Here is a 111,625-nt window from a genome sequence, read left to right as displayed (position 1 = left end):
TCAAATCCCGGGGTGCAGCGAAATTTCCGCGAATATGCGGGGTCAAAGAGTTGCGAAATCGTTCAAAACCGGCATCCGGCTGTCCCGTTTGTGCCAGATCGGCGCCTTGTCCGCAGGCAAGCTCAACCGAAAAGAGCTAACAGGGAAGGAACAAATATGGTCGAACTGTCGGAACTGGTGGATCTCGGGCGCTACCCGATCGACCGTCCGGGCTCCAAGGCTTTTGATCGGCTGATCGGCGATCTGCAGCGCGACTTGCAGGCGGACGGCTGTGCAGTGCTGCCGGGGTTTGTGCATGAGGAGGGGATCGCTATGCTGGCAGCCGAGGCGGACAGTGTGGCGGATCAGGGGCATAAATCCTTCAGCCGCACCAATGCGTATTTCTCGCAGGATGACAGCACCCTGCCGGAGAACCACCCGGTCCGTCAATTTTACGACCGCTCCAACGCCTTTATCCCCGCGGATAACTTCGGGGCGGACAGCCCGTTGCGCGTGATTTACGAATTTCCGGGCTTTATGCCCTTCATACGCACTGCGTTGGGGGAGCCGGAGGACCGTTTCTTCCGCTATGACGATCCGCTGGCCGATGTGATCATCAATATGGTGGAAGAAGGGCAGGGGTTCCCCTGGCATTTCGACACCAACAATTACACGGTGACGCTGGCGATTTAGAACGGCGAGGTCGGCGGCGATTTTGAATATGCGCCGATGCTGCGCACCTCCACGGACGAGAACTACGACGGTGTGGCGCGGGTGCTGGCAGGCGGTTCGCCTCTGGTGCGCAAGCTGGTGCTGCAGCCGGGCGATCTGCAAATTTTCCGCGGCCGCTATTCGCTGCACCGGGTGGCGCCGGTGCAAGGTCCGCGCAAGCGGTATGTCGGCATCTTCTCCTTTGTCGAGACCGAAGGCATGTGCGGCGGGGTGGAGCGCACCAAGCAGCTTTATGGCCGGGTGCTGCCGCGCCACTATGAACGCGAGGGCCTGCGTGCAGACGCGCTGCGGGACTGAACGTCTAAAACCGCCGGGCGCCCCGGGGGAGGGCGCCCGGCAGCCCGGGCACAAGCTTGCGGCAACGCCGAGGGGTTATTCCGTCAGCGCATTGTGCCCGAAATAGAGGAACTCCTTGTCCATCGCCTGCACATCTGCCGCCGCCAGCGACAGCGAGGCTCCGTCCAGCATCTTGAAGCTTTTCTGGTCCTTCACCCAACTATCGGCGGGCTGCAGCGTCGACAGCGTATAGGTGGTGGTCTCGGACAGGTAATGGGTGGGGATCACCACCTTGGGCTGGATTCGTTCCACCAGCGCGTTGGCCTGCTCATAGGACAGGATGTGCTCAGAGCCGTCCACCGGCAGGGTCAGCACGTCGATGCGTCCGATGGCGTCCCAGAACCCGTCCGCCGGATCGGGCCTGTTGTCGCCCCAGATCAGGGTGCGGATGCCGCCGGTCTCCACCACATAGGTCACCATATCCATATGACCCGGGTTGTTGGGCGGGCAGGCCTCGACCCCGAACTCGGCCAAGGCGTTTGTCCAGGGGTACCAGCCCGGCGCGACGCAGGCGTGCTTGTCGGCATAGCCGGTGATCTTGAGATCCGCGAACTCGAACGTGCCGACCATCCGGTCCAGCACCATGGTTGATTGCGGGCGGTCGATGGCGTCATGATCGAAATGGGTGTGGGTGGACATGGTGATATCCACCAGCGTTTCCGGGAACTTCTGCTTGAACCACAAGCCCCAAGCACCGGAGGGGTCATCCCGCCACGGATCAAAAAGGATCGAGGCGCCGCCGGGAGAGGTGATCTTGATCGCGCAATGGCCGTAGAAATCAATCTTCACTTCGCCATCTGCAAAGGCGGACATGTTCTGCAGGTCGATCACATGATTGTTGTTGCCTGGTTGCAGCCAGTCGGTTGATTGCGCCTGCGCGCTGGTGCTGCCCAGCAGGCTGGCGGCTGTTCCGACGCCCGCCGCGCCTGCGGCTGCAAAGAAGCTGCGCCGCGACAGGCCGGGCGCCAGATCATCCTTGCGCCCGTCCAGCCGTGCCGGTTTCAGGTTCTTCTTTTGCTCATCCATTGGTTCCGTCTCCCTTGTTGTATTCTGGCCGCCGCTTTGCTGCGGCGATACAAACAGGCTAGGCATCAAGGCCCCTCAGGGGTGCCCCGGAAGAATATGGGGGGAATATGGGGATGCCCCCCGTAACCGGTGCCGACGGGGCTGCGGCGGGTCTTTGCTGCGGAGGAATTCCGGGCCTTGGCGCTCCTCCCGGTTTCTGGCAGCCTGATGTCAAAGGATCCGGCCGAAGCCGGGCATCAGGAAACCCATTAGAACGGGCAGAGAGCATGAACATCACACGGCGTCATTTTGGATTTGGCCTGGCAGCCTTGGGGCTGAGTGCCTGCAGCAGCACGGTGCCAGCGGGCAGCGGCCCCAGCGGAGCAACCGGCCTGCCAGCAGACCTGCGGCCTGTGCCGAATGCGGGCTATGATACCTGGGTTGCCGCCTTTCGCAGCCGGGCGGAGGCGCAGGGGATTTCGCAATCCACCTTGCACGCGGCGTTCCGTGGTGCAGGCTACCTGCCGGGCGTCGTCAAACGCGACCGCAACCAGACCGAATTCAAGCGCTCGCTGGAGGATTATCTCTCCATTGCGGTCTCGGATGAGCGCCTATCCAAAGGCCGCGCTGCCTTTGCCCGCCACCAGTCCACCCTGCGCACGCTGGAGCGCAGCTATGGCGTTGATGCGGAGATCATCTGCGCGATCTGGGGGCTGGAGAGCTTTTTTGGCGAGCGGCGCGGCAATGTGCCGGTGATCTCGGCCACCTCGACGCTGGCCTATGACGGGCGGCGCGGGGCGTTTTTCGAAAAACAGCTGCTGGCGGCGCTCAGGATTTTGCAGAACGGTGACATCACCCCTGCGTGGATGACCGGCAGCTGGGCGGGGGCGATGGGGCACACCCAGTTCATTCCGACCTCGTACCAGGCCTATGCGGTGGATTACACCGGCGACGGGCGGCGTGACATCTGGTCTGAGGATCCTTCGGATGCCCTGGCCTCAACCGCCGCCTACCTGCAAAGAAACGGATGGACCCGCGGCTTGAAATGGGGCGGCGAGGCCGGTGCGCCGGGCACACCCGGCGGCCGCAGCCTGCAGCCGCAGCAGGGCGGGCCGGTCTTCATCGTCACTGGCAACTTCAATGCTATCAAGCGCTACAACAACTCGGACTCCTATGCGATCGGCGTAGGGCACTTGGCCGACCGCATTGCAGGCGATGGTCCGCTGCGCGCCAGCTTCCCGCCCGATAAGTACGGGCTGACCAAGGATGACCGTATCCTGCTTCAGAAGCGCCTGACCGCCCGCGGTTTTGATACTGGCGGCGCTGACGGGGTGCTGGGGCCGAAAAGCCGCGCCGCCATCAGCGCCTACCAGTCCAGCCGCGGGCTGCCTGCAACGGGTGAGCCGTCCAAGGCGCTGCTCGACCGTCTGAAATAGAGGCTATTCCGCCGAACTCAGCGCAATCAGGTGCTGGCGCAGGTTTTCGCGGCGGCTGAGGCCCAGTTTCTGGCGGATGTTGTTGCGGTGAAAGTCGATGGTGCTGGTCTCGCGCCCCAGGGTGGCGGCGATCTCCTTGGTGGTGCGGCCCATCATGATCAGCTGCATGATCTCGGTCTCCGCTGGCGTCAGCTGCTCCAGCGTTTCCACCAGCTTGGAGGAAAGCGCCGACGTGATGTTCTTGAGATTGTCCTCGACCATCAGCAGGTATGCGCTTTGCAATTCCCGGTCCGCGTCCAGATGGCGCAGCTTGGCGATATAGGGCAGCACCATGCCCTTGATCTGCTGCACGATCTGCTGTTCGAACTCGTGGCGGGAGGCCTCAACATTGTCGATCAGCACCCGCAGGGCAGTATTGGCATCCTCCAGCGCCTTGGTGCGGCGCTTGATGGTGTCCTCGCGGGCGCGCACCGTCTCGCGCAGCTCGGCCTGGGCCTGTTTGCGCTGGGCCACCTCCAGCAGCAGCGCTAGGTCGCCCTCGACCACCCGGCAGAATTCCTGCAGCCCCTTGCGGAACATCAGCGCCCGCTTGTTGCGGCGGGTATCCAGCACGCAGATGGTGCCGTAAACCTCGCCATCGGGCCATTTGATCGGGTAGCCGATGTAGAAGGACATGGCGTGCTCCATATCCTCATTGTCCTGCCAGCGGGGTTCGCATTGGGCGTCTTCGACCACCAGCTCTCCGTCGTTTTCAAAGACGCCAAAGCAGTAGAGCTTTTCGTTCAGATGGTACTTGCGCCCCGGGTAATAGGGGTTGTTTTCGGCGGCGTTCGACACCTTCACCCGGTGGTCCTTGTCCACGGTTGCCATGATCAGCGCGGCCGACACGTCGGTCAGCTCCGCCACCAGATCCACCACCCGCTGCCATTTGGCCTGGGTTTCCGGCGGGATCGGGGGCTTGGCGAGTGTCATGGCGCGTCTCCTTGGCCCGGGAGGCTAAGGCAGGGAGGGCGACGGGCAAAGGAAATTCTGGGTAAGGCGGTCAAAACCCGGCGCCGGTGCCCTGCAGCACGCCATGCTCCAGTGCGTATCGGGTGAGGCCAGCAGTGGAGGAAATGCCCAGCTTGCGCTTGATGTTCTTGCGGTGGGTCTCAACGGTTCTGACTGAGATATCAAGCGTTTGCGCGACTTCCTTGTTGGATTTTCCCTGCGCCAGCTCCAGAAGGATGGTCTGCTCCCGGCCCGTAAGCGCCTCCCGGGTATCGCCGTCCTTGGGCTTCAGTGATCCGGCCGCGCCGGTGCAGAGGTAGGTCTGGCCTTCCATCACCGCGTCGATGGCCTGCTTGATCTCGTCCGTGGGCACGTCCTTCAGCACATAGCCCATGGCGCCATGGCTGAGCGCGGTGGAAATATATTCAGCGCTGTCATGCATCGACAGGATCAGGATGCGGGTGCCGGGGTGCTGCTCCAGGATGATCTCGGTGGCGCTGAGGCCGCCGAGCTTGGGCATGTTCAAATCCATCAGAACCACGTCCGGCGCCAGCGCACCCATCTGGTCGACGGCGTCCTGGCCATCGGTCAAAGAGCCGACGACCGTGATATCATCGTAGCTTTCCAGGATCGACTGGATCCCCTCGGCCACCATCGGGTGGTCATCCACGATCAGAACTTTCACCGGATCAGCCATCATTCCCCCGATGCAGCTTTCCATTGCCGGGTGCCGCGGCAGCTTCCCCTAGGGGAGCTGAACCGGCGTTCCCTCTTCGCCAGGCGGCAGCAGGTGGCTGAGGGGCAGGCTGGCCTCGATCACCGTGCCGCTTTGGGTGCCACGTGATGACAGAATGCGCAAGGTTCCGTCAAGCTGTTCGATCCGCTCCTGCATATTGCGCAGGCCAATTCCCGGGCCGGAGCGGGCGTTTCGCGGTGGCAATCCGCGGCCGTCATCGGTGATCCGCATGGTGGCGCCGCGCTTGTGGCCGCGCAGGTCGATGCTGACCTTGGTGGCCTCCGCGTGGCGCTCAATGTTGGTCAGCGCCTCCTGCGCGATCCGGTAAAGCGCGATCTTGGAATCCTGGTCCAGGCGGTTGCGGAAGACCACAGTAGAGAACTCTGTCTCAATACCCGTCCGGGCGGCAAAATCATCGGTCAGCGCCTTCAGCGCCGGACCAAGGCCGAGGTCGTCCAGCACGCCCGGGCGCAAATCGCGGCTGATCCGGCGGACCTCGGTTATGGCCGTCAGCAGGTTCTCGGTGCCTTTCTCCAATGGTGCCTGGGCCGCCTCGCTGTCGCCGCGCGACAACCGCCGCCTTGTGTTGTCCAGCGCGTAGCGCACCCCGACCAGCAACTGGCTGATGCCGTCATGCAGCTCGCGCGCCACCCGGCCGCGTTCTTCTTCCTGGGCGTCGAACACCCGCTGGGTCAGCTCCTTCAGCTTGGCATCCGCGAGCCGCCGCTCGCGGATATTGAGGAACATGCCGGAGGCAAAGACCAGCACCAGCGACACCAGTGTGATGCCGCCAATGTAGAAGAAAGTCCGCTGCACCCGCGCCTCGACCTCGGCGCGCGAGGCAGCCACCGTCGCCAGCACATCGTCAATGAACACCCCGGTTCCGATCGCCCACTGCCAGTCCTGCAGCCCCAGCACATAGGCGATCATCTGCGCCTCTTCCCCGGTGGAGGGCTTCTCCCAGGTGAAACTGTGCCAGCCCGCCCCGTCGCGGGCCAGGCGGATGAACTCATCCACCACAGGCACGCCCGCGCTGTCGGTCAGCCCCGCCCAATTGCGGTTGATGAATTCGGTCTGGCGCGGGCTCACCAGATTGGTGCCGTCGTAGTCATAGACAAAGAAGAACCCGTCCTTGCCGTAAATCATCGCCGCAAGGATCTGGGTGACCTGCTCCTTGGCTGCGGCATCATCCGGGGCGGCAAGGCCGTAGATATGGGCAAAGCCATTGCGCGCCTGGGTCACGTAGTTGCGCAGCTCTGCCTTTTTGGCCTCCAGCAGCTGCACCTCCAGCGCCTGGATCTCGCGCTCCGCCAGGGCGCGCGACTGGTAGCCCACCAGCACCGCAATCGCGGCACCCGCCACGATCAGCGGCAGGGTCATCAGAAGCGAGAGTTTCTGCGCATAGGTGGGGCGCAGAAGGAGGTCGAACAGACGCATCGGCAAGGCCCCGGAATTAGTCAGACTCTTCTAACGAATCGTGTCCCGGCCGCCCAGCAGAATCAGGCAGGCCGGAGAGCGCTGGATCTTGGGCGGGAGTAACACAAACGGTGTTCCTGGCGAAAACCCGGAACATTTCACCGTAAAGCCTGGAAAAACGTTCCGTTCTACGCAGTAGTAGGTATTCACATAAAATTCATCGCCGCTAGGCTGACCGCACTCGAACCGATCCGCCTTGGGGGGACCCCGGGGCAATCCGAATTGATAATGGGAGGAATAATTAATGGATCGCCGTTCTTTCTTGAAAACATCCGCGCTGGGCGGGTCCGCAGCAGCAGCCAGCACCCTGGCGGCTCCGGCCTATGCCCAGGGCAACCGCACCCTGACCATGGTCACCACCTGGGGCCGCGGTCTGGCAGGCGTGCATGACTCGGCGCAGTTCGTGGCCGACACCATCACCGCCATGTCCGACGGCACCCTGACCGTTGACGTGAAAGCCGCAGGCGAACTGGTTGGCGCGTTCGAAGTGTTCGACGCCGTGACCGCGGGCCAGGCCGACATGTACCACGCCGCTGACTATTACTTTGTCAGCCAGCACCCGGGCTATGCCTATTTCACCGCCGTGCCGTTCGGCATGACCCCGCAGGAACTGGTGAACTGGTACTACCACGGCGACGGCCACGCGCTGCATGACGAACTCGGCCAGATCTTCGGCCTGAAGTCCTTCATCGGCGGCAACACCGGCCCGCAGGCCGGCGGCTGGTTCAACAAGGAAATCAACGGCCCCGAGGACTTCAACGGCCTCAAGTTCCGGATGCCGGGCCTGGGCGGCAAGGCGCTGGGCAAACTGGGGGCGTCTGTGCAGAACATCCCGGGCTCCGAAGTGTATCAGGCACTGTCCTCCGGCGCGATCGACGGCACCGAGTGGATCGGCCCCTGGGCGGACGAAAAGGCCGGTTTCCAGGAAATCACCAAGACCTACTACACCGCCGGCTTCCACGAGCCGGGCGCGGCGCTGTCGGTTGCCACCAACCGCGACGTCTTCGACAGCCTGTCGCCGGCCCATCAGAAGATCATCGAAATGGCATCTGCCGCCGGTCACCAGTGGAGCCTGGCGCAGTTCATGAACAACAACGGTGCAGCGCTGCAACGCCTGCAGTCCGGCGGTGTGAAGACCCTGGAATTCCCCGACAGCGTCTGGGATGCCTTTGGTGCAGCCACCAAGGAAACCCTGGACGAGTTCATGGGCGACGAGCTGTTTGCGAAAATCCGCAACAGCGTCGAATCCTCGATGAAAGCCTCCTCCGGCTGGATCACCAAATCCGAAGGCGCCTACCGCGTTCAGCGCGACCGCGTCCTGGGCTGATCTGCCTGACTGGCATTAATCGGATCCCCCGCCGCCGTGCGGGGGATCCATATGCAGTTGCACCACGCGCGGGACGGCCTGCCGGCAGAGCCGTGTGCCCAACCCGCCGCCGCAGCTTCGCAGCAATCTTCCCGGGGGAAACATGCAGGAAGAGAGTGGCATCACCTTCTTTGGCGCAATCTGGGGCGGGCTTGTCTGGCTGATCCAGAACCTCGCAGGCGCCTTTTACAATTTCGGCTACGCCATCACCCATCCACAGCTTTGGCTCGACTGGTCCGACAAGGCCTCAGTGATGCGCTTTGTCTACTATGGCGGCTCGGTCGAGTTCTTCTTTGTGGTCTTTACCACCTTCCTGGTGCTGACCGCCGTCGGCATCTACTTCCGTGGCTTTATGTGGGGCATGGTCCGCGGGCTGGAGGGGATGGCCAATACCGTTGGCCGTTTCTTTGCCTGGGCGGGCCTCCTGATGGTCTTGCAGCAGATCATCATCGTTTTCATGCAGCGGGTGTTCGCGCGGCCTGACATCAGCTTCGGCTTTGGCATTCCGTTCAGCCAGGACATCAGCTGGTTTGCAGAAGAGCTGAAGTTTTACAACGCCTTGGTGGTCTGTCTTTGTGTGACCTACACCTTTGTGCAGGGCGGCCATGTGCGGGTGGACCTGATCTATTCCGGCATCAGCTTCCGCGCCAAGAAGGTCGTCGACATGCTCGGCTCGCTCTTGTTCATGATGCCTGCCGCCGTGCTGACTTGGATGTACGGCTGGTTCTTCCTGTGGCGCCATCTGATCGTGCCGAAACCCTCGGCCTCGGACAGCCTCGACCGGCTGGTGATGAAATCCCGCGCCCTGCGCTGGAACGTGGAAACCATCGGCTTCAGCCCCAACGGATTCAACGCCTACTTCCTGTTCAAGATTCTGCTGGTGCTGTTTGCGGGCCTCGTGTTCCTGCACGCCATCGCCTTCTTCTACCGCTCCTTCCTGGAGTTCGTCGAAGGCCAGGGCAGTGAAAACAAGTACCTCGACAAGGACAGCCTTGGAGAGGGTGAAGAAGCCTACGAAGGCACGCACTAAAGGGACGTCGGAAAATGCTATTTGGACTTGATGGCGTCGAAATCGGCCTGCTCATCGTATTTTTCTGCCTCTTCGGGGGCATCCTTTCCGGCTTTCCGGTGGCCTTTGCCATCGGCGGCGCCGGAATCATCTCCTTCGGGATCATCGCCGCGCTGGACAGCGCCGGCATCCTGATCCACCAGGCCATCGACACTTCGTCGCAGGCCTATCGCGATCTGGTGGGATCGGGCATCAGGCCCGACAAGATTTCCGTTTTCCGGTACCCGGATTTGCCCAGGCTGGCCGAACCGGTGTTTGCCCAAGGCTGGGAAGTGGCGCTGGACCGCAATGTCTCCTTCATCGTCAACCGCATGAACGAGCGGGTTCTGGCGGGCGCGTCGATTGAAACCCTGCTGGCGGTGCTGATGTTCGTACTGATGGGCATCACCCTGGAGCGCTCCAAGATTGCCAACGACCTCCTGACCACCATGGCGCGCGTCTTTGGCCCGCTGCCGGGCGGCCTGGCGGTGTCGATTGTGGTTGTGGGTGCCTTCCTGGCGGCCTCCACCGGCATCGTTGGCGCAACCGTGGTGACCATGGGCCTCTTGGCGCTGCCCACGATGCTGCGCAACAACTACTCGCCGGAGCTGGCGACCGGCGTGATCGCGGCCTCAGGCACTCTCGGGCAGATCATCCCGCCGTCCATCGTGATCGTTCTTCTGGGCACGCTGGCGGGTGACCTCTATTCCACTGCGCAGGAAACCCGCGCGATGGAGGCAGGCTGCTCCGACGCGCTCACCTATTTGGGTGAACCGGCGGTGGTGTCTGTCGGCACCCTGTTCCAGGCAGCGTTGCTGCCGGGGATTATGCTGGCGGTCCTCTATGCCACCTATGCCTTCGGCTATGCGCTGCTGAACCCGCACAAGGCGCCCGCCGTGACGCTAGAAGGCGGCACCGGAGAAGTAATCACCCGCAACGAAGGGCTGATCTGGTTCCTGGGCGTGCCTGCGGCACTGATCGGCGGTGCGATCCTGCTGTCCAGCTTCAACGTGATTGGCAGCCAGAACATCACTGTCTCCACCTTCTCGGATGCCGGTGAGACAGCCAGCTTGCGCACCAATGTCGGTGCCGAGTGCAAGGCCTCGATGATCGACCTGCACGGGCAGGAGGCCTGGGATACTGCTGTGGAAGAGCAGAAGGCGATCAATGAGGCTGGCGGCGTCACCCTGGCCGAGCGGCTGAGCGAAGAGGAAATAGCCGCCGCCCGCGAGGCCAAGATCGCCTCTGCTGCCCCGATCGGCACCGGCATCACCGTGATCATGGTTCTGCTGGGCCTGGTGCTGGCGTTCGGCCGCGGCGTGGCGCCCTCGCGCGATGCCAAGCCGCTGATCCTGGGCTCCATCGGCATCCTGCTGATTGCGCTGGTGGATCTGGTGGCGATTGCGCCCACCACCTCTGCCGGGGTGACGGTGCTGTGGATCGCGCTGCCGCTGCTGCTGGCGCTTTACGGCTGCCGCGAGGCTGCCGCCCGCTGCGCCAAAAACGATCTGATCCGGGTGGTGTTCCCACCGCTGGTGCTGATCGTTGCGGTGCTGGGCTCGATCCTGGGCGGCATCACCAACCCGACGCCGGCTGCGGCGCTGGGGGCAGGCGGCGCCATCATGCTGGCGGCCTACCGCAAGCTGCAGGATGAAGGCAAATCGGGCAAGATCATCATCTGGTCCACCTTTGCCGTCATGCTCTGTATCCTGATCGGCATGAACTTCGACCTGCGCGTCAACCAGGGCGGCGTCAGCGTCGAAAGCTGGATCGCCTTCATCGCGGCCTATGCGATGTATCTCTATGCACTGTTCGGGCTGCTTTATGGCTGCTGGGTTCTGTTCCGCTCCGGCGTTCTGACCCCGGTGGTGCGGGAAACCGCCAAGGTGACCTCGATGGTCTTCACCATTCTGATCGGCTCTCAGCTGCTCAATCTGGTGGTGATCTCCTTTGGCGGCGAGCACTACATCCAGCAGTTCCTGAAGAGCTTCGACAATGAGATGACGGTCTTCCTGATCGTGATGCTGGTCCTGTTCTTCCTAGGCTTCGTGCTGGACTTCCTGGAGATCATCTACATCGTGATCCCGATCGTCGGCCCGGTGATCTATGGCGGGTCGTTCGACCCGAAATGGGTGACCATCATGGTGGCGGTGAACCTGCAAACCTCGTTCCTGACCCCGCCCTTCGGCTTTGCGCTGTTCTACCTGCGCGGGGTGGCGCCCAAGGAGGTGACGACGGCCCATATCTACCGCGGGATCGTGCCCTTTGTGCTGATCCAGGTGGTGGGCATTGCCATCCTGTGGATGTTCCCGTCGATCGTGACCATCGTGCCGGCGCTGATCCCGAACTGATCCGGGCAGCAGGGTATCAAACGGAAAAGGGGCCCCGAGCGGGCCCCTTTTGCATGTTTGCAGCGGGCAGGGGCACTGCCCCTCTGCGCGCGCGGCGCGCATTCGCCCCGGGATATTTTCAGCCAGATGAACAGGGGATCCTTGCAGGCAGGCGCAGGTTCAGGCGAACTGGATCAGGTCCCAGTGGTTGCCGAAGGGATCGCGCCAGACCGCGACCGTGCCGTAGGGCTCGTGCCGGGGCGCTTCCTCAAACGCAACGCCCTTGGCCAGCATCGCCGCATGGTCGCGGGCAAAATCATTTGTGGCAAGAAACAGCCCGACGCGGCCGCCGAATTGATTGCCGATAGCGGCCTCCTGCTGAGGCCCCTCGGCGCGGGCCAGGATCAGGCTGCCCTGCTCAGCCCCTGGCGGCAGGATCCGGACCCAGCGCTTGCACCCCTGATCAATGTCCTCTGCCAGCTGCCAGCCCAGCTGGCCGCAATAGAAGGCAATGGCGGCGTCATAATCCGGCACCACCAGCGAAACGGCGTGGAGATGCTGCATCAGCGGGTCTTGTGGATTGGCTGTTCAGGCAGCTGGATATTGGCCACCTGCTCGGCAATCGGATCTGTGGACAGCGGGTGGCCCGCTTCCTCGAATTCCGATGGGTCGGTCATCTTTTTCCATTCGCTGCGATGATAGATCTCCAGCCCGGAGAATTTGGCCTTGTAGCCCATTTTCTGGCTGCCGGGCACCCAATAGCCCAGATAGACATAGGGCAGCCCGGCCTCGCGCGCGATATTGATATGGTCGAGAATCATGAAGGTGCCCAGCGAATTCTGCGGCTGGTCGGGGGCGTAGAAGGAATAGACCATGCTGAGCCCGTCCTCCAGCACATCCGTGAGCGACACCGCGGTCAGCTGGTTGCTGCCGGTCTCGGCATATTCCACCACCCGGCTGCGCACCGGCGTTTCCTCGATCATTGCGGCGTATTCAAACACATCCATATCGGCCATGCCGCCATCGGCATGGCGGCTGTCGAGGTATTTGCGGAACAGGGTAAACTGGTCTTCGGTCGCCCAGGGCGAGGTCGCCCGCCGTTCCAGATGCGTGTTGCGCTTTAGGGTGCGTTTCTGACTGCGGGTGGCGCTAAAGGCGGAAACGTCGATCCGCGCCGACAGGCAGGCCGAGCATTCTGAGCAGGACGGCCTGTAGAGCACGTTTTGCGAGCGGCGGAACCCCTGCTGGCTGAGACTGTTGTTCAGCTGCTCCACCCCGTCGCCCTGCAGCGCGGTGAACAGTTTCCGTTCCATCCGCCCCTCCAGATAGGGGCAGGGCTGCGGCGCAGTCACGTAGAACTGCGGAGCAATGGGAAGGGTATGGCGCATCAGAACTCTTCAGCAGTTTCGCAGGACAACAGGAACGGTTCGCTTCGTCGTTCCGGGATGATAGCAATGCGGTTCCGATGCGCCAAGCGGTCTTGTGGAAAATGGTTTAACGGTATCTTGCGTTTGCCCATCAGACCCGGCGGTTCAGCATTACGGTGCCCAGGAAATGATCGGTCAGCCCCTGGCCGCGTGATGAGGTCAGCATCAGAATAACCGAGATCACCTGCAAGACCGGCAGCGCCAGCGACAGGGTGTAGCCTGCGGTGTGCAGCGCGGCCGTGCCGCTGTCCATCCGCTGGCCTTCGCCGTCGCGCAGTTCAATGCCTGCAAAGCGCATGCCCAAGGTTGCGGAGCCGTTGGCAATGGTCACGGTCCGGTAGGCAAATCCAACCGCCAGGTACAGAAGCGGCCAGATCAGGAGGCCGGTAAAGGCGGTCAGCACCACGGCGCCGGCGCTAAGCGCAAAGATCAGGATGCTGTCGATGATCCAGGCGATCAGACGCTTGGCGGGGACAGACGCGTAGAATTCTGCCTGGAAGTCGGGATCGGGCAGGGCGGTCATACATGGGTCCTTTGCTGAATGGTCACGAGGAAGCCCCGCCCGGGCAGATGGGCGGGGCAGCAGGAGGGAAGGGGATCAGTGGCGCTTGGGGTCGCCCTGGCCGTTGTCCTCGTCCTCCAGATCTTCGCTGGAAGCATTGCGGGCGCGTTCGTCCATGAATTCGTCGAACTCCGCCTTGTCCTTGGCTTCACGCAGGCGCTGCAGGAAGGCTTCAAAATCATGCTGTTCCTGTTCCAGACGGTGCAGTGTGTCGGCCTTGTAGGCGTCAAAGGCACTGTTGCCCGAGGGTTTCATCGCTGAATATCCGTGGCGGGCCCAGGACTTGCGGTGGCGGCAGGAGGACTTGCTGAACATGCGTTTGCTCCAGATCATGTAGAAAAGAAGGGCCAGGCCAACCGGCCAGAAAAACACGAAACCCAGCACCATGGCAGCGATCCAGGCGCCCTTGCCCTTGCTGTCCAGCCAGGCTTCGCTGCGGTAAAACCAGCCCTGTACCGGGGCGGCAGGGGCGGTTGGGGTGAAACTCGTCATCGGCGGGGTCCTCCAGGTTACGGGTGAATGTAAATCCTTTTCACATGAATGCATATCGGAAGCCGCCCGGCGGCTTTCAAGGGTGCATGTAAATCTTTTTCACATTTTTTGGTGTAGCGGGACACTTCGCGTTGCAGTGCGGGACACTTCCCGTTGCAGCAACTCATTTTCGCGAATTTCCTGATTTTTGGAGCTTTTCCGGGGGCATTTCCAGCCCCGGCGCGGCGCAGATTGCGGCGCTTGGCTCGGAACCTTGGGACACTTCCCGTTTCAATACCCGGAAATCTGCCGCCCAAACCGTTTAAGTCCGGCGGGCGGCAGGGGTCTTTAAACGGCCTTTAAACACCCGTTGAAGGAAATCAGGGCAGCGGGGAAACCGCGTCAAAGTGCGTTGCTGACCAGGTCAGCACCTGACCATCTGAAACGGCCTCCGGCGCCTCAGTGGCCGCGCGGCGCAGATAGGTCTTTGTCAGCCAGTCCTGACCGCCGCCCTCTGTCACTCCGTTGATGTTGGTCCGGACGAACAGGTCCTGCGGGGCTGCCTGCCAGATCCCCGTGGCAAAGAAGGCGCCGAATTCACCGAAATAGGCCGCCCCGTGAACATTGGCGATGGTCAAATCTGTGTTCGCACCGCTGTAGTCTGACAGGTGGTATGTGCTTCCATCGCTCACCCGAAGGGACGGGAACCCCGCAGCGCCCCACACGTTGGAATGCTTCACGGCTGGCAGCATCGCGGTATAAAACCAGCCCAGGTCCATGCTGCTGGTGCTAATCGTGAGCTGGGCCTGCAGATCCATCTTGCCCGCTCCAAAGGTCCGGACCAGGTCCATTTGCCCGGCGGTTGCATCCTCGCTGTGAACCCATGTGAACGCTTCGGAAAGCACCAGGGAAGCCCCCCACACGGGCGCCGACATAGAAAGCGCTGAAAGATCCACCGCGGCGCCATCTAGCAGGGCGGATGAAGCCACAAGCGCCTCGTTGCCATGGGTCTGGCCGCCGAACTCTGTTTCAGCGGTGATCGTGCCGGTGACCGCATATTCCCGCTCGCTGGAATAATCCAGGTAGCGCTCCGAGAACTGCCAGCTCGAATAGGTCCAGGCGTTGTAGTCCAGCGTCCCGTCACTGCCAATTCCGCTTGTATGTGAAGGCTCAGCCGCGCCCGTCACACCGTCTGACCGCACCCGGTAGTAATAGCCGTTCGACCCGGCGAATTCCTGCCCGGCCTTCACCGTTACGCCAGAAGACCAAAGCGGGGCCTCCAGCCGGGTCAGGCTGTTCGGGGCGGCTGTGATCGCCACGCCCTCGATGTAGATGCGATCACTGGTGTTGTTGGTGTCGCCCGACACTTCTACCCGGACCGTGTAATCCCCCTGAGGCAGGCCCGAGGCCGCCTTGACGTACCTGCGCCGCTCAAGGTCGGTGGGAGTGATTGTATCAAAGCCCTTGTAGCCGTCCTGATCCGAAAGCTCATTCACAAGCGCTGACGAACCATCAATGGTGACTTTGGCAATGCCGGTATTGGTGCGCCCGGTGTAAATCACATAAAGGTCGCCCGCGCCGGTCACGGTCCATTCGACATAATTCCCGGCAACGGTGTCATGCTGGGATCTGCCGCCGCAATACATGTTGGAATAGCCCGACGCTGCACTGGTGAGCTGCGAACCAAACCCCGACCTGGCCGCCTCGCCAACCGGGTAAACATTGGCGGCCAGCATGTAGCGCAGCCCCCTGCAGGAGCTGCGGTTCACCCCATCTGCATCAAAGCGCCGTTCGCTCAGCCAGTGGCCACCGAGGTCGCTGAAGACCCGGAAACCCCGCTTGTCAGCGGCAACGCCAACATGCGCGCCCTTGAAGAAGCTTTTTCCGGGAAAGAGTGAAATACCCATCAAGCCGTCCTGCACGCTGGAATACAGAGCCGCAGGGGGAAACGGGTGAACATCCGCCGTGAAAGGGCTGGGCAGGCCCGCAAAGGTGCTGGCAAACGGATTACGCATGGTCCACCAGCACAATTGAGCCGGAGGCGCGGCGGCCCTTTGCCCAAACGCGGGCGCCAGGAGCTACGCTGATCCGGTCCAGTTCCAGTTTCTCACGCCCGGCGCCGCCGGAGTAGATCCACCCCCTTTTCTCCGCTGCGGGTTCGGCTTCACTGTCCCGGCGGATTTCGACTTCGCCAAACAACACCTGAAAGCTGATTTCAGTTACGTCGTTTCTGGTCAGTTGCACCCAGTCGTCCTTGGGCACTTCGATAGGCTCTTGTTCTCTTGGCATGGTTGTTCCCCATTTCATCTGAAACTAGAAAGCGAGAACGGTAGATACCGCCTCAATTTGCTGCCCACACATCAGGCCTGCAGCTGCGCCGCCAGGGCGCCATCAAACGCGGCTTGCACATCGAACCCCTATTCGGGGTGACTTGCGGGCCAGCCGTTGCAATGGCCGATCTCGTGCCTCACAACGTCTTCGGGCTGTACTCCCTGAAATTCCCGGTCAATGGTTACGACCACGCAGGAACCCGGGACTTGCCAGGCACAACCCTTTTGGTTTGGCGTTACGTGATAGTCTGCCCCGTTGCCTTCAAAAAGCTGTTTGCAGAGCTTCACCACGTGTCTTTGCGGCATTTGAAAGAGCGTCAAATGGCCCTTGTACGGGTGATCATATTGGGTAGGAGGGTTCCAAACAGTCCTTTCGCGTTCTTGCACCGCAACTGCGGAATTTGGCAGAGAGAGACAGATAATCGCACCCATTGCGCAAAAAGTACCTGTCTTCATGGAATTTCCCATAAGTTATTAATTCCGCCCGAATTCCTGCTACAAAAACAAACAAGAAGGCCAATTTTTACTACCTCTTTCGAGGTATGGCCCGCCTGGCTGCAGCGCAATATCAAAGCTTCATTTTTTATGGCTGCCTTACGAAAAGGGGCGGGTGTCCGCCCCGCCGTGTCCAGTCTTCAGTCCGCCAGTTTCAGAACTGCGGTCAGGTGGGTCAGGAAGCCCTCCCCGCTGTTCTTTGCCATGCGCTTGAACTGGTCCAGTTTGAGGCCGTCCATTTCGTTGGGAAGCGTATCAATTTTGCGAAGGACGGCCCGCACGGTGTTTACCTCCTCGAACTTGGACTGCGGCAAGGCATCAGCGGTGGCCGGCTGATCTTCCTCACCGGCGGGCATCTCCAGAATCGCTTCATCGGGGCCGGGTACTTCTTCATGGTCCATGGCTCATTTCTCCTTTGGTTAAGGCCAGTATTTGTCGTCGGTGAAATCGTCCGGGACCCGATCCTGATCCTTGATCCGGCGGGCCGCGAATATATGGGCTTGGGTGTGGCTGCGCGCAGCTTGGCTGAAGGCAAAACAGGTCTGTGCATCCATCGGCACAAAGGCGTTGTCTTGGCTCAGCCAGCCGAAATCCGTGTCAGCATCTGCCCATCGCAGGTTTCCCGCTATGGTGCCCATCGCCATGGCGATCCCAGCGCTGGCACCGGCGCCAGTGATGTTGCGCACGCTGTCTGGATCGAAATCAAAGCGATGCCCCAGGAATTCAAAACCAGCGGCAATCCGGCGGTCGCGCTCCGCATTCACAGAAGCCGACAGCCGAGCTTTGACGCGCTCTTGGTTCTGGCCAAACTCAGGCACAGATCACCTCAATTTCTCCAATGAAATCCTGATAGGGAAAGGCGCCGCGCAGGATCACTAAATAGCGCCCCGGGTCGGTGAAGATCAGGCTATCCTTCAGTGGCAACACCTCCTCTAGCGTCTCGCCGTCCTCATTCTGCAGAAACAGCCTAGCCCCCGCCGGGCACCACGAGAGGTCAACTGCCAAAGGAGCGGCGCCTGTTTGCCCGGCCATCGGGCAGATTGGGCGCGTCTCAAGTGTCTGCGCCGCCGGGTTCACCCTTTCAACCTCAGGGTTCACCACTTGCGGAGACCATAGGAACATGACTTTGCCAGGCAGGGGGAAGCTGGCGACCCGGTTCGGGCGCAACAGCGCGCACAGCAGGATTTCTCCGGATTGCTCATCATACGCTACCGCGTTGCAGTTAACGCCGCGGCCAGGATCGCCTTCGAATGCCCCCCCTGTCATTTGTAGAACTCCAAGATATCCACTGTGTGTTCCCGCATATTGAAGCCGAATTGGAAATTCCCGCTGGCATCCCCGCGGAAAATGAACACCTCAAACTTGACCGCATCACCCGCGCTGTAATCCGCCCCTAGCTCCAAAAGAACATCGGGCCGGTGATACATCAGCGGCACGCTCATCTGCGGCGTGCGATAGAATGAGTAGTTGTTGCCTGGCACCAGCCACCCCAGCGCCTCAGACCCATCGACCAGGACTTTGATACCTGCCACCAGGTTGTAGGCGCGGTTGCCGCCAGTATTCCAATCCCAGAAGGTCATACCCATGCGAACCGTCGGCTGAATGAGAAGCTTTTCAGGCGGGTTCGACGATGGCACTGTATAGGTCAGCGATGCGCCGCTGACCTTGTGCATGTTTGCAGTGCCGTTTGCTGCAAACTCCTGGTTCATATTGTGGGTTGCCGTAGATCTGACACCAGCATTGTGGGACACCGATGTGGTATCGGTTTTAGACAGGCGCACAAGCTCGGTTACCGCACCTGTGGCAAGCTTCAATCGCTCTACCGCTAAATTCTTAATCGCACCGTTTTGAGCCGTGATGCTGTCAGCAGCCATCTTTTCAGCCGTGACGCTCTTAGCCGCCATCAAGTCCGAGACAACGCTGCCAGGCGTGATCAGCGTTGCGCCTGTCCGCTGCTTGATCATCGAAAAATTGGTCGCGTACAGGCTGCGCTCAGTATTGGTGCCCAAGCGCCGGATGGAAATAGACCCGCTCACTGCATCGGCCGGAGCGGTCCAGAGCTTCTCCTCCCGCGACCACTGGGTGCCACTGTTGCAGGTGAAGGCCGCAAAGGTCCCACCCACATAATTTCCGTCACCGTCGGCGCAGGAAAGGATCATTGCGACCCGTGGCGCATCCACGTTTAAGGCGAGGTCATCCTTTCTGCAGACAATCTTCAATGACTGCTGGATGTCGTCGAAACTCATATCGCCGGAACCTGGCGGGCGTCTTCATGATCCTCGCGGGTGATCGGCCGGAAATCCATATTCGGGCAGCAGAACTGCTTTGAGGGACAGGCCTGGCAGATATTCTTGAGACTGCGGTATTTGGCGCCCCCCTTGCCAGCCGGTCCCCGGTTCGGGCCGGAGTAGTTCCGGCGAAACTGCTTCAGAGCGTGGCTTTCGGGGCAGATGTACCGGTTGCTCTCGGCGTCCCATTCAAAATCAGTGCGGGTCCAGGCGCCATCCCTGCGGCCAGCCTTGCCGATAACAGGGAAATGCAGGGCCTTTACGCCGCAGTCCATTGACTGGCCGGATCGGAATGCGATGTGAACTTGGGCTGAACAGGTGCTGCTGCACCAAAGGCCGCCTCGTCCAGCACCTCAAGGTATTCCTTCACAGCACGAGGCGCATCGTCCGGATCAATGGTGCTGTGATCCCAATCTTCCTTGGGTGCGGAGTTTTGCTTGCTGGCATCGGCCTCGATCAGGCTGGCATCAACAGCCAAACGCTGACCGCTCACCAGGCCTTCCAGGATGCACCGCGCCACAGTCGCTTCGAAAAGGTGACGCAGGAGTTCGCTCTCACGGAAACGGCCATGTATTACCCGGCAGGCGGTTGCGAAGCAATCTGCCGAGAGGGCGGTTCTTGGAATAGGTCGAGTGATCCGGGATGCGGTCAGTCAAATCAAGGCGGCAAAACCTACGATAGGCCAGGTTCAAATGCACCTCTTTGCAGAGCCGCCGCTCGGATCGAATGCCAAAGCAATAGCCAGCCAGTAGCATCCGGATCAGCAACTCAGGATCGGCCGAAGGGCGCCCCGTGTGACTGTAAAACTCCACCAAGTGGGAGCGAATGCTACTCAGATCGACAAACTGATCAATCGACCGCAGCAGATGGTCCAGAGGCACGTGATCTTCCAGCGAGAACGCGTAGAACAGCGACGCTTGCGCTTCCTGCCTCGGACCTATCATCGCTCAATCCCCCATTTAAAACGGAAATTGAACCAGCGGATTCAGTCTCGAACGGGGGCGAGTTTTTCAACGAAATACGCCAAAAGCCGTCTTTTGAACCAGACCGAAACAACAGGCAGCTGCAGTTGTTTTGGGACATTCCTCACCTTCGCGGGAAACCATTGCCTCAATGAAACCGTGGCCGACAACGCAACATATACCAGCGCGATTCACGCTGGCGCAGCTGGTGAGCCGTTTGCTCCCAGTGGTGGCTGAATTCCGCAGGGCGACGTGCAGGACGCTGAAACAAACCAGTCATACAAAGACAAAGTCATCAGCACCAAGGACATTCAAATTGGTATCGCGCAAGGTGGCCATAACTGCACCTGGTGTTGTGATCACGGCGTCAGCGCCGGCTTGCGTAAAACCAAGATCCCCGATGCCGCTTACACCGGTGATATTTTCGAAGCGGAGGACGTCGGTCCCGTCCTCGAAATCGGCAATGGTATCCGCCCCGTCAGTGTCGTCAGAGAAAATGAACTCGTCTGCGCCTGCCTGGCCAAACAGCGTATCATCGCCGGAATTTCCGGACAGTTCATCGTCTCCGGTTCCGCCGATCAGCTCGTCATCGCCGGCCAGTCCAAAGAGCTGATCATCACCAGAGAGCCCATTCAGATTGTCATTGTCAGCGCTGCCGTTGACCACATCATCACTGCCGGCAAGCAAGGGGTCAGCGCCTGGCAAGTCGATCGTGTAGCTGTCAATCAATGTGCCGCCGTCAGCATTCGACCAAAATTCAAAGGTGATCGTCGCATCACTGGCCTGGACCAGCATGGTGCCGTGATCATCATTGTAACGCACTGCACTGCCCGCAATTGGCGTTTCGAAGTCACGCAAGGTGCGCCCGCCAGCCCCGGTAACGAAATACGGCAAAATGTCCCCGTCTCCATTATCGTCACGCAGGACCCGTTCGTAGTCATGGTCGTGACCGGTAAGCACGGCGGTGGCGCCCCAGTCCTCGAACGGCCATTGCATGGTCGAATTCGATCCGTGGTTCCCGGACGAATAGGAGGCGTGATGGAAGTAGACGATCTTGTACAGCGCATCGGAATTTGTCATCGCCGCTTCAAGCCACTGTGCCTGCGTTGAGCTGCTGGACCGGCCATCGGGCTCCTGGCCATTGCTGTTGATGGCAAAGAAATGAACCGGACCCATTTGGAAGTCGTAGTAGCGCTCGTTGTCCGGCAGAGTGAAGTAGTCCAGGTACACGTTCAAACCGGTATCTGAGTAATCGTGGTTGCCAAGTGACGGGAAGAAGAGGTTGATGTCACTGCCCGGCCCGTAGCTCCCCGTATAATTGCCGATGTAATCACTGAACGAGGGGCCGATCTGATCATCAATCAGCGGATCATAGCCATTGTCGCCGGTGGTCACGATGAAATCGACATTCATGCTATCGATTATGCCGGCCATGGCCAGCATGCCCGGGCTGGCCTCGTAGTCGCCAAATGCTGCAAAGCGCACTTCATCGACATCCGCGACCGATACGGTCACGCTGCGGGTGAGGCTGTGCCCGCCGGTGTCGATAGCGGTGATATCCAGGTCGATCCCGCTGCCCTGTTCGTAGTCGAGACGGGCGCCGTCTTTGAGTTTCAGCTGGCCGCCAACAACCTCGAAACGCGGGTCGCTCAGCAAGAAACTGTGCGTATCGCCGGCATCCGGATCTGTCACACTGAGCGTCCCTGCGACCAGACCCGGCGCATTTTCGACCAGATCCTGGCCCGGGAGGAAGGTGATATCTGTTGGCGCACTGCCGCTGCCGCTGCTGCCCACGGTGAAGACGACAGTTTCCGAAAACACCTGAGTGCCGCCTAGACCATTCCCGGAATAGCCGGAAACCATCAGCGTATGCGGGCCAAGATCAATTGAACCGGCCGCGAGATCTCCGCCGCTGTCGCCGAACAGGGCATAGGGCGCCACGTTTTCTGTGGCTGTAAGTGACCCTGAATCCAGATCAAATCCGATAAACTCGACGGCGCCGGGATCTGCTGGAACCGCCACGATGTTCACGGCCTGGCCAACCACCAGGGAGGGGTCGACAAATCCGCCGTTCATGATTGTTGCCAGCACCGTATCGGTATCCGCATCGTAGAGACCAAGCGTAACGGCAGAGGGGGGCAGCGCATCATCCAGGATCGTCACTGTTACATTAGCCGTGCTGACATTGCCCAAAGTGTCGCTGGCAGTGATTTCGACCATCTCAGTCTGAACGCCGCCTGAACTCTCGTCATAGTCCGCGGGGGTGTCGCGCACGAGTAAGCCGCTCTGAATTGAATATGCCCCGGATGTGACGCTGAGGCTGCCCACACCGCTAGGGTCGCTCGCAGTCACTGCAATGCCGGTAGCAGTTTCCCCCTCCGTCAGGCTGCCGTTCGCAGCCACGATGCTAGGGCCGTTTGTGTCTGGCGGCGGTCCGCCGCCGTCATTAAGTCCGTATTCGAGATAGTCAATCCGAAGCGGTTCGCCGCCGTCCTTGGTGCCCACCAGTTCGATCAGGTCACCCGGTGCCAGCGGCACAGCAGCGACGGTGCGTGTCACAAAGGAGGACGCGTTCGCAAGGCTGCCGCCCGGGTCAGCATTCCAGACGAATGTGTCAATGGCGCCTCCGTTCAGCAGGATCGAAAGTTGCGAGGCCCCATCATCTTCGTCAAAGTAGCCAAGTGTCAGATCATAGCTGCCTGCGGCCGCGCCAAATGTGTATGACGCGCGCTGCTCGCCGCTGCTTCCTGCCTGCAAGTAGGCGTTTCCCGATGCGCTCGAATTGCTCTTAACATTGAACCCGCTCAGGATATTGAGAGATTCCGCCTCAACGCGGACCGGTTCCGCAGGCGGCGGTGCATCATTGATGCTGACCGTGAATGAGGTAATTGAACCGGCAGCGGGCGCGGCATTTCCCAGCGTGTCGAGCACTTCGGCACCAGCCAGTGCAACCGTGTAGCTGCCGTTATCCTCAGCGCCCCAACTGCCGCCAGGTGCCGTCAGCGTATAGTCCACTGTCCGTGGCGTGCCGTCTCCCGGCTGACCAACGCTTATGCTGGTTACAGCCAGTGGTCCAGACGGGGCTGTAACGACGATGTCGGCGGGATCAAGGCTCGACACGTCAACCCCGCTGGGGTCTGCATAGGTCACCGTGACAGTCGTGGTTGCCGCCCCTGCGTCGGCAAGCGTCAGATCCGGTGCTGCTGCCGACTGAACCACCGGACCGGTAACATCGGGCCCGGGTTCTCCAACCTGCTCAAGACTGAGATAGTCGACCCGAAGCGGTTCCCCGCCGTCCTTGGTACCAACCAGTTCGATTAAGTCGCCAGGTGCCAGTGCGATACCGGCAATGGTTCGGGTCACGAAGGAGGACGGGTTCGCAAGGCTGCCGCCTGGATCGGCATCCCAGACGAAAGCATCAATTGCCCCCCCGTTGAGCAGGACCGAAAGTTGCGACGCTCCATCGCTTTCATCGAAATACCCGAGCGTCAAGTCGTAGCTTCCGGCAGTCTCGCCAAACGTGTGCGAGGCACGCTGCTCACTGCTGCTTCCCGCCTGCAAATAAGCATTGCCCGACGCGACGGAATTGCTCTTAACATTGAAGCCGCTGACTAGTGTGAACGTCTCCGCTTCAATCTGAAATGTGTCGCCAATAGCCATATCGCCACTCCCCCGAGCCACGAACCTACTTGCCAATGCAAGGTGCCATCCGATCTCGACGTGAGAGAAGGTTTCGGCCAGGAGAAAGTTGAATGGCGGAACCGTTTCCGGAATGGAACTGCGCAAATAGCACGATACGCTATCATACCACACCCAGGGGTTCGCCCCAAACAGCACACAGAATTGCCATTGGAACGCAAATTCTGAACGCAATAGCAGTGCCGCTAGCGGGCCTTTGAGCTGGGTTGGCTTCCAGCCGGGAACCCACGTGCAATATTTGTTGCAGTTGCTGGCAGCATGGTAAAGCCAGTTGCCAGTGTGGCTAGCGTTTGTCCGGCCCGGTGCCGCGTGAAAATCTAAGAACGAGCCCCTGTTCAGCGATATGTTCGGCAAGCACAATGTTCAGGTATGTAATCCCCGCCAGTTCCGTGGATTCCTCGAGAACTGTCAGGAAGATGTAAAGCGTGTCCTTTCCGGCCCGCGCGGCATAAAAACCGCCGATCCCTTCAAGCACGATAGCCCCGAAGAAGAAGATAGCGAGCGCGGTAAGGAGTTGCTTTGCCAAGTTACGCGGCAACGCCAGCAGAAACGGAATAAACAGAACAACGAAGGTTCCCAGAACCACCAGCCCGGCAAAGATCCAGCCATGATGGAAAAAGTGCTCACGGAACACCGGCGGGGGAACCTTTTCATGCAACTGGGCAACTTCGTCATAGGCCATTGCGACCAAGGCCAGTGCGGCCAAAAGCCAATACAAGTTCAGGGCCGTTTTTTTGCTCCGCTGACCGATGATGAAGGTCAGCACCGCAAACTGAGACGCCATCAGCATGAGCAGGAAGCTTAGCACAGTCGGAATGCTGATCTCGTTGTTCAGAATGAAACGGTCCGCGATCTCGATGATCAGGCGGTTCCCGCTGCGGGATTTCACCTCCGTCATTATCATCGAAAGAACGGCTAGCGCAGGAATGCCAAAAAGAATGAACAGCCACAGAAGTTTCGAAGATAACGGAATTTCCATTTCACCTGGCCTGTCCGGAGCCCGGTGCTGGTCACTGGTTTTCTGCCTCCCAGCCCCCGTCACCGCCTTGCACTTTCCAGAATGGCAGCCGTACTAGCCTTGCACAGGAAGATTGCCCAGCAAATGGCACCGGTAAATTTCGCGCCGTCCTCAATAAGTATGCGGAAATCTCCAATGTTGGATTGAATTGAGGATTGCACCCTGTCAATCACAAGCGAAACTGCGAAAAGGAATGCCGCTGCGATTGCGAATCCGGCCGGGAACCGCTTGAACTGCTTCCTGAACAGAACACATCCGGTTGCCGCGATCAGAATATAGGCCAGAAACACCGCTTTCTCGTTCAACGGGAAGTTCTCGTGGATGAGAAACAGATCATCAAGCGTGAGCAGAACGGTCAAACCTCCGAAGTACCCCAGAAACAATGCATTAGACTTATCCTCGGCGAGCACATCCAGCATTGCAGAGGAAAAAAGAGCAATCACAGCCCCGGCTGCCCATGCCAGCACGCCAAGGCTGGAAAGATAGCCGGCGTAGAACGGTACCTGGCCGATCTGAGTCGGGTCGCGTGTAAAAAAGCCATACTCCCTGTCCAGAATATCTGCTGCAGGGATGATCAAAGCAATCATTGCAACGCAGAAAACCGCTAAGACAGCAGGCAGGGCGCGGTACATCCGCTGCAATTGGGCCATTCCGGCTCCGTCATTTTGGCGCACTTTTCCGGTTTTTTTCACAGCAGGTCACTAGAGAAAGCATTGTTTGCATGCATATCTTTACGTGTAGGTTAGCATGCTTTCTGCCCAGGTGAGAAAAAAACGCGGCAATCGGTTCAGCCTCTAGGGGCAGAGAGGCTCTGGCTCGTTATTGACACCGCGTCTTCTGGCTTAAGGAAGCTCGAGAAATTTGAACCGGGAAGCTTCAATTAAGGTGACCTTCCGCCCCCGCCGCGAATTGTACATGTTGCCTTTTCCGAGACAACACCAACTCTGTCCATCCAGTTTCATCGGACAGCTTTGTCACACGAAGCTGCCTTTCGATGGAAGCACCTGGTCAAGCGCTGCGGGCCCAAGAGACCGTGTATTTCCCATGCCCAGAGAAAGTCAGCAATGTTCCATGATCCGGCCTTCACCATAACTCTGGCTTCACACTTGCAGCGAATGGCTATTCTCGGGACGCTGCACTGCGGCGGCCTTAGGTGGGGCGAACGGCAGGAAAGGGCCGCTCGCGACGTGCTGCACATGCGAGGGGATGCCAGGGGAGGGATGATCGCAAAGGGCTCAAAGCGCCGCAGCCACTTTGCCAATGGCACATCTTTGGTTGAAAGGGTGACGGCCTGGAAACCGGGCACTGGTTACACGGTTCGGCTTTCTGACATGGCAGCGTTTCCTCTGCACGAGGCTCGTTCTGAAGTCCACATCACCCCAACAGGCGGAAAGTCCAAAGAAACTTGGATCTTCGACTATTGCGTCAAACACGGTCCGCTTGGACGGCTGATGGTTGTGCCGAGAAGTCTGAACTGACGCTAGAGGCAACTCACCACTAGACTGTTCTGCCGCGGAAACTGCGACGGTGTTGCGCTGGACCAAAACGCCACCGATCTTCTCTGCGTTCTTTTCGAAGCGGGCGAAAAAAGTAGCTTCCGAGTTTTTCCTCAAGCTGGTCGGTCAACGCTGAAACTACACAGAGCTCCCTAGGAGCCTCAAAAGAGGCAGCCCCTTCTGAAACCCGGTTCTTCCGTTAAATTTCGCTCTTAGAGGGTATCCAGCCCCTGGCTTGGAGCTGCACTTCGATTTCCAATGAGGAGATGTGCATTCTTCCCAATTTTTTGCCCTTCCTGCGGAGCTGACCTGATGAGCTGTTTGTGGCAAGCATCCTTTGCAAAGTTCGGGCCGCCAGCAACCCAGAGTGCCGCAATGCCGTACTTTGCCTGGAGAGCCTTAGGTCGGTAACTTGATCTTTTCACATCTTTTCAAACCGTTGGTTGAACAGCTCGATAAACACGACTGTCCAGGCTGGCTCCGGCATGAAAGCAGCAACTCCAGGTGCGCCGGTCTTTCTTATCTTTCAGTTAAAGAATCATGCAGTTTGTGGTATTGATGTTCTGCAACCTCTATGCGTTCGGGGTTGGTGCTATTCTTGTTTGGGCGCAAGTGCACACGTTGTTAATGATACGGCTTTCCCAATTTCGAGCGCCCGGAATCAGTTTCTTTCTTCGGATTGAGCGTTGCATCGCTTTGTAACCTGAGCGGCGGGTTTGCCGGTCTGGCGAATTCGGTGACGCTTCCGGCTGCGAACGCGATGACCGGCCGGCCTATGGCGCCGCACTTCAATGCGCCAGGCGCAGGGGCGTGACATCGCCCAAATTTTCAAAACTCGGTTATCAGGTGGTTGCAGTCGCCGCGGCATGGATAGCAGCGGTGGTTGTAAAGGGGGGAATACAGATGGCTGGCGTTAATGTCCTAGACGGTTTTGGTGCAGTTGTAGCGACGTTCAATACGATCCAGGGCGCGATTAACAGCGTGCTGACGCAGGACGGTTTCACGATCCGGGTGATTGCGGCGGACTATGCCCCCGGCGTGCCGGAGGCGGTCACGGTCAGTAAGGAGCTGACCATCGAGACGGATACCAATGCGGGGGTTGATCCGAACACGGGCGTGCGCGGGGCGGAGGTGGCAGTCGACCGGTTTCTGGTTCAGGCAGGCAACGTGACGATTGACGGGTTCACGGTGTCGGGCACGTCGAACGACGAGCGCATCGAGGTTATCAACGGTGCTACCGGAGGGCTGATCTCCAACAATGTCATCGTTCAGGGCGCTCCGATACGGGCCGTGTGGATCAAGGGAGGCGCGGAGGTCAGCGGCAACAATATTCAAGCGGTTCTAGGGGGGATCACTCTCGAAACTATTGATACCATATCCAATATTCAGAACAATGTAATCTCTCTGTCCGCAGCATCTGGTGGCGTGGCTATCATACTATATGATGATCTTCAGAACTCTGTGGTCAGCGGCAATGACATTACCTTTACTCAGCCTAATACAGAAGGTGCCGGGATTGAGCTGGCCTCTTCCATGCGGGCCGTCACGCTGCAAAATAACTCTGTGTCCGGCGGCGGCAACGGCATCCAGTTTTTTCCTGCTATCAGTGCGCTTGATCAAAGCAGTGTGATTATTGCTGAGGATATTTCCAATTTCACTGGCCAAGCCAATATGGCGATGGTGCTGGATGCCCAGGTGCTGGCCAACGGTGTGGTCATCGACGAGACGGCGCTGGCCGCCACAAGCCGCTTCGCCAGAACGGATAACGTAGATCATCCCATCAGCATCTTCGACAATGGCACAGCCTATTTCAGCGATCTACAATCCGCCATCGACACGTCTTTCGAATTCGCAAGTATCACGCTGTCGGACAATTACGGCGCCGCCGGGGCCATCAGTGTCGGCAAGGAAGGTCTAACGCTGGATGTGCCTGCAGGCGCTTCGGGCACCCTCACCCTTGATCCCGGTGTCCTCGGTATTACGCTGACAGGGGATGGCAGCATGGAGGTTACCGGCAATTCCGTGAACAATCGTATCACGGGCAACGACGGAGCCAACATTCTCACCGGCGGCGATGGCGACGACAGCCTTGCAGGAGGCCAAGGTGACGATACGTTGAACGGGGGCGCAGGCACTGACACTGCGATCTATGCGGGCATCGCATCTGGCTACACAGTCGCCGACAATGGCGGCGGCGGTTTCACGGTCACAGACAACAATGCCGCAGATGGCGATGATGGCACCGACACGCTGTCAGGCATCGAGTCTATCGTGTTTAACGGCGCACCCGTTGCGGCAGCCGACAGCGGCACCGTGGCCAAAAACAGCTCGGCGGCAGTGGATGTGCTGACCAATGACACCGATGCGGACGGCACGCTTGATCCGGCCAGCGTTGAGATCGAGGCGGCAGATGATGCCAGCGGCAAGGTGAAGACCGTGCCGGGCGAGGGCGTCTGGACGGTGGATGACACCACCGGGGCGATCACCTTCACGCCGGAAGCCGGTTACGGCGGCCCGGTGACGGACATTGCCTATACGGTAGCCGACGACCAGGGCGCGCGCTCTGCGGTTGCGGCGGTCTCCATGCTAATCACCCCCGATCCCTTCCGGGTTGAGGCCGAGGCGCTGACCATTGTCAGCGGCTTTACTGTCAAGAACAGCAGCCAGGCCTCCGGCGGCCAGTATCTGCAGGCGGGCGGCTCCGGTGAGCAGCGCGCGTCCTATACCTTCATGGATGCGGCGGGCAGCTATGACCTGACCATCGGCCATTACGATGAATCCGACGGCCAGTCGCAGATGAGCCTCTGGGTGAACGGCTTCCTGGCCGGCAGTTTTGTCTGGGACATGGACGCCGGTGATGCGGTCGCCAACCAGACCGCCTTTGCCGAGTTCACCTTCAGCGGCGTCACGCTGGCGGCGGGCGATGTGGTCGAGATCTCCGGCGTCAAGGACGGCGGCGAGCCGCTGCGCACCGATTACCTGGACTTTGCCTTCACCGGCAGCGGCGGCAGCGACACGCTGGCGCCCTTCGTGCAATCCTCGGCGGCGCCGGATGTGGGGGTGGCGGATGCGGGCCTGGCCAGCACCGGTGTCACCGTGACCTTCGCGGATAACGCGGCCATCGATGCCTCCAGCATCGGCACCGGCGATATCACGGTGACGGGCCCCGGCGGCCCGCTGACGGTGAGCGCGGTCAGCCTCGATGCCCCCGGCGACGGCACCCCGCGCACCGCAACCTACACCGTGGATGCCCCCGGCGGGGCCTGGGATGCGGCGGATGAGGGCAGCTATACCGTAGCGCTGCTGGCGGATGAGGTGCTGGACACCAGCGGCAACGCCGCCGCGGCAGACGTGGCGCTGGACAGCTTCACCGTCGATCTGTCGGTGCCGCTGCCCGATCCCTTCCGGGTTGAGGCAGAGGCGCTGACCATCGTCAGCGGCTTTACCGTCAAGAACAGCAGCCAGGCCTCCGGCGGCCAGTATCTGCAGGCGGGCGGCTCCGGTGAGCAGCGCGCGTCCTATACCTTCATGGATGCGGCGGGCAGCTATGACCTGACCATCGGCCATTACGATGAATCCGACGGCCAGTCGCAGATGAGCCTCTGGGTGAACGGCTTCCTGGCCGGCAGTTTTGTCTGGGACATGGACGCCGGTGATGCGGTCGCCAACCAGACCGCCTTTGCCGAGTTCACCTTCAGCGGCGTCACGCTGGCGGCGGGCGATGTGGTCGAGATCTCCGGCGTCAAGGACGGCGGCGAGCCGCTGCGCACCGATTACCTGGATTTTGCCTTCACCGGCAGCGGCGGCAGCGACACGCTGGCCCCCTTCGTGCAATCCTCGGCGGCGCCGGATGTGGGGGTGGCGGATGCGGGCCTGGCCAGCACCGGTGTCACCGTGACCTTCGCGGATAACGCGGCCATCGATGCCTCCAGCATCGGCACCGGCGATATCACGGTGACGGGCCCCGGCGGCCCGCTGACGGTGAGCGCGGTCAGCCTCGATGCCCCCGGCGACGGCACCCCGCGCACCGCAACCTACACCGTGGATGCCCCCGGCGGGGCCTGGGATGCGGCGGATGAGGGCAGCTATACCGTAGCGCTGCTGGCGGATGAGGTGCTGGACACCAGCGGCAACGCCGCCGCGGCAGACGTGGCGCTGGACAGCTTCACCGTCGATCTGTCGGTGCCGCTGCCCGATCCCTTCCGGGTTGAGGCAGAGGCGCTGACCATCGTCAGCGGCTTTACCGTCAAGAACAGCAGCCAGGCCTCCGGCGGCCAGTATCTGCAGGCGGGCGGCTCCGGTGAGCAGCGCGCGTCCTATACCTTCATGGATGCGGCGGGCAGCTATGACCTGACCATCGGCCATTACGATGAATCCGACGGCCAGTCGCAGATGAGCCTCTGGGTGAACGGCTTCCTGGCCGGCAGTTTTGTCTGGGACATGGACGCCGGTGATGCGGTCGCCAACCAGACCGCCTTTGCCGAGTTCACCTTCAGCGGCGTCACGCTGGCGGCGGGCGATGTGGTCGAGATCTCCGGCGTCAAGGACGGCGGCGAGCCGCTGCGCACCGATTACCTGGACTTTGCCTTCACCGGCAGCGGCGGCAGCGACACGCTGGCGCCCTTCGTGCAATCCTCGGCGGCGCCGGATGTGGGGGTGGCGGATGCGGGCCTGGCCAGCACCGGTGTCACCGTGACCTTCGCGGATAACGCGGCCATCGATGCCTCCAGCATCGGCACCGGCGATATCACGGTGACGGGCCCCGGCGGCCCGCTGACGGTGAGCGCGGTCAGCCTCGATGCCCCCGGCGACGGCACCCCGCGCACCGCAACCTACACCGTGGATGCCCCCGGCGGGGCCTGGGATGCGGCGGATGAGGGCAGCTATACCGTAGCGCTGCTGGCGGATGAGGTGCTGGACACCAGCGGCAACGCCGCCGCGGCAGACGCGGCGCTGGACAGCTTCACCGTCGATCTGTCGGTGCCGCTGCCCGATCCCTTCCGGGTTGAGGCAGAGGCGCTGACCATCGTCAGCGGCTTTACCGTCAAGAACAGCAGCCAGGCCTCCGGCGGCCAGTATCTGCAGGCGGGCGGCTCCGGTGAGCAGCGCGCGTCCTATACCTTCATGGATGCGGCGGGCAGCTATGACCTGACCATCGGCCATTACGATGAATCCGACGGCCAGTCGCAGATGAGCCTCTGGGTGAACGGCTTCCTGGCCGGCAGTTTTGTCTGGGACATGGACGCCGGTGATGCGGTCGCCAACCAGACCGCCTTTGCCGAGTTCACCTTCAGCGGCGTCACGCTGGCGGCGGGCGATGTGGTCGAGATCTCCGGCGTCAAGGACGGCGGCGAGCCGCTGCGCACCGATTACCTGGACTTTGCCTTCACCGGCAGCGGCGGCAGCGACACGCTGGCGCCCTTCGTGCAATCCTCGGCGGCGCCGGATGTGGGGGTGGCGGATGCGGGCCTGGCCAGCACCGGTGTCACCGTGACCTTCGCGGATAACGCGGCCATCGATGCCTCCAGCATCGGCACCGGCGATATCACAGTGACGGGCCCCGGCGGCCCGCTGACGGTGAGCGCGGTCAGCCTCGATGCCCCCGGCGACGGCACCCCGCGCACCGCAACCTACACCGTGGATGCCCCCGGCGGGGCCTGGGATGCGGCGGATGAGGGCAGCTATACCGTAGCGCTGCTGGCGGATGAGGTGCTGGACACCAGCGGCAACGCCGCCGCGGCAGACGCGGCGCTGGACAGCTTCACCGTCGATCTGTCAGTGCCGCCGGATATCACACCGCCAGAGGTTCAATCATCCTCGGCGCCTAACTTGGGCGCAGCACAAGATGGCAGCACAGAAACACAGATCACGGTTGTCTACTCAGATGATGAGGCATTAGACGTTTCAAGCATTGATACTGGCAACATCACGGTGACCGGCCCGGGCGGCCCGCTGACGGTGAGCGAAGTCAGCCTTGATACAGGCAGCGACGGCACGCCGCGCACCGCGACCTACACGGTGGACGCCCCCGGCAGCACCTGGGACTTCACTGACAACGGAAGCTACACCGTAGCCCTGCTGGCGGGTGAAGTCCTGGACACAAGCGGAAACGCCGCAGCGGCAAATACCTCCCTCACCAGTTTCACCGCGGCACTGCCGGATGACGGGCAGCCCCCAGTGACCAGCGACGGCCATTTCAACGGCGTGGGGGCGGGGTCCGGATTCCGCTACAAGATCCAGATTGAGGACCTCGGCGGTGCCGGGGTGGCGCAGATCCGCGGCGGGTCAAACGATGCCTTCGTGTTTGTTGAGAGCGGCGCGCCGAACGACAACAATACTCTGGAGCAAGGCGACGGGTACTTTGTGTTTACAAATGATATTCCGGGCGCCGTCAGCGATGTCGAGGACACGGGCCTGACCAATGACACTAGCATCGTCAACAACCCCTTTGCCCGAAACGGGGACAATCAGCTGGTCTACCGCATCATGGTCCCGGAGGAACAGGCCGGTGAAGCCTTCAACTGGCGGTTCCGGGTCACCCGCGATGAACTGAACTTTTCCGGGCCGAACGCTATTAGAAACGACCAGCAGAATGATCTGCGTTTCAATGTTGTTTCAGTTGCCGACCCTTCAGTCACGCTAGGGGATCTGCGGCCGAATGGTGCCGGGGAAGATGGCGACTTCAACCAGGGCTTTGCCAGGGTTGTGAATGCCAACAACTCTGGTGCCTTCGGCAACAACATGAGCGCGATTGCAGAAAGCAGCGGCGACAATCAGATCGTTTTCCCGGAAGCGGGTCTTTATGACGTGATTATTGCCGGCCGCAGCGTTGGGCTGCACATCGACTACTTCGAAATCTACCGCGATGGCAGCAACCCGAGCGCGAGCGGGGCGAGTTCTGCGTTTACCGCTCTCAACAGCACGTCTCCCACCGTCGCGAACCCTATTCTGGATGCCCGGCTCGAACCGGGTGACTCACTCGATATCACCGGCAACTTCGGCGATGTGGACGGGGACAGCCTCACCTATACCGCAGATACGCTGCCGTCTGGCGTTTCCTTTGCCAATGGTGAATTCGACGTCTCCCCAGGCGCACCGCCATCGGGTGGAACGTCCATTACCGTGACCGCCACAGACGACGATATGAACTCTGCATCGGACACATTTGTCTTTACCGTCACGGAGCCGGGCGGGGCTGACGATCCGCCGGATCTGTTCCGCGTTGAAGCAGAAGACCTTGTGCTGACGACGGAGGACCTGACTGTTGAAAGCAACCCGCTTGCCTCTGGCGGAGAGCTGATCAAGGCGACAGACGATTTGCTTCAGATCGCGACATATCTGTTCGACGAGATCTCCGGGTTCTACGAATTCCACTTCGGCATCTTCGACGAAAACGACGGGCAGTCGGAACTCTCCGTGCTGGTGAACGGCGGTTTGGCCGGGTCGGTAAACTTCGATGCGGATGCTGGTGGCAGCACGGCCTCGCCCGACAGCTTCAGGGTGGCGTCTGTGGACAACATCGCCTTGAACACTGGCGACCTGGTGTCGTTCGAAATCAACAGGGATGGCAACGAGCCGGCGCGCTTCGACTATTTCGAAGTCGATTTCGATGGCTTCCTGTAGGGGATGCCGGGCGCGCGCGGAGTGCTGCCGATAACTTCGGTGCTGATGCTTTCGCTACAGTGGGGGAGCAGTTTCGTGCGTGCCGGAGTGGGCGCAATGTTCCTTATGGTGTGAAGGCACTGCAAAATGGGAGGGGCTGAACAGGGGAAGACCACCTTCGATCCAGCCTAAATTGCCCTTAGTTCTGTTTGAGCCGCGGTTCTTCCATATGGTGCTGTTTTTTATGAGCTAATCCTGCTCTGGATAGTGTTCGCAGATTTTTGGGGCTAGTTCCACGTTCGTGAACGTGATTTCAGGAACCGGCCCGCGGCCGCTCCCGCGTTAAAACTCCATTTTACGGGTCTTTCAGGGGTGTTCGGGAGTTTGCAACGGGAAGTGTCCCGGATTTGTCTTCAGGCGCCATAACGGCCGTTTTGCTGAGTATTGAAGGACAACCGCTCCGGGCCTCGTTCCTGGTTGAAACCTGCCTAAAATCTTTCTTTTGGGGCACTATCCAAGTTCTTCCGGGTTTATCCGGCCTCTTCCGGTTACTGCAATATGAAGTGTCTCCTAGCAGAGAAACGGCTGTTGCACCGACGCCCGGGGCGGCTGCCAACTCGCTCAGCGGATCACGTTGTGACGGGACCAGGCAGGTGGTCTCATAAACACGTTGCTAGAAAAACTGATCACTTTCCACACCGCCCACGACAATGGTGACCTCCGCGGAATTGCTGTTGCCGTAGACGTCTTCGAAGCTGTAGCTGAAACGGTCCTCGGCCGTTTCACCTTTGGCAAGGGATCTAATGTCTCCGGCGGCGGTCGGGTCATACAACAGTATCCCCAGCTCCGCGTCGTAGGTCAGCCCGGCTCCCAGTTCGCTGGTCCCGCCTTCCAGGCGGAATACAAAACCTTCGGCGTCAAGAAGAACATCGTTGGCCAGGAGGTCCAGAATGTCAATTTCCGTGATCCCGTCCTCACGGGCAAAGAACGCATCCGTTTCATTGCCTTCAAGGTCGTAGATCCGCCCGGCGACGTCATAGGTCTGGCCGCCGTCCCTTTGCTCGCTGCTCCAGGAGATCATAAAGCTTCCGCCGCCGATCACGGTGATGTTCATGTCCCATTGCTGATCGCCGGTCTCCTGATTGACCAGGAACGTCTCTGTCGCGGCGGTGCCGTCGGAATTGTAGATCCGGGCGAAAATGTCATGCTGGTAGTGTCCCGAAACATAATCTTCCGCCGGGTAGGTATGCCATGCCACGACAAATTGCCCGTTCGGCAGATACTGCAGGTCATTGTACATCTCGAAGTGGCGGGCATCCTGGTAGCCGGAAATTTCGAACTGTTCGACGGCAACGGACCCGTCCGGATTGTAGATCTTGCCGTGCAGATAGGAATCGCCGTCGTTGCCGGTGCCATCCCGGTGTTTCCAGGTCACCACGATGTTTCCGTCGTCATTCACCGAGAGGTTCGGCTGGATGTCCGATCCGGCCAGGTTTTCGGCGTTCACCCGGACCGGTTCAATGGTTTCTGCGCCGGCCGTGTTGTACCCGCCGAGCCAAACTTCGCCGTCTTCAACCCAGACTGCACAGAAAGAGCCATCTGGCATGACGCTGAAACGGCTTTTTGCATCAGCCGAGCGAGGGAATTCGCTGCGTGAACAGCCAGTTAATCCCCACCAGAGGTATCAACAGCTGAGCGGGCATCAGGCTGACCGGGCTGCCTTGTGCCGCCGGCCAGGAGAACCGGTCACGTTTCAGCCGCCTTTCGAACCAGAGCAAATCCCAGCGGTCCCACCCTTGGCGGATCTCACCGGAGGTCCGGCGAACGCCAATTGCGCTCTGCTGCAGCTGCGAAAGGCTATCAGGTGCCAATGGCTGGCATGGGCTTTTTACGTTGTATAACTCCGCATCGCCGCCGCCCTGAGACGGTCTGGTGTCTGGACGCATTGAGTTTCAGAGCCAGCAGATGACCGGTGCAGCCAGATCGATGGCGGAGAGAAACACCTTTGGGCATCCACTGCCGGCAGGCAACGCAAAGCATCGCCGAGAGGGGCTGTAACATGTTGCGACGGGCCGCCAGCCTTTCAGCCTGCCGGGCATGACCTGGCATCACTGCCCGGCAGTGCATTGCACAGCAATGCCGCGAGTGGGGCGGTTGCGGCGGCGTTTGCTGTATCTGACCTGCTTCTTCCGATCAGGGATGCATGCGCGTATCCCTTTGTCGTTCAATGCTTCTCTGAACCAGCCGGCGCCGCAGCCTTTATCGCCAAGGAGCCACTTCACCTTCGGCAAGCTGCTTAGCAGTACCCATGCTCCAATGTACCCGCTGACTCGCCCGGCGGCGACGAACAGTCTGAGCGGCCGGCTCTGGCTGTTACAGATGGCATGCTGCTTAGAGTTCATGCTGCCTGCTTTCAGTTGAATTGATCCTCGGATCAAATCCTGAGTTCGTCTAATCCCGTCAGATATGGATTGCTTGCAGAGTCTGAGAAATACAGTTGCCAGGCAATAGTGCGTGAATGTTTCTAAGTTGTTAATTTTGAATTGTTATTCTTGCTCTTGGAGATGTTCCGTAATTTATTGGGCCGGTTCCAAATTCGGGAACCTGATGCCAGCAGGCCTCCTGCTGCCGCATTTGCGTCAAAACCCTGTTTTACGGGCCTTTCAAGCGTGTTTAAGAGTTTGCAATGGAAGGTGTCCCAGATTTGCCTTCAAGCAACATATCGGCCGTTTTGCCGGGTACTGAAGAGCAAACGCTCTGGGCCTCATTGCATGTTCAAGCCTGCTTAATGCCCTCTTTTTTGGCCCCAACCGGGTACATCCGGCCGCTTCCGGCTACTGTAAGATCAAGTGTCTCCTAACACAGACCATGTTTCACGCCGGTTCAGGAGGGGATGCGCGGTTATGCTCCGGTTGCCTGGCCGGAGAATGGGGAACTGCAACGCGGAAACCGCTGCTGCCAGAACCGGTCTGAAACCACTGAGCCGGCCGGGCATCCCCAGGAAACAAAACACTCTTTACTTCGAAACGGCTCCGCAACGGGAGCATAACCGTAGAACTAAAGGTACATTCTAATTGAATTTTTACCTATTCGGGTATTCCTGACCTTAGGTAAACCTATGCGGCAGCGCGGCAATTCACCCATTGACGCGCATTGGCCCGCGGCACAGTCTCTGGCCATGACAACTGCCTTGAAGATTTCCCGCATCCCCCGCCCATTTGACCCGGAACTCGGCGCGGAAGGCCGCGCATTGGTGCCGGAACTGTCTGGCGGTCTGGCAGATCTGGTGGCGGGGGCCTGCGGCTCCAGCCCCTATCTGAAGGAATTAACCGCGCGTGAGGCCGGTTGGCTGCCGGAGGCGCTGGAGGATCCGGACGCCGCCTTGCAGCGTGTTTTCGCGGACTGCCGCGCGCTGAACGCCGCGCAGCTGAAACCGGGCCTGCGCCAGGCCAAACGGCGGCTGGCACTTCTGACCGCGCTTTGCGATCTCTCGGGCGGCTGGAGCCTGGAGCAGGTGACGGGCGCGCTGACTGATTTCGGGGCATTGTGCGCAGATGTGGCGATCAAGGCGGAGATCGCCACTCTGATCCGCCGCAAGAAACTGCCGGGCCTAACGGAGGACGATGTGGAAACCGCAGGCGGCCTCACCATTCTGGCGATGGGCAAGATGGGCGCGCATGAGCTGAACTACAGCTCTGACATCGACCTCATTTGCCTGTTCGACGAAACCCGTTTCGACCCGGATGACTTCTATGAGGCCCGCCAGGGCATGGTGCGCGCCACCAAGAACATGTGTGCCGCCCTCAGCGACCGTACCGGCGACGGCTATGTGTTCCGCACTGACCTGCGGCTGCGCCCGGACCCGGCGGTTACGCCCGTCTGCCTGGCGATGGAAGCGGCGGAGCGCTACTACGAAAGCCTGGGTCGAACCTGGGAGCGCGCCGCTTATATCAAGGCGCGCGCCTGCGCTGGCGACATTGCCGCGGGGGAGCGGTTCCTCAATACCCTGCGCCCCTTTGTGTGGCGGCGGCATCTGGACTTTGCCGCGATCCAGGACGCCCACGACATCCGCCTGCGTATCCGTGAGAACAAGGGCACCGGCGGCGCTCTCCACGTGCCGGGCCACGATATGAAGCTGGGCCGCGGCGGCATCCGCGAGATCGAGTTCTTCACCCAGACCCGGCAGCTGATCGCCGGCGGGCGCGACGAGGGCCTGCGCCTGCGCGGCACGGTGGAGGGGCTGGCGGCGCTGGCGGGCAAGGGCTGGGTGCCGCCGGACGCGGCCGAAACCCTCAGCGCCCACTACCGCGCGCACCGCGAGGTCGAGCACCGCATCCAGATGGTGCATGACGCCCAGACCCACAAGATGCCCAAGTCCGAAGACGGCATCGCCCGTATCGCCTGCCTGATGGACCGCGATCCGGCAGAGCTGCAGTCCGAAATCAGGTCCCGCCTGGAAGAGGTGCATGAGCTGACCGAGGGGTTTTTCTCCCCCGGTGCCGGTGCCGGCCCGGCGCCTGCAGCGCTGCCGGAAGACACGGCAGAGCTGGACGGCGCCATCATCGCCCGCTGGCCCACCTATCCGGCGCTGCGCACCAGCCGCGGCGCGCAGATCTTTGAACGGCTCAAGCCGGAACTGCTGTCGCGCGTCGCCAAAACCGCCAAGCCCGCGGAAACGCTGGTGGCGCTGGACGGCTTCCTGGCGGGCCTGCCCGCCGGGGTGCAGCTGTTTTCGCTGTTCGGCGCCAATCCGCATCTGATCGACCTTTTGATTGACATTGCCGGCACCTCGCGGGAGCTGGCCAGCTTCCTGTCGCGCAACTCGGGCGTCTTTGACGCGGTGATCGGCGGCTCCTTCTTTGATCTCTGGCCCGGTGCGGGCAAGCTGAAGGCCGAACTTGCCGGCCGCCTGGCCCAGGAAAGCGACTATGAGGCCCGGCTCGACGCCACCCGCCGCTGGTGCAAGGAATGGCATTTCCGGATCGGCGTGCATCACCTGCGCGGGCTGATCGACGGCCAGCAGGCGGGCGCGCAATATGCTGAACTGGCCGAAGTGGTGATCGCCGGCCTGACGCCAGAAGTGGTGGCGCATTTCGCGCAAAAGCATGGGAACCCGCCGGGGCGCGGCGCGTCCGTGCTGGCAATGGGCTCGATGGGGGCAGGGCAGATCAACTCGCAGTCCGACCTTGATGTGATCGTGATCTACGACCCGGGCCAGGCGGAAATGTCCGACGGCAAACGCCCTCTGGCGACGCGGCCCTATTTCGCCCGCATGACCCAGGCGCTGGTCACGGCGCTGTCGGCGCCGATGGCCCAGGGCAAGCTTTACGAGGTCGACATGCGTCTGCGCCCGTCGGGGACGCAAGGCCCGGTGGCCGTCAGCCTTGCCGGCTTCACCCATTACCAGCAGAACGAGGCCTGGACCTGGGAGCACCTTGCCCTGACCCGCGCCCGGGTGATCGTGGGGCAGACCAGCCTGGCAACAGAGATCGAGGGCTTCCGCGCCAGTTTCCTCAGCCAGCCGCGCGACCGCGGCAAGGTGCTGCAGGAGGTCGCCCAGATGCGCGCGCGCCTGGCTGCGGCCAAGGCCCCGGCCGGGGTTTGGGATGCCAAGAACGGGCCGGGACGGATGATGGATATTGAATTGATCTCTCAGGCCGGCACCCTGACCTCAGCTTCGGTGGCGCGTGATGTGGCGGCAGGATTGCGCGGGGCTGTCGCTGCCGGATGGCTGAGTGACGCGGACGCAGAATACCTAGCCGCCAGTTACCGTCTATTCTGGTCCGTGCAATGCGCAGCGCGACTGCTGTCCGCCAAGCCGATCACGGCGGACACCATCGGCGAGGGCGGCGCGCAGTTCCTCTGCCGCACCACCGGATATGCCCGGCTGGATGCGCTGGAGCAGGAGCTGCAGTCCCGCTACAGCCGCTGTGGCGCGCTGATTGCACAGGCCTTGGAAAGGGAAGGGGCGCATGAAGAAGGGCAGCACTGAACAGGACCCGCGCGGTCTGATCTATAAATCCTACCGCATCGAGGGCATCACCGATGCCCAATGCCGCAGCATTTTCTTTGACTGGGCTCTGGGCATGGATGCGGCCCGGGACAGCCGCGCCGATATCCAGGTCCTGCTGGATACCTACGGCAGCGCCAATCCGGATCACCCGATGACAACGGTGCTGCGCGACGGGCTGGCCGGTTCCGAAAAACCGCGGCGCCGCGGCGGCTGGCGCTCGCGCGACCGCTAGGGTCAGGATCCTAGGGGCGGCAGTTTGGCAGGGGGCGGCAGAGGCAAAAGTTAGCTGCCCGTCAACATTCGTTAAATTTTCGCTAAATTGGACTTAAATTGTCCCATTTCTGCCCGGATTGACCGGCACCTTGCTGTTGACCCCGCCTGCTGGACCCTCACCCGGCAGCGGCTGCAAAACGGTAAGGAGCAGAGTCATGAACATCTTCCGCGGCCTCGCGCTTGTCTCTTTCGGATTGCTGGCCTCCGCCTGCGCACAGGTGGATGTGGCCTCGCGCAACCTGCCGTTTGAACCGGTTCCGGATGCCGCGGTCAGCGTGCCCGACGGTTACGAAAGCCTGCCTCAGATCGACCCGGTTCCGGCCCTGCGCGTCAGCAGTGTCACCGTCGATGTGCCGCGTGCGCTCAGCGTGTCGGAGGCCAACAGCTACCTGCCCAAGGGCGATATTGTCTGGCGCGAAGACCCCTATGGCGACCGCCACGCCCAGGTGCAGGCCATCGTGCAGCGCGCGATGGAGGCTGGCAGCACCGGTCTGGATGGCCCGATCGGCGCCGACCTGCACATCGAGCTGCAGCGCTTTCACGCTCTAACCCAAAAGGCGCGCTATACCACCGGCGGCATTCACGCCATTACCTTCAAGATGCGCCTCACCGATCCGGCCACCGGCGCGCTGCTGCGCCCGGAAAAGGTAATTGATGCCGATCTCAAGGCCTTTGGCGGCGCCCGCGCCCTGGAAGCCATGTCCCGCGGCCAGACCCAGAAGGTGCGCATCACCGGCCACCTGGCCAATGTGATCCGCCAGGAACTGACCAAACCCGGCAGCTATCAGAACCCCCGCCTGGGCCTGCTGCAGGCGCTGCAATAAACCGGCGGGCGGCCGGAAACTTCTGCGAAAGGGGCCAAGCGGCCCCTTTTCCTGTTCGGGGCTTAAGGCTAAGAGACACTCATGACAGCCTCCTCCGATGCGCCCCAGCGCCCCCGCGTGAAAATGAAGCCCAAGTCAAACGCCCGCGCCATCCGGCACGGGTTTCCCTGGGTCTACGCCAACGAACTGGTCACCGACCGCCGCACCCGCAAGCTGGCGCCCGGCACCCTGGCGGTGCTGGAGGATGAGGCGCAAACGCCCCTGGGGCTGGTCTCGGTCAATCCCGGAAGCAAGATCATCGCCCGGATGCTCGACCGCGACCCGGAGGCTGTGATTGATCAGGCGTGGTTTGCTGCCCGCCTGACCCGCGCGCAGGACATGCGCGAGCGGCTCTATGATGCGCCTTTCTACCGGCTGGTCCATGCGGAATCCGACGGGTTGCCCGGTGTGGTGATCGACCGTTTCGGCGCGGCTTGCGTGGTGCAGCCCAACGCCGCCTGGGCGGAGGCGCATCTGGACATGCTCGCCGCCGCTCTGGCCGAGGTGACCGGCGCGGAGGTGATCCTGAAAAACGCATCCGGCCGCACCCGGTCCTTGGAAGGGCTGGACGATGTGAACCAGACCCTGCTGGGTGAGGCCCCGGCCGCACCGGTGCCGGTCATGATGAACGGTGCCACCTATATGGCCGACCTCACCGGCGGCCAGAAAACCGGGCTGTTCTTCGACCAGCGCGAAAACCACGCTTTTGCCGCGCGCCTCACCGCGCCGGGTGCCAAGGTACTGGATGTGTTCTCCCATGTCGGCGGATTTGGCCTGGCGATGCTGGCGGGCGGGGCAGGGGCAGCCACCTGCGTCGACGGCTCCGCCGCGGCGCTGGAACTGGCGGCCCAGGGGGCTGCGGCTGCCGGCGTCCAGGACCGTTTCACTGCCCGCCAGGGCGACGCTTTTGAGGTGCTGGCCGCACTGGGGCAGGAGGGCGAGACCTTCGACGTGGTGATCTGCGACCCGCCCGCATTCGCCCCCTCGAAACAGGCGCTGGAGGCGGGCTTGCGTGCCTATGAACGGGTCGCCAAACTGGCCGCCCCTCTGGTGAAACCCGGCGGTTATCTCGGCCTTTGCTCCTGCTCGCATGCCGCCGATCTCACCCGCTTCCGCAACGCCTCGGCCCGCGGCATCGGCAAGGGCGGCCGCCGGGCTGCGCTGATCCACACCGGATACGCAGGCCCCGACCACCCGCAGCTGCCGCAGCTGGCCGAAAGCGGCTATCTGAAGGCTGTGTTTTTCCGGCTGGACTGACGCGCCCGTGAAGCTGCTCCTGGATACCTGCGTTCTCTACCCGACAGTTATGCGGGAGATGCTGCTGGGCGCAGCGCGCCTTGGCCAATTCACCCCGCTCTGGTCCGCCCGCATCCTGGGGGAGTGGGAGCGCGCCGCACTGAAACTCGGCCCCGCAGGCGCGGCGCAGGCCGCGGCAGAGATTGCCCTGATCCGCGCGCGCTGGCCCAAGGCCGAAGTACCCGCCGCACCGGCGGTTGAGGCCCGCCTCTGGCTGCCCGACAGCGCCGACACCCATGTGCTGGCCGCCGCGATCTCGGGCCACGCCGACGCCATCGTGACCGTCAACAACAAGGACTTTCCGCGCCACACCCTGGCCGAGGAAGGGCTGCAGCGCCTTGGCCCCGACGAGGTGCTCTATGGCTTCTGGCTGCAGGATAGCGCCGGTATGGAGGCTCTGGGGGCAGAGGTGCTGGCCGAGGCCAACCGTCTGTCGGGCGGCAGCTGGGAAATCCGCCCGCTGCTGAAGAAAGCCCGCCTGCCCAGGCTCGCCAAGGCGCTGGCCTCCGCACCCTGATGCTGCCAGGCCCAAGGGCTGTCCAGCATAGCAGCGCGTCAACTGTATCACACCTTGGGGTTTAGTTCCGATTTGCAGCACAGCAGGCTGGCCCGCCGTATAAACCCGTATTAGCAATATGAAAAATGAGCGGGGCAAGGCGCCCCGCTTGGATATTTCAGTTCCACGGCCCGGGGAGGTCTGCCATGCTCCGCAAGCTTCGTTACAGCGCGTCATCATCCAAGCCGCCGCTCCGGGCCGGGACCGCTGCCGCACTTGCCGCCGCGCTGACGGTTTCTGCCTGCGGGCCGGCCATCGGCCCCTCGGTGCCTGCGCAGCCGGGCAAATCGATTGCCGAAGCCCGCGAGGCGATGCGCGCCTGCGCACCGCGCGCACCCAAGGGCGGCAAGGACGCGGTGACCGGCAGCTATGTCGCCAGCGTGCTGTGGGGCGGGCTGGTCATCGGGCCGGCCATCATCGCCGCAAACGAAGAGGGGATCCGCGCCAACGGCCAGCGCCGCGCGGTTGACAAATGCCTGAACGATCAGGGCTACAGCCGCCGCGAGCTGACCGGCGAAGAAGTCCGTTTCCTGAATGCACTGGACGGCTATCAGCGGCAGATCTTCCTGGACTACATGGTCGAGGGCGGCACGCTGCAAGGGTTCAAACAGGAATACGACGTACATTAACACCGCACCTCTGGCAGCGCGGCCTGCGGTTTCATCTTTCCTGAAATACTCCGGGGAGTTTGAGGGGCCGGCCCCTCAACTCTGCCGCAGCCGCAATCTCAGCCCTTGGCCCATTTCGCTTCCAGCCGCTCCAGCGCGGCGATGCGCTCTTCGGTCTTGGGGTGGCTCATCAGCCAGGCCGGCGCCATGCCTGCGCGCGCCTGGGTCAGCTCCTCAAGCTTGGCAAACAGGCTTTTCTGCGGTGCCAGGCCGATGCCCGCCTTGGTCAGCAGCGCGGCGGCGTATTCATCCGCCTCATATTCATCCCCGCGCGACAGCCGGGCGGCCAGCAGGCCGGTCAAGACCCCGGCAATCCACGGCCCGATAAAGGGGATGTAGCGGCCCAGGATCATCATCAGCGCGGTGCGCAGCGCGTTCTGTCCGGAGAAATCGATCATCCGTTTCTTCGCGTGCCCCAGCGCCACATGTCCCAGCTCATGCGCAATGACAGAGGCCATTTCCTCAGCACTCACCTCGCCGTTCTGGTATTTGCGGTAAAAGCCGCGGGTGATGAAGATCCGCCCGTCCGGCGCTGCCAGCCCGTTCACCGGGTCGACCTCATAGATATGCACCGGAATGCGGGCGATCCCCAAGGCGGCCGCCAGCCGGTCGGTCAGCCCCTTCAGCCGCGCATCCGCCAGCTCGGTCGAACGCTGGTCCAGCTCGCGGTGGGTGCGCCAGACAGAAATCCGGTACATCACAAGGCCATAAAGAACGGCCAGCAGGATCGGGGCAAGGCGCAGCATGTCTCAGATATGGGGGCTGGCGGGGCCGGGCTCAAGCGGTTTTTGCGGGCAATGCGCTTTCCAGCTCCGGCTCGGTTTCCAGGCTGTCCCGGCTGGAGGGCCAGCCGCTGGATGTGACCGCATCCTGCAGGGCGGCATAACATTCGGGATCAATGCCGGGGCCTGCCAGATCATCCATGATGGCATAGGTCTGTTCCAGCGGCAGCGCCGCGCGGTAGGGGCGGTCGGCGGTCAGCGCGTCAAAGATGTCGGCCACCGCCATGATCCGCATGTCCGTGGTCAGCTGCTCTGCGGTCATGCCATAGGGGTAGCCCTTTCCATCCAGCCGTTCATGATGGGCGGCGCTGACATCCGCCAGTTCCTGAAAGGCGGCAATCCGGCTCAGCACCTCATGGCCCAGCACCGGATGCCGCTTCATCTGCGCAAACTCCGCATCGGTCATCCTGCCCGGCTTGTCCAGGATGGTGTTGGAAATCCCCAGCTTGCCGATGTCATGCAGCAGCGCCCCCCGCACCATCCAGCGCCGCCGTTCCGGCGTGTATCCCAGCTGGCCGCAGATCAGCCCGGTATAGCGGGCCACCCGCTGGGAATGGCCATGGGTAAAGGGGCTTTTGGCGTCGATCACCTGCGAAAAGGCGCGGGCGATCTCATCCAGGTAGTCCTCGTCCACCGGCTGGATGTGGCGGGCCTGCGGGGGGGCAAAGACCTCTGCCTCCAGCCCCGGATCCTGCAGCGCTGCGGCAAATCCGGGCTGGCGGATCAGCGCGGTGAAGACCGGCACCAGGTCCGGATCGAACCAGCTGCCCGCGCGCTGCTCCAGTTCCGCCGCGGCGGCCTCTGCCCCCAGCGAGACGGTGAACACATCCGTTACCTGCGCCATCAGCGCGATCCGGGCAAACAGCGGGATCGCCGCGCCCTTCAGCGCCAGCGGCTGGCCGCCGCCGTCCCAATGCTCATCCAGGGCCGCGATGCCCTCTGCCACGGCCTCCGAGAACCGCATTTGCCGGGCAATCGCCGCGCCGCGGTTGCAGCGGGTCTCGATCAGCTCCCCGGCCAGCTGATCGTTCTTTGCGATCACATGGCCCAGCGTCTTCAGCTTTTGCAGCGGGCTGGCCCCCAGCGCGGTGTTGCGCAGCAGGAATTCCACCCCCTGGCGGGCGCCGCTGACGGTCTTGAAGTTGCGTTTGAAGGACAGATCGTCGGTCAGATACAGCTGGCAGATCCTCGCCGCATTGGAGCTGCAGCCCAGGTCCTTCATCAGCAGGGTGAAATAGAGATCCGAGCGCGCCTGCGCTGCCAGCCCCAGCTCTGCCGCTGCCTGCATGCCGATCCAGCAGCAGCGCACGCAGTGGCCCTTGGGCTGGCCCTCGGTCAGATCCAGCGCATGGCTGAGCGCGCCCAGCAATTCGCCCAGCTGCAGTGTGTCCCGGGGCGCGGCGGCTTCCGGGCGGGGCGGGAGGTTTTGAACGGTCATGGGCCTTCTGCGGAAAAAATGCGGAAGGCCCATGACACCACGGGCCGGATTAACCGGCCCTTACTCCGGCGCGGGTCGGGGTGGGGACTGTGCGCCGGAATTTAGATAAATTGCCGGGGCTGCCCGGAGGCAGATCCGGCGGGCCGCGGCCAGCGCCGGGCCAGGATCAGTTCAGCCCCTGCTTGCCAGGGAACTCGATGTTGATCTCCAGGCTCGACAACTCATCGCCGCGCTCCATACGGATGTCGATGGCTTCATCGCCGATTTGCATGTGGCGGCGGATCACCTCAAGGATTTCACGCTGCAGCTGCGGCAGGCAATCGGGGCGGGCGCCGCCGCTGCCGCTGCGCTCATGCGCCAGCAGGATCTGCAGCCGTTCCTTGGCTGTATTGGCCGAGGCTTTGCGGGGGCGGAGGGAAAATCCGAACATGCGCCTATACCGCCCGGCCGAACAGCCGCTGCAGGAAGCCGCGGCGCGGGTCAGCGGCAATCCGCATCTCGATCTGCTCGCCAATCAGCCGGCCCACCGCATCCTCATAGGCAGCGGCGGCCGCCGAGGGGTCATCCAGCACCACTGGCACACCCAGGTTGGAGGCGCGCAGCACGGCTTTGCTTTCGGGAATAATCCCCAGAAGCGGCACCGCCAGAACCTCCAGCACGTCCTCTACCGTCATCATCTCGCCGCTGTCGACGCGGGCCTTGTCGTGGCGGGTGATCAATACCTGCGCCTTTACCGGCTCGGCGCCGGTTCTGCCGGCCCGCTCGGTAATGCTGTTCAACAGCCCCAGCACCCGGTCGCTGTCGCGCACAGAGGACACTTCGGGGTTGGTCACCACAATCGCCTCGTCGGCGAAATGCATCGCCATCTGGGCGCCGCGCTCAATGCCTGCGGGGCTGTCGCAGATGATGTAGTCGAACTCCTGGCGCAGCTCCTCCAGCACTTTTTCAACCCCTTCCCGGGTCAGCGCATCCTTGTCGCGGGTCTGCGAGGTGGGCAGCACCGCCAGGTTCTCCAGCCGCCGGTCGCGGATCAGCGCCTGCTTCAGCTTGGCGTCGCCGTGAATGACGTTGATGAAGTCAAAGACCACCCGGCGCTCGCAGCCCATGATCATGTCCAGGTTGCGTAATCCGACGTCAAAGTCGATCACCACCGTCTTGTGGCCGCGCCGCGCCAGTTCGGCGCCCACTGCGGCGGATGTCGTGGTTTTGCCGACGCCGCCCTTGCCTGAGGTGACCACGATCACCCGGCCCAGCGGCTCCTCCAGTTTCAGGTCCTTGCTCATTGTCCTGCCTTCCTTGCCCCGGCGCTCATCCCAGGGCTTCCACACTTAGCCGCCCGTCCTGCAGGAACACCTGCACCGGACGGTTCAAAAGCTCCGGCTCCAAATTCTCGCTTGTCCTGTACAGCCCGGCGACTGCCAGCAGCTCCGCATCCAGGCTGCGGCAGAAAATCCGCGCCTCCTCGTCGCCCTCGGCGCCGGCCATGGCGCGTCCGCGCAGGGGGCCATAGACATGGATGCTGCCGCGCGCGATCAGCTCTGCGCCAGAGCTGACCGGGCCGACCACCACCAGATCGCCGCCCTCTGCCACCACCGTCTGGCCGGAGCGCACCGGCCGGGTGACAAGCCTGTTCTGCGGCGGGCGCAGTTTCTTGGGCAGCTCCCGGCGGGGGCCGGGCCGCGTCTGCCCTTCGGTGTTCAGCGGCGCGTCCTTGCCGCTGGCCAGATGGATCAGCCCGGCATCCTCTGCCGCCGCGGCCTGCGCGGGCGAGGCATTCTGCACCCCGAAAACCGCCAGCCCGCGGCTGCGCAGGCTGTCGGCCAGCGCCCGCAGTTCTGCCGGGCGGCTCAGCCCCGGCGCTTGCGCCAGATCCAGGATCACCGGCGCGCCGTCAAAGAAATGCGGGCTCCAGCGCAGCTGCGCGTCCAGTGCTGCATAAAACGCCTGGTCCAGCGGCCCGTCCTCCGGGCGCAGGGCAACAGCGGTGAAATAGCGGCCGCGGATCTGGAACGGCTTGACGCTTGCGGCAGGCGCGCTGCCACGGGGGGATATGTCTTGATGCGGCACGCTCACGCGATGCTCCTGCTCGGGAAATGCGGCTTTGGGGCCGCCTGTTTTCCTCTTGCGTAGCGTCAGGCAGGCTGCCCGTTCAACCGCAGCGCCTCCGCTTCGGCGGACATGCGCCGGAAGCCGCGGCGGGCGGCGGAATTCCGCGGGGGAACCGCCTGCGGTTGCAGGCAGAAAGGGGCGGAGCGGCGGCAATCCGCCTGTCCCATAAGCCGCCTAGAGCGGCAGCGGCGCAGAGCGGCCGGAGGTCTCGAACTCCCAGGCAGCAGTCCACTCCGCGCCATTGCGCTCCAGCACCAGATAGTTGCGCTCTGCCGCATAGCGGTGCGGCTGGCCGGGGATCCTGCGGATGCGGATGGGATGGCCCGGCAGCGGCGCGTCGCCCAGCCACGAAAGCAGCCCCAGCGCCCGCGCCCAGGCCTTGGGCGGCGCACGGTGGGATATGCCGGAGGCCACCAGCTGGTGTAATGTCTTGCCGCCGCCCAGGTCCATCTCGCCCCGGGTGGCCAGGTGGATTTCGCCCGATACCGCAGTGACCTGCTGGCCGTCCCGCGCCGCCATGTCCCGCACCAGCCGCAGCATCCGCCGCCAGGACGCCCGGTGCGCCCGGCTTTGCCATTGGTCGCGCAGGTCGTCCTCGTATTTCTGCATCTTCGGAATCAGCACCATCAGCAGCTCCAGAAGCGACAGCCGCGGCCCCAGCAGCGGGACACTCGACACCAGCAGGGTGCGGCCGGGCGCCGGGCGTTCAGCCTCAGCCTTCATCATCCGCCAGCCGCCGCGTGCCATCACCCGCCGCCGGCTGCGCTCGGAGCGCAGGTCGGGCGCCAGCAGGCGCAGACCCGGTGCCTCGACACACCAGCCCAGATGGGTGCCCGCCGGGTCGCCAAAGCGTGCGGGCAAATCACCGTCGCAGCAGCCGTGCTGGAACAGCAGCGCCGCCTGTCGCGCCGCTGCAAACAGGGTTTGGCCCACAGGCGAATAAGTGCGCGAGCGCGGCAAGGACCCCCAGCCGTCGCAGATGTCATGGTCGTCCCATTGCATCAGCGACGGCACCCGCGCCGCAAGCCAGGCAAATTCCGGGGCGCCGTAAACTGCCAGGTAGCGCTGCAGGAAACGCTCCCGCAAATGGCGGTGCAGGTCGGCCAGATCCTCGCGCGAAGGGTCACGCGGAACGCGGCCCGGCCAGTCCCGGCTGAGAGGGTGGCCCTCCGTCACCTCATCGGCATAGATCTGATCGCCGCCATGCAGCAGCAGCGAAAACGGCCGCTCTGCGTGTTCCGCGCCCATCCTTGCCCACATGGCGTTGCGCTCCGGCCCATCGCGCTCCATATCGCCGTGCTCCTCCCCGTTGCAGGAGGCAAAGGCAATCCGCATGCCGGCGCCAAAACCGCCAGCAACGGCGAAGGCCTGGCCATTCCAGCGGTATTCGGACGGGCCATCCGCAGGCAGCGCAAAGCGGGCACGCAGCACGCTGGCCTCCGCATATTCTGCCAGGCAAGCGGGCCGGATATCGCAGCCGTTGACGGTCAGGGGCGGCACAGGCCGGCCCTTGGGCGCAATGAACAGCGCTGCAAGCTGCATCTGGCCGTCGCGGATCCCGTCCAGGATCAGCACCGGGCCGGTTATGGTTCCGGGGGACTGACTGCTCATGAGTGAAAGAGCTAAGGTTTCAGGTGCTTGCAATCAAGTGCTCTGTCCGCAGCCAGCGCCGCCAAAGGGACGCTCCCGCCCGTTTGGCCTGCATTGGAAATGCCGGCCGCCCGGTTGGGCCCGGCGCCGGACCGGGTGGTCCGGCGCGCATTCTGCCTGCCCCTGGCAGGCAGAATGCCATGCCCAAGGCTGCCAGGGGGCAGCGGCGCCAGCCGCGGCACCCGCAGGCGCGGGAGCCCCCTTCGGGGTCTGAAGGGAAACTGCCTAGCGCGACAGTTCGCGCATACCGCGTTCCAGACCGTCAAGGGTCATCGGCACCATGGCGCCTTCAAAAATCTCCCGGATCATGCCGATCGAATGGGTGTAGTCCCAGTATTTCTCCGGCACCGGGTTGATCCACAGGTGCGCTGCCCAGGCCTCCCGCGCCCGCTGCAGCCAGACTTGGCCCGCTTCTTCGTTCCAATGCTCATTGGCGCCGCCGGGATAGGCGATCTCATAAGGGCTCATCGAGGCGTCGCCCACAAAGATGCATTTGTAATCCGGCCCGTAGGTGCGCAGCACCTCATGGGTCGGGATCTTTTCGTTCCAGCGCCGCCGGTTGTCGCGCCACACACCCTCATAGAGGCAATTGTGAAAGTAATAGTATTCCAGATGCTTGAACTCGGCCCGCGCAGCCGAGAACAGCTCTTCCACCACCTGAATATGCGGATCCATTGAGCCGCCCACATCCAGAAACAGCAGCACCTTAACCGCATTGTGCCGCTCCGGCCGGGTCTTCACGTCCAGATAGCCGTGCTCGGCGGTGGAGCGGATGGTGCCGTCCAGATCCAGCTCCTCCTGCGCCCCCTCGCGCACCCAGCGGCGCAGCCGTTTCAGCGCCACCTTGATGTTGCGGGTGCCCAGCTCGACATCGCCATCGAGGTTCTTGAACTCGCGCTTGTCCCAGACCTTGACCGCACGCTGGTGGCGGCTCTTGTCCTGGCCGATGCGCACGCCCTCGGGGTTATAGCCATAGGCGCCAAAGGGCGAGGTGCCCGCGGTGCCGATCCACTTGTTGCCGCCCTGATGGCGGCCCTGCTGCTCCTTCAGCCGCTCCTTCAGCGTCTCCATCAGCCTGTCAAAGCCGCCAAGCGCCTCGATCTCTGCCTTTTCCTCCGCGCTCAGATGCTTTTCGGCCATCTTGCGCAGCCATTCCTCGGGAATGTCCACCGCCTCCATCACAGCCTTAGCCGGGATCGCCTCCAGCCCTTCAAAGGTGGCGGCAAAAGCGCGGTCGAACTTGTCGATGTTGCGTTCATCCTTCACCATCGCCGCGCGGGCGAGGAAGTAGAACGCCTCGATATCATAGGTCGCCAGCCCCGCCTTCATGCCTTCGAGAAAGGTCAGATACTCGCGCAAGCTGACTGGAATGGACGCCTTGCGCAGGTTTTCAAAGAAGGGCTGGAACATCGCGGGCCTCTGACTGCAGTTAAGCCAGCACCCGGTGGGTCAAAATGGTTGCCAGCAGGCCGAGAATACCAAAAACAATGGCATAGACAGCCCCGTATTGCAGCATGTCCAGGGTGTTGCCGCCACGTTTGCGGGCCTTCAGCGCACCGGTGAGGGCGCCCAGCAGCACGGCAATGATTACGATCATGGTCTTATCCGTCTCTTGTCACAACAGGCTCAGGCGGCTGCGCGCCGCCGGGTCAGGGGGCAGAGGGGCGCAGCGCGGCAACCTCCTCCAGCCGGGCCTCGACGACCCAATCCGGGCCAAACCCGTAACGCGCCCAACCCAGGCTGTCCAGCCTGACCCGGCGCGCTTCGACGGTACGGTCCTCCAGATCCAGGGCCTCTGCCTGCAGCATCAGCAGGGTCGACAGCAGTGAGGCGTTTTCATGCGCGGCTGCCGCGGAAATGGCCGGTGCCAGCCGGGCCAGCGCCGTCGCGCCGTCGCCGGTTGCCACCTCATAGGCCGCCAGTTGCACCGCCAGTTTGGCCTGATGGATGCCGGTGCCGGGGATCTCCTGCAGGAACCGCTGCGCCGTCAGGAAATGCTGCAGCGCCTGCTCCGGCTCGCGGATGTGCAGCATCCGGCCCAGCGTGTAATGGCTCAGCGCCCGGCGGTGATCCTGCCAGCCCAGGTCGCGGGCAATGGCGGCGGCGCGGTTGGCGGCGCGCAGCCGCTCCCGCAGCGCGGCCTGCGGTCCCAGCGCCTGCTCAAAGGCGGCGGCCCAGGCCCGGGGCGTCGCAGGCAGGGGATTGCTGCGGCGGCTGCTGCCGCGCGGGTTGAGCCGCGCCAGCACTGCGGGCAGGCGGGCAGCGACCTGCTCGCGGGTCATGCCGGTCTTCAGCTCCGGCGCATAGGTCGCGCGCAGGATCAGCATGTCGAACCCGGTCAGCACCGCGTGGATATTGTCGTCATTGAAGATCGAATCCGGCAGCCGGTACAGGTCATTCAGCGGGCCGATGGCCTGCGCTAGCTCCTCGTGCAGGCAGTCGCGCACCTCCTGCGGGCTGGTGTCATTGGGGATGAAGACCGCCAGCTTCTCACGGCTGCGCAGCAGCGACCAATTGGTGCGCGGGCTGCGGCGGTTGCGCCGGAACTCCGCCAGGGAGGAGACATTGGGCACCACAAAACAGGCTGCCTTGGGCAGGGCGCGGCGGATCTCCGCGCGGGAGACCGATTGGATGGTGATATAGGCGCCGCCGCCGGAGACGCGGCGGATGTCAATGCCGGCCTCGCCCCGCAAGCGCGTCAGCAGCGCGGTCAGATCGCGGTTGAACCCGGGCGCCGGTTCGCCGGTCACCTGCAGGGTGATCGGGGTCTCGAAACGGGTGAACTGGGGCAGGGCGCTGCCGCCCTCCAGCTGGAAATGCAGGTCCAGGAAATCGCGGGCAATCTCGGCGTTGGCGCGTTGCGGCGGCGCCGGGCGGCTGTTTGTGAAGACTTTGACCGGCGGCAGCGCCAGCTGTGCCGGCGCGGCGCGGGTCGGGGCCTCGGTGCGCTGCGGCGGCGCGGTGCAGGCAGCCAGCACGGCCAATACCGCTGCCGCGGCTGCCCTGTGCAGCGCGCGCGGCCCGCGCAGGCCGGGCCATCGGACGGTGCGGGTAGAAACCGGGGCGGTGTCAGCGGGCAAGCGGGCGTCTCCTCTCAGCCCGGGCTGTGCTGCCCGGCTCACCTTCCTCTGATAGGGGAATGCGGCAGCAATTTGAAGCGAAACAGGCAGGCGCCGGGCAAAGCACCCGGCGCTGCGCCGCCTATCTGCGCCTTCAGCGCCGCCCGCGGGCCATAAAGGCGAGCCGTTCGAACAAATGCACGTCCTGCTCGTTCTTCAACAGCGCCCCGTGCAGTTTGGGCAGCGCATTGGCGCCGTCGCGGGCGATATCCTCAGGGCTCAGATCCTCCGCCAGCAGCAGCTTCAGCCAGTCGATCACCTCAGATGTGGAGGGTTTCTTCTTCAGCCCCTGCGTGTCGCGGATTTCATAGAACTGGGTCAGCGCCGCGGTCAGCAGCGCCTCCTTGATGCCGGGGTGATGCACCGCGACGATCTTCTTCATGGTTTCCGCGTCAGGGAAGCGGATGTAGTGAAAGAAACAGCGGCGCAGGAAGGCGTCCGGCAGTTCTTTCTCGTTGTTGGAGGTGATGATCATGATCGGGCGGTGCTTCGCCTTGACCGTCTCGCCGGTCTCGTAGACGTGGAACTCCATCTTGTCGAGTTCCTGCAACAAGTCGTTGGGGAACTCGATGTCGGCCTTGTCGATCTCGTCGATCAGCAGCACGACCTTCTCGTCCGCCTCGAACGCCTCCCACAGCTTGCCCTTCTTGATGTAATTCTTCACATCATGCACACGCTCCTCGCCCAGCTGGCTGTCGCGCAGGCGGCTCACGGCATCGTATTCATAGAGACCTTGCTGGGCGCGGGTAGTGGATTTCACGTTCCACTCGATCATCCGCAGCCCCAGCGCCTCTGCAACCTGCTTGGCCAGTTCGGTCTTGCCGGTGCCGGGCTCGCCCTTGACCAGCAGCGGGCGTTCCAGAGTCACCGCCGCATTGACTGCAACTTTCAAGTCATCTGTTGCGACATATTCCTTAGTGCCCTGAAATTGCATATCTTTCCCGTATCCGCCATGGTTGCCGTGTTCTTATCACGCTTTTAACCAAACGGCGCCACTATTGTGTAGTGACATTCCTTCCCGATAGGGATAAACGCTGCGGCAGAGGGGGAGCCAAAATGTTCAGGTGCAAATTATGACCAGCATTATGGGCCAGACCGAAGGAGCCGAAATGAAGCAAGAAGTGTTTCTGCCGGACGACTACCGCCCGGCCGAAGATGAGCCGTTCATGAACGAACGGCAGCTTGAGTATTTCCGACGTAAACTATTGGAATGGAAGCAGGATCTGCTGGCAGACAGCCGCGACACCATCGAGGGGCTGCAGGACAGCACCCGCAACATCCCGGATGTCGCCGACCGTGCCAGCGAAGAGACCGACCGCGCGCTGGAGCTGCGCACCCGCGACCGCCAGCGCAAGCTGGTTGCCAAGATCGACTCGGCGCTGCGCCGCATCGACGAGGGCGAGTACGGCTACTGCGAAGTGACCGGCGACCCGATCTCGCTGAAGCGCCTGGATGCGCGTCCGATCGCAACCATGAGCCTGGAAGCGCAAGAGCGCCACGAGCGCCGCGAAAAGGTCCACCGCGACGATTAACCGCTGATTTTGGCGGTAAAAATGCGGCAAACATCAACGCCGGGGCCTTTTGCTCCGGCGTTTTTTGTTCCATTGGGGGCGGGCGGAGAAACTGCGGGAAGCCCATGGACCTCAAAGGCCTGAAAATAAACATCATCGGCGCCGGCATCGGCGGCCTGGCCGCCGCGCTGGCGCTGCGCCGCTTTGGGGCATCCGTCACCGTTCTGGAGCAGGCCGAGGCGATCTCGGAAGTGGGCGCGGGGCTGCAGATCACCCCCAATGGCGTTCAGGTGCTGAAGGCGCTGGGACTGGCCGATGATCTGGCCTGGTGCTCGCAGCGGGCGCGCGCGGTGGTGCTGCGCGGCCACCGCCGCGGCAAAGAGGTGCTGCGGCTGGATCTCGATCAGTACGCCGCCGGTCTGCCCTATTACTTTGTGCACCGTTCCGACCTCATTGGAATCCTGGCCGGTGCTGCCCGCCGCGAAGGCGTGCAGGTGCGGCTGCTGCAAAGGGCCGAGCGGGTGGAGCCGGGGCCGCAGCCGGTCATCCACCTCAGCAATGGCGCCCAATGCGGCGGCGATCTGGTGGTGGGGGCCGATGGGCTGCATTCCAAGACCCGGGTGGCTTTGAACGGCGAACGTAAACCCTTTTTTACCGGCCAGGTGGCCTGGCGCGCCACGGTGCCCAATCACCTGAACCTGCCGCCGGAGGCGCAGGTGTTCATGGGGCCGGGGCGGCATCTGGTCGCCTACCCCTTGCGCGATGGCAGCCTGATGAACCTGGTTGCGGTGCAGGAGCGCCGCGCCTGGGCGGAGGAGGGCTGGCACTTCAAGGACGATCCGGCCAATCTGCGCGCGGCCTTCTCAGGTTTCGGCGGCACCGCTTCAGCGCTCCTGGAGGCGGTGGAGGATGTGCTGCTGTGGGGACTGTTCCGGCATCCGGTGGCGGACCGCTGGCATGGCGAAAACACGGCCATTCTGGGCGACGCTGCCCATCCGACGCTGCCATTCATGGCCCAGGGCGCGAATCTGGCGCTGGAGGATGCCTGGGTGCTGGCGCGCTCCCTGCAGGAAGCCGCGGGAATGGCTTCCGGGCTGGCCATGTACCAGGCGCGCCGCCGGGAGCGGGCAGAGAAAGTGGTGCAGGCGGCCAGCAACAACGCCTGGAAATACCACTTGCGCGCGCCGCTCAGCTGGCCTGCGCATCAGGTGCTGAAACTGGGCGGCCGCTTTGCCCCGGACCGTATGGTCAGCCAGTTCGACTGGATCTACCGCCACGACGTCACCGCCTGAGACGGGGGCAGGGCAGGAGCCTCCCGCCCCTTTCCGGTTCATCGGAGATGGCCCGGAAAACGTTGGGCCGGGCGCCGCGCCGGCGCGCGGCGCGGGCAGCGTTCAGATGTCCAGCTCGACCCAGACCGGCACATGGTCGGAGGGCTTCTCGCGGCCGCGCACATCCTTGTCGATCTGGCAGTCCAGCAGCAGGTCGGCGGCCTGCGGCGTCAGCAGGAAATGGTCGATGCGGATGCCGTCGTCGCGGTTCCAGGCGCCGGCCTGGTAATCCCAGAAGGAATAATGCCCCGGCCCCTGGTGCCGGGCCCGGAACGCCTCGGTAAAGCCCAGGTTGACGATCCGCTGGAACGCCGCGCGGCTTTCCGGGCGGTGCAGCGCGTCCTTGGTCCAGGCTTCCGGGCGCTTGGCGTCCTCGGCCTGCGGGATGATATTGTAGTCGCCGGCCATCAGCGCGGGCATCTCGTCTGCCATCAGAGCCTCGGCACGGGCCTTCAGCCGTTCCATCCACGCGAGCTTATAGGCGTATTTGCCGCCCGCCACCGGGCTGCCATCCGCCTCCAGCTCCACCGGGTTGCCATTGGGCAGGTAAAGGCCGCAGATCCGGATTGCCTGCTTGCCCACAACCGTGGCCTCGATCCAGCGCGCCTGTTCATCGCTATCGTCACCCGGCAGCCCGCGGCGCACATCCTCCAGCGGCAGCTTGGACAGGATCGCCACACCGTTAAAGCTTTTCTGGCCGTGGGTTTCGACATTATAGCCGCGTTCCTCGAAGATCTCGCGCGGGAACGCCTCGTCCACCGATTTGATTTCCTGCAGCAGCGCGACGTCGGGCTGCGCCTCATCCAGCCAGTCCGGCAGCGCCTGCGCCCGGGCCTTGATGCCATTGATATTGAATGTGGCGATTTTCATGGCTTGCCTCCGGCACAGATTGCTTTATTCGAGGCTGATCTATCGCTGAATCAGCCGCCGGGGGCAAGCCCGGCCCGGGATTCGCGAATCACTTCCAGGGCTCCGAAACGGTCAGCTTTGCGGAATTGAAAAATAAACCCAGGGTTGATTTGTTTTATTTTGCAATAATATGCGTGTGAATAACGCTGTTGATAAGCTGTGGATGGATTGAAATAAATTAAATTGCCCAAAAAATAGCGGGTTGAAGTTAATGTTGGGTGAATTAAAAAATACAATGTGAAATTGCATTTTCTGTTTGCGCTGCGCGATGCCCGTGCCAGCGTCGAGGAACCTTTTGTCTCAAACGAATGGGGTTCCAAAATGACTGCTCAGCGTAAAATCCAGACCTTCCACGCAACCCGCCCGGCAGCAGGCGCCAGCCTGTTCGCAGGTGATGCAACTGAGATGTTCTCCTCAGGCTCGGCACCGTCCTGCACCGCGGATCTGTCAGCGGGCGAAGGCGTTTCGCTGTTTTCCTCGGGGTCGATGCCGCAAGCGGCTGAACGCTGGGCTGGCGGCGAAACCGGCCTTTTTTCAAGCGGATCCGCCCCGGCGGCCCGTGGTGAGACCGCGGCGGGGGATCTGGTTGAAATGTTCTCCTCCGGCTCAGCGCCGGCATCGCGGGGCGGGACGGCAGCTGGGGATCTGGTGCAGCTGTTTTCCTCCGGGTCTGCGCCCTGCGAACAATCTGAAGTTGCGCATGGGGATCTGACAGAGATGTTCTCCTCCGGATCGGCGCCTGCCGCTGCGGCGGAAACCGGCGCGGGAGAGGGGACGCATCTCTACTCCTCCGGTTCCGCCCCGCAAGCCCGGGCGCACAGCAGCAGCGGGGAGGGGACCCGGCTGTTTTCCTCGGGCAGCTGATGATGCAAGGGCCGGCGCAGCAGCCGGCCCGATCCCTGGCGGCGCGCGCTGCGGGCTGCCGCCGCGCCGCTGTTATCTGAACGAGGTTCCCATGGCCCAGATCCTGCCCTTCTTCCCGCCCGCCGCCCGCCAGTCCCGGGCCTGTGCGCAACAGGCGCTGATTGCCGGTTTTGCCCTGCACCGGCGCCCGCAAGAGGACGTGTTCTGGCTCAAGGAGAATGCAGAGCTGCTGAATATCCTGGAATGCACCGGAGCCGGCGTTGCCGCGGCGGCCTTGCAGCCCTTGCAACCGTTTTACGATGGCGCGGCGCGGCACATCAGTTTTTTCCGCCAGTATTACCGTTTCATCCTGTCGATCTGCCTGGATCTGGAGGATCTGGGGCTGCCTGGCCAGACAGGCGCGCAAATCGCCGAATGGGTGGCAGCCCAAGGGCTGGCGGAGGCTGAGCTGTCGGACCTGCAGCGCGCCGAGGCCCGCCGCCTTCTGGCCCGGCGCGGGGCAACCTTGCGTGACGACGGGCTGGACGACCGGCTGCGCAGCTTCATCTCACGCTCGCAAACCTTCGCCATTCCGAACAAAAAAGCCGCCTATGAGCTGACGCATATCGTCTTCTACCTGTCTGAATACGGACGACGGGACCCGCTGCTTCCAAAGGCGGCGGTGACCAGCCTGGAGTTTGCCGGGCTGGTGGCCTTTCTGGATCAGAATGCGGACTTGCTGGCGGAGATTTGCATCGCCTTGCGCTATGCGGGGCAGCAGCCGCCGGCGGAGTGGGAGGCCTGGCTGGATCGGCGCGTTTCCGCCTATATGCCCGTCAAGGTAGAATTTGATGGACTTCATGATGCGTATCACGAGTATTTTGTGGTCAACTGGCTCATGCTGCTGTCCGGGCGCAAGGCCTTCCGGCAGCCGGTTCCCTTGGGGGGCATGCATGTGCCGGCCTTGCAGGGAGGAGGTATTTTGCGACGCCTGTCTGAAGCTGTATTTGACGCCGGATGCGCGCGCTCCAGCTGGAACGCGGTCAAGTCGCACGCAGAGGCCCTGCTGAGCGAGGAGGAGCACAGCATCCTTGCCGCGGCAGAGCGCAGCTGCGCAGGTTTTGCGAGGTTTTTCGAAGGGTTTGCCCGGGCCGGCCGGGTGGGGGCTGTGTGATGGGCAGCCTGCGTAAACAGGCTCTGGCGGGCGCGCTGCTGGTGGTTGCCTATACCGGGCTGATCGCTTCGGCTGACGGGATCACCAAACTGCTGGCGGGCCAATATGCGGCGGCGCAGCTTTATGCGCTCTCGGGGGCCATGGTAGCGGGATTCTGTCTGCTGGCGGACCGGCTGCCGTCCGTGCGTGGCGGCTTCCGCACCTGCTGCCCGCGGGCGATGGCGCTGCGGTCCGGGGCGACGCTGATTGCTGCAGTCTGTTTCTTTTATGCCTTCCGGCTGCTGCCCTTTGCCGAAGTGTTTGTGTTCATCGGGCTGATGCCGCTGCTGGCAGGAGCGATGTCCGGTCTGCTGCTCAAGGAGCCGGTGCGCCCGGCGGCCTGGATTGCACTGCTGGCGGGCTTTGCCGGGGTGCTGTTCCTGCTGCCCCATGGCGGTGACGGCAGCCATTCCTCTGCGGGGCATCTGGTGGCCTTTGCAGCCGTGGTCTCGGGCACGTTTTCCATGACCATGGCGCGGTTTATCGGCCGTCATGAAAGCAATTCCCTGGCCCAGGTGTTTTACCCGAACCTGACGCTGTGCGGCGCGATGCTGGTGGCGCTTCCCTTTGTCTGGGTGCCGATGCCCGTGGCAGACGTGGGCTGGGCAGCGGCTTATGCGTTCCTCCTGTTCGGCGCGCGCTGGCTCTTGGTGGTGGCGCTGCGGCTGCTGGCATCCTATGCGGTGACGCCGCTGATGAACCTGCAGTTCATCTGGATGGCGGTGATCGGTGCGGTGTTCTTTGGCGAGTTCCCGCCTGCCTCTACCTACATCGGCGGCGCCATTGTGATTGCCTCAGGACTGTATCTGGTCTGCGATCAGTTTGCTCCGGCAATGCCGCGCCTGCGCAGCACCCGGCGGCTGCAAACCGATCCGTAGCGCCGATACCCGGCGCTGCGCCCCGTAAGGGGCGCCGGAATTAGGCGATAATTCCGGCCCGGAAAAACACGTGTTTTCCGGGCCGTTTTCCTTGCAGGAAAACGGTGGGTCAGATCGAGAACGAGGTGCCGCAGCCGCAGCTGGACGTGGCGTTGGGGTTTTCGATGGTGAAGCGCGCGCCGATCAGCTCCTCGGTGAAATCAATCACCGCGTTTTCCAGGAACGGCAGCGAGACGCTGTCCACCACCACCTTCTCGCCCTGGCCTTCAAGCACCAGATCGTCGTCCTTGGCCTCATCCAGCGCGATCTCGTACTGGAAGCCGGAGCAGCCGCCGCCCTCAACCGCGATGCGAAGCGCCTGGCCCTGACCCGCGGCGCCGATCTCGGCCAGCCGGGCAAAGGCGCGGTCGGTGACTTTGGGGGGCAATTGCATGGCGTTTCTCCACGGGCGTAGGTTGCAGCGCAAAGCTTTATATAGAAAGGTGCAATTCAGGCGGCAAGATTTGTAAGGGAAAAGATTTCATATGCATGCGCCTTATGCCACGATGCCGGACCGCAGCCGCGGGCGGCAGGTGCCGGAAGAAGAAAGCTCTTTCCGCTCGCCCTACCAGCGCGACCGCGACCGGATCATCCACGCCAGCGCCTTCCGGCGGCTGAAGCACAAGACCCAGGTGTTTGTGGAGCATGAGGGCGACAATTACCGCACCCGGCTGACCCATTCAATCGAGGTGGGGCAGGTGGGCCGCACCATTGCGGGCGCGCTGGGGCTGAACCAGGAGCTGACCGAGGCGGTGGCCTTGGCGCATGATCTGGGCCATACCCCCTTTGGCCACACCGGCGAGGACGCGCTGCATGCGCTTATGGCGCCCTACGGCGGCTTTGACCACAATGCCCAGGCGATCCGCATCGTGACCTGCCTGGAGCGCCACTACGCCGAGTTTGACGGCTTGAACCTGACCTGGGAAACCCTCGAAGCGATTGCCAAACACAATGGCCCGGTGGTGGGGGAGCTGCCCTGGGCGCTGGCAGAATGCAATGCCGCCATCGACCTGGAGCTGCACACCCACGCCAGCGCCGAGGCGCAGGTGGCGGCGCTGTCGGATGACATCGCCTATAACAACCACGATCTGCATGATGCGCTGCGGGCCGGGCTGTTCACCGATGACGATCTGGCGCGGCTGCCGCTGCTGGATCAGGCCTATGGCGAGGTGGACCGGTTGTACCCGGGACTGGACGCAAACCGCCGCCGGCATGAGGCGCTGCGCCGCTTCTTCGGGGTAATGGTGGGGGATGTGATTGCCACTGCCCGCGGCCTGCTGGCGGACACTGGCGTGCAAAGCGTCGAGGCGGTGCGGGCGCTGGATCACCCGGTGGTGCAGTTCTCGCCGCAGATCTGGGAGGGGCTGAAGGAGATCCGCGCCTTCCTCTTCACCCGCATGTACCGGGCGCCCTCGGTGATGGAGAAGCGCGCCAAGGTCGCCAAAGTGGTCGAGGCGCTGTTTCCCTATTTCCTGGACAACCCGCAGGACATGCCGGAGCGCTGGCACGCCGAGATCGCAGCCGCAACGGACCGCACCGCGCTGGCGCGGATCGTGTCGGATTATATCGCCGGCATGACCGACCGTTTTGCCCTGCAGCTGCATGAGCGGCTGATCGGGGTGAAGGTCGAAGTCTAAGGGCTTCCGGTTTTCAGTCTGGTCTGCTGTTTTCTTGTCTGCGTGCCTTTCGGGTGGCGTGATAGAGATGGCGGCGCCGCCAGCGGGGGCGGAGGATAGGGCCGGAACGCCAGCGCGTCCCGGGTCCGGTTAAAAGCTTCAACCATTTGACACCCCTGCACCTTTTGTGGAGGTGGTCTTGGGGGGCCTGGTCTCCTGATTGCGCGGGGTGCCAGACCCGCGCGATGTGCTGCAGCGGAAGTGATAATCGCATAGTCCGGTTAAGACCGGGAAAGCGGGGCGTGCGCTGCGGCGGGCCATTGCGCAACGCCCTTCGGCGGCTTGTTTTGCTGCCAATGTTCCTGTAATGTTCTCTTCAAATTCAATTAAACAGAAGGAGTGCCGGAATGATCGGGGGAAGCTGCTGTTGCGGCGCGGTGAAGTTTGAATTGCTGGCGCAGCCGGCATTGATGGGCACGTGCCATTGCGCGCGCTGCCGCAAGGCCGGGGCCAGCACCATCGTCTTTGTGAAGAAGGCCGACCTGCGCTGGGTGGCGGGCAGGGAGGAGGTGGCGCTGTATCAGCCCGCGCCGCCCTATAAATACGGCCGCTGTTTCTGCCGGATCTGCGGCAGCTCGCTGGGCGAGATCCTGTCGGAGGAGGAAAGCTTCCCGATCGCTGCAAATGCGCTGGACGGGGTGCTGGAGGTGGCAAACAGCTTTCATGAGTTCGTGGGCGAAAAACCTGGCTGGTATGAAATCTGCGACGGGGCAAAGCAGTCGCAGGGGCATCCGGTCTAGGCATGGCAGCGCAGGGCGGGGCGGGCTGCCCGCCATGCGTGCCATGCGGTTTCCCAATTTGGCCGTAAGCCGTGTTATGATCTGGCCCTATGATGCCGCGGGGCATCGGCGCTATCCGCGAGGGGAGGCATAACGAGGGGAAAGCCATGGCACGCTGGACCGTCACATTCACGGACAAGCCCGAAATGGACCGGGTACGCGGCGACAAGAAGCGGCGCGAGGCGCATATCGCCTTTGTGCGCGCACGGCCTGAGCTGCAGATCGGCGGCGCGCTGGCGATGCGGCCGATGCAGGATTTCCCGGGGGCAATCTGGAACGTTGAGGCCGAAACCCGCCAGGACGTGGAGCGGCTGATCCTGCAGGACCCGTATTACGTTGCCTCCTTGCGCAGCTACAAGATCACCGAATGGGGCACCGCCTCAGCCATCCAGGGGATGTTTTCATGACCGCCGCCCGTGAAGCCCGCAAATCCGCGCCCGCACTGACCCGCTGGGCGGTGCTGTTCCGCGATGCGCCGGCGATGATGGATATCCGCGCCGACAAGGCCCGTCGCGAGGCCCATGTGGCCTATGTCGAGGATCATCCGGAGCTGCGCATCGGCGGCGGCCTGAAGCCGGACACCGATGGCGATTTCTGCGGCGCCCTGTGGATTGTCGAGGCCGAGGACCGGATCGAAGTGGAGCATCTGATCCATGGCGACCCGTTTTACGTGCCTGCCTTCCGCTCTTACGAGATTTTCACCTGGGGCAAGATCCTGGAAGACCGCACCGCGGTTCTGTGAGGCCGGGCTGCGGGCGCGCGCCGCATCAGCGGTGCAATTTTCTTGAGGAAGAAAATTGGCCGGAAAATTCAAATTTTCCGGTGCCGCCTGCCTGAGGGTCCGGGCTGCCCCTGCAATCCTGTTGACCCTGCCTGCGGGCCTAGGTATCCGCAGGGCTGAACATATGGGACGCCAGATATGAACCTCTTTACCGATATCCGCACGCTTGTGATTGACAGCCTCACCGCCATGACCGGCGACGGCGCGCTGCCCGAGGGGCTTGATTTTGCCAATGTGGCGGTGGAGCCGCCGCGCGATGCTGCCCACGGCGACATGGCGACCAATGCGGCGATGGTGCTGGCCAAGCCCGCAAAGATGAAGCCGCGCGATATCGCCGAGGCGCTGGCAGCCAAGCTGGCCGCGGATGAGCGGATCACCAGCGCCGAGGTCGCAGGCCCCGGCTTCCTGAACCTGCGGCTGGCGCCCGGCATCTGGCAAGGGGTTCTGAAATCGGTCCTGGACGCAGGCACGGATTTCGGCCGCTCCGCCATGGGCGATGGCAAACGGGTGAACGTGGAATATGTCTCCGCCAACCCGACCGGCCCGCTGCACGTGGGCCACACCCGCGGTGCGGTCTTCGGCGACGCGCTGGCGTCGCTGCTGGCCTATGCCGGCTATGACGTCACCCGCGAATACTACATCAATGACGGCGGCGGCCAGGTCGATGTGCTGGCGCGCTCGGTCTACCTGCGCTACCTGGAGGCGCACGGGCAGGAGATCGCCTTTGCCGATGGCACCTATCCGGGCGATTACCTGGTCCCTGTGGGCCAGGCGCTGAAGGACAAGGTGGGCGATGCTTACCTGGATCAGCCCGAGGATGTCTGGCTGGCGGATGTGCGGGTGTTTTCCACCGATGCGATGATGGAGCTGATCCGCGCGGACCTGGCCCAGCTGGGCATCAAGATGGACAAGTTCTATTCCGAGAAATCGCTTTATGGCACCGGCAAGATCGAGGCGGCGCTGGCCAGCCTGGAAGCCAAGGGGCTGATCTACCAAGGCGTGCTGGAGCCGCCGAAGGGCAAGAAGCCCGACGATTGGGAGCCGCGCGAGCAGACCCTGTTCAAATCCACCGATCACGGCGACGACGTCGACCGGGCGGTGAAGAAATCCGATGGCTCCTGGACCTATTTTGCGCCGGATATCGCCTATCACTACGACAAGGTGGAGCGCGGCTTTGACGAGCTGATCGACATCTTCGGCGCCGACCACGGCGGCTATGTCAAGCGGATGAAGGCCGCCGTTTCGGCACTGTCGGACGGCAAGGTGCCGCTGGACATCAAGCTGTGCCAGCTGGTCAAGCTGTTCAAGGACGGCCAGGAGTTCAAGATGTCCAAGCGGGCAGGGACCTTTGTCACCCTGCGCGATGTGGTCGATGCGGTGGGGGCGGATGTCACCCGCTTCATGCTGCTGACCCGCAAGAACGATCAGGGATTCGACTTCGACCTCGACAAGGCGCTGGAGCAGTCCAAGGACAACCCGGTCTTTTATGTGCAATACGCCAATGCGCGGATCTGCTCGACCCTGCGCAAAGCGGGTGAGCAGGGCATTGCCGCGGATGATGCTACACTGAACGCTGCCGACCTCAGCCTGATTGCCGATCCGGCACAGCTGGCAGTGGCCAAGAAGCTGGCCGAATGGCCGCGCCAGGTGGAAATCGCCGCCCGCACCCATGAGCCGCACCGGGTTGCCTTCTACCTTTACGACCTCGCCTCCGAGCTGCACGGGCTGTACCACCTCGGCAAATCGAATGAAGGTTTACGATTTGTTAACGAGAGCAGCCAATCGGCAACACATGCGAATTTGGCGCTGGCGCGGGCCGTTTCCGTTGTCATTTCCGCTGGTCTTGGTATTCTTGGCGTGAAACCGGCAGAAGAGATGCGATAACCAAAGGGGCGCCTGCGCCCCGACGGAATAAATCGCGCATTCCGCCGGACTGAGGCAGTTCAAGAGACTTGGTGCGCAGCGCAGGAAACGCGCTGCCAAACCGGGCAGTGAGGCGGAAGATGGCGTATTTTGCGCAGGCGGGCCAGGGCCACGCCTATACACAGGGCGATGCTCAGGATCAGGGCAGCGCTGCCGGTACCACCTACGGACAGCAGTATTCCGGTCAGTATTATTCCGGCCCGGGAGCAGAGCCGGATTACGGCTATGCAGATCCCGCCTATGGCTACCAGCCGGAGGGGCAGGGGTATGAGGCGCAGGACGGCTATGCTGCCTTTGCTGCGCCTGCGGGATTGCGGGCGCGATTCTCCAAAAGCCTGAGCATCCTGGGCGCGGTGGCCTCCATCGCGCTGGTCGCGGGTGTCGGCGTCTGGGGCTACAAGCTGGTGATGCGCGATGTCAGCGGCGTGCCGGTGGTGCGCGCTGCCGAAGGGCCGATGCGCGAGCAGCCTGCCAACCCGGGCGGGTCTCAGGCCGACCACCAGGGGCTGGCGGTGAACGCAGTGGCCGCCAGCGGCAGCGCCGAGGCGCCCGCCGACCGGCTGACCCTGGCGCCTGCCGCAATCGAACTGACCGAGGATGACAAGCCGCTGCCGGAACTGGCAGCAGAGGCTGCGCCGGTGCCTTCGCGGACTGCGGCGCTGCCTGCGGCCCCGGCAGAGCCTGATGCCCCGGCGGCGCCGGGCGCAGGGGCGGGCACCGCGGCAGGTACAGAGGCCGGTGTCAGCGCGGAGGCCGTGGCTTCCTTCCAGAACGGAGATATTGACGCGCTGGTGGCGGAACTGGCCCGCGAGTTGGAAACCCTGTCTGCGGCAGTGCCCGCATCCGCCCCGGCCCCGGCGATTGTGCAGCCGGAGCCGCTGCAGCCTGCTGTTGCAGCCGCCGCGGCGCCCGCGCTGCTGGCCGCGCCTGGCGTCAAGGTCTCGCTGCGGCCCTCGGCCCGGCCCGCACGTTTCAGCCCGGCTCCGGCCGCAGCCGCACCGGCAGCGCGGAGCGCACCCGTGGATGTGGACCCGGCCACCCTGGCGGCTGGCACCCGCCTGGCACAGCTTGGCGCCTATGAAAGCCCCGAGGTCGCGCGGGCCGAATGGGACCGGATCAGCGCCCGCTTCCCGGAGTATCTGGGCTCCAAGCAGCGCGTGATCCAGCGCGCCGAAAGCGGCGGCCGCACCTTCTACCGCTTGCGGGCCATGGGGTTTGACGGGCTGTCGGACGCCCGCCGGTTCTGTTCGGCGCTGGTGGCTGGCAATGCGGACTGCATTCCGGTAACCACACGGTAACAGTCAAGGCTGCAAACTGAACCTCTGCCCGGGTGCCTTACCGGGCAGCGCCTGTCCGTCCCCTGGGCGGGCGCTGTGCCTCTGCCCGCCGGCGGGGCGCTGCCCTGGCCGGGGCATTCAAAGGGGAGCGCGAACACCAGAGGGCAATCATGACCTACGGAGCCACCATTCTCGATGCTGAAGGCCTGCGGCTGACCGCAGATGAAAAGGCATTCTTCCGGGAGGCCGATCCGTTTGGGTTTATTCTGTTTGCCCGCAACCTGGAGGACGTCGAGCAGATCCAGGCCCTGTGCGATGACTTCCGCGAGGCGGTGGGCCGCAATTGCCCGATCACTATTGACCAGGAAGGCGGCCGGGTGCAGCGGCTGCGCAAACCGCTGGCGCGCAACTGGCGTCCGCCGCTGGAGCATGTGCTGATGGCGGGCGAAGATGCGGTCCGGGCGATGTACCTGCGCTACCGGCTGATTGCCCATGAGCTGCACACCCTGGGCATCGACAGCAACTGCGCCCCGATTGCCGATGTCGCCAGCGCCGCAACCCATGAGTTCCTCAAGAACCGCTGCTATGGCACCAGCGCCGGCACCGTCGCCCGCATTGCCCGGGCGGTGGCGACGGCGCATCTGGACGGCGGCGTGCTGCCGGTGCTGAAGCATATCCCAGGCCATGGCCGTGCGACTGCTGACAGCCATTTGGATCTGCCGCATGTGGGCAGCCACCCGGAGCAGCTGGAGACAAGCGATTTTGCAGCTTTTGCCGCGCTGAGCGATCTGCCGCTGGGGATGACCGCGCATCTGGTTTATGACGCTTATGACGACCGCCCGGCCACCACCTCGCCGGTGATGATGCGGCTGATCCGCGAGCGCATCGGCTTTGACGGGCTGATCATGACCGACGATATCTCGATGAAGGCGCTGCAGGGATCGCTGGCAGATAATGCCCGCGCCTCGATCGAGGCAGGCTGCGACGTGGTGCTTCTGTGCAATGCCTCGCTGGCGGAGCGTATTGCGGTGGCGGATGCAGCAGGCGCCATGACAGAGGCGGCGCAGACCCGCGCAGAGGCCGCGCTGGCGGCCCGCCGCGCGCCTGTTCCCCTTGACATTATGAGCGCTGAAAGAGAACTTGCCGCCCTCATGGGCGGGCAGGTTTATGGCTGAGCAGACACTCTTTTCACAAAGCGATACAAGCGTAGAGGACCGGCTGGCAGCCGAGGCCCTGATCGTGGATGTGGACGGGTTCGAAGGCCCGCTTGACCTGCTGCTGACGCTGTCGCGCACGCAGAAAGTCGACCTGCGCCGGATCTCTGTTCTGGAGCTGGCCAAGCAGTACTTGGCCTTTGTCGAAAAGGCCAAGGAGCTGCGCATTGAGCTGGCCGCCGACTATTTGGTTATGGCGGCCTGGCTGGCCTTCCTGAAGTCCCGCCTGCTGCTGCCCCCTGATCCGGAAGAAGAGGGGCCGTCGGGCGAGGAACTGGCCGCCCACCTGGCGTTCCAGCTGGAGCGTTTGCAGGCGATGCGCGATGCCTCGGCCCGGCTGATGGCGCGCGACCGGCTGGGCCGCGACTTCTTTGCCCGCGGCGAGGTGGAAACCGTCGCCCGGATCAAGACCGTCACCTATACCGCCAACCTGCTGGATCTGATGCAGGCCTATGCCCGTATCCGCACCAAGGAGGATTTCCGCCCCTTCGTGATGGACCGCGACTCGGTCTTCACCATGGAGGAGGCGCTGGACCGGATGCGGCACCTGTTGGGCTTTACTGGCGACTGGACCGATCTGATCAGCTATTTGCCGGACGGCTGGCACAGCGATCCGGTCAAGCGGCGCTCGGCCACTGCGGCGACCTTTGCCGCCTCGCTGCAGCTGGTCAAGGAAGGCAAGGCCGAACTGCGCCAGAGCGAAACATTTGCGCCGATCCAGCTGCGCAGCCTCGACGAGGACCATTGATGGAAGATCAGATCATGGACGGCCCCAGCGCTTCGGGCCGGACCGAAAACGACACCCTGTTTGACGCACCGCCCATGGCGGAACAGGAGCGCATGGTGGAGGCGGTGCTGTTCGCCAGTGCCGAGCCGGTCACGCTGCGCGACCTGGAGGGGCGCCTGCCGCCCGGCTGCAACCCGCGCGAGGCGCTGGAGCATCTGCGCAAGCGCTACGAGGGGCGCGGCGTGCGGGTGGTGCGTCTGGGCGATGCCTGGGCGATCCGCACCGCGCCGGACCTGGGCTTCCTGATGCAGAAGGAAACCACCGAGCTGCGCAAGCTGAGCCGTGCGGCGATCGAAACCCTGGCCATCGTTGCCTATCACCAGCCGGTGACACGGGCGGAGATCGAGGAAATCCGCGGCGTCTCGGTGTCGCGCGGCACCATCGACCAGCTGATGGAGATGGACTGGATCCGCCTGGGCCGCCGCCGGATGACGCCGGGCCGGCCGGTCACATTCGTGGTGACGCCGGATTTCCTGGATCATTTCGGGCTGGAAAGCGCCCGCGATCTGCCGGGCCTCAAGGAGCTGCGCGCCGCGGGCCTGCTGGAAAACCGCCCACCGCCAGGGGCCTTGCCGATGGGCCAGGGCGGCGACGAGGACGACGAGCCGGAAGAACAGGCGGAACTGTTCGAGGAGTGACCGGGTGCCAGCCAGGCGGCAGCTTACGGAAATGTGTTCGCAGGTTTCCGGCTGCCGGCATCCCCTATGCCCCGGAATTGTCTTATTCTGCCGTTAGAATATCGGCCAGGCAGGAATTGGGGCTGAGACGATGAACATCAACTGGATCATCAATATGGTGCTGCGGCGGCTGGTCAGCCGTGCGGTCAATGCCGGCGTGAATGCGGGCATCAACGCAGTTGCCAAACGCAGCAAGGGGCAGGGGCGTCCGCCTGTGCAGCAGGCGGGACGCTCGCGCATCCCTCCGGTCAAGCCGGGGCGCCGTCAGGGCTGAGCCGTTTGCGGCGCAGCCCCAGGGCCTCTGCCGCGCCGCTGAGCGCCAGCAGTGCAGACAGCGCCAGGCAGCCGGCAAGCCCCCAATGGCCATAGAGCAGGCCTCCGGCAAAGGGGGCCGCAAAGACGCAGATATAGGTGACGGTGCTGTAAAGCCCCATGATGGCGCCGCGCTGGGACGGGTCCAGCACGGTGAGCCGCGCCACCAGCAGGTTCAGGCCAAGATGCTGGAACACACCCCACACCATGGCTGCGCCCAGCAGCCCCAGGTAATGCGGCGCCACGGCCATCATCAGAAGGTAACTGGCGGCAATCACCAGCAGCACAGGCGCGGTGGCGCGGGCCAGCCCCAGCCGGTCCAGCAGCGGATCCAGCAGCACCGCAAACCCGAAGCCGACGCCATAGAACAGCGGCAGCAGGCCCGCCTGGGTGGTGCTGAGACCTAGCGCCTGGGTGATATGGGCGCCGGTGAAGAAATAGCTGCCGTAGAACCCCAGCATGAGCAGCGCGGTTGCCAAGAGGCCGCGCGCGATCCCCGGCACCTGCAGGGCCGTCAGCGGTGAGGTCGCCTGGCCGCTGGGGCTGCCTGCGGCGCGCAGGGTAGCGGAGGCAGCCCACAACAGCAGCGCAACACCTGCCAGCGTGCCATAGACCGCGCGCCATCCGGCCAGGTCGGTGGCCCAGGCGCTGACGCTGACGCCCAGCACCATCGACACCGTCCAGCCTGCCAGCACATAACCGAGCACCCGCGCCTCGCGCCCCTTGGGTGCAATCACCATCGCCAGCGTGTAGATCGAGGGCAGGGCCGCCCCTGCGGCCAGCCCGCAGACAGCTTGGGCTGCCATCAGCCACCCGGCACCCGGTGCCGCGGCGCTTGCCCCCAGCCCGGCCCCCAGCAGCAGGAGCGCCGCCCGCATCACCCGCCCGGCACCGATCCGGTCCCCCAATGGCGCCAGCAGCAGCGCCGCCGCCGCAACACCGAGCCCATAGGCGCTGGCGGCCCGCATCACCTCAGCTGTGGTGGCATTCAGGGTCTGGCTGACAGCCGTCACCACCGGCGACAGCAGCAGCGAGTTCGCGCCAATCACGCCAATGGCGCTCATCAGGATCAGAATCGGGGTTCGCATGGGTTTACCTCGAAGAACGTTCAGGTAACTGTGCTATGTGCTGAATCTGGTTCTGTGAAGGGCAAGCGGAAATGGCCAAGGAAAAAACAGATGAGGTTCGGAGGACTGGCGGGACCACCCGGGTTCCGGACGCATTGGACCGAAGAATATTAGGCGCGCTGAGCCGGGATGCGACGCTCTCTTACGCGGCAATCGGGCAGGAAGTCGGCCTGTCTGCGCCTGCGGTGCATGAACGGGTCAAGCGGCTGCGGGCCTCTGGTGCGATCGAGGCGACCATTGCACGGCTCGACGGCGCTGCGGTGGGCAAGCCGCTGCTGGCCTTCATCCATGTGGATACCGAGGGCTGGGGCGTGACCACCGATCTGCTGGCGCTGCAGGCAATGCCGGAACTGGAGGAGGTACACAGCTCGGCCGGGGACACCAACCTGATTCTCAAGGTCCGCGTCGCCTCTCCCAAGGCGCTGGAGGGGCTCCTGGCGCGGATCTATGAGGTCGGCTGCGTGCGAGCCACCCGCACCTATACGGTGCTGTCCACACATCTAGACCGGCCGGTGCAGGCAGGAACAACAGAGGAACTGGCCGACGGCGGGCCGGTGAAATAGACCGCCCGGCCCTCCCCCACGGGGAGGGCGCTTTCAGCACCTGCCCCGAGGCTCGGGCGCTGCCCTAACCGCGATCAGGCAGGCGACTTGAAATGCTTCGACAGTTTCAGCCCCTGACCCTGGTAGTTCGACGCAATCCCCGCGCCATAGAGCTGCTCCGGCACCTCGGCCATCTTCTCATAGACCAGCCGGCCCACAACCTGGCCATGCTCCAGCACAAACGGCGCCTCGTGGCAGCGCACCTCCAGCACCCCGCGCGAGCCGCTGCCGCCGGCGGCGTCGTGGCCGAAACCGGGATCGAAGAAACCTGCGTAATGCACCCGGAATTCGCCGACCATCGCCAGATAAGGCGCCATCTCGGCGGCAAAGGCGGGCGGGATATGCACCGCCTCGCGGCTCACCAGGATATAGAAGGCGCCGGGGTCCAGGATGATGCGGCCGTCCTTGGTGCGCACCTCTTCCCAGTATTCCTGCGGATCGTATTCGCCGATCCGGTCCAGGTCGATCACACCAGTGTGCGGCTTGGCGCGGTAGCCGACGAGGTCGGTGCCTGGCAGTTTCAGATCAACAGAGAAGCCCAGCCCGTCCTCGATCACCGCCTCGCCATCGACCAGCGGGGTGCCAGCGTGCAGCATCTTCAGTTCCGCATCCGACAATACCGCCTGGCCGGAGCGGAAGCGGATCTGGTTCAGGCGCATCCCGGGGCGTACAAGAACCGAGAAGGAGCGCGGGCAGATCTCTGCATAAAGCGGGCCGGTGTAGCCGGGCTTGATGCGGTCGAATTCCTCGCCGCCGTCGGTGATGGTGCGGGTCAGAAGGTCCAGCCGCCCGGTGGAGCTTTTGGCATTGGCGACAGCGGACACGGCCTGCGGCAGCGCCAGCCCCTCCATCAGCGGCACCACATAGACGCAGCCCTTTTCCAGCACGGCGCCATCGCTCAGGTCGATCCGGTGCATCTCAAACTCGGTCAGCCGGTCGGAAACGCTGCGGCCCTGGCCGGCCAGAAATGAGGCGCGCACCCGGTAGGCGGTATTGCCCAATCGCAGGTCGAGGCTGGCGGGCTGCACCTGGCCCGCCACCAGTGGCGTGCTGACGGTGATTTCCCCGCGTTCCAGCATCTTTTCAATGGTTTGGCTGGGCAATACGCCTGTCATGTCCTGTCCCCCTCCGCACGCCGGCTTTGCGGCGATGCTGTCCCATCCGGGCGCCCTGCGCAATCGGCAAAGCAGGCTCCGGATACGAAAACGCCCGGGTGAAAGAACACCCGGGCGTTTTTCAAATGGTCGGGCTAGCAGGACTCGAACCTGCGACCTTCCGTCCCCCAGACGGACGCGCTACCAGGCTGCGCCATAGCCCGTTGAAGAGCCTTCTAACCGTTTTCACAGCGGGGGCAAGAGGGGGCGGCAAGATTTTTTGCGGCCGCGCGAAGAAATTCAGCGCTCAGAAGCCCTTGCCCCGCCAGCCCCGGGCAGAGGCCGTTTCCCGGCGCGGGAAACGGCTCGGAAATCAAAGGATTTCCGGGCCGGAATTCGTGCCGAATTCCGGCTTGCCGGCCTCAGACCCTGTTCCGGACAAGCGCTTGCAGCTCCCCGGCGCAAGCGGCGATCTCCGCCACTGCGTGCGGCGGCAGGCGGCGGATGGCGGCCAGATGGGCCAGAACCCCGGGCCGCAGCGCAGTTGCGGGCTGCGCCGCCAGGTCCTCGCCGCTTGCAGCCGCTGCCGCCGCTTCGGTTTCTGCCGCGTCCGGGCTGTCTTGCAGCGGCTCTGGCCCGGGGGCAGGCGCCGATTCGGGTTCAGGGCTGAAACCGGCTGCGAATTCCATCGCATCTACCTGCCGTGCCGCCTGGTCCAGATCATGCGGCGGGAAAGCTGTGACTGGATCCTCTGCTGGCACCGTTGCGGAGCCTGCGTCCTCGTCGGTGCCCATAGGGGCAGCGGCGGCAACGCCGAAGTCCAGCGGCTCCTCCGGCTGCATTCCGGCGGCGGCTACCAAAGTGTCTTCAGCGGGCTCCGGTTCTGCCGGGGTGTCCGGCTGGGGCGCAAGCTCCGCCTCTGCCGTTTCTAAGGCCGGGGCTGTAGCCTCTGGGGCCGCAGCAGCGGGGTCCGTTTCCTGGCCAAAGGCAGGGAAGGGGTCTTCTGCGGTCTCCAGAGCCTCATCCGGGGTGTCCTGCGCCGTTTCGGCATGGGAGGGGGGCTCTACAGGTTCTGGCCCTGCATCCGGAGCACTCTCCTGCGCGGTTTCGGCAGCAGCCAGACCGCTGGTGTCTGCATCCGCCTCCAGCGCCTCGGCGGCAAAACTGCCGGCAAAGGAATCCTCCGCAGCTGCAGCAGGCATCTCCTCAATGCTGCCGGCGGGCTCTGGGGCGGTGTCGTCCTGGCCCGGCCTGTGATCTTCAGCTCTGTCTTCTGCTGCAGCGTCTTCCTGTGCCTCTGCCTCCGCCGGCTCTGCCGCAACGCCGGGTTCAGGCTGAGGCTCCGCAAAGGGCTGCGGGTCTTCTGCAGGCTCCGGTGCGGCGTCCGGCGCAAGCGCATCCTCTGCGCCGCCATCCGGGGTGTCCGCAAAGGCTGCAGGCGCGCTTTCAGGATCGTCCAACCCATCTCCGGGAAGGGGGGTGGCAGCTGGTTCCGGATCTGAATCCGGTTCAGTCACGCCGAGGTCCGTATCCGGCACCGCGGCCTCTGGCGAGGCCGGAGAGCCGGGTGCGGCAAAGGCCTCATCAGGGAGGGGCTGTTCCGCGGCGCCGGCTGGCTCTGTGCCTGGAATGGATGTGTCTTCCAGTCCGGCCTCCTCCGCTGCGGGGACTGGGCTGTCCTCTCCGGCCTGGTCGGCGGCGCCGAAGCCTTCACCGGGCACCGGGGGCGGGGCCTCCGCAGGCATGTCCGGAAGCGGTTCGGGCGCGGCGGCCGGGGCGTCAAGATCCATCCGCATCTGTGGCTCTTCCGCAGCAGGTTCCGGTTCGGCGGAGGGCGCCCCTGCAGCAGGCTGCTGTCCGGCCGCCGGCGTTTCCGCCGCGGGCTCCGGTTGCGGTTGCGGCTCTGCCGCGGCGCCTGCAGGCGGGTGCGGCGGGAAGCCGACCACATTGCTGCCTTCGGGGCTCAGCGGGTTCGCGTCTTCGGCGCCCAAGCCCTGGACCAGGTCCAGCGAGCTTTGCCAGTCGCTGCCCAGCGTGTCCGCGGGCGGCACCGGTGCAGTGGGTTGCGCGGGCCCGTCCAGCGGGTGCGAAAAGCTGGAGACATGGGCCACGCCATGCTCGCGCAGCAGCGCCTGCACATCCTTGATTGCCATGCCGTCGTCATGCAGCAGCTTCTTGATGCCGCCCAGCAATTGCATGTCCGCAGGCCTGTAATAGCGGCGCCCGCCGGCCCGCTTCACAGGTTTGACCTGGGTGAATTTGCTCTCCCAGAAGCGCAGAACATGCGCCTGCACGCCCAGCCAGTCCGCAACTTCACTGATGGTGCGGAACGCGTCCGGTGATTTTGACATGGCTTAAATTGTCCCGTTTACTTACGGTTGCCGTCTGCCACGCGGTCTTTCATCAGGTGGGAGGGCCGGAACGTCAGCACGCGGCGCGGCTGGATCGGCACTTCTTCGCCCGTTTTCGGGTTGCGCCCGACCCGGGCCGACTTGTCCCTTACGCTGAAAGTGCCGAACGAGGAAATCTTCACCTGTTCACCGCGCACCAGGGCATCCGACATATGTTGCAGCATGCTTTCCACCAGCTGCGCGCTTTCGTTGCGCGACAGGCCGACTTCCCGGAAAACTGCTTCGCTTAAATCCATTCGTGTCAGTGTTTTTTCGCCCATACCATTCCCCGTTGTTTTGCAAAGCATAGGGCGCAGGGAATTTCCCTGTCAATATCAATGAATTGCGCGGGGGTATTCGGGCGGCAATCCGGGATACTGCGTTACCAGCGCAGCACAACCGCGCCCCAGGCCAGGCCGCCGCCGATGGCCTCAGTCACGATCAGGTCGCCTTCCTTGATCTGGCCGCGCTGTTTGCCGACCGACAGGGCCAGCGGGATGGAAGCGGCGGAGGTGTTGCCGTGATCCTGCACGGTTACCACCACGTTGTCCATGCTGAGGCCCATTTTCTTGGCGGTGCCCTGGATGATGCGGATATTGGCCTGATGCGGCACAATCCAGTCGACATCCGCGGCCGAAAGGCCTGCGCGGTCCAGCGCGGTATTCGCGGTGGAGGCGAGTTTCTCGACTGCGTGGCGGAACACCTGGTTGCCCTGCATCCGCAGGTGGCCGGTCGAATTGGTGGAGACGCCGCCGTCGACGTACAGCAGATCCTTGTAGCGGCCGTCGGAGTTCAGGTCGGTGGCCAGGATGCCGCGGTCCTTATTGGTGCCGGCCAGTTCCTGCGCTTCCAAAAGCAGCGCGCCGGCGCCGTCGCCGAACAGCACGCAGGTGGAGCGGTCGGTCCAGTCCATGATCCGGCTGAAGGTTTCCGCCCCGATCACCATCACGCGGGTTGCCTGGCCCGAAGCAATCAGCGCGCTGGCGTTGGACAGCGCATAGACGAAGCCCGCGCAGACCGCCTGCACGTCAAAGGCAAAGCCCGATGTCATGCCCAGCTTGGATTGCACCATGGTGGCGGCGGAAGGGAAAGTCAGGTCCGGGGTAGAGGTGGCCACAACGATAGCATCCACATCATCCGCCGTCAGGCCAGCGTCCGCCAAAGCGCGTTCCGCTGCCTTGGCGGCCATATCCGATGTGGTCTCTCCCTCAGCGGCAAAATGGCGGCGTTCGATGCCGGAGCGGCTGCGGATCCATTCATCCGTCGTGTCCAGCGTGGCTTCGAATTCCGCGTTTTCAACCACCCGTTCGGGAAGATAATGTCCGGTGCCAACAACAACCGCGCGTCGCGTCATTCGTCTGCCTGCCTATTCAGTCTTTTTCGGTGGCCGCCCGCAGCGTGCGGGAGGCATTATTATCTTGGGTATGCGCGCCTGCAGATGCAACCCGCGCGGCCAGTTTTTCGGCGAAACCATGCTGCGCCAAGCGGAACGCCAGCTTGACTGCCGCAGAGACGCCCATGGCATCGGCGCCGCCGTGCGATTTCACCACAGTGCCGTTGAGGCCCAGGAACACGCCGCCGTTGACGCGGCGCGGGTCCATCCGTTTGGACAGGCGTTTCAGCGAGGTCATCGCCAGCAGGGCGGCAATCTTGGACAGGAAAGAATATCCAAATGCCTCCCGCAGCGCGGTGCGCATCAGGCTGGCGGTGCCTTCGCCGGTCTTGATTGCGACATTGCCGGTAAAGCCGTCGGTCACGATCACATCGGCGATATCGCCGGGGATGTCGCTGCCTTCGACAAAGCCGACAAATTCATAATTTGCCTGCTCGGCTTGTTCTGAGATCAGCCCATAGGCTTCTTTCAGCTCGGCGCGGCCCTTGTGCTCTTCGGTGCCGACATTCAGCAGGCCCACCCGGGGGCGGGCAATGTCCATCGAGTTGCGCACGTAGGAGGTGCCCATCAGGGCGAACTGCAGCAGATCCTCGGCATCCGCCTTCACGTCGGCGCCCACATCCAGCATCACGTTGAAGCCTTGCGGGTTCAGCGAGGGCCAGAGGATTGCAATGGCGGGGCGGTTGACGCCTGGCAGCTTGCGCAGGCGCAGCATCGACAGCGCCATCAGCGCGCCGGTATTGCCGCAGGAAACCGCACCGGAAGCCTCGCCGTTCTTGACCGCGTCCAGAGCCGACCACATCGAGGTGCCCTTGCCGTTGCGCATCACCTGGGAGGGTTTGTCCTCCATAGTGACCACATCGCGCACATCGCGAATCTCAACGCGGCCTTTCAGGGCGCGCTTCTTGGCAACCAGCGGTTTCAGCTGATCTGCAGGCCCGTGCAGGATGAACCCGATGTCCGGGTTCTTTTCCGCAGACATGGCAATGCCGGCCACCACAACTGCGGGGCCGGCGTCTCCGCCCATGGCGTCAACAGAAATAGTGATGCGGCCGGCTTTTGCCTGATTTTGATCGGGTTTACCCGTCATGCGAAAGCCTGCCTGGCATCAGGATCCTGTCCGTGGCTTACGCCGCGTCCTCGTCGATCTCGATCTCGTCTGCAGCTGCGACGATTTCTTTATCGTCGTAGTGGCCGCAGGAGGGGCACACGTGGTGCGGGCGCTTCAGCTCGCCGCAGTTGCCGCATTCGTTCGGGTTCGCAGCAACCAGTGCATCGTGCGCGCGGCGGTTGTTGCGGCGCGATTTGGATACTTTGTTCTGTTGGACGGCCATGTCTCAACCTTTGTCTGTTTGGGCCTTGGGGCCATCCCCGCGGCGCGATTGCATTCTGTTCGATCAGTCTGACGTGCGTTTAGGCGTCTGCCCTAGCATTGTCCAACCAAAAATTCCGATGAGCGCGCGAAAATACTGCGAATCTCCGGCGGCGCAAGGTGTTTTTTAAGACAGGGGCGCAGGCGGCGCCAGACAGAATTTTCTGCGCTGCAAAAATTCTGCCTTCAGTCCTTATCTTTCAATTGGCCGCGCAGGGCGGCAAGGCCCGCAAACGGCCGGGTGTCCTCGTCCCGCATCGGCTGCACGCCGTCCTCGGCATAGACAGCTTCGCCCAGTTCGGCGCCGTCCTTGCGCGGATAGGCGGGGATATGCAGCGCCAGCGCCTCTGCCATCACCGCGGCGGGGTCGATGTGGCTGCCCAGCGACTCGATGCTGTCGTCCTCTGGCATTTCCACCTCGGCGCCTTCCGGCGTCTCGATGCGGGCCAGATAGGTCAGCCGGACATCTTCGTCGATGCGCGTGGTCACTGGTTCCAGCGTCACCACGCAATCCTGCACCACAGTGGCGCCCAGGCGGCCGGTCAGCTGCCAGTCGCGCTTGCCCATCGCCTTGATCTCGCCGGTAAAGCGCATTTTGCGCAGGCCGTTCACGCCGAACTCCGCCGCCAGTGCGGCAAGCTGTGCCTTGTCCGGGACAATCTCAAATGCGGTCGGGGTGTTCTGCGGCAGGTCCGCAACCCGCAAAGCGGTGCTCTCAGACATGTTAGGGGACTTTCGTTTCTTGAACCGGAGGCGGTCATTAGGTAATCGGGTTCAAAGACGTATTCAAGCCGCGCGGTGCTGCGGCAGCTGGGGGGCAGTCATGGTTGCAACGGGAAATCACTGGAAGCGGGTTCTGCGCGGCGCGGTCTTTGCGGCGGCGGGCCTGGCCCTGGCCGCCTGTGCCTCGGTCTACCGCAAGCATGGCTACGTGCCGGCGCCGGACCAGCTGGCCGAAGTGGTGCCGGGCATCGACACCAGGGATTCGGTGGCGGAAACCATTGGCATCCCGTCCTCGACCGGCGTGCTGAACGAAAGCGGCTATTACTATGTCGCTACCCGCTTCCGCCACTATGGTGCCGCGGCGCCGAAACCGGTGGCGCGCGACCTGGTGGCGATCAGCTTTGATGCGCAGGGCGTGGTGCAGGCGGTGCAGCGCTACAGCCTGGAAGACGGCAAGGTGGTGCCGCTGGAGCGCCGGGTGACCAGCTCCAGCGTGCAGGACAGCACCTTCCTGCGCCAGCTTTTGGGCAGCCTGGGCAACTTTGGTCCCGACCAGTTCCTGCAGGACCAGTAACCCTGGCGGCGGCAGCGTCACCGCTTTGTGACGGCGCCTGCGGCGGGGGCTGTTGCAAAGAGCGGGGAGGCTGCAATGGCAGAGCCTGACGTGCTGCTGAGCAAAGGCCGCTACCGCGCCCGGCTGGCGGCGGGGGCCGCCGATGTGGCTGCAGCGCAGGCTTTGCGCAGCCTGTGTTTCCGCACCGCAGCGCCGGACCGGGATAGTTATGACAGCCTGTGCGCCCATGTTCTGGTTGAGGACCGGCAAAGCGGTGAACTGGTCTGCTGCTTCCGGCTGCTGCTGCTGGAGAGCGGGGCAGAACTGGCGCGCAGCTATGCGGCGCAGTTCTACGGACTTGGCGCCTTGCAGGGGTTTACGGGGCGGATGGCGGAGCTGGGCCGGTTCTGTGTCAGCCCGGACCGGACTGACCCGGACATCCTGCGCATTGCCTGGGGCGCGCTGACAGGTGTTGCCGATGCCCGGGGGGTGCAGATGCTGTTTGGCTGCTCGTCTTTTGCCGGCACCTTTGCGGAACCTTACCTGGATGCCTTTGCGCTGCTGGGGCACCGGCATCTGGCGCCGCAGTGCTGGCGGCCGCGGGTGAAAGCGCGCGAGGTGGTGCGCTTTGCCGCCGGGCCGCAGCAGGCGCCGGATGTGAAACGGGCGATGCAGGTGATGCCGCCCTTGCTGCGGACCTATCTGGCGATGGGCGGCTGGGTCAGCGATCATGCGGTGGTGGACCGGCAGATGGATACGCTGCATGTGTTCACCGGGCTGGAGACCGGCGCCATTCCCGCGGCCCGCAAACGGCTGCTGCGGGCGGTGGCCGGGGGAATTTGAGTATTTTCGGCAAGATGAAAGGGGAGCGTTGACGCGCCTTTGCAGCCGGTTTAGCTGGCTGCTATGGCACGTATTCCTCTTTTGCAGATGTCCGGTATCTCGCTGACCTTCGGGGGCGATCCGGTTTTTTCAGGTCTTGATCTGGTGGTGCAGCCCGGCGACCGGGTGGCGCTGGTGGGCCGCAACGGTTCCGGAAAATCCACCCTGATGAAGGTGATGGCGGGAATTGTTGAAGCCGATCAGGGCGACATCGTGGTGCCGCCGGGCAAATCGGTCGGCTATATGGAGCAGGACCCGAAGATGGAGGGGTTTGCGACGCTCGGCGATTTTGCTGCCAGCGAGCTGGACCCCGGCGAAATGTACAAGGTGGAGCGCGCGGGCGAGGGGCTGAAGTTCGATCCGGCGCGCCCGGTTGAAACCGCCTCGGGCGGGGAGCGGCGCCGTGCGGCCTTGGCCAAGCTGATGGCCGAGGCGCCGGATCTGATGCTGCTGGACGAGCCGACCAACCATCTGGATATCGAGGCGATCACCTGGCTGGAGAACGAGCTCAAAAACACCCGTGCAGCCTTTGTGCTGATCTCCCACGACCGGGCGTTTCTGCGGGCGCTGACCCGCGCCACCCTGTGGGTGGACCGCGGCGAGGTGCGCCGTCAGGAAAAGGGGTTTGAGCATTTCGAGGCCTGGCGCGACAAGGTCTGGGAAGACGAGGACATGCAGCGCCACAAGCTGAACCGGCTGATCAAGTCGGAAAGCCGCTGGGCGGTAGAAGGGATTTCCGCGCGCCGCAAGCGCAACATGGGGCGCGTCAGGGCGCTGCAGGATCTGAAGGCGGAGCGCGCAGGCCAGATCAAACGGCAGGGCACCGCCGAGATGGCGCTGGAAGCCGGTCCCAAGTCGGGCCGCAAAGTGATAGAAGCCGAGGAGCTGAGCAAGGCCTTTGGCGGCAAGCCGATTGTGCAGAACTTCTCGCTGAAGGTGCAGCGCGGCGACCGGGTGGCCTTTGTCGGCCCCAATGGCGCGGGCAAGACGACGCTGCTGAAAATGCTGCTGGGTATGGAAGCGCCGGATGAGGGCGCGGTGCAGCTGGGCACCAATCTGGAAATTGCACTGTTTGATCAGACCCGCGACCAGCTGGATGGCAATTCGAGCCTATGGGAGAACCTGACCGCAGACCCCTTGCTGGGGATTTCCGGCAAGGCGGATCAGGTGATGGTGCGCGGCCAGCCCAAGCATGTGGTGGGCTATCTGAAGGAATTCCTGTTTGATGAGCGCCAGGCGCGCGCACCCGTGCGCTCCTTGTCGGGCGGCGAGAAGGCGCGGCTGCTGTTGGCGCGGCTGATGGCGCGGTCCTCGAACCTGCTGGTCTTGGACGAACCCACCAACGATCTGGACGTGGAGACGCTGGACCTCTTGCAGGAGCTGCTGGACAGTTATGACGGCACCGTGCTGCTGGTCAGCCACGACCGGGATTTCCTGGACCGGGTGGCAACCACCACCATTGCGATGGAAGGCAATGGCCGGGCCACGGCCTATGCCGGTGGCTGGAGCGACTATATTGCGCAGCGCGGGCCGCTGGAGGTTGCCGGCAAGGCGGAGAAGGTGAAGCCTGCGAAAGCCAAACCCAAGCAGGAGAGCCAGCCCAAGGAGGGCCTGAGCTTCAAGGAAAAGCACCGGCTGGAGGCGCTGCCCGGTGAGATCGAACGGCTGGAAGCAGAGATCGGCAAGCTGCAGGAGCTGATGAGCGATCCGGAGCTGTTCACCCGCGAGCCGGTGAAGTTCAAGAAGGCCACCGAGGCGCTGGTGGAGCGGCAGGAGAAGCTGGCCGCAGCTGAAGAGGAGTGGCTGGAATTGGAGGAGAAGGCCGGCGGCTGAGGCAGCTCTTCCGGTTAGGTCAGCACGTCTGACCAAATGTTTCGCGCGCGAAACATTTGGTCAAAGTTGCTGCCGTAAAACTTTGAAATTTATTAGGAAATGTAAGGCAGGTGTTAAGGCGGCGGGCGGCGGCTTTACCGTTTGATTACCCGCGCCGGGGGCGAGCCGGATTGCCGGTGACGGTCGCTCCGGCGGCAACGTCTTTGGTCACCACTGCGCCAGCGCCCACGATGGCACCGTCGCCGATGGTGACCCCGGGCAGGATGATCGCTCCGCCGCCGATCCATACATCTGCGCCAAGGGTGACGGGATAGGCAATCTCCAGCCCCTTGGCCCGCAACGCCCTGTTTTTGTGGTGCTGGGCGCAGTAGATCTGCACGTTCGGCCCCAGCATGGTCCCGTCGCCGATGCTGACGGGGGCGGTGTCCAGAATAGTGCAGCCCGCGTTCATGTAGACGTTGTTTCCGAGGGTGATGTTGATGCCGTAAGCGCAGTGAAACGGTGCCTCGATCAGGCAGTTTTCACCGTGGGCGGCAAAGAGTGCAGCCAAGGCTGGGCTGAGGGTTTCAGCCGGATCAGGGGGTGCTGTGTTGTGCTGATGCACCGCAACCCGGGCCTGATGGCGCAACGCCGCCAGTTCGCTGTCCAGGCAACAGTACCACTCGCCTGCCTGCATTTTCTGCCGTTCTGTCCTGGTCATCGGGGCCTCCTGGCGGGGAGTGAAGGACCGGCGGGCGGGATTGTCAATTGCCGGGTGGGCTCCCGCGCCCGCAGGCGCCCTGGCTGCGCCAAGGCGCCTTGGTGCGGCCTTGGGCCGGGCACCGCTGGCGCGGTGCCGGGCCGGCGGCCAGGTCAGGCGGTCTGGGTCATTTCATTGAGGGTGAAGGCGGCCACTGCGCCCTCTGTTGCGGCCATATAGGCGGCCAGGTGCGGCGCGTTCATGTGCTGCTGCCACAGCTCCCGCGTTTCCCAGGTTTCGTAGAACACAAAGAAGCCGGGCGTCTGGTTGTCCTGGTGCAGGTCATAGCGGATGCAGCCTTCCTCGGCGCGGGTGATGGGCACCAGCTTTTCGAGTTCGGCTTTGACCAGGGCTTCTTTGCCGGGCTGGGCGGTGATCTGGGCGAGAATGGTCAGGGCCATTTGGGCCTCCTGTGCTTGAGTGGTTTGACGGGAGGGGATATGGAGGTGCGGTATTTTTTGCGCAAAAACGCACGTTTTGTGAAGGTAGGCACCAAATGGATACTGTGAGCGGCAGGGACGCCCGGACAGCCCGGTTCGAGACCTATGATTGCAGCGGCGGCTGCCCGGTGGAGGCGGCGCTGGAGCAGATTTCGGGCAAGTGGAAGGGGCTGATCGTCTATCACCTGCTGCCCGGCACCCTGCGGTTCAACGCCTTGGGGCGGGCGCTGGGGGATGTGACCCAGCGCAGCCTGACCAAGCAGCTGCGGGAGCTGGAGGCGGATGGCATCGTGCACCGCAAGGTCTATGCCGAGGTGCCGCCGCGGGTGGAATACAGCCTGACCGCCAAGGGGCAGGCGCTGCGTCCGGTGATCGAGGCGCTGGCAGCCTGGGGTGCCCGGCCGGACGGCTGAAACGGAGGGTTGGCAGCGTGCTCCCGCGCCCGCAGGCCCCTGGCTGCGCCACGGCGCCTTTGTGCGGCTTTGGGCCGAGCACCGCTGCCGCGGTGCGGAGGTTCTGCTGAGAAGCGCTTGAGGGGCAGCTGTGCCCCTCAAGGCGCCATGCCGAGTGTGTGTTCTGTTGAGGCTGCCTCAAGGATAAACCGTGCTGCGCACGGCGGCTGTGCCGTCCTTGACCCACCCTCAACGGAGGGGGCTTAGCGCATGCGCAGAGCGCCGTCGATGCGGATGACTTCGCCGTTCAGGTAGCCCATCTCGACGATGAAACCGGCGAGGCGGCCGTATTCGCGCGGATCGCCCAGGCGGGCGGGGTTGGGGACGTCGGCCGCCAGCTGCTGCTGCACCTCTTCCGGCAGGCCGGCCAGCATCGGGGTCATGAAGATGCCGGGTGCGATGGTCATCACCCGGATGCCGGAAGACGCGAGATCGCGCGCCATCGGCAGGCACATGCCGGCAACGCCGCCCTTGGAGGCAGCATAGGCGGCCTGGCCCTTTTGCCCGTCGAAGGCCGCGATGGAGGCGGTGTTGATGATCACGCCGCGGGCGTTGTCCGCGTCGGGTGTGTTCTTGGCAATCTCGACAGCGGCGAGGCGGGCGACGTTGAAGGTGCCGACCAGGTTGATGTCGATGGTGCGCTTGTAGGCGTCCAGCGGATGCGCGCCCTCTTTGCCGACGGTTTTGGCGCCAATGGCAATGCCCGCGCAGTTCACGCAGGCGGTGATCTTGCCCATCTTCCCGGCGGCGTGGGCGATGGCGGCGGAAACCGAGTCTTCGCTGGTCACGTCGGTCTGGGTGAAGTGGCCGCCGATATCCTCTGCCACTTGGGTGCCGCGCTCTGCGTCGCGGTCGAGGATGGTGACCTGGGCGCCTTGATCGGCGAAATAGCGCGCGGTGGCCTCACCCAGGCCGGAGGCGCCGCCGGTGATGACGGCTGCGGTGTCTGCAAGTTTCATGAGCGGGGCTCCTCCCGGTTATCTGAACATGTGTTCATATAATGGAGGGGGCCGGTGCCTGTCCAGCGGGACGGGACGTCGCGGAAAGCCAGGGCGCCTGTCAGGCCATTTGCCGCCTGTCGAGCAGCGCCAGCGGGCGCAACAGGCGGCCCAGCGGCGGCCAAAGGCCCCAGGTGCCGCCCAGGCGATGGAGTGACGCGCCGGTGCCGAGTTTAAAGCGGGCAAGGCCGGCCGCCGCGTCCTCTGTATTGATGAGGCCGAGGTCGAGGCGGCAGATGCCCTTGGCGGCGAGCCAATTGGCGGCCTCCCACAGCAGGAGGGGGTGGGCGCTGAGCAGTTTGCCGCGCGCGGTGGTGTGAGCGATGTGGTAGGTGGCGGCGGCGCCATGGGTGAGGATCAGGATGGCGGCGACAGGTTCCTTGCCCTCAAACGCCTGGAACAGCTTGACCTGGCCTTTGTTCTCGCGCCCGTAGGCGAGGGTGAGGGGGATGGGCCAGCTGCGGTAGCCGCGCTGGGTTTGCTGCGCAGCGTCGGCCCGGAACAGCCAGTGGCGCACGTCATGCGGCAGGTTCTGGCGGGTGAGGCGGAGGTTTTGCGCTTCGCCATGCTTCAGGCGGTTGCGCCATTTTTGATGCAAGGCTGCGCGGCGCTGGTCCGGATCGCCTGTCAGGTCCCAGAGCGCGGTGTGGGCCGGCGTGGCCAGTGGCACGGCGCCGAGGCGGGAGAGATGCGGTGCCGGGGATTCGGGTGACAGGATCAGCGGGGTGCGGGCGAGGCCGCCTGAACGCAGGGCAGCCATCAGGGGGGCAGGGTCGCAAAGGTCTGCCCGGTTCACCATCGCCAGCCGCAGCCCGCCGCGCAGGCGCCGGCGCAGGACCAAAGTGCCCTCCAGCAGCAGAGGGTCCTGACCGCAGGCCATCAGCGCGCGGGCAAACTCCGGCGATTGCTGGAGGGCGCGTGGCTGAGGGCGGCTGGTTGCCGCTGCGGGCAAATCAGGGTCGGGAGCACTGTCGAACATGGCTCCATTAACGCGCCGGAAACCTAATTCATGGTTAACTCCGGGTATGAAACAAGCAAAACAGATCATGGGGCAGGCGGCCGCCGCCCCGCGGATGACCAAGGCGGCGGCTTTGCTGATTGCAATCGGCCTGTCGGTGCCGGTGTTTCTGGTGCTGACGCTGGTGGAAGCGCTGTTTTTCTGAGGCAGGATGATTTGCTGAGAGGCGCTTAAGGGCAGGTCTGCCCTTAAGCGCCCTTACGAGGGTATCCCGGCCATCCCCGCCTCAAGGGTGAACCGTGCTAAGCACGGCCGCTGTTGCGGCCCTTGACCCGGCGCTGGCCTGTATTGGCCGTTATGTGAAACCGCTGGTGCGCCGCGCAGCGGCGCTACGCCCAACCATGAAGGCGCATCTTTGATGGGGCTGGAATGGGCGGGAGAGCCTAAGGGCAAGAAAAAAGGGAGCGCAATGGCTCCCTTTTTCCATTTTATGTCAGAAGGTTCAGCTGTCCAGCTTGACCAGCGCGTGACGTTTCTTGCCGGCGCTGAGCTTGATCGGCGATGACAAAGCGCCTGCGTCGATCATCAGCCCTGCGTCGGTCAGCGGCTGGTCGTCGATTTTGGCGCCGTTTTCGGAAATCAGCCGCTTGGCGTCCTTGCCGGATTTGGCGAGGCCGGATTTCACGATCAGCTGCACGATCGAGATGCCGTCACCGAGGTCGGCAGGCGACAGCGACAGTGTGGGCAGGTCGTCGCCAACGCCGCCCCTTTCGAACACCTCGCGGGCGGTGGCTTCCGCCATGGCGGCTGCTTCGGCGCCGTGCAGCAGGGTGGTGACCTCATTGGCGAGGATCACCTTGCCCGCGTTGATCTCAGAGCCTTGCAGGGCGCCGATGCGTTCGCATTCCGCGACCGGCAGTTCGGTGTAGAGCTTGAGGAACCGGCCGACGTCGGCGTCGGTTGTGTTGCGCCAGAACTGCCAGAACTCATAAGGGCTGCGCATTTCGGCGTTGAGCCAGACCGCGCCGTCCTGGGATTTGCCCATTTTCTTGCCGTCAGAGGTTGTCAGCAGCGGCGAGGTGAGGCCGAAGATCGAATTGTCCAGCACCCGGCGGGTGAGGTCGATGCCGTTGACGATATTGCCCCATTGGTCCGAACCGCCCATCTGCAGGATGCAGCCGTAGCGGCGGTTCAGCTCCAGGAAGTCATAGGCCTGCAGGATCATGTAGTTGAACTCGAGGAACGACAGCGACTGCTCGCGGTCGAGGCGCGATTTCACGCTCTCGAAGGACAGCATCCGGTTCACCGAGAAATGGCGGCCGATGTCGCGCAGGAATTCCAGGTAATTCAGATCGTCTAGCCATTCGGCATTGTTCAGCATCAGCGCCTTGTTCGGGGCGTCGGTGTCGTAGTCGATGTAGGCGGAGAACACCTTCTTGATGCCCGCGATATTGTCGTTGATCGCGGCTTCGTCCAAGAGCGGGCGTTCATCTGCGCGGAAAGACGGATCGCCCACCTTGGTGGTGCCGCCGCCCATCAGGGTGATCGGCTGGTGGCCGGTCTTCTGGAACCAGCGCAGCATCATGATCTGAATGAGCGAGCCCACGTGCAGCGATTTCGCCGTTGCGTCAAAGCCGATATAGGCCGGGCGCACACCGCTGATCAGGGCGTCATCCAGGCCCTGGTAATCGGTGCAGTCCGCGAGGAACCCGCGTTCCATCATGACTGCGACGAAATCCGATTTCGGTGTGTAGGTCATAACATGCCTCGGTCTATGGTTTTGCACCATGCCCTATAAATCGCATTGGCGCCGGTTGGAACCTGTTTTCCCGGCAAATTATGCGCTGTAGTATCCCCTGCAACGGGCGGTACGGCCCGGATCCTGAAGGATGGGGGCAGGCCATGAGCAGGGCCATTGCAAAAACGGGTATGGTGCGGGCGCTGGGTGCGATGAGCGGCACTTCGCTGGACGGGGTGGATGCTGCCGTTGTGGAGACCGACGGCGCGCGCATTCACGGGTTCGGCGAGAGCAGCTACCGCGAGTATACCGTGGAGGAGCGCAGCGTGCTGCGCGCGGGGCTGGGCAAATGGACCGGGCCGGAAGTGGAGGCCGCGGCAGAGATTTGCGATGCGGCCCATGCGGCGGCGCTGGCAGAGTTCGATGACGTGGAGATCATCGGCTTTCACGGCCAGACCCTGGCCCATGCGCCGCGGCTGCAGGGCACGCTGCAGGTGGGGGACGGGGCGGCTTTGGCTGAGAAACTGGGCAGGCCGGTGGTCTGGGACTTCCGCACGGATGATGTGGCGATGGGCGGCGAGGGCGCGCCGCTGGCGCCGTTTTTCCACTTTGCCTGTGCGAAATACATCGGTGCTGAGAGGCCCTTGTGTTTCCTGAACCTGGGCGGGGTCGGCAATATCACCTATGTGGACCCGCGGTTTGAGGCCCCCGAAGAGCCGGGGGCGCTTTTGGCGTTTGACACCGGCCCGGCCAATGCGCCGGTCAATGACCTGATGCAGGAACGGCTGGGCATTCCCTGGGATGCGGATGGCAAGGTGGCGCGTTCCGGCACTGTCGAAACCGGTGCGCTGGAGCTGTTCCTGGCTGAGCCGTATTTTGCAAGAATGCCGCCCAAGTCGCTGGACCGTAACGATTTTGCCGAGATGGTCGGGCTTGTGAAGGAACTGAGCGATGCAGATGCTGCCGCAACGCTGGTCGCCATGTGCGCAGCCGCGGTGGCGCAGGGCATGGAGCATTGCCCGGAGCCGCCGGAGGCGGTGCTGGTCACCGGCGGCGGGCGGCACAACCCTGTTCTGATGGAGATGCTGCGGGTGTCGCTGGATTGCCCGGTGAAACCGGTGGAAGAGGCAGGGCTGGACGGCGACATGCTGGAGGCGCAGGCCTTTGCCCATCTGGCGGTGCGGGTGGCGCGCGGCATGCCAACTTCGGCGCCGGGCACCACCGGGGTGAGCGCCTGTGTCGGCGGCGGTGTGGTTAGCGTGCCGGGGCAGTGACCAAGGGGCGGCCGGGCGCAAGAATTTTCTGAAAATTCTTGGCAAATTTCTTCAGAAGAAATTTGGGCCGACGTTGGGAGGTCAGCGGCTGAGCTGCTTCACATAGTCCGCGGTGAATTCCCCATACCCGTTAGACGTCGACTTCAGATGGTCTTGGGTAATCGCGTGGAAGGCAGGCAGCTGGTGAAAGGGCACATTCGGAAAGGAATGATGCTCTGCATGATAGGGCATGTTCCAGGCGACAAAGCGCACCAGCCGGTTGGTGAACGTGGTGCGGGAGTTTTCCAGCATGTTGGCGACGGAGGGGCAGAGGCCGTGTTCCGCCAGCAGATAGGCCCGCAAGAAGGGCTGACCGGTCAGCAGCGGCACGATCCACAGCCACAGCACCAGTGGCGACACCAGCAGGCTCAGCAGTGCGGCAGCGTAGATCGCCAGCAGCAGCCGCGCCTCCAGCCGCATGCCGGCGTGGCGGCGTTCCGGCAGGTAAGGTGATCCGATGGTGCCGAAGGCGTTGCGCCAGATGGTTTTGGCCATACCGCGCCAATAACCCCAGCCGCTCAGATACATGATCCACTGGCCAAAGGTTTCCGGACGCCCGCCATGTTCCAGCTCCGGGTCGCGCTTGGGGTCGTTGGTGTATTTGTGATGCGCCAGGTGGTAGTAGCGGAACCAGACAAAGGGCAGGGCGATGGCCAGGGCGCAGAAATGGCCTGCGGCCTCGTTCATCCAGGCACTGCGGAACGGGGTCTTGTGGGTGCACTCATGCGAGAGTGTGAACAGGAAGACCAGCAGCACGCCTTGCGGCAGCATCAGCAGCGGCCAGAATGGCACCTGCAGCGCGATGCCGGCGCTGCAGGCAGCCATCGCCGCGGTGTAAAGCACAAAATGCTTGAGCCCCGCGGTATCTGAGCGTGCGGTCAGCGCCGCCTTGGTTTCAGGCGGCAGCGATTTGATGAGGCTGGTGTGGTCCAGGCCGTGATCCATATGTGCAGACATATGGACAGTTTTGTCCAGTAATATGATTCGCGGCAAGAGGCAGAAAGTCAGCCGCGCGGGATGTCGAAACCGGGGGCGGCCAGTTCGAAGCTTTCAAACTGGAACCCGGGCGAGACCGTGCAGCTGACCAGGGTGAACGCTCCGGTGGTGCGGGCCGCCTGCCAGTGGCCTTCGGGCACGATCAGCTGCGGCGCGCCCTTTGCCAGGTCCGGGGTCAGCAGATGGTCCTGCGCGGGGCCTGCATCCGTTGCTGCCAGCGACAGCACCAGCGGTGCGCCGGCGTGGTAGAGCCAGATCTCGGCGGCATCGACGCGGTGCCAGTGGCTGGCCTCGCCTTCCTTTAAAAGAAAGTAAATACAGGTGCCTGTAGGGCGGCCTTCATTCTCTGCCCGCCAGGTTTCCCTGTACCAGCCGCCCTCCGGGTGCTGCTGTAGTCCCAGGTGTTCAATGATCCGGTCCGCGTCCATTGCTGCTCCCTCTGCTTTGGTGCTGGTAAATCTCTATTCCAGTCATATGTTTGGGCCATGACACTCACGATCCCCTTTGACAACACCTATGCCGCCCTGCCGGGGCAGTTCCACTCCAAACTGCCGCCGCAGCCGGTGAAGGCGCCGCGGCTGTTGGCCTTCAATGAGGATCTGGCGCGGATCCTGGGAATTGCGCCCGGGGAGGCTGAGGAGATGGCCGCAGTGTTTGGCGGCAATCAGGTGCCGGAAGGGGCGGATCCGCTGGCGCAGCTGTATTCCGGGCATCAGTTCGGCACCTACAATCCGCAATTGGGCGATGGGCGCGCGATCCTGCTGGGCGAGACGGTGGGAATGGATGGCAAGCGCCGGGACATCCAGCTGAAGGGCTCGGGCCGCACACCCTATTCCCGCAATGGCGACGGGCGGGCCTGGCTGGGGCCGGTGCTGCGCGAATATGTGGTGAGCGAGGCAATGCACAGCTTGGGCATCCCCACCACCCGTGCGCTGGCGGCGGTAGAGACCGGGGAGACGGTCTGGCGCGAGGGCGGCCTGCCCGGTGCGGTGCTGACCCGGGTGGCGGCAAGCCATCTGCGGGTGGGCACATTCCAGGTGTTCGCCGCGCGCGGCGACAAGGCGAGCCTCACGCAGCTGACGGACTATGCCCTTGCCCGCCATTACCCAGCGGCCGAGGGACCGATGGGGCTGTTGCGCTCTGTGCGTGATGCGCAGTCGGAGCTGATTGCCGCCTGGATGGCGGTGGGCTTCATCCATGGGGTGATGAACACCGACAATTCCGCGATTTCGGGTGAGACCATCGACTATGGGCCCTGCGCATTCATGGATGTCTACCACCCGCACACGGTGTTTTCCTCGATCGACCGGGGGCGGCGCTATGCCTATGCCAACCAGCCCACGATTGCGGTCTGGAACTTGGCGCAGCTGGCGACCGCGCTGATCCAGCAAATGGACGATCCGCAGGAGGGTGTCGAAGCAGCGACGGAGATCGTGCACGCGATGCCCGCGCTGACAGAGGCGGCCTGGCTGCGGCGGTTCCGCGCCAAGCTGGGGATCAGCACGGAGCAGGACGATGATCTGGAGCTGATTACTTCCCTTCTGGGCCGGATGGCTGAGAACCAGAGTGATTTCACAAACACCTTCCGCGCCCTGGCGGATGGCACGGCACGGGATCAGTTCACCGATCCGGCGGCTTTTGATGGCTGGGAACCGGATTGGCAGGCACGGCTGGAAGGGGAGCCGGACCCGCAAGCAGTTATGCGTGCGGCCAACCCGGCCTTCATCCCGCGCAACCACCGGATCGAGGAAATGATCGCCGGTGCGGTGGCAGGCGACTATGGGCTGTTCCATCGGCTGAACGCGGTGCTGGCCACCCCTTATGAGGACCAGCCGGAGCACAGTGATTTGCAGCGCCCGCCGCTGCCGGAGGAAGTGGTGCAGGCCACCTTCTGCGGCACCTGATCCCTTGTTCATCTGGCTGAAAATATCCCCGGGGGTGAATTGAGCCGGAGGCTCAAGAGGGGGCAGGCAGCCCCCTTTTTGCCGCATTATTTCCGGTTGATCAGGAACACGCCCGCAGCGACCAGCGCCAGGGCGGCCCAGACCTGCAGCCCGATCACCTCATCCAGCAGCGCCCAGCCCATGAAGACTGCCAGCACCGGCGACAGGAAGCTGAAAGACGCCACCGAACTGGCGCGGTAGATCTTGATCAGCTGGAACCACAAGAGATAGCCGAGGCTGGCGATGCAGATGCCCTGGAAGGCCAGACCCCAGAAGTGCAGGGGGCTGGTCTCTCGGACCAGCGGGCCGAACAGCGGTGCGGCAGCTGTTAGCAGCACGGCTGAGACCGCAAGCTGGAACACCAGCTGGCTGACCGGCGGCACCGCAGCCAGCGGGGTGATGCGCAAGCAGAGCGCAATTCCGGCCCAGCCGAAGGTAGCCCCCAGTGCCAGCAGATCGCCTGCCAGGCTGGCGGTGCCGCTGTCACGGTCCAGAACCGCAAGCGCCACCCCGCCCATGGCCAGCACCAGGCCGAGGCTTCGGACCCGGGTGAGCTGCTCGCCGGGCAGCAGCAGATGCGCGGCCAGCGCCAGCCAGACCGGCATTGAGTAGAAGATGATCGACGCACGCGAGACCGTGGTCACGTCCAGTGCGATAAACAGGCAGATGAACTCAAAGCAGAACAGGAGGCCCGCAACCACCCCCCAAAGCGCGGCGCCGCGGGGCAGCGGGCCGAGCCGCGGCCGGCGAAGGGTGATCCAGGCCGCCAGCACCAGGAGGCCGATGGCGGAGCGAAGCCCGGCCTGAAATACCGGGCCAAAGCCGCCGCCGGTCACCTTGATCACCACCTGGTTGAAGGCGAGGAGCAGGGCAAAACCGGTCAGCAATGCGGCGCCGGAGGTGTCAATGGGGCGTTTTTCCGTCATGGCGGCCACTGGATTGCGGCGGCGGTGGCAAGTCAAGCGAAACCCGGCGGTGCGTGCGGGCGCAACGGGGCTGTACGGCGGCTCTGGTTTTGCGCAAGATCGGGATATCGAATGGGGGTGCGGATGCCGGAAACAAGGCCGCCCGATACGCTGCGGATTGCCACATACAACATTCAGAAATGCATCGGCCTCGACCTGCGGCGGCGGCCGGAGCGGATTTTGCAGGTGCTGGACGGGATCAAGGCGGATGTGGCGGTGCTGCAGGAAGCGGACAAGCGCTTGCCGCCGCGGCCGGCGGCGCTGCCGCATTTCCTGGTGGAGGAAACCGGCTGGCAGGCAGCGGATCTGGGTGGCGCCGGATCGCTGGGCTGGCATGGCAACGCCGTCCTGTACCGGAACGGGGTGCGGTTGCGCAGCAAAGGGCATATCACGCTGCCAGGGCTGGAGCCGCGCGGGGCGGTCTGGGTGGAACTGGAAACAGCACTGGGTCTGGTGCGGGTGATCGGCGCCCATCTGGGGCTGACCGGCCGGGCGCGGCGCGAGCAGATGCATGCGCTGGCCCGGGCCGCGAAACGCGATGACTCCGCGGTTGTTCTGGCGGGCGATTTCAACGAATGGTCGCGCGGGGCTGTGCTGGAGCATATCGCCCCGGCGCTGAAGTTCCTGCCGCCGCGGGCCAGCTTCCCGGCGATGCGGCCTTTGGGAGCGCTGGACCGGATTGCCCATTGCAAGCGGCTGAAGGCAGTTGGGCATGGGGTGCATGGCGCGCGGCCGGCGCATATCGCCTCTGACCATCTGCCTGTCTGGGCGGATTTGCGGGCGGTTTGAGGCGGGAGCGCTCCCGCGCCCGCAGATGCTCAGGCTGCGCCTGATGCCTCTTGGCTGCCTTGGGCCGGGCGCTGCTGCGCAGCGCAGAGTTTGTTCGCTGAGAAGCGCCTAAGGGCAGGTGTGCCCTTAGGCGCCATTTCAAGTGTGTGGTCCGCCAGCGCCGCGTCAAGGGCAAACCGCGCGTGCCGCGCGGTCCCTGCAGGACCCTTGACCCGGCACTGGCGGAGAAAAGTTACCGCGCGCGCTGCTTCTGGCCGCGGCGCTGGGCGTTTCCGGGCTTGCTGCCCTGCGGTTTGCCCTGGCTGCTGCCGCCGCCGCCACCACCGCCGCCACGGCGGCGCTGGCCGCCGGGTTTGCCGCCGCCGCGGCGCCCCCCGCCGGGACGGCCGCCCGGCTTGCCTGCTGGGGCTGCCGGATCCGGCATCGCTTCCCAGGGGCGGCCGGAGGCGGTGGGGATGGTGATCTTCATCACCTTCTGAATTGCCTTCAGTTCTTCCATCTCATCCGGGGCGCAGAAAGCGACCGCCTGGCCGTCCTTGCCCGCCCGCGCGGTGCGGCCGATGCGGTGGACATAGGCATCAGGCACATTGGGCAGTTCGTAGTTGTAGACGTATTTCACGTCCGGAATGTCGAGGCCGCGGGCGGCGACGTCGGTGGCGACCAGCACCTTGATTTCACCTGCCTTGAAGGCCGCAAGGGCGCGCTCGCGCTGGCCCTGGGATTTGTTGCCGTGGATGGCGGCGGCTGCGAAACCGGCCTTGTCCAGGGTCTTCATCAGCTTTTCCATGCCCCATTTGGTGCGGCCGAAGACCAGGGTGCGCTCGTCCTTATGCTCGTTCAGCAGTTCCTTCAGCAGGTCCAGCTTGGCGGCCTTGGCGATGAAATGCACCGACTGAGTGATCTTGTCTGCAGCCTTGCCCGGAGGCGAGACCTCGATCCGGACCGGGCTTTGCAGGTAGGAGTTCGCGATCTCGTTCATCTGTTTCGGCATGGTGGCCGAGAACAGCATGGTCTGGCGCTCAGCCGGGATCAGCGCCGCGATCTTGCGCAGGGTATGGATGAAGCCCAGGTCCAGCATCTGGTCGGCCTCGTCCAGGACCAGGAAGTCGCAGGAGCCGAGGTCCAGCGCGCCGCGGTCGAGGATGTCGATCAGGCGGCCGGGGGTGGCGACCAGGATGTCGGTGCCTTTGGCGATGCGGGCGATCTGCGGGTTGATGGAGACGCCGCCCACCACCAGGCCGACCTTCATCGGGGTGTTTTCCGTCAGGCCCTTCAGCGTGTCGGCAATCTGGTTGGCCAGCTCGCGGGTCGGCGCCAGCACCAGGCCGCGTACGGTCATCGCGGCGGGTTTGCGGCCGTATTCCAGCATACGGGCGACCAGCGGCACGCCGAAGGCGGCGGTCTTGCCGGTGCCGGTCTGGGCCAGTCCCAGCACGTCCTTGCCGTTTAGCGCATGAGGGATGGCGCGGGCCTGGATCGGGGTGGGGTCGTTAAGGCCCATGTCCTTGAGACGGGCGAGGAGCTTTTCAGGAAGCCCCATGGTCGAGAATTCAGTCACATTCATATCCTTGTGCGGCCAGGCAAGACGCACAGGCCGGTGCCGCGGATCAGAGCCGCGGATGGGGTGGGGCAGGGGCCTCAGACGCGCGCTGGCCGGATGCCAGGCCGCTGGCCTCTGCAATCCCCACGCGTGATCTTGGGAATGGCGGCATATCACTAGACCCCGGATCAATGGTTGTGCGCAGGCTGCGCGTCCGGTCTTTGGCCTCTGCTCACGCGGCAGGGAGGGATGCCTGGGCGCCAAATGGCTGTGGATAAGCCGTTTGTCAACCTTTGATACCGGTGAAAAGCCTGTTTTCGGCACAGATTGCATCCGTTAAAGAGGAAGGCCAGAAACCCGTGAGGAAGATATGCAAAAAACGATCATCGCCCGCTGCGAGGCCAAAGGGCTGCGCATGACCGGCCAGCGCCGGGTGATTGCCCAGGTGCTGCAGGACAGCGATGATCATCCGGATGTCGAGGAGCTTTATGCCCGCGCCAGCGCAATGGATGCGGGCATTTCGATCGCCACGGTCTACCGCACCGTCAAACTGTTCGAAGAGGCGGGCATCCTGGAACGGCTGGAGTTTGGCGATGGGCGCGCGCGCTATGAGGACGCCGAGCGGGAGCATCACGACCACCTGATCGACATGAACACCGGTGAGGTGATCGAATTCTGCGATCCTGAGATTGAAGAACTGCAGGAGCGGATCGCGCGCAAGCTGGGATATGAGCTGCGCGGCCATAAACTGGAGCTGTATGGAGTGCCGCGCAAGGACGGTTAGGATCCTGCCCTAAAGCAGGCGGTTTGCGGCAGGCCGTTTCTTGAAAAGAAAGCGGCGCAGAAATCACGTGATTTCCGGTTGGGCCCGGTGCAAACCGGCCCATCCATCACGGGTGTTGATATGTATGCTCACGTCTTGTCATGAAAGCGGGTCGGAAACGGAGTTGCCCGCGTCAGGGTGCTGATGTCTTTTGCCCGGATGGCCCGGCAAGCTGCCGGTCCGCAACACGGGACGCGCGAACATGAACAACCTGCACGGCATTTTGCTGGTCATCGCCTCGATGGCGTTTTTCACGCTTGAAGACATGTTCATCAAGCGCCTGGCCGGCAATATCCCGGTTGGCGAGATCCTGATCTGCCTGGGGCTGGGCTGCGGGCTGGTGTTTGCGGTCATGGCAAAGATGCAAGGCAACGCGCTGTTTGCGCCGCGGGCCTGGCGGCTGAAGCCGGTGCTGCGGGCGGGAACCGAGGCCATCTCAGCCATGGGGTTTGCCTCGGCGCTGGCGCTGGTGGACATCTCCACCGTTGCGGCGGTGTTTCAGGCGACGCCTTTGGTGATCACCATGGGCGCGGCACTGTTTCTGGGTGAAGACGTGGGCTGGCGGCGCTGGCTGGCGATTTGCACCGGTTTTGCCGGCGTGCTGCTGATCATCCGGCCCGGGCTGGACGGGTTTGAGCCCGCCGCCCTGCTGGTGCTTGTTGCCGTCCTGGGCGTTGCTGCGCGCGACCTGATGACCCGGGTGATGGACAGCGCGGTGCCCTCCTCTGTGGTCAGCTTTCAAGCCTACCTGTCGCTGATCCTGGCGGGCGGGCTGCTGCTGGCCTTTACCCCGGGCGAGGCGCGTATGCTGGAGGGCGGTGAATACGGCATGATGATGGGCGGCATCGTCTTTGGCGTTATGGGGTACTACGGCATCGTGGTGGCGATGCGGATCGGCGATGCCTCGGCAGTCACCCCGTTCCGCTACACCAGGCTGCTGTTCTCGATTCTGGTCGGTGTCATCGTCTTTGGCGAGCGGCCCGATGCGCTGACCCTGGCGGGTGCGTCGCTGATCATTGCCTCCGGTCTTTATACCTTTGTCCGCGAGCAGCGGCTGGCCCGGCGGGCCCGCCGGGCAGCGGCAGCTGCGGCCTGACGTCCCGCCCAGGGGAAATCCTCCGGCCTGTTGGCGCAAACAGGGCAATGTTAGCCCTAAACCGCCGCTTTTATGTGTGTTAGCGGTAACGATGCCGGTTTACTTTCCGGCAGCGGCTGGTATGACGCTGGCAACAGAACGCGCCTCTTTCAGGCCCAACCAAGGATGGACAGATGAGCACCATTATCGACATTCACGCCCGTGAGATCCTCGACAGCCGGGGCAACCCGACGGTTGAGGTCGACGTGATCCTGGAAGACGGCACCATGGGCCGCGCCGCCGTGCCCTCGGGTGCGTCGACCGGCGCCTATGAGGCGGTGGAAAAGCGCGACGGCGACAAGTCCCGCTACATGGGCAAGGGTGTGCTGGAAGCGGTTGCCGCGGTGAACGGCGAGATTGCCGAAGAACTGGTCGGCTTTGATGCCACTGAGCAGGTCGCCGTGGACAGCGCTATGATCGAGCTGGATGGCACCGAGAACAAGGGCCGCCTGGGCGCCAACGCCATTCTGGGTGTCTCCATGGCTGTGGCCAAGGCCGCCGCCGATTTCACCACCCAGCCGCTCTACCGCTACATCGGCGGCACCTCGGCCCGGGTCCTGCCGGTGCCGATGATGAACATCATCAACGGCGGCGAGCACGCCGACAACCCGATCGACATCCAGGAATTCATGATCATGCCGGTGGCCGCGGACAACATCCGCGACGCGGTGCGCATGGGTTCTGAGGTGTTCCACACCCTGAAGAAAGAGCTGTCGGCTGCGGGTCTGTCCACCGGTATCGGTGACGAAGGCGGCTTTGCCCCCAACATCGGCTCCTCCCGCGAGGCGCTGGACTTCATCCTGAAGTCGATCGAGAAGGCAGGCTACAAGCCCGGTGAAGAGATCTATCTGGCGCTCGATTGCGCGGCGACCGAATACTATAAGGACGGCAAATATGTCCTAGCGGGTGAAGGCAAGTCGCTGACCTCCGAGGAAAACGCCGACTATCTGGCGGCGCTGGTCAACGACTACCCGATCATCTCCATCGAGGACGGCATGTCCGAGGACGATTGGGACGGCTGGAAGCTGCTGACAGACAAGATCGGCAAGTCCGTGCAGCTGGTAGGCGACGACCTGTTTGTGACCAACCCGGCGCGTCTGGCCGATGGTATCGAGCGCGGTGTTGCCAACTCGATGCTGGTGAAGGTGAACCAGATCGGTTCGCTGACCGAGACCCTGAAGGCGGTCGATATGGCGCACCGCGCGCGTTACACCAACGTGATGTCGCACCGTTCGGGCGAGACCGAGGACGCCACCATCGCCGACCTGGCAGTTGCCACCAACTGCGGCCAAATCAAGACCGGCTCGCTGGCACGTTCGGACCGGCTGGCGAAATACAACCAGCTGATCCGTATTGAGGAAATGCTGGGTGAGGTGGCCGAATATGCGGGCCGTTCGATCCTGAAGTAAGAGCTTTGTAATTTGCTAACGGAAAAGCGCCTCGAACAAGTAGTTCGAGGCGTTTGTTTGTATAAGGGGAATTTGAAATGAAAACACGGCGCGTTTACTACTATTCTTCTTCAAAGCACGCTGTTGAAAACCTTGCAAATCGTCGAATTAGAGTGAGCAGGTTCTCACAATGCAACGACGTTTTCGAGCTAGAAGCTGTGGATTTCACTGACAAAAAATTTAGAGAGGAGTTTAGAAGCTACATTAGGCAAATTGACCGTGAGCAAGGCCTAGTTTGCCTATCTAGGACGTGGAAGAGCGCGATCATGTGGTCTCACTACGCCGATAAACATAAAGGAGTTTGCTTTGCGTTTGATGTAAACGCGGAGACAAGCTTTAACGTTACCTACTCTTCAGAGCGATTGTACCCGGGGATCACCCTCAAAAACTTTCTCGAACATGTTAATGAGAGCAAGCTGGAAGAACTTTTCGGTACAAAGTCAATTGACTGGGCCTACGAACAAGAAGTTCGTTTAATGGTTCCCTTGAAGGGAGAAGAGCCAGATGCCGACGGGAACTTCTTCTTTGGTTTCGGTGGGGATCTGCGTTTGCGGGAAGTTTTCTTAGGACAGAACACCGACTTGACCATCGAAGACATCGAAGAAGCTACGCAGGGAATGGATGTTGAGGTGATCCCCACTAGGCGGGCTTTCCGTAGCTTTTCGGTAGTGAGACAGAAGGATGAGAATTTGTGGCCAAGGCGAAAATGAACAGCCCGTCACTGGAAAACCGGTTTCAATCCGCCCACGCTGACTTGCTGATGTCCTCCTTTGCAAAAGTGACCGGCCGCCCGCTGCTTGACGGCACGGATGCCGAAGCGCTCTATCACGCGCCATTCCCGGTGCTGTCGCACAATACCGCGGCCGATCCGGTGCTGACCTATGGCAATCTGGCGGCGCAGGCGTTGTGGGAAATGGGCTGGGAACAGCTGACGGCGATGCCCTCGCGGCTGACGGCGGAGCCGGCCCACCGCAGCCAGCGTGATGCAATGTTTGCCGAGATGCGCGCCAAGGGCTTCATCGAAAACTATGCCGGGGTGCGGATCAGCGCCTCTGGCCGGCGGTTTGAGATCCGTAATGCGGTCATCTGGCCGCTGCTGGGGCCGGACGGGGAGAAGCTGGGCGAGGCGGCAACGTTTCGCGAGTATGCCTATCTGTGACCGCGGGCCGCAGCGCCGGGAAAGGGTTTGCGCACCCCCAGCGCAGCCATAGGAAAAGGCCAGCGGTTGTGTGGCCCGGTTCACAGACGGCTTTTCACGATCCTGTTATCTTACCTTTACGCGGTCCGGTTGTTGCCGCGGGAAAGGGGAGATCGCCATGGCAAATCAGGGTTTGCGCAGACTGGCAGTCTTAGTTGTTCTTTCAGCATTACTGGGGTGCGGCGAGCCGGGAAAATACCCGCTAAGCGGGACAAATGCTGCACCATCTGATCCGGTTCGAAGCATGACTGCGTCGGCCGGGTTCATGAACCATCCGGGAATTTGAGACCGGATGGCTGGCGCTCCGGCCGGGGGCGGGGCGTCAACTCCAAGGGGTTAGCAGCAGCGCTGTAGGGCGCCGCGGTGTGCTTGGTTCCGTCGCCGCACGGCGAGGTCATTGGTCTGCCTGGCCGTCGTGCGCCAATACGGTGACTGCTGCAGCCCCGCCTGACGGAAGATAGGTTTGGATACCGGCCTTTCGGGGGAGGGCCGGCCTGAGGGCGCAGGGTGCACTGTGCCTTCAGGGCAGCATTTCCTTAGTCATCAGGATGTAGTTGCTGCGCGGCTTGAAGCGGGTGCGCTGGTAGAGCCGCTGAGCGGTCTCGTTATCGCGGTCGACCTCCAGGTGCAGTGCGCGCATCCCGGCTGAAGCCAGGGTTTTGGGCAGTTCAGTCAGCACTTCGGTGGCAATGCCGCGGCCGCGCACGGCGGGGCGGATGTACAGTTCATCCACAAAGCCGTCCATGCCGCCGAATTCCACCGACCAGCCGAAGGTTATGACGATATAGCCAATTGGCGCGCGGGTGGGGCCGATCAGGTAGACGGCGCCGTAGGGGTGGCCGTTCAGCAGCGGCTCAATCCCAGCTTGGCGATGCGCGTCCGTGGTGTCGAGGCCGGATTCGGCGTGGAAGGCGGCAACCAGGGCCAGCACCCGGTCCAGATGTTCGGGTTTGGCGAGATGCAGGGCGGCGCTCATAGGCGGGCGAGCCTTTCGGTCAGGAGGGTGAAGAAGCCGTCCGCGTCGGCGTCGCCGATGAACATTGCATTGGGTGTGCGGCCGGTGATGCCCCACCAGTCAGCAACGGTCATGCCGAGGGTGAGGTCCGATTTGGTTTCAATCTCGACGTTCACGTGGCGGCCGGAGAACAGGCTGGGCTGCAAGAGCCAGGCGATGACGCAGGGATCATGCAGCGGCCCGCCTTCGGAGCCGTATTTCTCCACATCGAAGCGTTCGAAGAAATCGAGCATTTCGGCGGTGAAATGGCCGACCCGGGTATCAAGGGCGCGGATCGCGTCTACGCGCGGCCTGGTGGCCAGCACCTTATGCGTCGCATCCAGCGGCAACACGGTCAGGGGCGCGCCGGATCTGAAAACGATTTCAGCGGCTTCCGGGTCGACGTAAATGTTGAACTCAGCCGCCGGGGTGATGTTGCCCACCTCGAAATAGGCGCCGCCCATCATCACGATTTCCTGCACCCGCTCGATTATGTCGGGGGCGGTATTAAAAGCGGCGGCGATGTTGGTGAGCGGGCCCAGGGTGCAGAGGGTAACCGTGCCCGGCGCCTCGCGGCGCAGGGTTTCGATGATGAAGTCGACGCCGTGCCCTTCGGCCAGCGGCATTTGCGGCTCCCACAGGTCCGGCCCGTCAAGGCCGGTCTGGCCATGCACGTGTTCGGCGGTGATCAGCGGGCGCGCCAGCGGCGCCTTGCTGCCTGCGTAGACGGGGACATCCGTCTTGCCCGCGGCCTCGCAGACGATGCGGACGTTCTTGCTGGTGAGCTCCAGGGGCACATTGCCGGCAGCGCAGGTGATGCCCAGCAGGTCCAGTTCCTGCGGGCTGGCCAGCGCCAGCAGGATGGCAACGGCATCATCCTGGCCCGGATCGGTGTCGATGATGATTTTCCTGGCGCTCATGGCAGTCTCCGCACGTCGTGAACCACGAGATTACGCGCTGTTGCAGCGGGATTGAACCGCTGCGGCACAGGTCCGTGCAAATTTCGGGAGATTTTCTGCGACGGAAGTTTGCCGCCGCGGCGTTTGCTTTCTATGGTTTTCTTACGCGGCGTCACCAGGGCGGGATGGCCCGGTTGCGCAGCGGTTTTCAGCTTGGCCCGGCTTGGGGCGGTATTGGTGCGCGGTGGTTTGTCCGGACACGCAGGTTTTTGATTTGAATGAGGAATAGACCAGATGCCCAAAGAACCCAAAGTTGTCGGCGATATCCTGAAGGACAAGAAGATGACAGCCGCCTACATGGACTACTGCAAGCGGCGCTATTGTCTGAACGAGTTCATGTTCACCCAGAACAAGGGCAACCCGGAATCGCTGTGGGCCCGCTATATGGACCAGAAGAAGGGCAAGGAGCCGGTTAATATCACCTCCAAGACCTATAATGCGGCCAAGGTGCTGGCGGAAAAGGGTGATTTCAAGAACAGCGGCTGGAAGAAGATCATCGCGACCGGCAAGGAAGAGGTCGTGAAGATGCTGAACAAGGATGTGATGGGTTTCACTGGCAGCGATGAATACAAGAAATACGTCGCCGAAAACGGCATGGGTGATCCCAAGAAGGCGGCCAAGCTGCTGGGCATCACCGATGTGAAAAAGCTGAAAGACGTGATGGTCAACGTTGCTGCCGATGACAAGAAGACGGCCGAGAAGCTGTGGAAAGAGTTGGCGAAGAAGGAAAAGATCATCGAGGATTACAAGGCGATCTCATCCTCCTTGAAAAAGGCAAAGCTGGTCTAGCAACTGTATTTCTCAGGCGCTGTGGGCAACCCCTGTCTGACAGGCTTTGACGAGCGCGCTGGCGGGTGTGACGAGTTTGCGAGCGGCGGCCGTGATAATGACTTTGTGAGGTTTGCCTGCATCGCGAAGCCGGTCGGCGAAGATTTTCAGGACCGGATTGCGATGGCGGGTAACGTTAGCGGCCTGGAACATCACCAGCCGCAGAACTCGCCGTCCCGCCGCCGGTAATGCGCTTGCCTTTCAGTGCGCCGCTGCCGTGTGCAATGGGAGCGAGGCCAGTCAGAGTGAAGGCCTGTTTTCGCGGGAGATGGCCAGGCAAAGGCGTTCGCCATTGTGCCCGAACCAGTGGCGCATCAATGGCTCACTCTGTGCGGGTGGGAATTGCCGGGTCCGGGCGGCCGCTGCATCCAACGCTGCCCATAGCCGTCATTCCTGTCCACCGCCGCTCGGGAAAACGATTCCCCGGATCGTTCTCTGTTCCTCGCAGCACTCAAAACAAAAGGGCGCATCCTGCGGCATGGCCACCCTGACAACTTTCTCGTCACCATCCGCAGTGTTTGACCGCCTTGCGCGCTCACCATTTGGCAGGCAGTGAAGATCCGCCAAACCGCAGGCCGCCAAAACCGCTGCATCCTGACCCTAACCCCGCTGCCCGTCGGCTGCGCCGCCGGGATTTGAGTATTTAAGGCAAGATGAAGGAGGGTGGGCCTTCAGGCGCGCTCGTCAGCTTTCACTTGGTCCCAGAGTGTGTCCATTTCGGCCAGGTCGCTGTCTTCCGGGCGTTTGCCGCGGGCGGCGAGCTTGGCCTCGACGCCTTCGAAGCGGCGGGTGAACTTGGCATTGGCGGCGCGCAGGGCGGCTTCGGGTTCTACTCCCAGATGGCGGCCCAGGTTGGCCATCACAAAAAGCAGGTCGCCGAATTCTTCCTCCACTTCCGCATGGGAGAGTGTGTCGCGGGCCTCGACCAGCTCGGCGCATTCCTCGGTGATCTTGGCGATAACATTGTCGGCTGATGGCCAGTCAAAGCCGACCCGGGCGGCGCGTTTCTGCAGCTTGTAAGCGCGCAGCAGTGCGGGCAGGCCGATGGCGACACCGTCCAGAGTGCCTTTTTGTTCCTTGCCTGCGCGTTCTGCAGCCTTGATCGCCTCCCAATCCTGGGTTTGCTGTTCGGCGGATTTCTCGCGGGACTCATTGCCGAACACATGCGGGTGGCGCGAGACCATCTTGTCCGACATGGTCTGGACAACGTCCTGAAAGGTGAAATGCCCGGCTTCCTCAGCCATCCGGGCGTGGAAGACGGATTGGAACAGCAAATCGCCCAGCTCTCCCCTCAGCTCCTCCCAGGCCTCGCGTTCGATGGCGTCGGCAACTTCATACGCTTCTTCAATGGTATAGGGGGCGATACTGGCGAAATCCTGTTCGATGTCCCAGGGGCAGCCGGTTTTGGGATCGCGCAGGCGCGCCATGATTTCCAGGAGGCGCTCGATACCGCCGGTCCGGTCGTGGATCAGGTCTGTTTCTTGCATTGCGGCTGCTCTTTTTCCGGTGTCAGATGCATCATCCCGAGTCTGGAGCAGGAGTCCACCCCAATGCCCGTTGTGAACCGTATTGCCGATTATGCCGAAGAGATGAAGGCCTGGCGGCGGCATCTGCACCAGATCCCGGAACTGGCGCTGGACTTGCCCAAGACGGCGGCCTTTGTGGCGGAGCGGTTGCGGGAGTTCGGTGTGGATGAGCTGCATGAAGGCATCGCGCAGACCGGTATGGTGGCGATCATCAACGGGCGGGGCGAGGGGCCGACCATTGGGTTGCGTGCTGACATGGATGCGCTGCCGATTCCGGAGGAAACCGGGGCGGAGTATGCCTCCGGCCACGCGGGCAACATGCATGCCTGCGGCCATGACGGGCATACGGCGATGCTGCTGGGGGCGGCAAAGTACCTGGCGGAGACGCGCAACTTCTCGGGCCGGGTGGCACTGATCTTTCAGCCCGCCGAAGAAGCCATCGGCGGTGCCCGCATCATGGTCGAAGAAGGCGTGATGGAGCGGTTTGATATTGGCGAGGTCTATGCACTGCACAATGCGCCGGGCCTGCCGGAGGGGCATTTCCTGACCACGCCGGGCGCGCTGATGGCGGCGGTGGATACATTCCACATCTATATCCAGGGCAAGGGCGGCCACGGGGCAATGCCGCATGAAACCCGGGACCCGGTGATGGCGGCCTGCGGCATGGCCCAGGCGATCCAGACCATCGTCAGCCGCAATCATCACACGCTGGAGGATTTGGTGGTCTCGGTCACTCAGATCCACACCGGCACGGTGGACAACGTGATCCCGGACACTGCCTACATCAACGGCACCGTGCGCACCTTCAATCCAAAGGTGCAGAAGATGGTGATGCGGCGGATGAAGGAAATCGTTGCCGGGCAGGCGGCGAGCTATGGTGTCGAGGCGGAGCTGGATTATGAGATCGGCTATCCCGCCACCATCAATGATGCAGAGAAAACCGGTTTCGCAGTTGAGGTTGCCCGGGAAATCGCGGGCGGGGATAATGTCGAACCGGAGGGCGGCCGCGAGATGGGGGCCGAGGATTTTGCCTATATGCTGCAGGCGCGGCCCGGATCTTATCTGTTTATTGGCCAGGGCGATACCGCCGGGCTGCACCATCCGAAATATGATTTCAACGATGGGATTGCCCCGGTGGGCGCGTCGTTCTTTGCGCGGCTGGTGGAGCGGGCGCAGCCAGTTGGCTGAGGAGGCGGGGGCGGGTGACAATGGCGCGCGGTTGCGTTATTTGATCAAATTAATTGACGCATAACAGGGAAGCATAGAACCATGGCTCTGGAAGACGCAAAACACATGATCGACCACGCCTTTACTCGCGAGGACCTGAAGGGGCTGAGTTTTGAGATCACCTTTGGCGGCGCGACGTCTTTCCTGCGCCGCAAGTACACCAAGGATCTGACCGGGGTGGATATTGCCGTAACCGGCGTGCCTTTTGACCAGGCGGTGACCAACCGGCCCGGCACCCGGCTGGGGCCGCGGGCGATCCGCGAGGCCTCCACCCTGCAGAGCCCGGATGAACCTTATGGCTGGCCGCATGCCCCCCTCAGCACGCTAGCGATTGCGGACTATGGCGACCTGGCATTTGATCATGCCAATGTGCCGGAGTTTCCCGGTGCGCTGACCGAGCATATCCGGGGCATTCTGGCACATGATACGGCCTCTGTCGTGCTGGGCGGCGATCACTACATCAGCTTTCCCATCTTGAAGGCCTATGCTGAGAAATACGGCCCCATCTCACTGCTGCAGTTTGACGCCCATACCGACACCTGGCCGGACGACAACATGGAGCGGGTCGACCACGGCACTATGTTCTACAAGGCGGTGAAATCGGGGATCGTGGATCCGGCGACATCAGTCCAGGTGGGGATCCGCACCACCAATGAGGACACGCTGGGCGTCAACATCATCGACGCGCCGACGGTGCATGAAATCGGGCCGGTTGAGACCGCCAAACGGATCAAGGCGATCCTGGGCGACCGGCCTGCATACCTCACCTTTGACATCGACTGCCTGGACCCGGCCTATGCGCCCGGCACCGGCACACCTGTGTGGGGCGGGCTGACTTCGGCGCAGGCCTCGCGCATCCTGCGGGAGATTGCCGGCATCAATATCAAGGGCGGCGATGTGGTCGAGGTCTCTCCCCCCTTTGACACAAGTGGCGCAACTGCTATTGCCGGGGCACATGTGGCGACTGAAATCATCTGCCTTCTGGGCTGGAACATGAGAGACAATGACTGACTTCAATCAGCCGATCAGCGGCAATGACCTGGCCCGGTTCTCAGGGCCCAATACCTATATGCGGCTGCCGCAGGCGACCTCGCTGGATGGCTTGGATGTTGCGGTCGTGGGCGTGCCGATGGATATCGGCACCTCCTGGCGGTCGGGCACCCGGTTCGGCCCCAAGCAGATCCGCGCCGAAAGCGCGATGCTGCGGCCCTATAACATGGCCACCGGTGCGGCGCCGTTTGACAGTCTGAACATTGCCGATATCGGCGATCTGGCGATCAATACGTTTTCGCTGAAGGAATCGCTGCGGATCATCCAGGAAAGCTATGAGGCGATCCTGTCCGGCGGGGTGATCCCGGTGGCGATGGGCGGCGATCATTCGATCACCCTGCCGATCCTGCGTGCCATCGCCAAGAAATACGGCCCCGTGGCGCTGGTGCATGTGGATGCCCATGCGGATGTGAACGACGAGATGTTCGGCGAGCGCGAAACCCATGGCACCGTGTTCCGCCGCGCCTACGAGGAAGGGCTGATCGTCCCGGACAAGACCTATCAGATCGGCATCCGCGGCACCGGCTATGCGGCGACGGATTTCTCCGAGGCGCAAAGCTGGGGTTTTCAGCACTTCCCGGCACAGGAGCTGTGGGGCCGGCAGCTGCATCAGATGGGTGCGGAAATTCGCCGCGATATCGGCAATAGGCCGGTCTATGTGTCCTATGATATCGATAGTCTGGACCCGGCCTATGCGCCGGGCACCGGCACGCCGGAAATCGGCGGGCTGACCACGCCGCAGGCGCTGGAGCTGATCCGGGCGCTGAAGGGGGTCAATATCGTGGGCTGCGACCTGGTGGAGGTGTCGCCGCCTTATGATCCCTCGGGCAACACCGCCCTGGTGGGCGCCAACCTGCTCTACGAGCTGTTGTGCGTGCTGCCGGGGGTGGCAACGAGATAAGCGGTCCGGCCTCACGCAAAAGGCCGGGGAGGGCCGCGCAGGGAGGAGGCAAGGTTTGACCTTGAAACCGCAATGAGGCGGCTGATGCTGTTTGGCTGGCTGTTGCTGGCCGCTGTGGTCGCCGGGCTGGGGTTCATCCGGCTGGCGCCGAGCGATCCGCTGGATTGGAACACCCAGCCGGAGTTCACCGAGGACAAGGAATTCCGCGGCGGCGTGTTCCGGGTGGTGCGCACCGGGCCGGATGGGCTGGAGCGGTTCCACCGGATCGCCAGCACCGCTCCGCGCACCAGCGTGCTGGCGGGCGGGCCTGCGGACGGGATGGCGACCTATATCACCCGCACGCAGCTTTTGGGGTTTCCCGACTACACCACCGCGGCGCAGGATGGCGATCTGCTGAAAGTCTATGCGCGGCTGCGCTTTGGCCGGTCTGATCTCGGCGCCAACAAGGAGCGGATCAACGGCTGGCTGGCGGCGATGGAAGCGGCGCCGCAGGCTGCTTCCGCTGGCGAGTGAGCTAGGGCTCCCGCCTGTTCGCGGGCTTTTTGCAAAAAGCCCGTCACAGTTGGGCGTGGCGCCGCGCTGACGCGCGGCGCAGGCTCATCGGCCATAGGCCGATGAGCCATTGGTTTGCTGAGAAGCGCTTCAGGGGCAGGGCTGCCCCTGAAGACGCGTTTTCGACTATGTTTTTTTTGCCGCGTCAAGGGCAAGCCGCGCTGGCGCGCGGTGGCTGCGCCACCCTTGACCCGGGGGGATGTTTGCAGGGAACTGGCCTCGGAATACCTTTTGAAACTCTTGCGAGAACACAGGGCAGTAAGGCTCGGTCCAGCAAAGGAACGACGAGCCAGAATTGGAGGCGTGCTACGAACTGCTTCAAAATCTGAAATGTGGACGTACCCTATGGAGAGCGAGTTGAGGGTGTAGAAGCTGGTACTGATGGAGCATGTCTGATGCAGGACGAGTTCAAGAGGTTGCTTGAGGCGACTAACGGGCGGGTCATTGACCTTAAGCGGGTGCTAAAAGCCAAGGGCTATGGGAAAGAACTCCCGGAAGACCGTGATATTTGCAGTGGGTCAAAGAGGAAACGTTTGGATGAGGCGTCATGTTGGATAGAGGATCTGCTTGGTACGCTAAGGGCTGAATATGGTGAAGACTTCAAGCGAAAGGATCATGAACATATAGAACTCGCCACGGCGACCAAGGATAAGCTGGACAGCGCGCTTCGGGCACTGGAGTTCCCCGATTGGGAGCGCTAGAATCTGTCTAAAATCATGTCGATACCAAGGGGAAACGTGTGCAACTGTGGTCACGTTGAGCCGATCACGGAAATGCATCGTCAGCGACTGATTTCAACAGTGGTTGGGTGCGCATCGTTTGCCCGCTCTGCGGCAGCAAGGCTGAGGTGTCTGCCATGCCTGAATGGCTTGCGGTGATGTTACGGGATGAGCTAGGGGAAGATTGAATTTAGCAGAATGAATCCGTCCAGACAGGGTGCGTTTTCCAGACACGTGATTTCGCCGCAGAGGCTGCAATACAGCCAGGGAACCCTGACTTAGAGCCGCGGCAGTTCCAAAGGTGCGGCTGACGTCACAGGCATTTTTCCCAGCGACGCCGACAGGCAGCTGCTTTGCACCTCGCGCCACATCGGCACGTTCAGGGACATCTGGCATTGTGCCATGAACATGCGGCCGTCGACTTGCAGGCAGCGCAACTCACCCAGTTCGACGCGGCTGCCGGACTTGTCGGTGCAGTAGCAATCAATGGTCTTGCCGCCCGGTCCGGTCACATCCGCCAGTCCCGCGCCAGGCAGGGTGAGGAGGATTGTGGCAATAAGGGCTCTGGCATGTCGCATGGCTCTAGCATATCACAATGGGCAGAATTGGCCAAAACATGAACAAGCATAGGCGCGCCCATGGTCCCCGAAGAACGGCTGGAACAGATCCTGCAGCGGTTTCAGTATCTTGAAGCCGCAATGGCGGATGGTGCCGGGGGGGGGGATATTGCCGCCCTGGCCAAGGAGTATTCCGATCTGCGCCCGGTGGCGGAGCAGATTGGCGCCTACCGCAAGCTGCTGAGCGATCTGGAAGAGGCCGAGCTGATGCTGGCGGATCCGGATATGAAGGATCTTGCGGAGGAAGAGATCCCGGCGCTGAAGGAGGCGATCCCGGAGGCCGAGCACGCGCTTCAGCTGGCGCTCCTGCCCAAGGATGCGGCTGACGGGCGTCCGGCGATGCTGGAAATCCGGCCCGGCACCGGCGGCGATGAGGCGGCGCTGTTTGCCGGTGACTTGCTGCGCATGTACCAGCGTTATGCCGAAGCGCAGGGCTGGAAATTCGACATCATCGAGGAACAGGTGACCGAGCTGGGCGGCATCAAGGAGGTGGTGGCCCATATCAAGGGCGAGAATGTCTTTGCCCGGCTGAAGTATGAATCCGGCGTGCACAGGGTGCAGCGGGTGCCTGCAACTGAGAGCGGCGGGCGCATTCATACCTCGGCGGCGACGGTGGCGGTGCTGCCGGAGGCGGAGGACGTGGATATCCACATCGACCCGAATGACATTCGTATCGACACCATGCGCGCATCCGGTGCGGGCGGGCAGCACGTGAACACCACCGACTCTGCCGTGCGGATCACCCACCTGCCGACCGGGCTGATCGTGACCTCCTCGGAGAAGTCCCAGCACCGCAACCGCGAGATTGCCATGCAGGTGCTGAAGACGCGGCTTTATGATCTGGAGCGGCAGCGGATCGACAGCGAGCGCTCGGCGGACCGGGCCAGCCAGGTGGGTTCGGGCGACCGGTCGGAGCGGATCCGCACCTATAACTTCCCGCAAGGAAGGATGACCGATCACCGTATCAACCTGACGCTTTATAAGCTGGATCAGGTGATGGGCGGCGACCTGGAGGAGATTATCGACGCGCTGACCGCGGACAATCAAGCGCGGCTGCTGGCCGAGATGGGGCAGTAACCATGGCAGAGACCGCGGCACAGGCAATGGCAGCAGCAACAGCCAAGCTTCGGGCGGCTGGGGTGCAGGACCCGGCACGGGATGCGCGGGTGCTGCTGGCCCACGCAGCACGGATTGAGGCCAGCCGGGTGACGCTGATCGCGCCGGAGGAGCTGGCGGCGGAAGTGGCCGAACGCTATGAGCAGCTGATTTCACTGCGTGCCGTGCGGGTGCCGGTGTCGCATCTGATCGGCGAACGGGAGTTCTACGGGCGCCGATTCAAAGTCTCGCGCGATGTGCTGGACCCGCGGCCGGAAACCGAGATCCTGATCGAGGCGGCGCTAGCGGAACCCTATGCGCGGGTGTTGGACCTGGGGGTCGGTTCGGGCTGTATCCTGGTGACGCTGCTGGCGGAGCGGCAAGAGGCCTCCGGCCTGGGGGTCGACATCAGCGAGGCCGCTTGCCTGCAGGCCAGCGCCAATGCGGTGCTGCACCGGGTCGAGGCGCGTGTGGATATTCAGCAATCCGACTGGTTTGAAAAGGTTGAGGGCCAATTCGATCTGATCGTGTCAAACCCACCCTATATCGCACTGGATGAGATGGACGGCCTGTCGGCGGAGGTGCGCGGCCATGAGCCGGGAATAGCGCTGACGGACGGCGGCGACGGCCTGGGCGCCTACCGCCGGATTGCGGCGCATATTGCACAGCATATGGCGCCAGGCGGCCGGCTGCTGCTGGAGATCGGCCCGTCGCAGGCGCAGGCGGTCAGTGCGCTGCTGGAAATGGCGGGGCTGAGCGGCATTGCGGTGCTGCAGGATCTGGACGGGCGCGACCGGGTTGTGTGTGCGCATTCCGGCGCAAATCGCGGTTTTTAGCGCGAAAATTCGCATATTCGAAAGAAAAATACCGGAAAACACTCTTGTGCCCCTTGTGTGGGGCTTCGTAACATGGTTACTCAAAGGGAGCCGCTTGAGAAGTACCCTTTGCAGGCCTTCCCGCGGCACCAAGCCCAAAAAAGCTGATGATCCGGCGCTGAGGCGCGCATGATTGGGTCTACGGCGCATTAACTCAAGGCTGACGTTAGGCAGATGAGATCGTCCAAATCACGTTCACGTTCCAAGTCGAACCGGAACCGTCCCAATGGCGCCAATGTTGTCAACCGCGTGTTCGACAGCTCCGGTCCCGAAGGCAAGGTGCGCGGAACCCCGCAGCAGATTATCGACAAATACAATCAGCTGGCCCGCGATGCGCAGCTGAGCAATGACCGGGTTGCGACCGAAAACTTCCAACAGCACGCGGAGCATTACCTGCGGATGCTGAATGAGGCGCAGCGCGAGATCGAGGCGCGCCGCGAAGAGCAAGAGCGCCAGAACCGCGAGCGCCAGGCTGAGCGCGACCGTGAGCGTGCCGAGCGGCTGGAGCGGCAGGAGCGCGAAGCAGCGGCGGCTGCCGATGCAGCGCCTGCCGCGGATCCTTCTGCATCGCCGCAGCCCGAGGTGATTGATCCGCGCGGCGAAAACGGCAATGGCCAGGACAGCGGCTTGGTCGAAACGCCGGAAAGCCAGGCAGAAGGTCCGGCAGCAGACGCGCCGGCTGAGGCGCCTGCCAAGAAAGCTCCGGCCCGCAAACCGCGCAGCCGCAAACCGGCTGCTAAGGCTGAGGAGGCGGCTCCGGCTGCGGAAGGCGGCGGGGAGCCTGCGCCCAAAAAGCCCGCCCGCACGCGCGCCAAGCCCAAGCCGAAGGCCGAAGAAGGCCCGGCTGAAGCTGCTGAGTAACCGCTCCGCAACAGAGAATGAAGTAAACCCCCGGGCCCTGCGGCTCCGGGGGTTTTTCTTTGAAACGGCGCGGGGGGCTTAGACCGCGTGGCCGAGCACCTTCAGATAGCGGCGGACCGCCTCGGGGAAGCCCAGCATCAGCGCATCCGCGGTCAGGCCGTGGCCGATCGACACCTCGGCCAGGTCCGGAACCGCTTGGCGCAGGCCGGGCAGATTCCCGACTGTCAGGTCGTGACCGGCGTTCATCATCAGCCCGCCAAGGGTACGGGCGGCATCTGCGGTCTGGCGAATCCTGTCTAATTCACGAGCGGTTGCATCTGGGACGGTCTGGTCGGCATAGGGGCCGGTGTAGAACTCAATCCGGTCTGCGCCTGCTTGCTGCGCCAGGGCAGGGTCGGCAGGATTGGTGTCCACGAAATAGGAGACCCGGATGCCCGCTGCCTTGAATTCCTCAGCGATGGGCAGGAGCATGGCGCCGTCTTTGGCAAAATCCCAGCCATGGTCAGATGTGGACTGTTCCGGCGTGTCCGGCACCAGCGTTACCTGATGCGGCTTGTTTTCCAGCACCAGGTCGATGAAGTGGCGGGTCGGGTAACCCTCGATATTAAACTCGGCCTGCGGAAATTCTTCGGCGATGAGGCGCGCCAGCTCCGGCAGGTCGGAAAAGCGGATGTGGCGCTCGTCCGGGCGGGGATGCACGGTGATGCCATGGGCGCCGGCCTGCAGGATGGCGCGGGAGATGTCGATCAGGTTCGGCCAGGGCACCTCGCGCCTGTTACGCAGGTAGGCAACCGCGTTGACGTTGACGGACAACAAGGTGGGGCGGGGCGTGACGGCTTGGGTCATGAAAAGCGGGCTCCGGTTCAGCGGCGGATGAGAATGGGTCAGGCTTTGGCCAGTTCGCGGGCCAGCGCGCAGAAGGCTTCAAGGCTCACCTGCTCGGCGCGCTCGGTGGGCGGGATGCCGGCGGCGGTCAGATGCGCCTCGATATCGGGAGAGACCCCCTTGAGCGAAGCGCGCAGCATCTTGCGGCGCTGGTTGAAGGCGGCGGCAACGACGCGTGACAGGATCGCGGCGTCAGCCTCGAACCGCGGCGCGGGCAGGGCGTCCAGATGCACCACGGCACTGGACACCTTGGGCGGCGGGGTGAAGGCACCGGGGGGCAGCGACAGCACGATCTTTGCATCCGCCCGCCATTGGGCCAGGATCGCCAGGCGGCCATAGGACTTGGAGCCGGGTTGCGCCACGATGCGCTCAGCCACTTCGCGCTGGAACA

105 protein-coding genes, 1 tRNA gene and 2 pseudogenes (1 of these 108 running past the window's edge) are annotated in these 111,625 nt (G+C 63.2%); 52 read left to right on the top strand and 56 right to left on the bottom strand.

The annotated features are described in order from the left end of the window. The first annotated feature begins 156 nt into the window (after positions 1–156). Together ACXAEK_RS17465 and ACXAEK_RS17460 are read left to right on the top strand one after the other, a co-directional pair. The gene (locus ACXAEK_RS17465; protein ID WP_475043802.1) at positions 157–672 is read left to right on the top strand and encodes a hypothetical protein; all 516 of its coding nucleotides are present in this window, start codon (positions 157–159) and stop codon (positions 670–672) included. 36 nt (positions 673–708) lie between these two features. Beyond that, positions 709–1,008: a hypothetical protein gene (locus ACXAEK_RS17460; protein WP_475043800.1), complete on the top strand. Its 300-nt coding sequence runs from the start codon at positions 709–711 to the stop codon at positions 1,006–1,008. A gap of 75 nt (positions 1,009–1,083) precedes the next feature. On the opposite strand, the gene ACXAEK_RS17455 is transcribed toward ACXAEK_RS17460, so the two are convergent. Next, positions 1,084–2,073: an MBL fold metallo-hydrolase gene (locus ACXAEK_RS17455; protein ID WP_475043798.1), complete on the bottom strand. Its 990-nt coding sequence runs from the start codon at positions 2,071–2,073 to the stop codon at positions 1,084–1,086. Between the two features lie 266 nt (positions 2,074–2,339). Between ACXAEK_RS17455 and ACXAEK_RS17450 the strand changes: the two genes are divergently transcribed. After that, a complete protein-coding gene (locus ACXAEK_RS17450; RefSeq protein WP_475043796.1) occupies positions 2,340–3,488 on the top strand; it encodes a lytic murein transglycosylase in 1,149 nt (382 codons plus the stop codon). Between the two features lie 3 nt (positions 3,489–3,491). Here the strand turns inward: ACXAEK_RS17450 and ACXAEK_RS17445 are convergent, their stop codons facing one another. The 3 genes from ACXAEK_RS17445 to ACXAEK_RS17435 form a co-directional block, all read right to left on the bottom strand. Next, positions 3,492–4,460 (bottom strand): LuxR C-terminal-related transcriptional regulator, encoded by a 969-nt coding sequence (locus ACXAEK_RS17445; protein ID WP_475043795.1) that lies wholly within the window; start codon positions 4,458–4,460, stop codon positions 3,492–3,494. Between the two features lie 70 nt (positions 4,461–4,530). After that, on the bottom strand, positions 4,531–5,175 hold the full coding sequence (locus tag ACXAEK_RS17440; protein WP_475043793.1) for a response regulator transcription factor: 645 nt from the start codon (positions 5,173–5,175) through the stop codon (positions 4,531–4,533). 48 nt (positions 5,176–5,223) lie between these two features. Continuing rightward, on the bottom strand, positions 5,224–6,651 hold the full coding sequence (locus ACXAEK_RS17435; RefSeq protein WP_475043791.1) for a cache domain-containing protein: 1,428 nt from the start codon (positions 6,649–6,651) through the stop codon (positions 5,224–5,226). 283 nt (positions 6,652–6,934) lie between these two features. Here ACXAEK_RS17435 and ACXAEK_RS17430 point away from each other — a divergent pair, with 283 nt between their 5' ends. The 3 genes from ACXAEK_RS17430 to ACXAEK_RS17420 all read left to right on the top strand — a co-directional run bounded on the left by ACXAEK_RS17430 (position 6,935) and on the right by ACXAEK_RS17420 (position 11,455). Continuing rightward, complete coding sequence (locus ACXAEK_RS17430) at positions 6,935–8,017, top strand: TRAP transporter substrate-binding protein (protein ID WP_475043789.1); 1,083 nt, start codon at positions 6,935–6,937, stop codon at positions 8,015–8,017. Positions 8,018–8,159: 142 nt separating this feature from the next. Beyond that, on the top strand, positions 8,160–9,086 hold the full coding sequence (locus tag ACXAEK_RS17425; RefSeq protein ID WP_475043787.1) for a TRAP transporter small permease subunit: 927 nt from the start codon (positions 8,160–8,162) through the stop codon (positions 9,084–9,086). 14 nt (positions 9,087–9,100) lie between these two features. Beyond that, on the top strand, positions 9,101–11,455 hold the full coding sequence (locus ACXAEK_RS17420) for a TRAP transporter large permease (RefSeq protein ID WP_475043785.1): 2,355 nt from the start codon (positions 9,101–9,103) through the stop codon (positions 11,453–11,455). A 159-nt stretch (positions 11,456–11,614) separates the two neighbouring features. Here ACXAEK_RS17420 and ACXAEK_RS17415 read toward each other — a convergent pair whose 3' ends face one another. From ACXAEK_RS17415 to ACXAEK_RS17350, 14 genes and pseudogenes are all read right to left on the bottom strand, one after another. Beyond that, positions 11,615–11,998 (bottom strand): VOC family protein, encoded by a 384-nt coding sequence (locus ACXAEK_RS17415; RefSeq protein WP_475043783.1) that lies wholly within the window; start codon positions 11,996–11,998, stop codon positions 11,615–11,617. Continuing rightward, positions 11,998–12,822 (bottom strand): arginyltransferase, encoded by an 825-nt coding sequence (locus ACXAEK_RS17410; protein WP_475043782.1) that lies wholly within the window; start codon positions 12,820–12,822, stop codon positions 11,998–12,000. The genes ACXAEK_RS17415 and ACXAEK_RS17410 overlap by 1 nt, the downstream gene beginning before the upstream one ends. A 130-nt stretch (positions 12,823–12,952) precedes the next feature. After that, on the bottom strand, positions 12,953–13,384 hold the full coding sequence (locus ACXAEK_RS17405; RefSeq protein WP_475043780.1) for an RDD family protein: 432 nt from the start codon (positions 13,382–13,384) through the stop codon (positions 12,953–12,955). 75 nt (positions 13,385–13,459) lie between these two features. After that, positions 13,460–13,915: a DUF2852 domain-containing protein gene (locus ACXAEK_RS17400; RefSeq protein WP_475043778.1), complete on the bottom strand. Its 456-nt coding sequence runs from the start codon at positions 13,913–13,915 to the stop codon at positions 13,460–13,462. A 359-nt stretch (positions 13,916–14,274) separates the two neighbouring features. Beyond that, positions 14,275–15,801, bottom strand: a complete 1,527-nt coding sequence (locus tag ACXAEK_RS17395) for a hypothetical protein (protein WP_475043776.1) — start codon at positions 15,799–15,801, stop codon at positions 14,275–14,277. Between the two features lie 100 nt (positions 15,802–15,901). Then, positions 15,902–16,183, bottom strand: a complete 282-nt coding sequence (locus ACXAEK_RS17390; protein WP_475043775.1) for a hypothetical protein — start codon at positions 16,181–16,183, stop codon at positions 15,902–15,904. Between the two features lie 676 nt (positions 16,184–16,859). Then, entirely contained in the window at positions 16,860–17,120 is a 261-nt protein-coding gene (locus ACXAEK_RS17385) for a hypothetical protein (RefSeq protein ID WP_475043773.1), read from the bottom strand. 18 nt (positions 17,121–17,138) lie between these two features. Next, on the bottom strand, positions 17,139–17,537 hold the full coding sequence (locus ACXAEK_RS17380; RefSeq protein ID WP_475043771.1) for a DUF4376 domain-containing protein: 399 nt from the start codon (positions 17,535–17,537) through the stop codon (positions 17,139–17,141). After that, a complete protein-coding gene (locus ACXAEK_RS17375) occupies positions 17,530–17,985 on the bottom strand; it encodes a hypothetical protein (RefSeq protein ID WP_475043769.1) in 456 nt (151 codons plus the stop codon). Before ACXAEK_RS17375 ends, ACXAEK_RS17380 begins: the two co-directional genes overlap by 8 nt. Further along, on the bottom strand, positions 17,982–18,965 hold the full coding sequence (locus tag ACXAEK_RS17370; RefSeq protein WP_475043767.1) for a hypothetical protein: 984 nt from the start codon (positions 18,963–18,965) through the stop codon (positions 17,982–17,984). The genes ACXAEK_RS17375 and ACXAEK_RS17370 overlap by 4 nt, the downstream gene beginning before the upstream one ends. 304 nt (positions 18,966–19,269) lie before the next feature. Beyond that, a pseudogene (locus tag ACXAEK_RS17365) lies at positions 19,270–19,951 on the bottom strand (transposase); the annotation flags it as partial. A gap of 294 nt (positions 19,952–20,245) precedes the next feature. Then, the gene (locus tag ACXAEK_RS17360) at positions 20,246–23,629 is read right to left on the bottom strand and encodes a metallophosphoesterase (protein ID WP_475043765.1); all 3,384 of its coding nucleotides are present in this window, start codon (positions 23,627–23,629) and stop codon (positions 20,246–20,248) included. A 322-nt stretch (positions 23,630–23,951) separates the two neighbouring features. Then, positions 23,952–24,647, bottom strand: coding sequence for a hypothetical protein (locus tag ACXAEK_RS17355; RefSeq protein ID WP_475043764.1), 696 nt, complete (start codon positions 24,645–24,647; stop codon positions 23,952–23,954). 59 nt (positions 24,648–24,706) lie between these two features. Beyond that, positions 24,707–25,336, bottom strand: a complete 630-nt coding sequence (locus tag ACXAEK_RS17350) for a hypothetical protein (protein ID WP_475043762.1) — start codon at positions 25,334–25,336, stop codon at positions 24,707–24,709. 414 nt (positions 25,337–25,750) lie between these two features. On the opposite strand from ACXAEK_RS17350, the gene ACXAEK_RS17345 reads away from it, so the two are divergent. Together ACXAEK_RS17345 and ACXAEK_RS17340 are read left to right on the top strand one after the other, a co-directional pair. Continuing rightward, the gene (locus ACXAEK_RS17345; RefSeq protein WP_475043761.1) at positions 25,751–26,164 is read left to right on the top strand and encodes an SRPBCC family protein; all 414 of its coding nucleotides are present in this window, start codon (positions 25,751–25,753) and stop codon (positions 26,162–26,164) included. Positions 26,165–27,085: 921 nt separating this feature from the next. Then, on the top strand, positions 27,086–33,805 hold the full coding sequence (locus ACXAEK_RS17340) for an Ig-like domain-containing protein (RefSeq protein ID WP_475043759.1): 6,720 nt from the start codon (positions 27,086–27,088) through the stop codon (positions 33,803–33,805). A gap of 652 nt (positions 33,806–34,457) precedes the next feature. Here the strand turns inward: ACXAEK_RS17340 and ACXAEK_RS17335 are convergent. Further along, complete coding sequence (locus tag ACXAEK_RS17335) at positions 34,458–35,390, bottom strand: hypothetical protein (RefSeq protein WP_475043758.1); 933 nt, start codon at positions 35,388–35,390, stop codon at positions 34,458–34,460. Positions 35,391–35,736: 346 nt separating this feature from the next. Beyond that, positions 35,737–36,192, bottom strand: a pseudogene (locus ACXAEK_RS17330) (hypothetical protein); the annotation flags it as partial. A 770-nt stretch (positions 36,193–36,962) separates the two neighbouring features. Here ACXAEK_RS17330 and ACXAEK_RS17325 point away from each other — a divergent pair. The 6 genes from ACXAEK_RS17325 to ACXAEK_RS17300 all read left to right on the top strand — a co-directional run bounded on the left by ACXAEK_RS17325 (position 36,963) and on the right by ACXAEK_RS17300 (position 43,414). Continuing rightward, positions 36,963–39,776 (top strand): [protein-PII] uridylyltransferase family protein, encoded by a 2,814-nt coding sequence (locus tag ACXAEK_RS17325; protein WP_475043756.1) that lies wholly within the window; start codon positions 36,963–36,965, stop codon positions 39,774–39,776. Beyond that, positions 39,757–40,029, top strand: a complete 273-nt coding sequence (locus tag ACXAEK_RS17320; protein ID WP_475043755.1) for a hypothetical protein — start codon at positions 39,757–39,759, stop codon at positions 40,027–40,029. The genes ACXAEK_RS17325 and ACXAEK_RS17320 overlap by 20 nt, the downstream gene beginning before the upstream one ends. A gap of 196 nt (positions 40,030–40,225) precedes the next feature. Next, positions 40,226–40,894 carry a DUF6778 family protein gene (locus tag ACXAEK_RS17315; RefSeq protein WP_475043754.1) on the top strand — a complete coding sequence of 223 codons (669 nt, stop codon included), beginning with the start codon at positions 40,226–40,228 and terminating at the stop codon, positions 40,892–40,894. Positions 40,895–40,975: 81 nt separating this feature from the next. Beyond that, positions 40,976–42,190, top strand: coding sequence for an RSP_2647 family RNA methyltransferase (locus ACXAEK_RS17310; RefSeq protein WP_475043752.1), 1,215 nt, complete (start codon positions 40,976–40,978; stop codon positions 42,188–42,190). Between the two features lie 7 nt (positions 42,191–42,197). Continuing rightward, positions 42,198–42,746, top strand: coding sequence for an RSP_2648 family PIN domain-containing protein (locus tag ACXAEK_RS17305; RefSeq protein ID WP_475043751.1), 549 nt, complete (start codon positions 42,198–42,200; stop codon positions 42,744–42,746). Positions 42,747–42,931: 185 nt separating this feature from the next. After that, the gene (locus ACXAEK_RS17300) at positions 42,932–43,414 is read left to right on the top strand and encodes a hypothetical protein (RefSeq protein WP_475043750.1); all 483 of its coding nucleotides are present in this window, start codon (positions 42,932–42,934) and stop codon (positions 43,412–43,414) included. 98 nt (positions 43,415–43,512) lie between these two features. Here ACXAEK_RS17300 and ACXAEK_RS17295 read toward each other — a convergent pair whose 3' ends face one another. The 10 genes from ACXAEK_RS17295 to ACXAEK_RS17250 form a co-directional block, all read right to left on the bottom strand. Further along, complete coding sequence (locus ACXAEK_RS17295) at positions 43,513–44,199, bottom strand: M48 family metallopeptidase (protein ID WP_475043749.1); 687 nt, start codon at positions 44,197–44,199, stop codon at positions 43,513–43,515. Positions 44,200–44,230: 31 nt separating this feature from the next. Then, the gene (locus ACXAEK_RS17290) at positions 44,231–45,673 is read right to left on the bottom strand and encodes an HD-GYP domain-containing protein (RefSeq protein WP_475043747.1); all 1,443 of its coding nucleotides are present in this window, start codon (positions 45,671–45,673) and stop codon (positions 44,231–44,233) included. A gap of 166 nt (positions 45,674–45,839) precedes the next feature. Then, positions 45,840–46,103, bottom strand: a complete 264-nt coding sequence (gene minE / locus ACXAEK_RS17285) for a cell division topological specificity factor MinE (protein WP_475043746.1) — start codon at positions 46,101–46,103, stop codon at positions 45,840–45,842. 4 nt (positions 46,104–46,107) lie between these two features. Continuing rightward, positions 46,108–46,956, bottom strand: a complete 849-nt coding sequence (gene minD / locus ACXAEK_RS17280; RefSeq protein ID WP_475043745.1) for a septum site-determining protein MinD — start codon at positions 46,954–46,956, stop codon at positions 46,108–46,110. Between the two features lie 25 nt (positions 46,957–46,981). Further along, entirely contained in the window at positions 46,982–47,746 is a 765-nt protein-coding gene (gene minC / locus ACXAEK_RS17275; protein WP_475043743.1) for a septum site-determining protein MinC, read from the bottom strand. 210 nt (positions 47,747–47,956) lie between these two features. After that, a complete protein-coding gene (locus ACXAEK_RS17270; protein WP_475043742.1) occupies positions 47,957–49,393 on the bottom strand; it encodes an alkaline phosphatase D family protein in 1,437 nt (478 codons plus the stop codon). 264 nt (positions 49,394–49,657) lie between these two features. Further along, a complete protein-coding gene (locus tag ACXAEK_RS17265) occupies positions 49,658–50,842 on the bottom strand; it encodes a vWA domain-containing protein (protein WP_475043740.1) in 1,185 nt (394 codons plus the stop codon). Between the two features lie 19 nt (positions 50,843–50,861). Next, positions 50,862–51,029 carry a hypothetical protein gene (locus tag ACXAEK_RS17260; RefSeq protein ID WP_475043739.1) on the bottom strand — a complete coding sequence of 56 codons (168 nt, stop codon included), beginning with the start codon at positions 51,027–51,029 and terminating at the stop codon, positions 50,862–50,864. 52 nt (positions 51,030–51,081) lie between these two features. Beyond that, on the bottom strand, positions 51,082–52,461 hold the full coding sequence (locus tag ACXAEK_RS17255; RefSeq protein WP_475045297.1) for a DUF2927 domain-containing protein: 1,380 nt from the start codon (positions 52,459–52,461) through the stop codon (positions 51,082–51,084). Positions 52,462–52,645: 184 nt separating this feature from the next. Then, a complete protein-coding gene (locus tag ACXAEK_RS17250) occupies positions 52,646–53,485 on the bottom strand; it encodes an AAA family ATPase (RefSeq protein ID WP_475043738.1) in 840 nt (279 codons plus the stop codon). A gap of 175 nt (positions 53,486–53,660) precedes the next feature. Between ACXAEK_RS17250 and dksA the strand changes: the two genes are divergently transcribed. Together dksA and ACXAEK_RS17240 are read left to right on the top strand one after the other, a co-directional pair. Continuing rightward, positions 53,661–54,083: an RNA polymerase-binding protein DksA gene (dksA, locus tag ACXAEK_RS17245; protein ID WP_036762180.1), complete on the top strand. Its 423-nt coding sequence runs from the start codon at positions 53,661–53,663 to the stop codon at positions 54,081–54,083. Positions 54,084–54,187: 104 nt separating this feature from the next. Continuing rightward, on the top strand, positions 54,188–55,354 hold the full coding sequence (locus tag ACXAEK_RS17240; RefSeq protein WP_475043737.1) for an FAD-dependent monooxygenase: 1,167 nt from the start codon (positions 54,188–54,190) through the stop codon (positions 55,352–55,354). A 102-nt stretch (positions 55,355–55,456) separates the two neighbouring features. On the opposite strand, the gene xth is transcribed toward ACXAEK_RS17240, so the two are convergent. Beyond that, positions 55,457–56,263, bottom strand: a complete 807-nt coding sequence (gene xth / locus ACXAEK_RS17235; protein WP_475043735.1) for an exodeoxyribonuclease III — start codon at positions 56,261–56,263, stop codon at positions 55,457–55,459. A 276-nt stretch (positions 56,264–56,539) separates the two neighbouring features. Here xth and ACXAEK_RS17230 point away from each other — a divergent pair, with 276 nt between their 5' ends. The 3 genes from ACXAEK_RS17230 (at position 56,540) to ACXAEK_RS17220 (ending at position 59,236) form a co-directional block, all read left to right on the top strand. Continuing rightward, positions 56,540–57,166 (top strand): hypothetical protein, encoded by a 627-nt coding sequence (locus tag ACXAEK_RS17230; protein WP_475043734.1) that lies wholly within the window; start codon positions 56,540–56,542, stop codon positions 57,164–57,166. Positions 57,167–57,257: 91 nt separating this feature from the next. Next, on the top strand, positions 57,258–58,319 hold the full coding sequence (locus ACXAEK_RS17225; protein ID WP_475043733.1) for a DUF6902 family protein: 1,062 nt from the start codon (positions 57,258–57,260) through the stop codon (positions 58,317–58,319). Continuing rightward, positions 58,319–59,236: a DMT family transporter gene (locus ACXAEK_RS17220; RefSeq protein WP_475043732.1), complete on the top strand. Its 918-nt coding sequence runs from the start codon at positions 58,319–58,321 to the stop codon at positions 59,234–59,236. The genes ACXAEK_RS17225 and ACXAEK_RS17220 overlap by 1 nt, the downstream gene beginning before the upstream one ends. 109 nt (positions 59,237–59,345) lie before the next feature. Here ACXAEK_RS17220 and ACXAEK_RS17215 read toward each other — a convergent pair whose 3' ends face one another. Next, a complete protein-coding gene (locus ACXAEK_RS17215) occupies positions 59,346–59,669 on the bottom strand; it encodes a HesB/IscA family protein (RefSeq protein WP_475043730.1) in 324 nt (107 codons plus the stop codon). Positions 59,670–59,760: 91 nt separating this feature from the next. On the opposite strand from ACXAEK_RS17215, the gene ACXAEK_RS17210 reads away from it, so the two are divergent. From ACXAEK_RS17210 to ACXAEK_RS17165, 10 genes are all read left to right on the top strand, one after another. Then, complete coding sequence (locus ACXAEK_RS17210) at positions 59,761–60,912, top strand: deoxyguanosinetriphosphate triphosphohydrolase (protein ID WP_475043728.1); 1,152 nt, start codon at positions 59,761–59,763, stop codon at positions 60,910–60,912. Positions 60,913–61,298: 386 nt separating this feature from the next. Further along, positions 61,299–61,691, top strand: coding sequence for a GFA family protein (locus ACXAEK_RS17205; protein WP_475043727.1), 393 nt, complete (start codon positions 61,299–61,301; stop codon positions 61,689–61,691). Between the two features lie 146 nt (positions 61,692–61,837). Then, a complete protein-coding gene (locus ACXAEK_RS17200) occupies positions 61,838–62,137 on the top strand; it encodes a YciI family protein (RefSeq protein ID WP_475043725.1) in 300 nt (99 codons plus the stop codon). Then, positions 62,134–62,472: a YciI family protein gene (locus tag ACXAEK_RS17195; protein ID WP_475043724.1), complete on the top strand. Its 339-nt coding sequence runs from the start codon at positions 62,134–62,136 to the stop codon at positions 62,470–62,472. The genes ACXAEK_RS17200 and ACXAEK_RS17195 overlap by 4 nt, the downstream gene beginning before the upstream one ends. Positions 62,473–62,649: 177 nt before the next feature. Then, positions 62,650–64,395, top strand: a complete 1,746-nt coding sequence (gene argS / locus ACXAEK_RS17190; protein WP_475043722.1) for an arginine--tRNA ligase — start codon at positions 62,650–62,652, stop codon at positions 64,393–64,395. Between the two features lie 119 nt (positions 64,396–64,514). Continuing rightward, entirely contained in the window at positions 64,515–65,732 is a 1,218-nt protein-coding gene (locus ACXAEK_RS17185) for an SPOR domain-containing protein (protein WP_475043721.1), read from the top strand. A gap of 149 nt (positions 65,733–65,881) precedes the next feature. Next, entirely contained in the window at positions 65,882–66,886 is a 1,005-nt protein-coding gene (nagZ, locus tag ACXAEK_RS17180; RefSeq protein ID WP_475043719.1) for a beta-N-acetylhexosaminidase, read from the top strand. Further along, positions 66,879–67,673 (top strand): segregation and condensation protein A, encoded by a 795-nt coding sequence (locus ACXAEK_RS17175; RefSeq protein ID WP_475043718.1) that lies wholly within the window; start codon positions 66,879–66,881, stop codon positions 67,671–67,673. Before nagZ ends, ACXAEK_RS17175 begins: the two co-directional genes overlap by 8 nt. Beyond that, entirely contained in the window at positions 67,673–68,350 is a 678-nt protein-coding gene (scpB, locus tag ACXAEK_RS17170; RefSeq protein ID WP_475043717.1) for an SMC-Scp complex subunit ScpB, read from the top strand. The genes ACXAEK_RS17175 and scpB overlap by 1 nt, the downstream gene beginning before the upstream one ends. Before the next feature lie 130 nt (positions 68,351–68,480). Further along, complete coding sequence (locus ACXAEK_RS17165) at positions 68,481–68,663, top strand: hypothetical protein (protein WP_475043716.1); 183 nt, start codon at positions 68,481–68,483, stop codon at positions 68,661–68,663. Here ACXAEK_RS17165 and ACXAEK_RS17160 read toward each other — a convergent pair. Then, positions 68,638–69,789 (bottom strand): MFS transporter, encoded by a 1,152-nt coding sequence (locus ACXAEK_RS17160; protein WP_475043714.1) that lies wholly within the window; start codon positions 69,787–69,789, stop codon positions 68,638–68,640. The genes ACXAEK_RS17165 and ACXAEK_RS17160 overlap by 26 nt on opposite strands. 71 nt (positions 69,790–69,860) lie before the next feature. Between ACXAEK_RS17160 and ACXAEK_RS17155 the strand changes: the two genes are divergently transcribed. Continuing rightward, on the top strand, positions 69,861–70,391 hold the full coding sequence (locus ACXAEK_RS17155) for an Lrp/AsnC family transcriptional regulator (RefSeq protein WP_475043713.1): 531 nt from the start codon (positions 69,861–69,863) through the stop codon (positions 70,389–70,391). 74 nt (positions 70,392–70,465) lie between these two features. Here the strand turns inward: ACXAEK_RS17155 and ACXAEK_RS17150 are convergent, their stop codons facing one another. The 8 genes from ACXAEK_RS17150 to ACXAEK_RS17115 form a co-directional block, all read right to left on the bottom strand. Continuing rightward, positions 70,466–71,545, bottom strand: coding sequence for a 2'-deoxycytidine 5'-triphosphate deaminase (locus tag ACXAEK_RS17150; protein WP_475043711.1), 1,080 nt, complete (start codon positions 71,543–71,545; stop codon positions 70,466–70,468). A gap of 126 nt (positions 71,546–71,671) precedes the next feature. Continuing rightward, a tRNA-Pro gene (locus tag ACXAEK_RS17145) sits at positions 71,672–71,748 on the bottom strand. A 198-nt stretch (positions 71,749–71,946) separates the two neighbouring features. After that, positions 71,947–73,875 (bottom strand): MerR family transcriptional regulator, encoded by a 1,929-nt coding sequence (locus ACXAEK_RS17140; RefSeq protein WP_475043710.1) that lies wholly within the window; start codon positions 73,873–73,875, stop codon positions 71,947–71,949. A 17-nt stretch (positions 73,876–73,892) separates the two neighbouring features. After that, complete coding sequence (gene ihfA / locus ACXAEK_RS17135) at positions 73,893–74,195, bottom strand: integration host factor subunit alpha (protein ID WP_008207184.1); 303 nt, start codon at positions 74,193–74,195, stop codon at positions 73,893–73,895. 101 nt (positions 74,196–74,296) lie between these two features. Next, positions 74,297–75,268, bottom strand: coding sequence for a beta-ketoacyl-ACP synthase III (locus tag ACXAEK_RS17130; protein WP_475043709.1), 972 nt, complete (start codon positions 75,266–75,268; stop codon positions 74,297–74,299). A gap of 16 nt (positions 75,269–75,284) precedes the next feature. Further along, positions 75,285–76,397, bottom strand: a complete 1,113-nt coding sequence (gene plsX / locus ACXAEK_RS17125; protein WP_475043708.1) for a phosphate acyltransferase PlsX — start codon at positions 76,395–76,397, stop codon at positions 75,285–75,287. Between the two features lie 37 nt (positions 76,398–76,434). Beyond that, complete coding sequence (gene rpmF, locus ACXAEK_RS17120) at positions 76,435–76,641, bottom strand: 50S ribosomal protein L32 (protein ID WP_008558107.1); 207 nt, start codon at positions 76,639–76,641, stop codon at positions 76,435–76,437. Positions 76,642–76,865: 224 nt separating this feature from the next. Beyond that, a complete protein-coding gene (locus ACXAEK_RS17115) occupies positions 76,866–77,402 on the bottom strand; it encodes a YceD family protein (RefSeq protein ID WP_475043706.1) in 537 nt (178 codons plus the stop codon). Positions 77,403–77,502: 100 nt separating this feature from the next. On the opposite strand from ACXAEK_RS17115, the gene ACXAEK_RS17110 reads away from it, so the two are divergent. The 3 genes from ACXAEK_RS17110 to ACXAEK_RS17100 all read left to right on the top strand — a co-directional run bounded on the left by ACXAEK_RS17110 (position 77,503) and on the right by ACXAEK_RS17100 (position 80,670). Then, positions 77,503–77,976 (top strand): outer membrane protein assembly factor BamE, encoded by a 474-nt coding sequence (locus ACXAEK_RS17110; protein ID WP_475043705.1) that lies wholly within the window; start codon positions 77,503–77,505, stop codon positions 77,974–77,976. A gap of 75 nt (positions 77,977–78,051) precedes the next feature. Beyond that, positions 78,052–78,798, top strand: a complete 747-nt coding sequence (locus tag ACXAEK_RS17105) for a GNAT family N-acetyltransferase (protein ID WP_475043704.1) — start codon at positions 78,052–78,054, stop codon at positions 78,796–78,798. A gap of 63 nt (positions 78,799–78,861) precedes the next feature. Further along, on the top strand, positions 78,862–80,670 hold the full coding sequence (locus ACXAEK_RS17100) for an ABC-F family ATP-binding cassette domain-containing protein (RefSeq protein ID WP_475043702.1): 1,809 nt from the start codon (positions 78,862–78,864) through the stop codon (positions 80,668–80,670). 145 nt (positions 80,671–80,815) lie between these two features. Here the strand turns inward: ACXAEK_RS17100 and ACXAEK_RS17095 are convergent, their stop codons facing one another. Further along, positions 80,816–81,370 carry a sugar O-acetyltransferase gene (locus tag ACXAEK_RS17095; RefSeq protein ID WP_475043700.1) on the bottom strand — a complete coding sequence of 185 codons (555 nt, stop codon included), beginning with the start codon at positions 81,368–81,370 and terminating at the stop codon, positions 80,816–80,818. Positions 81,371–81,522: 152 nt separating this feature from the next. Then, positions 81,523–81,810 (bottom strand): putative quinol monooxygenase, encoded by a 288-nt coding sequence (locus ACXAEK_RS17090; RefSeq protein ID WP_475043699.1) that lies wholly within the window; start codon positions 81,808–81,810, stop codon positions 81,523–81,525. A 95-nt stretch (positions 81,811–81,905) separates the two neighbouring features. On the opposite strand from ACXAEK_RS17090, the gene ACXAEK_RS17085 reads away from it, so the two are divergent. Further along, positions 81,906–82,262 carry a winged helix-turn-helix transcriptional regulator gene (locus tag ACXAEK_RS17085; protein ID WP_475043697.1) on the top strand — a complete coding sequence of 119 codons (357 nt, stop codon included), beginning with the start codon at positions 81,906–81,908 and terminating at the stop codon, positions 82,260–82,262. A gap of 242 nt (positions 82,263–82,504) precedes the next feature. Here the strand turns inward: ACXAEK_RS17085 and ACXAEK_RS17080 are convergent, their stop codons facing one another. Beyond that, positions 82,505–83,260, bottom strand: a complete 756-nt coding sequence (locus tag ACXAEK_RS17080) for an SDR family NAD(P)-dependent oxidoreductase (RefSeq protein WP_475043696.1) — start codon at positions 83,258–83,260, stop codon at positions 82,505–82,507. A gap of 100 nt (positions 83,261–83,360) precedes the next feature. Next, positions 83,361–84,278 carry a GNAT family N-acetyltransferase gene (locus ACXAEK_RS17075; RefSeq protein ID WP_475043694.1) on the bottom strand — a complete coding sequence of 306 codons (918 nt, stop codon included), beginning with the start codon at positions 84,276–84,278 and terminating at the stop codon, positions 83,361–83,363. A 46-nt stretch (positions 84,279–84,324) separates the two neighbouring features. On the opposite strand from ACXAEK_RS17075, the gene ACXAEK_RS17070 reads away from it, so the two are divergent. Next, complete coding sequence (locus ACXAEK_RS17070; RefSeq protein WP_475043693.1) at positions 84,325–84,462, top strand: hypothetical protein; 138 nt, start codon at positions 84,325–84,327, stop codon at positions 84,460–84,462. A 297-nt stretch (positions 84,463–84,759) separates the two neighbouring features. Here the strand turns inward: ACXAEK_RS17070 and tyrS are convergent, their stop codons facing one another. Continuing rightward, complete coding sequence (gene tyrS / locus ACXAEK_RS17065; RefSeq protein WP_475043691.1) at positions 84,760–86,016, bottom strand: tyrosine--tRNA ligase; 1,257 nt, start codon at positions 86,014–86,016, stop codon at positions 84,760–84,762. A gap of 143 nt (positions 86,017–86,159) precedes the next feature. Between tyrS and ACXAEK_RS17060 the strand changes: the two genes are divergently transcribed. Further along, complete coding sequence (locus ACXAEK_RS17060) at positions 86,160–87,269, top strand: anhydro-N-acetylmuramic acid kinase (RefSeq protein ID WP_475043690.1); 1,110 nt, start codon at positions 86,160–86,162, stop codon at positions 87,267–87,269. Between the two features lie 81 nt (positions 87,270–87,350). Here the strand turns inward: ACXAEK_RS17060 and ACXAEK_RS17055 are convergent, their stop codons facing one another. Continuing rightward, on the bottom strand, positions 87,351–88,265 hold the full coding sequence (locus ACXAEK_RS17055; RefSeq protein ID WP_475043689.1) for a fatty acid desaturase: 915 nt from the start codon (positions 88,263–88,265) through the stop codon (positions 87,351–87,353). 47 nt (positions 88,266–88,312) lie between these two features. Beyond that, the gene (locus ACXAEK_RS17050) at positions 88,313–88,732 is read right to left on the bottom strand and encodes a cupin domain-containing protein (RefSeq protein WP_475043688.1); all 420 of its coding nucleotides are present in this window, start codon (positions 88,730–88,732) and stop codon (positions 88,313–88,315) included. A gap of 57 nt (positions 88,733–88,789) precedes the next feature. On the opposite strand from ACXAEK_RS17050, the gene ACXAEK_RS17045 reads away from it, so the two are divergent. Further along, complete coding sequence (locus tag ACXAEK_RS17045; protein WP_475043686.1) at positions 88,790–90,208, top strand: protein adenylyltransferase SelO; 1,419 nt, start codon at positions 88,790–88,792, stop codon at positions 90,206–90,208. Positions 90,209–90,294: 86 nt separating this feature from the next. On the opposite strand, the gene ACXAEK_RS17040 is transcribed toward ACXAEK_RS17045, so the two are convergent. Further along, positions 90,295–91,173, bottom strand: a complete 879-nt coding sequence (locus ACXAEK_RS17040; protein ID WP_475043685.1) for a DMT family transporter — start codon at positions 91,171–91,173, stop codon at positions 90,295–90,297. A gap of 123 nt (positions 91,174–91,296) precedes the next feature. On the opposite strand from ACXAEK_RS17040, the gene ACXAEK_RS17035 reads away from it, so the two are divergent. Beyond that, on the top strand, positions 91,297–92,001 hold the full coding sequence (locus tag ACXAEK_RS17035; RefSeq protein ID WP_475043683.1) for an endonuclease/exonuclease/phosphatase family protein: 705 nt from the start codon (positions 91,297–91,299) through the stop codon (positions 91,999–92,001). Positions 92,002–92,233: 232 nt separating this feature from the next. On the opposite strand, the gene ACXAEK_RS17030 is transcribed toward ACXAEK_RS17035, so the two are convergent. Beyond that, on the bottom strand, positions 92,234–93,559 hold the full coding sequence (locus tag ACXAEK_RS17030) for a DEAD/DEAH box helicase (RefSeq protein WP_475043682.1): 1,326 nt from the start codon (positions 93,557–93,559) through the stop codon (positions 92,234–92,236). Between the two features lie 352 nt (positions 93,560–93,911). Between ACXAEK_RS17030 and ACXAEK_RS17025 the strand changes: the two genes are divergently transcribed. From ACXAEK_RS17025 to ACXAEK_RS17005, 5 genes are all read left to right on the top strand, one after another. Beyond that, positions 93,912–94,325, top strand: coding sequence for a Fur family transcriptional regulator (locus tag ACXAEK_RS17025; RefSeq protein WP_475043680.1), 414 nt, complete (start codon positions 93,912–93,914; stop codon positions 94,323–94,325). 241 nt (positions 94,326–94,566) lie between these two features. Beyond that, positions 94,567–95,460 (top strand): DMT family transporter, encoded by an 894-nt coding sequence (locus ACXAEK_RS17020; RefSeq protein WP_475043679.1) that lies wholly within the window; start codon positions 94,567–94,569, stop codon positions 95,458–95,460. A 173-nt stretch (positions 95,461–95,633) separates the two neighbouring features. Continuing rightward, positions 95,634–96,908: a phosphopyruvate hydratase gene (gene eno, locus ACXAEK_RS17015; protein WP_475043677.1), complete on the top strand. Its 1,275-nt coding sequence runs from the start codon at positions 95,634–95,636 to the stop codon at positions 96,906–96,908. 305 nt (positions 96,909–97,213) lie between these two features. After that, the gene (locus ACXAEK_RS17010; protein ID WP_475043675.1) at positions 97,214–97,657 is read left to right on the top strand and encodes a DUF2971 domain-containing protein; all 444 of its coding nucleotides are present in this window, start codon (positions 97,214–97,216) and stop codon (positions 97,655–97,657) included. Further along, entirely contained in the window at positions 97,639–98,106 is a 468-nt protein-coding gene (locus tag ACXAEK_RS17005; protein ID WP_475043674.1) for an MEKHLA domain-containing protein, read from the top strand. Before ACXAEK_RS17010 ends, ACXAEK_RS17005 begins: the two co-directional genes overlap by 19 nt. Before the next feature lie 559 nt (positions 98,107–98,665). On the opposite strand, the gene ACXAEK_RS17000 is transcribed toward ACXAEK_RS17005, so the two are convergent. Then, entirely contained in the window at positions 98,666–99,121 is a 456-nt protein-coding gene (locus ACXAEK_RS17000; protein WP_475043673.1) for a GNAT family N-acetyltransferase, read from the bottom strand. Then, positions 99,118–100,059 (bottom strand): nucleoside hydrolase, encoded by a 942-nt coding sequence (locus tag ACXAEK_RS16995; protein ID WP_475043671.1) that lies wholly within the window; start codon positions 100,057–100,059, stop codon positions 99,118–99,120. The genes ACXAEK_RS17000 and ACXAEK_RS16995 overlap by 4 nt, the downstream gene beginning before the upstream one ends. Before the next feature lie 273 nt (positions 100,060–100,332). On the opposite strand from ACXAEK_RS16995, the gene ACXAEK_RS16990 reads away from it, so the two are divergent. After that, complete coding sequence (locus ACXAEK_RS16990; protein ID WP_475043669.1) at positions 100,333–100,887, top strand: hypothetical protein; 555 nt, start codon at positions 100,333–100,335, stop codon at positions 100,885–100,887. Between the two features lie 710 nt (positions 100,888–101,597). Here ACXAEK_RS16990 and mazG read toward each other — a convergent pair. Further along, positions 101,598–102,413, bottom strand: a complete 816-nt coding sequence (gene mazG, locus ACXAEK_RS16985) for a nucleoside triphosphate pyrophosphohydrolase (protein ID WP_475043668.1) — start codon at positions 102,411–102,413, stop codon at positions 101,598–101,600. A 63-nt stretch (positions 102,414–102,476) separates the two neighbouring features. On the opposite strand from mazG, the gene ACXAEK_RS16980 reads away from it, so the two are divergent. The 5 genes from ACXAEK_RS16980 (at position 102,477) to ACXAEK_RS16960 (ending at position 106,883) form a co-directional block, all read left to right on the top strand. Beyond that, complete coding sequence (locus ACXAEK_RS16980) at positions 102,477–103,640, top strand: M20 aminoacylase family protein (protein WP_475043667.1); 1,164 nt, start codon at positions 102,477–102,479, stop codon at positions 103,638–103,640. Between the two features lie 81 nt (positions 103,641–103,721). Beyond that, entirely contained in the window at positions 103,722–104,690 is a 969-nt protein-coding gene (gene speB, locus ACXAEK_RS16975) for an agmatinase (RefSeq protein ID WP_475043665.1), read from the top strand. Then, a complete protein-coding gene (speB, locus tag ACXAEK_RS16970) occupies positions 104,683–105,630 on the top strand; it encodes an agmatinase (protein WP_475043664.1) in 948 nt (315 codons plus the stop codon). The genes speB (ACXAEK_RS16975) and speB (ACXAEK_RS16970) overlap by 8 nt, the downstream gene beginning before the upstream one ends. 72 nt (positions 105,631–105,702) lie before the next feature. Next, entirely contained in the window at positions 105,703–106,143 is a 441-nt protein-coding gene (locus ACXAEK_RS16965; protein WP_475043662.1) for a DUF1499 domain-containing protein, read from the top strand. Positions 106,144–106,577: 434 nt separating this feature from the next. Continuing rightward, positions 106,578–106,883: a hypothetical protein gene (locus tag ACXAEK_RS16960; protein WP_475043660.1), complete on the top strand. Its 306-nt coding sequence runs from the start codon at positions 106,578–106,580 to the stop codon at positions 106,881–106,883. Between the two features lie 296 nt (positions 106,884–107,179). On the opposite strand, the gene ACXAEK_RS16955 is transcribed toward ACXAEK_RS16960, so the two are convergent. Continuing rightward, the gene (locus ACXAEK_RS16955; protein ID WP_475043659.1) at positions 107,180–107,479 is read right to left on the bottom strand and encodes a hypothetical protein; all 300 of its coding nucleotides are present in this window, start codon (positions 107,477–107,479) and stop codon (positions 107,180–107,182) included. Between the two features lie 60 nt (positions 107,480–107,539). Here ACXAEK_RS16955 and prfA point away from each other — a divergent pair, with 60 nt between their 5' ends. The 3 genes from prfA (at position 107,540) to ACXAEK_RS16940 (ending at position 110,349) form a co-directional block, all read left to right on the top strand. Then, positions 107,540–108,595 carry a peptide chain release factor 1 gene (gene prfA, locus ACXAEK_RS16950; protein ID WP_475043657.1) on the top strand — a complete coding sequence of 352 codons (1,056 nt, stop codon included), beginning with the start codon at positions 107,540–107,542 and terminating at the stop codon, positions 108,593–108,595. A gap of 2 nt (positions 108,596–108,597) precedes the next feature. Further along, a complete protein-coding gene (gene prmC / locus ACXAEK_RS16945) occupies positions 108,598–109,449 on the top strand; it encodes a peptide chain release factor N(5)-glutamine methyltransferase (RefSeq protein WP_475043656.1) in 852 nt (283 codons plus the stop codon). A 213-nt stretch (positions 109,450–109,662) separates the two neighbouring features. Continuing rightward, positions 109,663–110,349, top strand: coding sequence for a DUF4167 domain-containing protein (locus ACXAEK_RS16940; protein WP_475043654.1), 687 nt, complete (start codon positions 109,663–109,665; stop codon positions 110,347–110,349). A 78-nt stretch (positions 110,350–110,427) separates the two neighbouring features. On the opposite strand, the gene ACXAEK_RS16935 is transcribed toward ACXAEK_RS16940, so the two are convergent. Both ACXAEK_RS16935 and rsmA read right to left on the bottom strand, forming a co-directional pair. Then, positions 110,428–111,195, bottom strand: coding sequence for a pyridoxine 5'-phosphate synthase (locus ACXAEK_RS16935; RefSeq protein ID WP_475043653.1), 768 nt, complete (start codon positions 111,193–111,195; stop codon positions 110,428–110,430). Between the two features lie 38 nt (positions 111,196–111,233). After that, positions 111,234–111,625, bottom strand: the 3' end of a protein-coding gene (gene rsmA, locus ACXAEK_RS16930) for a 16S rRNA (adenine(1518)-N(6)/adenine(1519)-N(6))-dimethyltransferase RsmA (RefSeq protein ID WP_475043651.1). The gene runs 451 nt beyond the window's last position; 392 of the gene's 843 nt are visible here — the last part of the coding sequence; its start codon lies off the right edge, out of view; the stop codon is at positions 111,234–111,236.

This window comes from Leisingera sp. ABM4_101 (assembly GCF_056158725.1).
This window is presented reverse-complemented; position numbering and strand designations above follow the sequence as displayed.

Bases quoted from the DNA above. Each gene is read 5' to 3' on its own strand.
- ACXAEK_RS17165 (WP_475043716.1), top strand. From the start codon at position 68,481: ATGAACATCAACTGGATCATCAATATGGTGCTGCGGCGGCTGGTCAGC.
- ACXAEK_RS17415 (WP_475043783.1), bottom strand. From the start codon at position 11,998: ATGCAGCATCTCCACGCCGTTTCGCTGGTGGTGCCGGATTATGACGCC.
- ACXAEK_RS17210 (WP_475043728.1), top strand. From the start codon at position 59,761: ATGCATGCGCCTTATGCCACGATGCCGGACCGCAGCCGCGGGCGGCAG.
- ACXAEK_RS17070 (WP_475043693.1), top strand. From the start codon at position 84,325: ATGAAACAAGCAAAACAGATCATGGGGCAGGCGGCCGCCGCCCCGCGG.
- prmC (WP_475043656.1), top strand. From the start codon at position 108,598: ATGGCAGAGACCGCGGCACAGGCAATGGCAGCAGCAACAGCCAAGCTT.
- ACXAEK_RS16990 (WP_475043669.1), top strand. From the start codon at position 100,333: ATGCCCAAAGAACCCAAAGTTGTCGGCGATATCCTGAAGGACAAGAAG.
- ACXAEK_RS17400 (WP_475043778.1), bottom strand. From the start codon at position 13,915: ATGACGAGTTTCACCCCAACCGCCCCTGCCGCCCCGGTACAGGGCTGG.
- ACXAEK_RS17320 (WP_475043755.1), top strand. From the start codon at position 39,757: ATGAAGAAGGGCAGCACTGAACAGGACCCGCGCGGTCTGATCTATAAA.
- scpB (WP_475043717.1), top strand. From the start codon at position 67,673: ATGGAAGATCAGATCATGGACGGCCCCAGCGCTTCGGGCCGGACCGAA.
- ACXAEK_RS16980 (WP_475043667.1), top strand. From the start codon at position 102,477: ATGCCCGTTGTGAACCGTATTGCCGATTATGCCGAAGAGATGAAGGCC.
- rpmF (WP_008558107.1), bottom strand. From the start codon at position 76,641: ATGGCCGTCCAACAGAACAAAGTATCCAAATCGCGCCGCAACAACCGC.
- ACXAEK_RS17240 (WP_475043737.1), top strand. From the start codon at position 54,188: ATGGACCTCAAAGGCCTGAAAATAAACATCATCGGCGCCGGCATCGGC.
- ACXAEK_RS17360 (WP_475043765.1), bottom strand. From the start codon at position 23,629: ATGGCTATTGGCGACACATTTCAGATTGAAGCGGAGACGTTCACACTA.
- ACXAEK_RS17345 (WP_475043761.1), top strand. From the start codon at position 25,751: ATGTTCCATGATCCGGCCTTCACCATAACTCTGGCTTCACACTTGCAG.
- ACXAEK_RS16965 (WP_475043662.1), top strand. From the start codon at position 105,703: ATGAGGCGGCTGATGCTGTTTGGCTGGCTGTTGCTGGCCGCTGTGGTC.
- ACXAEK_RS17395 (WP_475043776.1), bottom strand. From the start codon at position 15,801: ATGGGTATTTCACTCTTTCCCGGAAAAAGCTTCTTCAAGGGCGCGCAT.
- ACXAEK_RS17335 (WP_475043758.1), bottom strand. From the start codon at position 35,390: ATGCCAGATGGCTCTTTCTGTGCAGTCTGGGTTGAAGACGGCGAAGTT.
- ACXAEK_RS17440 (WP_475043793.1), bottom strand. From the start codon at position 5,175: ATGGCTGATCCGGTGAAAGTTCTGATCGTGGATGACCACCCGATGGTG.
- ACXAEK_RS17150 (WP_475043711.1), bottom strand. From the start codon at position 71,545: ATGACAGGCGTATTGCCCAGCCAAACCATTGAAAAGATGCTGGAACGC.
- ACXAEK_RS17000 (WP_475043673.1), bottom strand. From the start codon at position 99,121: ATGAGCGCCGCCCTGCATCTCGCCAAACCCGAACATCTGGACCGGGTG.
- speB (WP_475043664.1), top strand. From the start codon at position 104,683: ATGACTGACTTCAATCAGCCGATCAGCGGCAATGACCTGGCCCGGTTC.
- ACXAEK_RS16940 (WP_475043654.1), top strand. From the start codon at position 109,663: ATGAGATCGTCCAAATCACGTTCACGTTCCAAGTCGAACCGGAACCGT.
- ACXAEK_RS17430 (WP_475043789.1), top strand. From the start codon at position 6,935: ATGGATCGCCGTTCTTTCTTGAAAACATCCGCGCTGGGCGGGTCCGCA.
- plsX (WP_475043708.1), bottom strand. From the start codon at position 76,397: ATGACGGGTAAACCCGATCAAAATCAGGCAAAAGCCGGCCGCATCACT.
- ACXAEK_RS17465 (WP_475043802.1), top strand. From the start codon at position 157: ATGGTCGAACTGTCGGAACTGGTGGATCTCGGGCGCTACCCGATCGAC.
- minE (WP_475043746.1), bottom strand. From the start codon at position 46,103: ATGTTCGGATTTTCCCTCCGCCCCCGCAAAGCCTCGGCCAATACAGCC.
- ACXAEK_RS17185 (WP_475043721.1), top strand. From the start codon at position 64,515: ATGGCGTATTTTGCGCAGGCGGGCCAGGGCCACGCCTATACACAGGGC.
- mazG (WP_475043668.1), bottom strand. From the start codon at position 102,413: ATGCAAGAAACAGACCTGATCCACGACCGGACCGGCGGTATCGAGCGC.
- ACXAEK_RS16955 (WP_475043659.1), bottom strand. From the start codon at position 107,479: ATGCGACATGCCAGAGCCCTTATTGCCACAATCCTCCTCACCCTGCCT.
- ACXAEK_RS17265 (WP_475043740.1), bottom strand. From the start codon at position 50,842: ATGTTCCAGCCCTTCTTTGAAAACCTGCGCAAGGCGTCCATTCCAGTC.
- ACXAEK_RS17110 (WP_475043705.1), top strand. From the start codon at position 77,503: ATGGTTGCAACGGGAAATCACTGGAAGCGGGTTCTGCGCGGCGCGGTC.
- ACXAEK_RS17075 (WP_475043694.1), bottom strand. From the start codon at position 84,278: ATGTTCGACAGTGCTCCCGACCCTGATTTGCCCGCAGCGGCAACCAGC.
- ACXAEK_RS17100 (WP_475043702.1), top strand. From the start codon at position 78,862: ATGGCACGTATTCCTCTTTTGCAGATGTCCGGTATCTCGCTGACCTTC.
- ACXAEK_RS17295 (WP_475043749.1), bottom strand. From the start codon at position 44,199: ATGCTGCGCCTTGCCCCGATCCTGCTGGCCGTTCTTTATGGCCTTGTG.
- ACXAEK_RS17175 (WP_475043718.1), top strand. From the start codon at position 66,879: ATGGCTGAGCAGACACTCTTTTCACAAAGCGATACAAGCGTAGAGGAC.
- argS (WP_475043722.1), top strand. From the start codon at position 62,650: ATGAACCTCTTTACCGATATCCGCACGCTTGTGATTGACAGCCTCACC.
- ACXAEK_RS17325 (WP_475043756.1), top strand. From the start codon at position 36,963: ATGACAACTGCCTTGAAGATTTCCCGCATCCCCCGCCCATTTGACCCG.
- ACXAEK_RS17050 (WP_475043688.1), bottom strand. From the start codon at position 88,732: ATGGACGCGGACCGGATCATTGAACACCTGGGACTACAGCAGCACCCG.
- ACXAEK_RS16995 (WP_475043671.1), bottom strand. From the start codon at position 100,059: ATGAGCGCCAGGAAAATCATCATCGACACCGATCCGGGCCAGGATGAT.
- ACXAEK_RS17155 (WP_475043713.1), top strand. From the start codon at position 69,861: ATGGCCAAGGAAAAAACAGATGAGGTTCGGAGGACTGGCGGGACCACC.
- ACXAEK_RS17450 (WP_475043796.1), top strand. From the start codon at position 2,340: ATGAACATCACACGGCGTCATTTTGGATTTGGCCTGGCAGCCTTGGGG.
- ACXAEK_RS17310 (WP_475043752.1), top strand. From the start codon at position 40,976: ATGACAGCCTCCTCCGATGCGCCCCAGCGCCCCCGCGTGAAAATGAAG.
- ACXAEK_RS17390 (WP_475043775.1), bottom strand. From the start codon at position 16,183: ATGCCAAGAGAACAAGAGCCTATCGAAGTGCCCAAGGACGACTGGGTG.
- ACXAEK_RS17370 (WP_475043767.1), bottom strand. From the start codon at position 18,965: ATGAGTTTCGACGACATCCAGCAGTCATTGAAGATTGTCTGCAGAAAG.
- ACXAEK_RS17195 (WP_475043724.1), top strand. From the start codon at position 62,134: ATGACCGCCGCCCGTGAAGCCCGCAAATCCGCGCCCGCACTGACCCGC.
- ACXAEK_RS17290 (WP_475043747.1), bottom strand. From the start codon at position 45,673: ATGACCGTTCAAAACCTCCCGCCCCGCCCGGAAGCCGCCGCGCCCCGG.
- ACXAEK_RS17055 (WP_475043689.1), bottom strand. From the start codon at position 88,265: ATGTCTGCACATATGGATCACGGCCTGGACCACACCAGCCTCATCAAA.
- ACXAEK_RS17035 (WP_475043683.1), top strand. From the start codon at position 91,297: ATGCCGGAAACAAGGCCGCCCGATACGCTGCGGATTGCCACATACAAC.
- ACXAEK_RS17270 (WP_475043742.1), bottom strand. From the start codon at position 49,393: ATGAGCAGTCAGTCCCCCGGAACCATAACCGGCCCGGTGCTGATCCTG.
- ACXAEK_RS16960 (WP_475043660.1), top strand. From the start codon at position 106,578: ATGCAGGACGAGTTCAAGAGGTTGCTTGAGGCGACTAACGGGCGGGTC.
- ACXAEK_RS17010 (WP_475043675.1), top strand. From the start codon at position 97,214: ATGTGGTCTCACTACGCCGATAAACATAAAGGAGTTTGCTTTGCGTTT.
- ACXAEK_RS17425 (WP_475043787.1), top strand. From the start codon at position 8,160: ATGCAGGAAGAGAGTGGCATCACCTTCTTTGGCGCAATCTGGGGCGGG.
- ACXAEK_RS17260 (WP_475043739.1), bottom strand. From the start codon at position 51,029: ATGATCGTAATCATTGCCGTGCTGCTGGGCGCCCTCACCGGTGCGCTG.
- minD (WP_475043745.1), bottom strand. From the start codon at position 46,956: ATGAGCAAGGACCTGAAACTGGAGGAGCCGCTGGGCCGGGTGATCGTG.
- ACXAEK_RS17375 (WP_475043769.1), bottom strand. From the start codon at position 17,985: ATGACAGGGGGGGCATTCGAAGGCGATCCTGGCCGCGGCGTTAACTGC.
- ACXAEK_RS17250 (WP_475043738.1), bottom strand. From the start codon at position 53,485: ATGCAATTTCAGGGCACTAAGGAATATGTCGCAACAGATGACTTGAAA.
- ACXAEK_RS17130 (WP_475043709.1), bottom strand. From the start codon at position 75,268: ATGACGCGACGCGCGGTTGTTGTTGGCACCGGACATTATCTTCCCGAA.
- ACXAEK_RS17020 (WP_475043679.1), top strand. From the start codon at position 94,567: ATGAACAACCTGCACGGCATTTTGCTGGTCATCGCCTCGATGGCGTTT.
- ACXAEK_RS17025 (WP_475043680.1), top strand. From the start codon at position 93,912: ATGCAAAAAACGATCATCGCCCGCTGCGAGGCCAAAGGGCTGCGCATG.
- ACXAEK_RS17095 (WP_475043700.1), bottom strand. From the start codon at position 81,370: ATGACCAGGACAGAACGGCAGAAAATGCAGGCAGGCGAGTGGTACTGT.
- prfA (WP_475043657.1), top strand. From the start codon at position 107,540: ATGGTCCCCGAAGAACGGCTGGAACAGATCCTGCAGCGGTTTCAGTAT.
- nagZ (WP_475043719.1), top strand. From the start codon at position 65,882: ATGACCTACGGAGCCACCATTCTCGATGCTGAAGGCCTGCGGCTGACC.
- xth (WP_475043735.1), bottom strand. From the start codon at position 56,263: ATGAAAATCGCCACATTCAATATCAATGGCATCAAGGCCCGGGCGCAG.
- ACXAEK_RS17090 (WP_475043699.1), bottom strand. From the start codon at position 81,810: ATGGCCCTGACCATTCTCGCCCAGATCACCGCCCAGCCCGGCAAAGAA.
- dksA (WP_036762180.1), top strand. From the start codon at position 53,661: ATGAAGCAAGAAGTGTTTCTGCCGGACGACTACCGCCCGGCCGAAGAT.
- ACXAEK_RS17200 (WP_475043725.1), top strand. From the start codon at position 61,838: ATGGCACGCTGGACCGTCACATTCACGGACAAGCCCGAAATGGACCGG.
- ACXAEK_RS17455 (WP_475043798.1), bottom strand. From the start codon at position 2,073: ATGGATGAGCAAAAGAAGAACCTGAAACCGGCACGGCTGGACGGGCGC.
- ACXAEK_RS17060 (WP_475043690.1), top strand. From the start codon at position 86,160: ATGAGCAGGGCCATTGCAAAAACGGGTATGGTGCGGGCGCTGGGTGCG.
- ACXAEK_RS17300 (WP_475043750.1), top strand. From the start codon at position 42,932: ATGCTCCGCAAGCTTCGTTACAGCGCGTCATCATCCAAGCCGCCGCTC.
- ACXAEK_RS17225 (WP_475043733.1), top strand. From the start codon at position 57,258: ATGGCCCAGATCCTGCCCTTCTTCCCGCCCGCCGCCCGCCAGTCCCGG.
- ACXAEK_RS17405 (WP_475043780.1), bottom strand. From the start codon at position 13,384: ATGACCGCCCTGCCCGATCCCGACTTCCAGGCAGAATTCTACGCGTCT.
- tyrS (WP_475043691.1), bottom strand. From the start codon at position 86,016: ATGACCTACACACCGAAATCGGATTTCGTCGCAGTCATGATGGAACGC.
- ACXAEK_RS17445 (WP_475043795.1), bottom strand. From the start codon at position 4,460: ATGACACTCGCCAAGCCCCCGATCCCGCCGGAAACCCAGGCCAAATGG.
- ACXAEK_RS17080 (WP_475043696.1), bottom strand. From the start codon at position 83,260: ATGAAACTTGCAGACACCGCAGCCGTCATCACCGGCGGCGCCTCCGGC.
- ACXAEK_RS17160 (WP_475043714.1), bottom strand. From the start codon at position 69,789: ATGCGAACCCCGATTCTGATCCTGATGAGCGCCATTGGCGTGATTGGC.
- ACXAEK_RS17105 (WP_475043704.1), top strand. From the start codon at position 78,052: ATGGCAGAGCCTGACGTGCTGCTGAGCAAAGGCCGCTACCGCGCCCGG.
- ACXAEK_RS17420 (WP_475043785.1), top strand. From the start codon at position 9,101: ATGCTATTTGGACTTGATGGCGTCGAAATCGGCCTGCTCATCGTATTT.
- ACXAEK_RS17385 (WP_475043773.1), bottom strand. From the start codon at position 17,120: ATGGACCATGAAGAAGTACCCGGCCCCGATGAAGCGATTCTGGAGATG.
- ACXAEK_RS17315 (WP_475043754.1), top strand. From the start codon at position 40,226: ATGAACATCTTCCGCGGCCTCGCGCTTGTCTCTTTCGGATTGCTGGCC.
- ACXAEK_RS17085 (WP_475043697.1), top strand. From the start codon at position 81,906: ATGGATACTGTGAGCGGCAGGGACGCCCGGACAGCCCGGTTCGAGACC.
- ACXAEK_RS17040 (WP_475043685.1), bottom strand. From the start codon at position 91,173: ATGACGGAAAAACGCCCCATTGACACCTCCGGCGCCGCATTGCTGACC.
- ACXAEK_RS17215 (WP_475043730.1), bottom strand. From the start codon at position 59,669: ATGCAATTGCCCCCCAAAGTCACCGACCGCGCCTTTGCCCGGCTGGCC.
- ACXAEK_RS17045 (WP_475043686.1), top strand. From the start codon at position 88,790: ATGACACTCACGATCCCCTTTGACAACACCTATGCCGCCCTGCCGGGG.
- ACXAEK_RS17355 (WP_475043764.1), bottom strand. From the start codon at position 24,647: ATGGAAATTCCGTTATCTTCGAAACTTCTGTGGCTGTTCATTCTTTTT.
- ACXAEK_RS17410 (WP_475043782.1), bottom strand. From the start codon at position 12,822: ATGCGCCATACCCTTCCCATTGCTCCGCAGTTCTACGTGACTGCGCCG.
- eno (WP_475043677.1), top strand. From the start codon at position 95,634: ATGAGCACCATTATCGACATTCACGCCCGTGAGATCCTCGACAGCCGG.
- ACXAEK_RS17340 (WP_475043759.1), top strand. From the start codon at position 27,086: ATGGCTGGCGTTAATGTCCTAGACGGTTTTGGTGCAGTTGTAGCGACG.
- ACXAEK_RS16935 (WP_475043653.1), bottom strand. From the start codon at position 111,195: ATGACCCAAGCCGTCACGCCCCGCCCCACCTTGTTGTCCGTCAACGTC.
- speB (WP_475043665.1), top strand. From the start codon at position 103,722: ATGGCTCTGGAAGACGCAAAACACATGATCGACCACGCCTTTACTCGC.
- ACXAEK_RS17205 (WP_475043727.1), top strand. From the start codon at position 61,299: ATGATCGGGGGAAGCTGCTGTTGCGGCGCGGTGAAGTTTGAATTGCTG.
- ACXAEK_RS17115 (WP_475043706.1), bottom strand. From the start codon at position 77,402: ATGTCTGAGAGCACCGCTTTGCGGGTTGCGGACCTGCCGCAGAACACC.
- ACXAEK_RS17350 (WP_475043762.1), bottom strand. From the start codon at position 25,336: ATGGCCCAATTGCAGCGGATGTACCGCGCCCTGCCTGCTGTCTTAGCG.
- ACXAEK_RS17460 (WP_475043800.1), top strand. From the start codon at position 709: ATGCTGCGCACCTCCACGGACGAGAACTACGACGGTGTGGCGCGGGTG.
- ihfA (WP_008207184.1), bottom strand. From the start codon at position 74,195: ATGGGCGAAAAAACACTGACACGAATGGATTTAAGCGAAGCAGTTTTC.
- ACXAEK_RS17220 (WP_475043732.1), top strand. From the start codon at position 58,319: ATGGGCAGCCTGCGTAAACAGGCTCTGGCGGGCGCGCTGCTGGTGGTT.
- ACXAEK_RS17140 (WP_475043710.1), bottom strand. From the start codon at position 73,875: ATGTCAAAATCACCGGACGCGTTCCGCACCATCAGTGAAGTTGCGGAC.
- ACXAEK_RS17435 (WP_475043791.1), bottom strand. From the start codon at position 6,651: ATGCGTCTGTTCGACCTCCTTCTGCGCCCCACCTATGCGCAGAAACTC.